This is a genomic window from Bradyrhizobium sp. Ghvi, assembly GCF_900115265.1.
Lineage (GTDB): Bacteria > Pseudomonadota > Alphaproteobacteria > Rhizobiales > Xanthobacteraceae > Bradyrhizobium.
Genome location: NZ_FOVU01000002.1, coordinates 280,151 through 394,351, shown reverse-complemented (window position 1 = coordinate 394,351; position 114,201 = coordinate 280,151). Strand labels below are relative to the sequence as shown.

Annotated in this window: 102 protein-coding genes, 3 tRNA genes and 3 pseudogenes (2 of these 108 only partly in view); 86 read left to right on the top strand and 22 right to left on the bottom strand. The window is 63.8% G+C overall.

Annotated features, from left to right (window positions below; genetic code table 11):
• The 5 genes from rplM to BM374_RS08570 all read left to right on the top strand — a co-directional run.
• Positions 1-186, top strand: the end of a protein-coding gene (rplM, locus tag BM374_RS08590; RefSeq protein ID WP_015685724.1) for a 50S ribosomal protein L13. 279 nt of this gene lie to the left of the window's left edge; the window shows 186 of its 465 coding nt (coding positions 280-465); its start codon lies beyond the left edge, outside the window; the stop codon is at positions 184-186.
• A gap of 2 nt (positions 187-188) precedes the next feature.
• Positions 189-671 carry a 30S ribosomal protein S9 gene (gene rpsI / locus BM374_RS08585; protein ID WP_092290945.1) on the top strand — a complete coding sequence of 161 codons (483 nt, stop codon included), beginning with the start codon at positions 189-191 and terminating at the stop codon, positions 669-671.
• A 229-nt stretch (positions 672-900) separates the two neighbouring features.
• Complete coding sequence (locus BM374_RS08580) at positions 901-2,121, top strand: GGDEF domain-containing protein (protein ID WP_092290943.1); 1,221 nt, start codon at positions 901-903, stop codon at positions 2,119-2,121.
• A 56-nt stretch (positions 2,122-2,177) separates the two neighbouring features.
• Positions 2,178-2,414 (top strand): hypothetical protein, encoded by a 237-nt coding sequence (locus tag BM374_RS08575; protein WP_092290941.1) that lies wholly within the window; start codon positions 2,178-2,180, stop codon positions 2,412-2,414.
• Between the two features lie 98 nt (positions 2,415-2,512).
• On the top strand, positions 2,513-2,809 hold the full coding sequence (locus tag BM374_RS08570) for an antibiotic biosynthesis monooxygenase family protein (protein WP_092290939.1): 297 nt from the start codon (positions 2,513-2,515) through the stop codon (positions 2,807-2,809).
• A 5-nt stretch (positions 2,810-2,814) separates the two neighbouring features.
• Here BM374_RS08570 and BM374_RS08565 read toward each other — a convergent pair whose 3' ends face one another.
• Positions 2,815-3,963, bottom strand: a complete 1,149-nt coding sequence (locus BM374_RS08565) for an AI-2E family transporter (RefSeq protein ID WP_092291870.1) — start codon at positions 3,961-3,963, stop codon at positions 2,815-2,817.
• Between the two features lie 242 nt (positions 3,964-4,205).
• Between BM374_RS08565 and BM374_RS08560 the strand changes: the two genes are divergently transcribed.
• The 4 genes from BM374_RS08560 (at position 4,206) to BM374_RS08545 (ending at position 8,194) form a co-directional block, all read left to right on the top strand.
• Positions 4,206-4,979, top strand: coding sequence for a gamma-glutamyl-gamma-aminobutyrate hydrolase family protein (locus BM374_RS08560; protein ID WP_177248180.1), 774 nt, complete (start codon positions 4,206-4,208; stop codon positions 4,977-4,979).
• A gap of 99 nt (positions 4,980-5,078) precedes the next feature.
• A complete protein-coding gene (locus tag BM374_RS08555) occupies positions 5,079-5,693 on the top strand; it encodes a hypothetical protein (RefSeq protein WP_092290937.1) in 615 nt (204 codons plus the stop codon).
• Between the two features lie 360 nt (positions 5,694-6,053).
• The gene (locus tag BM374_RS08550) at positions 6,054-7,436 is read left to right on the top strand and encodes an NfeD family protein (protein ID WP_092291866.1); all 1,383 of its coding nucleotides are present in this window, start codon (positions 6,054-6,056) and stop codon (positions 7,434-7,436) included.
• A complete protein-coding gene (locus BM374_RS08545; protein WP_502689419.1) occupies positions 7,436-8,194 on the top strand; it encodes a slipin family protein in 759 nt (252 codons plus the stop codon). Before BM374_RS08550 ends, BM374_RS08545 begins: the two co-directional genes overlap by 1 nt.
• A 90-nt stretch (positions 8,195-8,284) precedes the next feature.
• Here BM374_RS08545 and glnA read toward each other — a convergent pair whose 3' ends face one another.
• Positions 8,285-9,694 (bottom strand): type I glutamate--ammonia ligase, encoded by a 1,410-nt coding sequence (gene glnA, locus BM374_RS08540; protein ID WP_092290935.1) that lies wholly within the window; start codon positions 9,692-9,694, stop codon positions 8,285-8,287.
• Between the two features lie 150 nt (positions 9,695-9,844).
• The gene (locus BM374_RS08535; RefSeq protein ID WP_007603495.1) at positions 9,845-10,183 is read right to left on the bottom strand and encodes a P-II family nitrogen regulator; all 339 of its coding nucleotides are present in this window, start codon (positions 10,181-10,183) and stop codon (positions 9,845-9,847) included.
• 381 nt (positions 10,184-10,564) lie between these two features.
• On the opposite strand from BM374_RS08535, the gene BM374_RS08530 reads away from it, so the two are divergent.
• Together BM374_RS08530 and BM374_RS08525 are read left to right on the top strand one after the other, a co-directional pair.
• Entirely contained in the window at positions 10,565-12,064 is a 1,500-nt protein-coding gene (locus BM374_RS08530) for an NAD(P)H-hydrate dehydratase (protein ID WP_092290934.1), read from the top strand.
• Positions 12,064-12,504 carry a GNAT family N-acetyltransferase gene (locus BM374_RS08525; protein ID WP_092290932.1) on the top strand — a complete coding sequence of 147 codons (441 nt, stop codon included), beginning with the start codon at positions 12,064-12,066 and terminating at the stop codon, positions 12,502-12,504. The genes BM374_RS08530 and BM374_RS08525 overlap by 1 nt, the downstream gene beginning before the upstream one ends.
• 2 nt (positions 12,505-12,506) lie before the next feature.
• Here the strand turns inward: BM374_RS08525 and BM374_RS08520 are convergent, their stop codons facing one another.
• On the bottom strand, positions 12,507-13,811 hold the full coding sequence (locus BM374_RS08520; protein WP_092290930.1) for a multicopper oxidase domain-containing protein: 1,305 nt from the start codon (positions 13,809-13,811) through the stop codon (positions 12,507-12,509).
• A 154-nt stretch (positions 13,812-13,965) separates the two neighbouring features.
• Here BM374_RS08520 and BM374_RS08515 point away from each other — a divergent pair.
• The 6 genes from BM374_RS08515 (at position 13,966) to BM374_RS08490 (ending at position 21,485) form a co-directional block, all read left to right on the top strand.
• Positions 13,966-14,050: transfer RNA gene (locus BM374_RS08515), tRNA-Leu, on the top strand.
• 185 nt (positions 14,051-14,235) lie between these two features.
• Positions 14,236-15,594 (top strand): trigger factor, encoded by a 1,359-nt coding sequence (tig, locus tag BM374_RS08510; RefSeq protein ID WP_092290928.1) that lies wholly within the window; start codon positions 14,236-14,238, stop codon positions 15,592-15,594.
• 320 nt (positions 15,595-15,914) lie between these two features.
• Positions 15,915-16,550 (top strand): ATP-dependent Clp protease proteolytic subunit, encoded by a 636-nt coding sequence (locus BM374_RS08505; protein ID WP_057756249.1) that lies wholly within the window; start codon positions 15,915-15,917, stop codon positions 16,548-16,550.
• Between the two features lie 446 nt (positions 16,551-16,996).
• Positions 16,997-18,268, top strand: a complete 1,272-nt coding sequence (gene clpX / locus BM374_RS08500) for an ATP-dependent Clp protease ATP-binding subunit ClpX (protein ID WP_018320118.1) — start codon at positions 16,997-16,999, stop codon at positions 18,266-18,268.
• A 323-nt stretch (positions 18,269-18,591) separates the two neighbouring features.
• Positions 18,592-21,015: an endopeptidase La gene (gene lon, locus BM374_RS08495; protein ID WP_092291862.1), complete on the top strand. Its 2,424-nt coding sequence runs from the start codon at positions 18,592-18,594 to the stop codon at positions 21,013-21,015.
• Positions 21,016-21,080: 65 nt separating this feature from the next.
• Positions 21,081-21,485, top strand: coding sequence for a GFA family protein (locus BM374_RS08490; protein WP_092290926.1), 405 nt, complete (start codon positions 21,081-21,083; stop codon positions 21,483-21,485).
• 130 nt (positions 21,486-21,615) lie between these two features.
• Here the strand turns inward: BM374_RS08490 and BM374_RS08485 are convergent.
• Positions 21,616-21,692 (bottom strand) — tRNA-Val (locus BM374_RS08485).
• A gap of 153 nt (positions 21,693-21,845) precedes the next feature.
• Here BM374_RS08485 and BM374_RS08480 point away from each other — a divergent pair.
• Positions 21,846-23,285, top strand: a pseudogene (locus BM374_RS08480) (cytochrome P450).
• Positions 23,285-24,145 (top strand): class I SAM-dependent methyltransferase, encoded by an 861-nt coding sequence (locus tag BM374_RS08475; protein ID WP_092290924.1) that lies wholly within the window; start codon positions 23,285-23,287, stop codon positions 24,143-24,145. The pseudogene BM374_RS08480 and the gene BM374_RS08475 overlap by 1 nt, the downstream one beginning before the upstream one ends.
• A 126-nt stretch (positions 24,146-24,271) precedes the next feature.
• Here the strand turns inward: BM374_RS08475 and BM374_RS08470 are convergent, their stop codons facing one another.
• From BM374_RS08470 to BM374_RS08450, 5 genes are read right to left on the bottom strand one after another with little or no spacing between them, the layout of a single operon-like run.
• Positions 24,272-25,258, bottom strand: a complete 987-nt coding sequence (locus BM374_RS08470; RefSeq protein WP_177248179.1) for a cation diffusion facilitator family transporter — start codon at positions 25,256-25,258, stop codon at positions 24,272-24,274.
• 2 nt (positions 25,259-25,260) lie between these two features.
• The gene (locus BM374_RS08465; RefSeq protein ID WP_092290922.1) at positions 25,261-28,473 is read right to left on the bottom strand and encodes an efflux RND transporter permease subunit; all 3,213 of its coding nucleotides are present in this window, start codon (positions 28,471-28,473) and stop codon (positions 25,261-25,263) included.
• On the bottom strand, positions 28,466-29,434 hold the full coding sequence (ihpB, locus tag BM374_RS08460; protein WP_092290920.1) for a divalent metal ion exporter adaptor subunit IhpB: 969 nt from the start codon (positions 29,432-29,434) through the stop codon (positions 28,466-28,468). Before ihpB ends, BM374_RS08465 begins: the two co-directional genes overlap by 8 nt.
• Entirely contained in the window at positions 29,431-30,705 is a 1,275-nt protein-coding gene (ihpA, locus tag BM374_RS08455) for a divalent metal ion exporter subunit IhpA (RefSeq protein WP_092290918.1), read from the bottom strand. The genes ihpB and ihpA overlap by 4 nt, the downstream gene beginning before the upstream one ends.
• Positions 30,706-30,761: 56 nt before the next feature.
• Positions 30,762-31,127 carry a hypothetical protein gene (locus BM374_RS08450; RefSeq protein WP_244552555.1) on the bottom strand — a complete coding sequence of 122 codons (366 nt, stop codon included), beginning with the start codon at positions 31,125-31,127 and terminating at the stop codon, positions 30,762-30,764.
• 372 nt (positions 31,128-31,499) lie between these two features.
• Here BM374_RS08450 and BM374_RS08440 point away from each other — a divergent pair, with 372 nt between their 5' ends.
• Positions 31,500-32,393, top strand: coding sequence for a hypothetical protein (locus BM374_RS08440; protein WP_092290915.1), 894 nt, complete (start codon positions 31,500-31,502; stop codon positions 32,391-32,393).
• A 12-nt stretch (positions 32,394-32,405) separates the two neighbouring features.
• Here BM374_RS08440 and pepT read toward each other — a convergent pair whose 3' ends face one another.
• From pepT to BM374_RS08420, 4 genes are all read right to left on the bottom strand, one after another.
• Positions 32,406-33,653 (bottom strand): peptidase T, encoded by a 1,248-nt coding sequence (gene pepT / locus BM374_RS08435; RefSeq protein ID WP_092290914.1) that lies wholly within the window; start codon positions 33,651-33,653, stop codon positions 32,406-32,408.
• A gap of 110 nt (positions 33,654-33,763) precedes the next feature.
• Complete coding sequence (locus tag BM374_RS08430; RefSeq protein ID WP_092290913.1) at positions 33,764-34,078, bottom strand: HU family DNA-binding protein; 315 nt, start codon at positions 34,076-34,078, stop codon at positions 33,764-33,766.
• Positions 34,079-34,267: 189 nt separating this feature from the next.
• A tRNA-Asp gene (locus tag BM374_RS08425) sits at positions 34,268-34,344 on the bottom strand.
• A gap of 162 nt (positions 34,345-34,506) precedes the next feature.
• Positions 34,507-34,710, bottom strand: a complete 204-nt coding sequence (locus BM374_RS08420; RefSeq protein ID WP_092290912.1) for a hypothetical protein — start codon at positions 34,708-34,710, stop codon at positions 34,507-34,509.
• Positions 34,711-34,923: 213 nt separating this feature from the next.
• Here BM374_RS08420 and BM374_RS08415 point away from each other — a divergent pair, with 213 nt between their 5' ends.
• The 30 genes from BM374_RS08415 (at position 34,924) to BM374_RS08265 (ending at position 66,431) form a co-directional block, all read left to right on the top strand.
• Positions 34,924-35,826, top strand: a complete 903-nt coding sequence (locus BM374_RS08415) for an alpha/beta fold hydrolase (protein ID WP_092290910.1) — start codon at positions 34,924-34,926, stop codon at positions 35,824-35,826.
• Positions 35,827-36,119: 293 nt separating this feature from the next.
• Positions 36,120-38,369 (top strand): TonB-dependent siderophore receptor, encoded by a 2,250-nt coding sequence (locus BM374_RS08410; RefSeq protein WP_177248178.1) that lies wholly within the window; start codon positions 36,120-36,122, stop codon positions 38,367-38,369.
• Between the two features lie 16 nt (positions 38,370-38,385).
• Positions 38,386-39,522 carry a PepSY-associated TM helix domain-containing protein gene (locus tag BM374_RS08405; RefSeq protein WP_092290906.1) on the top strand — a complete coding sequence of 379 codons (1,137 nt, stop codon included), beginning with the start codon at positions 38,386-38,388 and terminating at the stop codon, positions 39,520-39,522.
• Between the two features lie 477 nt (positions 39,523-39,999).
• Positions 40,000-40,365, top strand: a complete 366-nt coding sequence (locus BM374_RS08395; protein WP_092290902.1) for an NADH-quinone oxidoreductase subunit A — start codon at positions 40,000-40,002, stop codon at positions 40,363-40,365.
• Entirely contained in the window at positions 40,356-40,943 is a 588-nt protein-coding gene (locus BM374_RS08390) for a NuoB/complex I 20 kDa subunit family protein (RefSeq protein WP_177248177.1), read from the top strand. Before BM374_RS08395 ends, BM374_RS08390 begins: the two co-directional genes overlap by 10 nt.
• Before the next feature lie 11 nt (positions 40,944-40,954).
• Positions 40,955-41,560, top strand: a complete 606-nt coding sequence (locus tag BM374_RS08385; protein ID WP_092290898.1) for an NADH-quinone oxidoreductase subunit C — start codon at positions 40,955-40,957, stop codon at positions 41,558-41,560.
• 10 nt (positions 41,561-41,570) lie between these two features.
• Positions 41,571-42,767, top strand: coding sequence for an NADH-quinone oxidoreductase subunit D (locus tag BM374_RS08380; RefSeq protein ID WP_092290896.1), 1,197 nt, complete (start codon positions 41,571-41,573; stop codon positions 42,765-42,767).
• Positions 42,767-43,729 (top strand): FkbM family methyltransferase, encoded by a 963-nt coding sequence (locus BM374_RS08375; RefSeq protein ID WP_177248176.1) that lies wholly within the window; start codon positions 42,767-42,769, stop codon positions 43,727-43,729. Before BM374_RS08380 ends, BM374_RS08375 begins: the two co-directional genes overlap by 1 nt.
• A gap of 10 nt (positions 43,730-43,739) precedes the next feature.
• Complete coding sequence (gene nuoE / locus BM374_RS08370) at positions 43,740-44,351, top strand: NADH-quinone oxidoreductase subunit NuoE (protein ID WP_092290892.1); 612 nt, start codon at positions 43,740-43,742, stop codon at positions 44,349-44,351.
• Positions 44,351-44,554: a hypothetical protein gene (locus BM374_RS08365; protein WP_092290890.1), complete on the top strand. Its 204-nt coding sequence runs from the start codon at positions 44,351-44,353 to the stop codon at positions 44,552-44,554. Before nuoE ends, BM374_RS08365 begins: the two co-directional genes overlap by 1 nt.
• Positions 44,555-44,569: 15 nt before the next feature.
• Positions 44,570-45,895, top strand: a complete 1,326-nt coding sequence (gene nuoF, locus BM374_RS08360; RefSeq protein WP_092290888.1) for an NADH-quinone oxidoreductase subunit NuoF — start codon at positions 44,570-44,572, stop codon at positions 45,893-45,895.
• Positions 45,896-45,900: 5 nt separating this feature from the next.
• Positions 45,901-47,976, top strand: a complete 2,076-nt coding sequence (gene nuoG, locus BM374_RS08355) for an NADH-quinone oxidoreductase subunit NuoG (RefSeq protein WP_092290886.1) — start codon at positions 45,901-45,903, stop codon at positions 47,974-47,976.
• 10 nt (positions 47,977-47,986) lie between these two features.
• A complete protein-coding gene (nuoH, locus tag BM374_RS08350; RefSeq protein ID WP_092290884.1) occupies positions 47,987-49,054 on the top strand; it encodes an NADH-quinone oxidoreductase subunit NuoH in 1,068 nt (355 codons plus the stop codon).
• A gap of 8 nt (positions 49,055-49,062) precedes the next feature.
• A complete protein-coding gene (gene nuoI, locus BM374_RS08345; RefSeq protein ID WP_191093171.1) occupies positions 49,063-49,557 on the top strand; it encodes an NADH-quinone oxidoreductase subunit NuoI in 495 nt (164 codons plus the stop codon).
• A 137-nt stretch (positions 49,558-49,694) separates the two neighbouring features.
• The gene (locus BM374_RS08340; RefSeq protein ID WP_092290882.1) at positions 49,695-50,333 is read left to right on the top strand and encodes an NADH-quinone oxidoreductase subunit J; all 639 of its coding nucleotides are present in this window, start codon (positions 49,695-49,697) and stop codon (positions 50,331-50,333) included.
• Positions 50,330-50,638, top strand: coding sequence for an NADH-quinone oxidoreductase subunit NuoK (gene nuoK, locus BM374_RS08335; protein ID WP_036010170.1), 309 nt, complete (start codon positions 50,330-50,332; stop codon positions 50,636-50,638). The genes BM374_RS08340 and nuoK overlap by 4 nt, the downstream gene beginning before the upstream one ends.
• A gap of 8 nt (positions 50,639-50,646) precedes the next feature.
• Positions 50,647-52,767, top strand: a complete 2,121-nt coding sequence (gene nuoL / locus BM374_RS08330; RefSeq protein WP_092290880.1) for an NADH-quinone oxidoreductase subunit L — start codon at positions 50,647-50,649, stop codon at positions 52,765-52,767.
• On the top strand, positions 52,768-54,276 hold the full coding sequence (locus tag BM374_RS08325; protein WP_092290878.1) for an NADH-quinone oxidoreductase subunit M: 1,509 nt from the start codon (positions 52,768-52,770) through the stop codon (positions 54,274-54,276).
• Positions 54,277-54,298: 22 nt separating this feature from the next.
• Positions 54,299-55,735, top strand: coding sequence for an NADH-quinone oxidoreductase subunit NuoN (gene nuoN / locus BM374_RS08320; protein ID WP_092290876.1), 1,437 nt, complete (start codon positions 54,299-54,301; stop codon positions 55,733-55,735).
• Position 55,736: 1 nt separating this feature from the next.
• On the top strand, positions 55,737-56,543 hold the full coding sequence (locus BM374_RS08315; RefSeq protein WP_092290874.1) for a biotin--[acetyl-CoA-carboxylase] ligase: 807 nt from the start codon (positions 55,737-55,739) through the stop codon (positions 56,541-56,543).
• Positions 56,543-58,213: a ribonuclease J gene (locus BM374_RS08310; RefSeq protein WP_092290872.1), complete on the top strand. Its 1,671-nt coding sequence runs from the start codon at positions 56,543-56,545 to the stop codon at positions 58,211-58,213. The genes BM374_RS08315 and BM374_RS08310 overlap by 1 nt, the downstream gene beginning before the upstream one ends.
• Before the next feature lie 13 nt (positions 58,214-58,226).
• Entirely contained in the window at positions 58,227-58,631 is a 405-nt protein-coding gene (gene mce, locus BM374_RS08305; protein WP_092290870.1) for a methylmalonyl-CoA epimerase, read from the top strand.
• Positions 58,632-58,640: 9 nt separating this feature from the next.
• The gene (locus BM374_RS08300; RefSeq protein WP_092290868.1) at positions 58,641-58,916 is read left to right on the top strand and encodes a DUF1467 family protein; all 276 of its coding nucleotides are present in this window, start codon (positions 58,641-58,643) and stop codon (positions 58,914-58,916) included.
• A gap of 239 nt (positions 58,917-59,155) precedes the next feature.
• Complete coding sequence (locus BM374_RS08295) at positions 59,156-59,503, top strand: hypothetical protein (protein ID WP_092290866.1); 348 nt, start codon at positions 59,156-59,158, stop codon at positions 59,501-59,503.
• Positions 59,504-59,535: 32 nt separating this feature from the next.
• Positions 59,536-60,825 (top strand): S-methyl-5-thioribose kinase, encoded by a 1,290-nt coding sequence (mtnK, locus tag BM374_RS08290; RefSeq protein WP_092290864.1) that lies wholly within the window; start codon positions 59,536-59,538, stop codon positions 60,823-60,825.
• Positions 60,826-61,032: 207 nt separating this feature from the next.
• Entirely contained in the window at positions 61,033-62,622 is a 1,590-nt protein-coding gene (locus BM374_RS08285; protein WP_092290862.1) for an ABC transporter substrate-binding protein, read from the top strand.
• Positions 62,623-62,682: 60 nt separating this feature from the next.
• On the top strand, positions 62,683-63,606 hold the full coding sequence (locus tag BM374_RS08280; RefSeq protein ID WP_092290860.1) for an ABC transporter permease: 924 nt from the start codon (positions 62,683-62,685) through the stop codon (positions 63,604-63,606).
• Positions 63,603-64,424 carry an ABC transporter permease gene (locus BM374_RS08275; protein WP_092290858.1) on the top strand — a complete coding sequence of 274 codons (822 nt, stop codon included), beginning with the start codon at positions 63,603-63,605 and terminating at the stop codon, positions 64,422-64,424. The genes BM374_RS08280 and BM374_RS08275 overlap by 4 nt, the downstream gene beginning before the upstream one ends.
• Complete coding sequence (locus BM374_RS08270) at positions 64,421-65,401, top strand: ABC transporter ATP-binding protein (RefSeq protein WP_092290856.1); 981 nt, start codon at positions 64,421-64,423, stop codon at positions 65,399-65,401. Before BM374_RS08275 ends, BM374_RS08270 begins: the two co-directional genes overlap by 4 nt.
• Positions 65,394-66,431 carry an ABC transporter ATP-binding protein gene (locus BM374_RS08265; RefSeq protein WP_092290854.1) on the top strand — a complete coding sequence of 346 codons (1,038 nt, stop codon included), beginning with the start codon at positions 65,394-65,396 and terminating at the stop codon, positions 66,429-66,431. The genes BM374_RS08270 and BM374_RS08265 overlap by 8 nt, the downstream gene beginning before the upstream one ends.
• Here BM374_RS08265 and chrA (BM374_RS08260) read toward each other — a convergent pair.
• Positions 66,428-67,660: a chromate efflux transporter gene (gene chrA, locus BM374_RS08260; RefSeq protein WP_244552554.1), complete on the bottom strand. Its 1,233-nt coding sequence runs from the start codon at positions 67,658-67,660 to the stop codon at positions 66,428-66,430. The two genes, BM374_RS08265 and chrA (BM374_RS08260), sit on opposite strands and share 4 nt — an antisense overlap.
• A gap of 198 nt (positions 67,661-67,858) precedes the next feature.
• Here chrA (BM374_RS08260) and BM374_RS08255 point away from each other — a divergent pair, with 198 nt between their 5' ends.
• The 12 genes from BM374_RS08255 (at position 67,859) to BM374_RS08205 (ending at position 75,775) form a co-directional block, all read left to right on the top strand.
• On the top strand, positions 67,859-68,068 hold the full coding sequence (locus BM374_RS08255; protein WP_092290850.1) for a hypothetical protein: 210 nt from the start codon (positions 67,859-67,861) through the stop codon (positions 68,066-68,068).
• A gap of 52 nt (positions 68,069-68,120) precedes the next feature.
• Complete coding sequence (locus tag BM374_RS08250) at positions 68,121-68,843, top strand: hemerythrin domain-containing protein (protein ID WP_244552553.1); 723 nt, start codon at positions 68,121-68,123, stop codon at positions 68,841-68,843.
• A 195-nt stretch (positions 68,844-69,038) separates the two neighbouring features.
• Positions 69,039-69,860, top strand: coding sequence for a chromate resistance protein ChrB domain-containing protein (locus BM374_RS08245; RefSeq protein WP_092290846.1), 822 nt, complete (start codon positions 69,039-69,041; stop codon positions 69,858-69,860).
• A 98-nt stretch (positions 69,861-69,958) separates the two neighbouring features.
• Positions 69,959-70,192: a PepSY domain-containing protein gene (locus tag BM374_RS08240; RefSeq protein ID WP_092291856.1), complete on the top strand. Its 234-nt coding sequence runs from the start codon at positions 69,959-69,961 to the stop codon at positions 70,190-70,192.
• 10 nt (positions 70,193-70,202) lie between these two features.
• A complete protein-coding gene (locus tag BM374_RS08235) occupies positions 70,203-71,147 on the top strand; it encodes a DUF1259 domain-containing protein (protein ID WP_092290844.1) in 945 nt (314 codons plus the stop codon).
• A gap of 52 nt (positions 71,148-71,199) precedes the next feature.
• Positions 71,200-71,796, top strand: coding sequence for a superoxide dismutase (locus BM374_RS08230; protein WP_092290842.1), 597 nt, complete (start codon positions 71,200-71,202; stop codon positions 71,794-71,796).
• 27 nt (positions 71,797-71,823) lie between these two features.
• Positions 71,824-72,000 carry a hypothetical protein gene (locus BM374_RS38485; RefSeq protein ID WP_177248175.1) on the top strand — a complete coding sequence of 59 codons (177 nt, stop codon included), beginning with the start codon at positions 71,824-71,826 and terminating at the stop codon, positions 71,998-72,000.
• Positions 71,976-72,410, top strand: a complete 435-nt coding sequence (locus BM374_RS08225; RefSeq protein ID WP_143270165.1) for a hypothetical protein — start codon at positions 71,976-71,978, stop codon at positions 72,408-72,410. Before BM374_RS38485 ends, BM374_RS08225 begins: the two co-directional genes overlap by 25 nt.
• On the top strand, positions 72,410-73,594 hold the full coding sequence (chrA, locus tag BM374_RS08220; RefSeq protein WP_092290838.1) for a chromate efflux transporter: 1,185 nt from the start codon (positions 72,410-72,412) through the stop codon (positions 73,592-73,594). The genes BM374_RS08225 and chrA (BM374_RS08220) overlap by 1 nt, the downstream gene beginning before the upstream one ends.
• 189 nt (positions 73,595-73,783) lie before the next feature.
• Entirely contained in the window at positions 73,784-74,509 is a 726-nt protein-coding gene (locus BM374_RS08215; protein WP_244552552.1) for a sulfite exporter TauE/SafE family protein, read from the top strand.
• Between the two features lie 143 nt (positions 74,510-74,652).
• The gene (locus tag BM374_RS08210) at positions 74,653-75,246 is read left to right on the top strand and encodes a hypothetical protein (RefSeq protein ID WP_244552551.1); all 594 of its coding nucleotides are present in this window, start codon (positions 74,653-74,655) and stop codon (positions 75,244-75,246) included.
• Positions 75,247-75,274: 28 nt separating this feature from the next.
• Positions 75,275-75,775, top strand: coding sequence for a GlcG/HbpS family heme-binding protein (locus tag BM374_RS08205; protein WP_092291852.1), 501 nt, complete (start codon positions 75,275-75,277; stop codon positions 75,773-75,775).
• Between the two features lie 132 nt (positions 75,776-75,907).
• Here BM374_RS08205 and BM374_RS39330 read toward each other — a convergent pair whose 3' ends face one another.
• The 4 genes from BM374_RS39330 to BM374_RS08185 form a co-directional block, all read right to left on the bottom strand.
• Complete coding sequence (locus tag BM374_RS39330) at positions 75,908-76,039, bottom strand: YjiS-like domain-containing protein (protein ID WP_244552550.1); 132 nt, start codon at positions 76,037-76,039, stop codon at positions 75,908-75,910.
• A gap of 533 nt (positions 76,040-76,572) precedes the next feature.
• Complete coding sequence (locus tag BM374_RS08195; protein ID WP_092290832.1) at positions 76,573-77,601, bottom strand: ABC transporter permease; 1,029 nt, start codon at positions 77,599-77,601, stop codon at positions 76,573-76,575.
• Between the two features lie 12 nt (positions 77,602-77,613).
• Positions 77,614-79,116, bottom strand: a complete 1,503-nt coding sequence (locus BM374_RS08190) for a sugar ABC transporter ATP-binding protein (RefSeq protein ID WP_092290830.1) — start codon at positions 79,114-79,116, stop codon at positions 77,614-77,616.
• 8 nt (positions 79,117-79,124) lie between these two features.
• Positions 79,125-80,147, bottom strand: coding sequence for a sugar ABC transporter substrate-binding protein (locus BM374_RS08185; protein WP_177248174.1), 1,023 nt, complete (start codon positions 80,145-80,147; stop codon positions 79,125-79,127).
• 899 nt (positions 80,148-81,046) lie between these two features.
• On the opposite strand from BM374_RS08185, the gene BM374_RS08175 reads away from it, so the two are divergent.
• The 8 genes and pseudogenes from BM374_RS08175 (at position 81,047) to BM374_RS08140 (ending at position 90,167) form a co-directional block, all read left to right on the top strand.
• Entirely contained in the window at positions 81,047-81,421 is a 375-nt protein-coding gene (locus tag BM374_RS08175) for a DUF2946 family protein (RefSeq protein WP_177248173.1), read from the top strand.
• 198 nt (positions 81,422-81,619) lie between these two features.
• Complete coding sequence (locus tag BM374_RS08170; RefSeq protein WP_244552549.1) at positions 81,620-83,965, top strand: TonB-dependent receptor; 2,346 nt, start codon at positions 81,620-81,622, stop codon at positions 83,963-83,965.
• A 41-nt stretch (positions 83,966-84,006) separates the two neighbouring features.
• Positions 84,007-84,528 carry a copper chaperone PCu(A)C gene (locus tag BM374_RS08165; RefSeq protein WP_092290822.1) on the top strand — a complete coding sequence of 174 codons (522 nt, stop codon included), beginning with the start codon at positions 84,007-84,009 and terminating at the stop codon, positions 84,526-84,528.
• A 31-nt stretch (positions 84,529-84,559) separates the two neighbouring features.
• Positions 84,560-85,078 (top strand): YcnI family copper-binding membrane protein, encoded by a 519-nt coding sequence (locus BM374_RS08160; protein WP_092290820.1) that lies wholly within the window; start codon positions 84,560-84,562, stop codon positions 85,076-85,078.
• Positions 85,078-86,635 (top strand): annotated as a pseudogene (locus tag BM374_RS08155) (copper resistance CopC/CopD family protein). Before BM374_RS08160 ends, BM374_RS08155 begins: the two are co-directional and overlap by 1 nt.
• 146 nt (positions 86,636-86,781) lie before the next feature.
• Positions 86,782-88,101: a proline--tRNA ligase gene (gene proS, locus BM374_RS08150; protein WP_092290818.1), complete on the top strand. Its 1,320-nt coding sequence runs from the start codon at positions 86,782-86,784 to the stop codon at positions 88,099-88,101.
• 73 nt (positions 88,102-88,174) lie between these two features.
• Positions 88,175-89,455: a lipoprotein-releasing ABC transporter permease subunit gene (locus tag BM374_RS08145; protein ID WP_092290816.1), complete on the top strand. Its 1,281-nt coding sequence runs from the start codon at positions 88,175-88,177 to the stop codon at positions 89,453-89,455.
• Between the two features lie 7 nt (positions 89,456-89,462).
• Positions 89,463-90,167, top strand: coding sequence for an ABC transporter ATP-binding protein (locus tag BM374_RS08140; RefSeq protein ID WP_092290814.1), 705 nt, complete (start codon positions 89,463-89,465; stop codon positions 90,165-90,167).
• A gap of 128 nt (positions 90,168-90,295) precedes the next feature.
• Here BM374_RS08140 and BM374_RS08135 read toward each other — a convergent pair whose 3' ends face one another.
• Positions 90,296-91,375: a zinc-binding dehydrogenase gene (locus BM374_RS08135; protein ID WP_177248171.1), complete on the bottom strand. Its 1,080-nt coding sequence runs from the start codon at positions 91,373-91,375 to the stop codon at positions 90,296-90,298.
• A 109-nt stretch (positions 91,376-91,484) separates the two neighbouring features.
• Between BM374_RS08135 and BM374_RS08130 the strand changes: the two genes are divergently transcribed.
• The gene (locus tag BM374_RS08130; protein WP_092290810.1) at positions 91,485-92,258 is read left to right on the top strand and encodes a helix-turn-helix transcriptional regulator; all 774 of its coding nucleotides are present in this window, start codon (positions 91,485-91,487) and stop codon (positions 92,256-92,258) included.
• A 454-nt stretch (positions 92,259-92,712) separates the two neighbouring features.
• On the opposite strand, the gene BM374_RS08120 is transcribed toward BM374_RS08130, so the two are convergent.
• The gene (locus BM374_RS08120) at positions 92,713-94,023 is read right to left on the bottom strand and encodes a hypothetical protein (protein WP_244552548.1); all 1,311 of its coding nucleotides are present in this window, start codon (positions 94,021-94,023) and stop codon (positions 92,713-92,715) included.
• Positions 94,024-94,222: 199 nt separating this feature from the next.
• Here BM374_RS08120 and BM374_RS39320 point away from each other — a divergent pair, with 199 nt between their 5' ends.
• Positions 94,223-94,957 carry a transglutaminase-like domain-containing protein gene (locus BM374_RS39320; RefSeq protein WP_244552547.1) on the top strand — a complete coding sequence of 245 codons (735 nt, stop codon included), beginning with the start codon at positions 94,223-94,225 and terminating at the stop codon, positions 94,955-94,957.
• 67 nt (positions 94,958-95,024) lie between these two features.
• Here BM374_RS39320 and BM374_RS40100 read toward each other — a convergent pair.
• Positions 95,025-95,117, bottom strand: a pseudogene (locus tag BM374_RS40100) (hypothetical protein); the annotation flags it as partial.
• 324 nt (positions 95,118-95,441) lie between these two features.
• Here BM374_RS40100 and BM374_RS08105 point away from each other — a divergent pair.
• From BM374_RS08105 to bamA, 14 genes are all read left to right on the top strand, one after another.
• On the top strand, positions 95,442-96,161 hold the full coding sequence (locus BM374_RS08105; protein ID WP_092290802.1) for an outer membrane protein: 720 nt from the start codon (positions 95,442-95,444) through the stop codon (positions 96,159-96,161).
• Positions 96,162-96,590: 429 nt separating this feature from the next.
• Positions 96,591-100,094, top strand: a complete 3,504-nt coding sequence (gene dnaE, locus BM374_RS08100) for a DNA polymerase III subunit alpha (protein ID WP_092290800.1) — start codon at positions 96,591-96,593, stop codon at positions 100,092-100,094.
• Between the two features lie 106 nt (positions 100,095-100,200).
• Positions 100,201-100,728, top strand: coding sequence for a DUF2846 domain-containing protein (locus BM374_RS08095; protein WP_177248170.1), 528 nt, complete (start codon positions 100,201-100,203; stop codon positions 100,726-100,728).
• A 59-nt stretch (positions 100,729-100,787) separates the two neighbouring features.
• Positions 100,788-101,528 (top strand): carbonic anhydrase, encoded by a 741-nt coding sequence (locus BM374_RS08090; protein ID WP_092290796.1) that lies wholly within the window; start codon positions 100,788-100,790, stop codon positions 101,526-101,528.
• 153 nt (positions 101,529-101,681) lie between these two features.
• Positions 101,682-104,177 (top strand): caspase family protein, encoded by a 2,496-nt coding sequence (locus BM374_RS08085; RefSeq protein ID WP_092290794.1) that lies wholly within the window; start codon positions 101,682-101,684, stop codon positions 104,175-104,177.
• 209 nt (positions 104,178-104,386) lie between these two features.
• Positions 104,387-105,382 (top strand): 30S ribosomal protein S2, encoded by a 996-nt coding sequence (locus tag BM374_RS08080; RefSeq protein ID WP_092290792.1) that lies wholly within the window; start codon positions 104,387-104,389, stop codon positions 105,380-105,382.
• Positions 105,383-105,518: 136 nt separating this feature from the next.
• Positions 105,519-106,442 carry a translation elongation factor Ts gene (gene tsf / locus BM374_RS08075; protein WP_092290790.1) on the top strand — a complete coding sequence of 308 codons (924 nt, stop codon included), beginning with the start codon at positions 105,519-105,521 and terminating at the stop codon, positions 106,440-106,442.
• A gap of 60 nt (positions 106,443-106,502) precedes the next feature.
• Complete coding sequence (gene pyrH / locus BM374_RS08070) at positions 106,503-107,219, top strand: UMP kinase (protein WP_092290788.1); 717 nt, start codon at positions 106,503-106,505, stop codon at positions 107,217-107,219.
• Positions 107,220-107,286: 67 nt separating this feature from the next.
• Positions 107,287-107,850 carry a ribosome recycling factor gene (frr, locus tag BM374_RS08065; RefSeq protein ID WP_092290786.1) on the top strand — a complete coding sequence of 188 codons (564 nt, stop codon included), beginning with the start codon at positions 107,287-107,289 and terminating at the stop codon, positions 107,848-107,850.
• A 12-nt stretch (positions 107,851-107,862) separates the two neighbouring features.
• The gene (locus BM374_RS08060; protein ID WP_092290784.1) at positions 107,863-108,621 is read left to right on the top strand and encodes an isoprenyl transferase; all 759 of its coding nucleotides are present in this window, start codon (positions 107,863-107,865) and stop codon (positions 108,619-108,621) included.
• The gene (locus BM374_RS08055; RefSeq protein WP_092290782.1) at positions 108,618-109,460 is read left to right on the top strand and encodes a phosphatidate cytidylyltransferase; all 843 of its coding nucleotides are present in this window, start codon (positions 108,618-108,620) and stop codon (positions 109,458-109,460) included. The genes BM374_RS08060 and BM374_RS08055 overlap by 4 nt, the downstream gene beginning before the upstream one ends.
• Positions 109,461-109,464: 4 nt before the next feature.
• A complete protein-coding gene (gene dxr / locus BM374_RS08050) occupies positions 109,465-110,688 on the top strand; it encodes a 1-deoxy-D-xylulose-5-phosphate reductoisomerase (RefSeq protein ID WP_092290780.1) in 1,224 nt (407 codons plus the stop codon).
• 44 nt (positions 110,689-110,732) lie between these two features.
• On the top strand, positions 110,733-111,884 hold the full coding sequence (gene rseP / locus BM374_RS08045) for an RIP metalloprotease RseP (protein ID WP_092290778.1): 1,152 nt from the start codon (positions 110,733-110,735) through the stop codon (positions 111,882-111,884).
• 175 nt (positions 111,885-112,059) lie between these two features.
• Positions 112,060-114,201: the 5' portion of an outer membrane protein assembly factor BamA gene (gene bamA / locus BM374_RS08040; protein ID WP_092290776.1), read on the top strand. It continues 417 nt past the right edge of the window; the window shows 2,142 of its 2,559 coding nt (coding positions 1-2,142); the start codon lies at positions 112,060-112,062; its stop codon lies off the right edge, out of view.

Here is a 114,201-nt window from a genome sequence, read left to right as displayed (position 1 = left end):
GAGGGCAAGCATCCCGAGCGCGTGCTCGAGAAGGCCGTTGAGCGCATGATCCCTCGTGGTCCACTCGGCCGCGTGCAGATGGGCAACCTTCGCGTCTATGGCGGTGCCGATCATCCGCACGAGGCCCAGACGCCCGAGAAGCTCGACATCGCCAAGTTGAACCGCAAGAACACGAGGGCCGCATAATCATGGCCGAATCCATTCAGTCGCTCGACCAGCTCTCGCAGCTCAAGACCGCTGCCGCGGCGCCCGATGCGCCCAAGCACGAGAAGAAGGTCGACAAGTTCAACCGCGCCTACGCCACCGGCAAGCGCAAGGACGCGGTCGCCCGCGTCTGGATCAAGCCCGGCGCCGGCAAGGTCACCGTCAACGCGCGCGAGGTCGAAGTCTATTTCGCCCGTCCCGTGCTGCGCATGATGATCGAGCAGCCGTTCTCCGTGGCCCAGCGTTCGGGCCAATACGACGTGATCTGCACGGTCGCCGGCGGCGGCCTGTCCGGCCAGGCTGGCGCCGTGCGTCACGGCATCTCCAAGGCTCTGACCTATTTCGAGCCGGAGCTGCGTAGCGTGCTCAAGAAGGGCGGCTTCCTCACCCGCGACTCCCGCGTGGTTGAGCGTAAGAAGTACGGCAAGGCCAAGGCCCGCCGGTCCTTCCAGTTCTCGAAGCGTTAATCGCTTCGGTCACATTCGCCGCGAAAGCGGCCTCAATGAGATGCAAAAAGGCGCTGATTTCAGCGCCTTTTTTGTTGTTCGTTTGTATGCAAATTGCGCGCGTGTTTCCCGAAAACTTGGGCTTGCGTGAAAACCTGAATGGAACTCGGCGGACATAGCGTCGTAGCTGGAAGGGCGCGCAAATCGGCTGGGCCGATCGCGTAACTGCTATGTTCAAGAGGGGGCCGACATGATGTCGCTCGATAGCATCACGCTCTATTTGGTCGCCACCATGGTCGCCGCATTGCTCGGCGCCATGATGGTGTTTTTCGGCAAGCAGGAGAACAGCCCCGCGCTGAAATGGTGGGGTACGGCCTATCTGCTCGGCGCCGCCTCCGTCGCCGTGTGGACGGCAACCGGCGACAAGCTCGGCCCGTATCTCTCTCTCGCCCTGAACGCGGTCGCCTTCGTCGCTTGCGGCATGGTGTGGAATGCCGCGCGCGTCTTCCATGGCCGCAAGCCGAATTGGCCTGGTCTCGTGCTCGGTGCGATCGCGTGGGTCGCGACGGTGATGCTGCTCGATCCCGCAGCCTCCATGCTGCGCATGGTCGTCGGCGCCGGCATCGTCTCGGTCTATGCGGCCTTGACCGCAGGCGAGCTCTGGGTCGAACGGCGCAAGAGCCTGCAACGTCGCTGGCCGGCCCTTCTCGTTCCCGTCATGCACGGCTGCGCGCTGATGCTGCCGATCGTGCTCGGCAGCTTCCTGCGCCCAAATGACGCCGGCTTCGCTACCAGCGTCTGGGTCACCGTGTTCGCGGTCGAGCTCGTGCTCTATGCCGTCGGCACCGTGTTCGTGATCTTCATGCTGGTGTCCGAGCGCACCGTCACCGCGCATCGCACCGCGGCGTCGACCGATCCACTGACCGGCATGCTCAACCGCCGCGGCTTCTCGGAAGCCTGTGCGCGAATGATCGAACGCGAGGCCAAGGGCGGCCGCCCGGTCACCGTGATGATCTTCGACATCGACCATTTCAAGTCGATCAACGATCGCTTCGGCCATCCCGCCGGCGACGAGATGCTGAGACTGTTCTCGACCGTCGTCGTCAACAATTTGCGCATTTCGGACCTGTCGGGCCGCATCGGCGGCGAGGAGTTCGCCGCGCTGCTGCCGTGTGCGCTCGAGGAGGGTGTGCTGGTCGCCGAACGCGTCCGCGAGGCCTTCGAGACCTCAGGCGTCGTGGTCGAAGAAGGCCCGGTCGACACCACCGTCAGCATCGGCGTGGCCGGCGGTCCGGCGGGCACCGAACTCGAGGTGTTGTTGGCTTCGGCCGACACTGCGCTCTACCAGGCCAAGCGCGGCGGCCGTAACCGCGTCGAGGCGGCGGAGGAGCTGCCGCTGTCGCTCGAGAACTGGCGCCGCCAGAGCGCCGCGCGCATCGGTGTTTCCAAGACACGACCGGCCACAGCCTGAACGAACGGCCGTCGCGGTAATCTTCTGTTTACCATTCGGTTCCTACCATCGCGGTTATGGAATCGATCCGTCGACAGAACCCGCAGGCTGCCCTGATGTCGCTCGAAGCGCACGCCGCTTCGGCGCGCGGTGGCTTCGCCTGCCTGTTCTCGACCGCGGACGAGTACGAGACGGCGCTCATTGCCGAGCGCCGCGCTCAGGGGCGCTACATCAAGAGCCGCAGCTATTGGCCGATCGCGTTGTTTGTCGGTTGCGGGCTCGTCGTCGCGGGCACCGTGCTGCTGTTCGCCTGAGAGCGCGGCACTTTCGGCCGGGCAGGGCGCCGTTTCGGCGCCTTTTTCTTTGGGCCGCTCTGCGGTAGACACGGCCATCAAACAAAGGGTGGAAACCAATGATCACCGAGATCGCACAAATTGACATCAAGCCGGGCAGCGAGAATGACTTTGAGGCTGCCGTCGCCAAGGCCAAGGCGGCCTTCGGCCGCTCCAAGGGCTTTCACGGTTTCGAGCTGCACAAGTCCATCGAGAAGCCGCAGCGCTACCGGCTGATGGTGAAATGGGCGACACTGGAGAACCACACGGTCGATTTCCGCGGCTCGGAGAATTTCACCGAGTGGCGCGGGCTTGTCGGCCAGTATTTTGCCGCGCCTCCGGAGGTCGAGCACACCGAGACCGTGCTGACGACCTGATCCGGTCAGGCCGCCTTCCCGAGGGGCGCCTCATACGTCTTGAAATGATCGATCATGACTTTGGCGATGGCGACGAGTGGCAGCGCCAGCGCCAGGCCCCAGATGCCGAAAACGACTCCGAGCAGGATCTGAAACGCGAACAGCGTGGCCGGCGGGATATCCAGCGCCTGGCGCTGGAGCAGCGGCGTCAGCACGTAGCTCTCCATTGCGTGCACGCCGAGGAACAGGATCAGCGCCGATAGCGCCGGGATCCAGCCCGAGGCGAGGCTCGCCAACACCACGACGACGCCGGCGATGATGGCGCCGACGGTCGGGATGAAGGCGAGCAGGCCGGCCTGGATCCCCAGGATGAACGAGCCGGGGATGCCGATGATCGCAAGCCCGATCCAGGTGACGACGCCGACCGCGAGCATGACGATGATCTGCGCGATCAGCCAGCGCTCCAGCGTCTCGCCGATACGGTCGATGATCAGGGTCGCGCGGAGGCGATGCTTCGCTGGCGCGAGAAACAACAGGCCATCGTGATAGACGCTGGGCTGCGCGGCAAAGGACAGGCCCAAAAACAGAACGATGAAGATATTTCCCACGCCGTGGATGGTGCCGAGCAGCAGCTTGAAAGTCTGGCTCACGATCGCTCCTCCGCTGGAGGCCAGCGCGCCAGCGCCGGGCAAGGGACCGCGCGGGGGCGTTGCGGGCGAAGGCGTTGCGGCCGACGGCGGATTGGCCGTGGCGTCAGATGCACCGTTGCCAAAATCGAAGAAGCTGGTGTCGATCCCGTGGTTATCCAGGAAGGACTTCACATTGCCGATCTGCGACTTGATGGTGTTGCTGAGCAGCGAGGCCTGCTCGGCTATCGTCGCGCCGCCGAGATAGGCCGCTCCTGCAAGCAGCACGGCAAGCACGGCGCAGACGATCGCGAGCCGCAGGGCATGCGGCAGCCGGACATGGCGACCCAGCGCGGCAGTCAGCGCGTTGAGCCCGAGGCCGAGCAGCATACCCGTGAAGATCAGGAGCAGGGTGGCGGCAAAGTACCAGGTGAAGACCAGTGCCGCGGTGAAGAGCACGACGGCGATGCCACCAACGGCAATGGCCCAAGCCACGTCTCGAGCCAGATCGGAGCGGGTCTGGGGCTGTTCATCTCTGGAGGCGGTCACATCTTGTCCTTTTCGGCGCGGGCCGGACGCACTCTTTCGTGAAATCGGACGGGGGATCAAGCCGGGGCCGTGCGCCAGATTGAGGCGCTCGCGGCCGCCTGAGGTCAAGGCTGCCGGCGCGCGGGGCCTTAGAAGAGGATTTGCGCAAAAATAGCATTGCCGTCCCGCGATCCCCACTGTTGAATTTGTTCCATCCGAGGGGCATCTTTGGAGAATCTTCTTGCGGGAGGTCGGAACGGGAGATGAGAAAGCCGGTCGTCGGCGTGATCGGGAACGCCCATCGCGTCGAAAATCGATTTCAGGTCCAGATGGTCGGCGAGCGCAATTTGCGCGCCGTGGCTGAGGTCTCCGGCGGCCTGCCGCTGATGTTCGCGGGCTCGCCTGATATCACCGACATCACCGCACTGCTCGATACGGTCGACGGCATCGTGCTTACGGGGGCCCGGGCCAACGTGCATCCGACCCGCTTCAACGTCGATCCCTGCGAGAAGCACGAGCCTTACGACATCCACCGCGACGAGGTCGCGCTGGCGCTTTCGGTCGCCTGCGTGTCTCGCGGCATTCCGCTGTTCGGCATCTGCCGGGGGCTGCAGGAGATGAACGTCGCGTTCGGCGGATCGCTGCACCCCGAGATCCGCGAAATCCCTGGCCGCATGAACCACCGCATGCCGAGACTCGAGAATGGCGAGATCCATCCCGACCCGACCGTCGTGTTCGCCGACCGTCATGACGTCGACCTCACGCCGGGCGGCGCGTTTGCCAAGCTGCTTGGCTGCGAGAAAATCCGGGTCAATTCACTGCACGGGCAGGGCATTCTCGATCCCGGCAAGCGCGTGCTGATCGAAGGCGTAGCCGAGGACGGTACCATCGAGGCGATCCGCATCGCGGAGGCGCCGACTTTCGCGCTCGGTGTGCAATGGCACGCCGAATATGATCCCCAGCGCAATCCGATCAATCGCAAGCTGTTCGAGGCTTTTGGCGCGGCGATGGTGGCGAAGCAGAAGGCGGCGGCGTAGGCCAAGCCTCGTCGCTCTGACCTCATCGTCGGGGAATTGTGCCGAGCGGACGTCGCGCGTTAGGCTCCAGACTGAATCGTCCGGTTTGGAATCAACTCGATGTCTCGCAGCGTCGCCCTCGCGGCTCTTGTCCTGTTCGCGTCTCCCGCATTCGCCCAGACCACCCCGCCGCAGGAAGGCGCGATCACCTGCGCCTCGCCGGTGTCATCTGATGATACGGAGCGGACCCTGAAGCAGCGGTACGGGAAGGAAGCAGCTGTGCAGGAGCTTTCGGGCGCGGAAGGTGAGACCTACGAGGGCGTCGTGTTATTTCCGAACGCCAACGACCGGCGGCTCGAGGTCGCCATTGCGGAAGACAAATCGAAGCGCGTCTCTGGCGTGACGCTGCGCGACGGCGCCAAGATGAGCAAATGGAACGTCAATGGCATCAGTATCGGATCAAGCCTCGCCGACGTACAAAAGGCCAACGGCAAACCGTTCATGGTGGCCGGCTTCGAATGGGACTATGGCGGCTTCGTCACCGACTGGAAGGGCGGCACGCTCGGCCACCCGATGCAGGGCGGCTGCACCGTGACGATCCGCTTCGACAGGAAGTCCGCCGCGCCGAAGTCGCTGCTGGGCGACCGCGTGAACGTCGCCTCCGACAATGCGACGCTGGTGAAATGGGCGCCGGTCGTGGCGGAGATCGGGGTGAATTTTCCGGCGAGTAAGTGAGCGCCGAACTGTGCTCGCGGTATCTCCAGCGAAATAAATCAATCGGTAGGAATTGCTGAGTTTCGATTTTTACGATTCCGATTCGTTCTTTGAGAACGAAATGGAGTCAGACGCGGAACGTAACTGGACCAGTGGCGTACTTTAGCCGGCGAGGCCAGCGCTCTCTGAAAGTGAAAGCCACTCCTTTCGGAGCGCCTTTTCCCGATGCGTCCTGTTGAGGCCGCTCGGCCCGAACAGCACATGACCGGCTGCTGAAGCTTCGCTCCCGTCCATTGCATCGCACAATCGCAAATGTCGTCGACGTGCCTCGCTTGAGGTTTGGGAGACGACCACCACATCTCAGGCAAGGGAGCCCTTGCCGTGCAGATCATGAAGGCGGCCCTCATAGCGGCGGTCGGCGTCGTCGCTCTCGCTCTCTGCCTCCTTCCCAGTGCGGCGGAGGAGAGCAGCCGTCTTGCACTCATCGTCACGATCGACGGAGCCATCGGGCCTGCGTCGGCGAGCTATGTGAAGGAGGCCTTGACTACGGCAGCGGCGCGTCGCGCCGAGGTCGTGATTCTGAAAATGAACACGCCGGGCGGACTCAACTCAAGCATGCGGGAGATCATCGCGGATGTGCTTGGCTCGTCCGTTCCGGTCGTGGGATACGTCGCGCCCTCGGGCGCTCATGCGGCGAGCGCGGGAACCTACATCCTCTATGCAACCCACATCGCGGCGATGGCGCCCGGCACCAATATCGGTGCCGCGACACCGGTGCAGATTGGCGGTCCGCTCCCGGGCTTGCCGAGCGGCACACCCGACAAGGATAGCAAGGACAAGACGGCCGAGTCGAAGGACCCGATGACGGCAAAGGTGACGAACGATGCCGTCGCTTTCATCCGCAGCCTCGCCGAGTTGCGCAATCGCAACGCCGATTGGGCCGAGAAAGCGGTCCGTGAAGCCGCCACGCTCTCGGCCAACGGCGCGTTGCAGGAAAAGGTCATCGATCTCGTCGCGCGCGATCAGGCTGAATTGCTCAGACAGATCGATGGTCACGTGGTCGAGGTCGCAGGCGGCAAGGCACAGCGGCTTGCGACGCAGAACGTCGTGGCCGAAGCCGTCGACCCCGGATGGATCTCTCGATTTCTGGCTGTCATCACCGATCCCAACGTTGCCTTCATTCTCCTGATGGTCGGCGTTTACGGGCTCATCTTCGAGTTCGTGTCACCCGGTGCGGTCGCGCCGGGAGTGGTTGGGACGATCTGCCTGTTGGTCGGCCTCTATGCCCTCAACATGCTGCCGATCAACTATGCCGGTCTCGGCCTGATGCTGGTTGGGATCGCGCTTCTCGCCGTCGAGGCCTTTAGCCCGACCGTGGTGGTCGGTCTTGGCGGCGTCGTCGCCTTCATTCTGGGAGCGCTCATGCTGGTCCGGGTCGAGGCGCCAGGCTATCGGCTATCATGGTCGGTCATCGCCGTCGTCGCAGCGATGTTCATCGGCTTTGTTCTAGTCGTGCTCGGCACGATTCGGCGCGCCCGCAGCGCCCCGGCCCGGGTCGGCGCGCAAGCCATGCGCGGTCTGTCCGCCGAGGTCCTCGACTGGAACGAGGCCGAGGGCCACGTCTTTACGAACGGCGAACGCTGGCAGGCGCGTGGCGCCGGCACCTTCAGGCCCGGCGAGCGTGTCGAGGTCGCCAACATCGTCGATTTGACGCTGGTGGTCCGGCGTCCGGACCCGGCCGGCGGCGAGGGAGGACAACGCTGATGATTGAATATTCGATCTATGCGGTGCTTGCGCTGCTTGTCGTCATGTTTCTCACCCAGGCGGTTCGTATCCTCAGGGAATACGAGCGCGGCGTCGTTTTCACGCTCGGCCGCTTCACCGGGGTGAAGGGGCCGGGCCTCGTCATCCTCGTTCCGGTGGTGCAGCAGCTCGTCAAGGTCGATCTCAGGGTGATGGTGCAGGTGGTGCCGCCACAGGACGTGATCTCGCGCGACAACGTCTCGGTCAAGGTCAACGCCGTCCTCTATTTCCGTATCGTCGATCCCGAGCGCGCCATCATCAAGGTCGGCGACTACATGGCCGCGACCAGTCAGCTTGCCCAAACCACGCTGCGCTCGGTGCTCGGCAAGCACGATCTCGACGAGATGCTGGCCGAACGCGACAAGCTGAACGCCGACATCCAGGAGATCCTGGACAAGCAGACCGACGTCTGGGGCATCAAGGTGACCGGAATCGAGATCAAGGACATCGACATTAACGAAACCATGGTGCGCGCGATCGCCAAGCAGGCCGAAGCAGAGCGCTTGCGGCGCGCCAAGGTGATCAACGCGATGGGCGAGCAGCAGGCCGCCGAAAAGCTCGTTGAGGCCGGCCGCGTCCTCGCGCAGGAGCCGCAGGCGATGCAGCTGCGTTATTTCGCGGCTTTGCACGACATCGCAGGCGAGCGGTCGTCCACCGTCGTCTTCCCGCTGCCGACGGGCTTGCTCGATCATTTGATCTCGCGCCGTGAGCCGACGTAACGAAGAATGGAGGATGGCGATCCTACGAATTTAAAACGAAAGGCGCCCCTCGCGGAGCGCCTTTTGCTTGTCGCATGAGGTTCGAGCCGCTTAGCCCGAATAGTACATCTCGAACTCGACCGGGTGCGGGGTCATCTCGAAGCGGGCGACTTCGGTCATCTTCAGCTCGATGTAAGCGTCGATGAAGTCGTCGTCGAACACGCCGCCGTTCTTGAGGAAGCCGCGGTCCTTGTCGAGGTTTTCCAGCGCCTCGCGGAGCGAGCCGCAGACGGTCGGGATCTGCTTCAGCTCTTCCTTCGGAAGGTCGTAGAGGTCCTTGTCCATCGCCGGACCCGGATCGATCTTGTTCTTGATGCCGTCGAGGCCCGCCATCAGCATCGCGGCGAAGCCAAGATAGGGATTGGCCATCGGATCGGGGAAGCGCACCTCGACACGCTTGGCCTTCGGCGAAGCGGTGTAGGGGATGCGGCAGGAGGCCGAACGATTGCGCGCGGAGTAGGCGAGCAGCACGGGGGCCTCATAGCCCGGGACCAGACGCTTGTAGGAGTTGGTCGACGGGTTGGTGAAGGCGTTGATCGCCTTGGCGTGCTTGATGATGCCACCGATGTAATGGAGGCAGGTCTCCGACAGGTCGGCGTACTTGTTGCCTGCGAACACCGGCTTGCCGTCCTTCCAGATCGACTGGTGCACGTGCATGCCCGAGCCGTTGTCGCCATAGACCGGCTTCGGCATGAAGGTGGCGGTCTTGCCGTAGATATGCGCGACCTGGTGGATGCAGTACTTGTAGATCTGCATGTGGTCGGCCATCAGCGTCAGCGTGTCGAACTTCATGCCGAGTTCATGCTGGGCGGAAGCGACTTCGTGATGGTGCTTCTCGACCTTGACGCCCATCTTGGCCATGGCGCCCAGCATCTCGGAGCGCATGTCCTGCACGGAGTCCTGCGGGGGAACGGGGAAATAGCCGCTCTTGGTGCGGACGCGGTGGCCGAGATTGCCGCCCTCATATTCGGTGTCGGAGTTGATCGGCAGCTCCGAGGAGTCGAGCCGGAAACCGGTCTTGTAGGGATCGGACGAATAACGCACGTCGTCGAACACGAAGAACTCGGCTTCGGGGCCGACGAACACGCTGTCACCCACGCCCATCGACTTCACCATGGCTTCGGCCTTCTTGGCGATGCCGCGGGGGTCGCGATTGTAGGGCTCGCCAGTGGTCGGCTCGAGCACGTCGCAGGTGATGACCATGGTGGTCTCGGCGAAGAACGGATCGATCGTCGCGGTCACCGGATCGGGCATCAGGCACATGTCGGACTCGTTGATCGCCTTCCAGCCGGCGATCGAGGAGCCGTCGAACATCGTTCCTTCGGCGAAAATGTCCTCATCGATCATGCTGACGTCGAACGTCACGTGCTGCCACTTGCCGCGCGGATCGGTGAAGCGCAGGTCGACGTATTTGACGTCGTTGTCCTTGATCGATTTCAGGACGTCTTTGGCGGTCTTCATGCATACCCCTTTTGGCTCTGCGGGTCGGTTTCCAGATGAGCAGATTCGTTCTCGCTTTCGGCGAGTTGGCGCAACCGCACAAACGAAATCAGGCCGCCGAAGCAGCCTTTTTTCTTTCAGAGTGTCGCAAAATGCGGGATAGCACCCGGCTCAGATAGCGTCCAGCCCGGATTCGCCGGTTCGGATGCGGATCGCCTCTTCGATGTTGGAGACGAAAATCTTGCCGTCGCCGATGCGCCCGGTTTGCGCGGCGCGGCGGATCGCATCGATCGCGCGCTCCACCAGGTCGTCGCCGATCACGATCTCGATCTTCACCTTCGGCAGGAAGTCGACGATGTATTCTGCGCCGCGATAGAGTTCGGCGTGGCCCTTCTGGCGGCCAAAGCCCTTGGCCTCGGTGACGGTGATGCCCTGAAGGCCGACTTCCTGAAGCGCTTCCTTTACCTCGTCGAGCTTGAACGGCTTGATGATGGCTTCGATTTTCTTCACTGCGCGCCTCCCGGCCTTTCGATCAAATAGCAACGTCTTCGTCAGGATGCGCTTTTCTTAACGCACGATCTTGTCTTCGCTAATGCCGGGACCTGACAAGCCCGGCATCGACGGCCGGTCATACCCAGAAGATGTCAGTGAGCACGACGAACCGAAGCGACTTCCTCGAAAGCAGGGTCTATGCCAAGTTGCAAATGCCCTGATTATCGGAGCGTTATCAGCCTTTTAACGAGCATCTCTGATAGGTTGAGCCGGTCGGCTCAAAATACCGCAGACTACGAAATAGGCAAACGGTTCAATATCTGTGCAAACAGTTGTTCCGGAGGCTTGGATCGGCACGAAACGTGCCTGTTGAAAAGGCGTTTGGACCAGGGAAGTGGCATGGAAGTTCTAACCACCGCCGAGATGCAGCGGGCTGATCAACTCAGCATCACAGCCGGCACACCCGGCTTCAAGCTGATGCTGAGCGCCGGCCAGGCGGTCGCGGAAGCTGCCCACGCGTTGGCGGAGGAGGGGCCGATCCTGATCGTCGCCGGTCCCGGCAATAATGGCGGTGACGGTTTTGTCGCAGCCGCCGAGCTCGCCGCGCAAGGGCGCGAGGTCTCGGTGATCCTGATGTGCGAGCGCGATCATCTCCATGGCGATGCCGCGTCCGCCGCGCGCGGCTGGAAGCATCCGGTGCTGCCGTTCAATCCACAGGCGATCGGAAAACCTGCACTGATCATCGATGCCCTGTTCGGCGCGGGTCTCAGCCGCAGCGTCGACGCCGAGGCCCGCGAGATGATCGAGGCGATCAATGCCAACGGTGCGCCGGTGCTGGCCGTCGATTTGCCGAGCGGCATCAACGGCACCAGCGCGGCCGTGATGGGGGTGGCGGTGAATGCCGCCGAGACCGTCACCTTCTTCCGCAAGAAGCCCGCGCATTTGCTGCTGCCCGGACGAATGCATTGCGGCCGCGTGCGCGTGGCCGATATCGGCATCGACGCACAGGTGCTCGACGAGATCGCGCCGCAGATCTTCGAGAATGATCCGGATTACTGGGGCGCCGCTTTCCCCGTGCCGCGCATCGACGGGCACAAATATGCACGCGGCCATGTGCTGGCGGTGTCAGGCGATGCCGCCGCGACCGGGGCTGCGCGGCTCGCCGCCCGCGGCAGCTTGCGTGCCGGCGCCGGGCTCGTGACGCTCGCAACCCCGCGCGATGCGCTCGCGATCAACGCGGCCGCGCTGACGGCCGTGATGGTTCGCCCCGTTGACACCGCGGTGGAGTTCGGTGAACTGCTTGCTGACAAACGCTACAACACCTGCATGATCGGTCCGGGCGCCGGCGTCGGCGAACGCACCTGTGACATGGTGCACACCGCTCTCACTGCGCAACGGCATCTGGTGCTGGATGCTGATGCGCTGACGAGCTTTGCCGCCAAGCCGGAGCGGCTGTTTGAATCGATCAAGTCCTCGCAAGATAATGCCGTTGTGCTGACGCCGCATGAGGGCGAATTTCCGCGGCTGTTCTCCGACCTCAGCAACAAGACGCCGGGCCGTTCGAAGCTGGAGCGCGTGCGCGCCGCCGCCGAACGCTCCGGCGCCGTCGTGCTGCTGAAGGGGCCGGATACCACCGTCGCCGCGCCTGACGGCCGTGCCACCATCGCCGCCAATGCGCCGCCCTGGCTGGCGACCGCCGGCGCGGGCGATGTGCTTGCCGGCATCATTGCCGGGCTCTTGGCGCAGGGTGTTCCGGCATTCGAAGCCGCCAGCGTCGGCGTCTGGATGCACGGCGAAGCCGCGAGCGAAGCAGGGCCGGGGCTGATCGCGGAGGATCTCACCGAAACGCTGCCGGCCGTGCACCGGCGGATCTATAATGCGCTCGGGATCGAGTACTGATGCTGAGGCCCCTCGCGCTCACCGATATGGACGCGGCGGCGCAGGTCCATCGCCTCGCGTTCGATCACGCGATGCCGTGGCTCGCCGGGCTGCACACGCCGCACCAGGATCGCTGGTTCTACCGCGAGCGCGTCTTTCCAACCTGTCACGTCTGGGGGCATTTTGACGGCGTTGAGCTGAGCGGGATCATCGCCTTCCGTGACGGTTGGATCGAGCAGCTCTACGTCCGTCCAAACGCACATGGCCGCGGCATCGGCACCCAACTCCTCAATCTCGCCAAAGGCGCCAACGAGCGGCTCGAGCTCTGGACCTTCCAGCGCAACGCGCCGGCGCGACGCTTCTACGAGGCGCGCGGGTTCACGTTGGCCGAGCAGGACGACGGAGCGCGGAACGAGGAGAAGGAGCCTGATGCGCGCTACGTTTGGGCCCGCGCCGGCTGAGTTCATTCCACTCCGTACCAGCGCACCAACCGCGGTGCGGCCCAATCGGTTACGACCGACTCGATCAGCCATCGTCCGGGCGAGGTCGCGGCGAAGGCAATGCGCTGGATCTGGCCGGGTTCGATGGCGAGCGTGTCGAGCCAGTAGGGCTTCCAGCCGTCGTCGAGCCGGTCGAGCAGGCGGAAATAATGGCCGTGCAGGTGGAAGACGGTGGTCGCAGGGGCGGGGTTCCTGACGGCCAGCACGACGGTCCGGCCGGCCCTGGCCCGGAACGCCGGCGCCGAGGCAGTGGAGAAATTGGCCGTCCGGGTCCAACCGGCTTCAGTTGCGCCGAGCGCGACATCGAACCGCAAGGCGCCTTTCAGGTCGAGCTTTTCAGGAAGATCATTCGACGGGAGTGGCTGTGGCGGCGGCAGCGGTGCGCGCCGCTCCAGCGTGCCGGAGACGGCGAGGCGCCCGATCGGACGTGCCTCCTTGCCATCATGCAGCACCAACGCAGCCGATGTGGCCGCATCCACAAAGGCGTCGGCGCGAGCGCCGGGAGCCAGGACCAGGGCGCCGTTGCGCGCCGGGAAGGGCTCGGCGGGCTGGCCGTCCAGCGCCATCACCTGGACCTCGTGGCTTTCCAATTTGATCGCCAGAACAGAGCGTTGCGACCCGTTGATGAAGCGCAGCCGCAGCCGCTCGCCGGCCGCGGCTGAGAGTTCGAATGAAGTCCGGCCGTTCAGCGTGTAGAGCGGGGTCGCATCTTTGGGATCTTGGCCCGGCGGAATCGCGGTGCCATCCGGCCGGACGCGCCATTCCTCGATTAGCAAAATCTCGTCACGATCGACCGCGACTGACCTGATCTCGGCGGCGATGATCGCCAGTGGGCGCGCGGGCGCTTTCAGACGGTCCTCAAAGAGGCGGAAGTCGGCTACTAGGGTCCCGGCGTTTGGTATTGAAATGATTGATATTTCGGTTGCATCCGGAGCGGCAGGCGCGCGCCCTCGCAAGGGATCGGCCACCTCAGCGCCATTGAGGCCGTACCAGACCGGCGCAAGTGGCACAGGCAGGGCGTTCCGGAAGGTCACCTCGCAGCGGTCAAAGCGCTTGAGATGAACGTTGCCGAGGTGACTTACGGCGGCCAGTTCCCAGACTGGTGTAGGAGGCTGATCTGGCCTCAGAGCGAGGGTCGCGGGCCGGGCCTGGAGGGCGAGCTGGGTGGTCACGGCCGGAGTTGGGCCACCGCCAAGCAGGCCCGCGGCGGAGGCCGTTAGGCCGGCCAAAACGTCACGGCGAGACGGGGCAAAGATCCGCGGTTTCATGGCCCGATCCGGACCACGCTGCGCTGGATAAGTCCAGCCATCATGCCTACTTGAAGCCTGCCTCCATCAGGCCATTTTTTTGCTGCGAACAGTCGGGCACATGCTATAAGCCCGGCCGCCCGCGGCATCGCGGCCGGTCTTGATGCAAATTCACGCGGGCGTGGCGGAACTGGTAGACGCGCTGGATTTAGGTTCCAGTGACGAAAGTTGTGGGGGTTCGAGTCCCTCCGCCCGCACCAAGCGCTTATCGCGTTTGCACGGATTACCGAAGGGCCACGCTCAGCGCGGATGTCTGTCCGTCTGGAGCGCGGCTCTGATGAACCCACCGGCGCAGGGGCGTTAGCCTTCGCGCGCCGGACCGATTGATGACAGCGTCCCGACGCGGATAGCGTGCCGGGACCGAACGAAAAGAAGATTGGACGCCATGCAGGTCACAGAAACCCTCTCGGAAGGCTTGAAGCACGAGTTCAAGATCAACGTTCCCGCGTCTGATCTCGACGCAAAGGCCGGCGCCAAGCTCGTCGACCTCAAGGACAAGGTGCGCCTCAATGGCTTCCGTCCCGGCAAGGTGCCCGTCACCCACCTGAAGAAGGTCTATGGCCGCTCCGTGATGGCCGAGACCATCGACCAGACCATCCGCGATACCAATACCCAGCTGTTCTCCGAGCGCGGCTTCAAGCTCGCGACCGAACCGAAGATCACCATGCCGACCGAAAAGGCCGAGGTCGAGGAGCTGCTGAACGGCAAGTCCGACCTGACCTACACGGTCGCGATCGAAGTGGTACCGGCCATCGCGCTCGCCGACTTCAAGACCTTCCAGGTCGAGAAGCCTGTCGCCGAGGTGTCCGATTCGGACGTCGACGAGGCGATCAAGCGCATCGCCGACAGCAACCGGACCTATGCCGCCAAGGGTGAGGGCGCCAAGGCCGCCTCCGCTGACCGCGTCACCATCAACTTCAAGGGTACCATCAACGGCGAAGCCTTCGAGGGCGGCACCGGCGAGGGCATCCAGGTCGTGATCGGCTCCAACACCTTCATCCCGGGCTTCGAGGAGCAGCTCATCGGGATCGGCGCGAACGAGACGCGCACGCTGAAGGTCTCGTTCCCCAAGAACTACATGAGCGAGAAGCTCGCCGGCCAGCCGGCCGAGTTCGAGACCACCGCGACGCTGATCGAGGCGCCGCAGGACATCGCGATCGACGACGAGTTCGCCAAGACACTCGGCCTGGAATCGCTGGACAAGCTCAAGGAAGCCGCGCGCGAGCGGCTCGCGGCCGAGTACGCCGGTGCGACACGCCAGCGCGTCAAGCGCGCGCTGCTCGATCGTCTCGACGAAGCCCATCGCTTCGAGGCGCCGCCCTCGCTGGTCGACGAGGAGTTCAATCTGATGTGGAACTCGGTCAAGGCCGAGATGGATTCCGCCGGCAAGACCTTTGCCGACGAGGACACCACCGAGGAAAAGGCCAGGGAAGAGTACCGCAAGATCGCCGACCGCCGCGTGCGTCTTGGTCTCGTGCTCTCCGAGATCGGCGAGAAGAACAAGATCACCGTGACCGACGACGAGGTCGGCCGCGCGGTGATCGAGCGTGCGCGCCAGATGCCCGGCCGCGAGAAGGAAGTCTGGGACTATTACCGCAACAATGCCCAGGCGCTGGCCCAGCTTCGTGCGCCGATCTACGAGGATAAGGTGGTCGATTTCATCCTCGAACTCGCCAATGTGACCGAGAAGAAGGTCTCGCGCGAGGACCTCTACAAGGACGACGAGGAAAAGACTGAAGCCTGAAGGCTTTGAGCAATCCTTCCTTGAGAAAGCCTTCTATTAAGGATGATCAGCGAGCAGGCCCAGCTAGCCAGATGGCCGGCTGGGCCTGTTTGCGAGAATCAGCTTCAAGTGCCCCAAAGGGCCGATCGATTAAGCGTTAATTCGCTCCGCACTTGTCTGGCGCGAATTGGGCTATATCTGTCGGTACCTACGCGTTCTACCGCTACCCACTTCCTGCATCACGGGACGTCCATCGGCCTTCCGGCACATCCAGTCCGACTGGCAGCCAAGAAACTGCAGCCAAGACTGGCGATGTCCGCCTCTAAAACCCTAGGTGACTCATGCGCGATCCGGTTGAAACCTACATGAACCTCGTGCCCATGGTGGTCGAGCAGACCAACCGTGGCGAGCGCGCCTACGACATTTTCTCGCGCCTGCTGAAGGAGCGTATCATCTTCGTGACCGGTCCGGTCGAAGACGGCATGTCGACGCTGATCGTCGCGCAACTGCTGTTCCTCGAGGCGGAAAATCCGAAGAAGGAAATCTCGATGTATATCAACTCGCCGGGCGGCGTGGTGACATCGGGCCTTGCGATCTACGACACCATGCAGTTCATCCGCCCGCCGGTCTCGACGCTGTGCACGGGCCAGGCTGCCTCGATGGGCTCGCTGTTGCTCGCTGCAGGCGAGAAGGACATGCGTTTCTCGCTGCCGAACGCACGCATCATGGTGCACCAGCCTTCCGGCGGCTTCCAGGGTCAGGCCACAGACATCATGCTGCACGCGCAGGAAATCCTGAACCTGAAGAAGCGTCTCAACGAGATCTACGTGAAGCACACCGGCCAGACCTACAAGTCGATCGAGGACGCGCTGGAACGCGACAAGTTCCTGACTGCCAACGACGCCAAGGAGTTCGGCCTGGTTGACAAGGTCATCGACAAGCGCGCCGAAGAGGCCGCGCCGGCGAAGACCCCGTAGCACTACCGGACTGCAACATTGATCCCCGGATTATGCGGGATCGTCAGCGCGGCGTTCACGTTAAGAACGCGTTCGCAGCGGCGCAAAAAGCCATTTGCGCCCTACGGCAGGCAGAAAGTTCCGCTTTCGTGCTTGTTTTTCGTGGCAATCCAGCAACGCCGGGGCGATTTCGGTCACTTCGCCCGTGCCAAGACGTGAAATCACGGTATTGTCACGGGTAGCCGGCGGCCCCCCGATTAGCGAATTCTTGATAGTCGGGTGACAGCATGGTTGGCTACGAATGATGGGCTATGATCGCGGAGAATCGAGTGACCGTGATTCGCACGGGATGTAACGCGTAGGGTCTTTTTTGGTACGGAATTTGCTCTACTTAAGCTGCATACCGGCCTTCGTGTCGGAATGGAGCGATCGAGCGGAACGGGATCGAACCGCGGACGGAGACATGAATGAGTAAAGTCGGCACGAGCGACTCCAAGAACACGCTATATTGCTCGTTCTGCGGCAAGAGCCAGCACGAAGTTCGCAAACTGATCGCGGGTCCCACGGTCTTCATCTGCGACGAATGCGTCGAGCTCTGCATGGACATCATCCGCGAGGAGAACAAGTCCTCGCTGGTCAAGTCGCGCGACGGCATTCCGACGCCGAAGGAAATCTGCAAGGTCCTGGACGATTACGTCATCGGCCAGAGCCATGCCAAGAAGGTCCTGTCGGTCGCGGTGCACAACCACTACAAGCGCCTCAACCACCAGACCAAGCACAACGACGTCGAGCTCGCGAAGTCGAACATTCTGCTGATCGGCCCAACCGGTTCGGGCAAGACGCTGCTCGCGCAGACGCTCGCCCGCATCCTGGACGTGCCGTTTACGATGGCTGATGCGACCACGCTGACCGAAGCCGGCTATGTCGGTGAGGACGTCGAGAACATCATCCTGAAGCTGCTGCAGGCCGCCGACTACAACGTCGAGCGCGCCCAGCGCGGCATCGTCTACATCGACGAAATCGACAAGATCAGCCGCAAGTCCGACAATCCCTCGATCACGCGTGACGTGTCGGGTGAGGGCGTGCAGCAGGCGCTGCTGAAGATCATGGAAGGCACGGTGGCTTCGGTCCCGCCGCAGGGCGGTCGCAAGCATCCGCAGCAGGAATTCCTGCAGGTGGACACCACCAACATCCTGTTCATCTGCGGCGGCGCGTTCGCCGGCCTCGAGAAAATCATCTCGGCACGCGGTCGGTCGACCTCGATCGGTTTCGCGGCCCAGGTGATGGCGCCGGAAGACCGCCGCACCGGCGAGATCTTCCGTCACGTCGAGCCTGAGGATCTCCTGAAGTACGGCCTCATCCCCGAGTTCGTCGGCCGTCTGCCCGTCGTCGCGACGCTCGAGGATCTCGACGAGACTTCGCTGAAGAAGATCCTGACCGAGCCGAAGAACGCGCTGGTGAAACAGTACCAGCGGCTGTTCGAGATGGAGAACATCGAGCTGACCTTCGCCGATGAGGCGCTTGGCGCGGTCGCCCGAAAGGCGATCGAGCGCAAGACCGGCGCGCGCGGGCTGCGTTCGATCCTCGAGGCCATCCTGCTCGAGACCATGTTCGACCTGCCGGGCCTGGAAGGTGTGGAAGAAGTGGTGATTTCCCGCGAAGTCGTGGAAGGCACCGCCCGCCCGCTCTACATCTACGCCGATCGGAGCGATCGCGCTGTCGAGAACGCCAGCGCCTGATTTCCGGGCGCTGGAACGCTTCCTGTCGTCTTTCACGGTAGCGGCTGCGGACACGTTCTCCGCAGCCGCTGTTGCGTCGCTTACACGTTGCGTAAGCGCCTGATGGCGCGCGTTTTTCAATGACTTGACACCCCCCGGGTCGATAGCCACCTAATGTCGGCGGCGAGCGAGAATTCCCTTCAAGATTCGCCTCAGTTCCGATCCGGCAAGCCCAGTCCAACCTGCGAATGGTAGGCCGGTCTTGTGGATCACCTCGGCACCTTGTGGCGGTTGCGCACCAGATGCGGGCTGCGTGCGAGGGGGCAAAGCAAAAGGAAAAGGCCATGTCTAATCCAAAACCCCGGCCAACCATCGTCCATGGCGAGGCGCACGCTTATCCCGTGCTGCCGCTGCGCGATATCGTCGTCTTCCCGCACATGATCGTTCCGCTCTTCGTCGGTCGCGAGAAGTCGATCCGCGCACTCGAAGAGGTGATGAAGAACGACGCGCTGATCATGCTCGCGACGCAGAAGAACGCGTCCGACGATGATCCGGCTCCGGATGCCATTTACGAGACCGGTACGCTTGCCAGCGTGCTGCAGCTCTTGAAGCTTCCCGATGGCACCGTGAAGGTGCTGGTCGAGGGGCTCGAGCGTGCGCGTGTGTCAAAATACACCGATCGCGCCGACTATTATGAAGCCACCGCCGTTGCGCTCGCCGACACCGATGCAAAATCGGTCGAGGCCGAAGCGCTGGCGCGCTCGGTCGTGTCCGACTTCGAGAGCTACGTGAAGCTCAACAAGAAGATTTCGGCCGAGGTCGTCGGCGTCGTGCAGGCGATCACCGATTTCGCCAAGCTCGCCGACACCGTCGCTTCGCATCTCGCCGTCAAGATCGCGGACCGGCAGGGCATCCTGGAGACGCTGTCCGTCACCACGCGCCTGGAGAAGGTGCTGGGCCTGATGGAGAGCGAGATCTCGGTGCTGCAAGTCGAGAAGCGGATTCGTTCTCGGGTCAAACGGCAGATGGAGAAGACCCAGCGCGAGTATTATCTCAACGAGCAGATGAAGGCGATCCAGAAGGAACTCGGCGACGACGACGGTCGCGACGAGCTCGCCGATCTCGAAGAGAAGATATCCAAGACCAAGCTCTCCAAGGAAGCGCGCGACAAGGCGCAGCATGAATTGAAGAAGCTGCGCCAGATGTCGCCGATGTCGGCGGAAGCGACCGTCGTGCGCAACTATCTGGATTGGCTGCTGTCGATCCCGTGGAACAAGAAGTCCAAGGTGAAGAAGGACCTGGAGCAGGCACAGGCCATCCTGGATTCCGATCACTATGGGCTCGAGAAGGTCAAGGAACGCATCGTCGAGTATCTCGCCGTGCAGTCGCGTGCCAACAAGCTGACGGGCCCGATCCTGTGCCTCGTCGGACCTCCTGGCGTCGGCAAGACCTCGCTCGGCAAGTCGATCGCGAAGGCGACGGGGCGCGAGTTCGTGCGCGTGTCGCTCGGCGGCGTGCGCGACGAGGCCGAGATCCGCGGTCACCGCCGCACCTATATCGGCTCCATGCCGGGCAAGATCATCCAGTCGATGCGGAAGGCGAAGTCGTCCAATCCGCTATTCCTGCTGGACGAGATCGACAAGATGGGCGCCGATTTCCGCGGCGATCCGTCCTCGGCCCTGCTCGAGGTTCTCGACCCCGAGCAGAACGGGACGTTCGCTGACCACTATCTGGAAGTCGATTACGATCTGTCGAACGTCATGTTCATCACGACCGCGAATACCCTCAATATTCCGGGCCCGCTGATGGACCGCATGGAGATCATCCGGATCGCCGGGTACACCGAGAACGAGAAGGTCGAGATCGCGCGCAAGCACCTGATCCCGAACGCGGTGTCCAAGCACGGCCTGGACTCCAAGGAGTTCTCGATCGACGACGATGCGCTGCTGCTTCTGATCCGCCGCTACACCCGCGAAGCGGGCGTGCGCAACCTGGAGCGTGAGCTCTCCACGCTCGCCCGCAAGGCGGTGAAGGAGCTGATGATCTCCAAGAAGAAGTCGGTCAAGGTCACCGAGAAGACTCTGGAAGAGTTGCTCGGCGTGCCGAAGTACCGCTTCGGCGAGATCGAGAGCGAGCCGCAGGTCGGTATCGTCACGGGGCTTGCCTGGACCGATGTCGGCGGCGAGCTGCTGACGATCGAAGGCGTCATGATGCCCGGCAAGGGCAAGATGACGGTGACGGGCAATTTGCGCGACGTGATGAAGGAGTCGATCTCGGCGGCGGCGTCCTACGTCCGCTCGCGTGCGATCAATTACGGCGTCGAGCCGCCGTTGTTCGACCGGCGCGACATCCACGTGCACGTGCCTGAGGGCGCGACGCCGAAGGATGGTCCGTCGGCGGGCGTCGCCATGGCCACCGCGATCATCTCGGTCATGACCGGCATTCCGGTTCGCCACGATGTCGCGATGACCGGCGAGATCACGCTGCGCGGCCGCGTGCTGCCGATCGGCGGTCTGAAGGAGAAGCTGCTCGCTGCTGCCCGCGGCGGCATCAAGACGGTGCTGATCCCCGAGGACAACGCCAAGGATCTCACGGAGATTTCCGATGCGATCAAGGGCGGTATGGAGATCATTCCGGTCTCGCGCCTCGACGACGTCGTCGCCAAGGCGCTGGTGAAGAAGCCGGTGCCGATCGTCTGGGAAGAGGACACCAAGGTGACGGTGAAGCCGGACGGTGACGAAGCCGCCGGCGGCCTGACCGCCCACTGAGATCGCAATCCGAAAAGATGATAAAACGGCGCCTTCGGGCGCCGTTTTTGTTTTGGGAGCGGACGATGCAGGTTGACGGACAGTGCCATTGCGGACAGATCGCTTTTGCGGCCGAGATCGACCCCGAGGCGATCTCGGTGTGCCACTGCACCGATTGCCAGAGCTTGACCGGCTCGCCGTTCCGCGTGACGGCCATCTGCTCCAAAGCCGATGTTCGCGTGACGGCAGGCGTGCCCAAGGTCTACGGCAAGCGCGGCGACAGCGGCCGGATGCGTTTCCAGCACTTCTGCGCCGATTGCGGTTCCCCGCTGTTCACCAGCGGCGAGGGCGACCAGGCTGACGATTGGGGTATCCGCTGGGGCTCGATCCGCCAGCGCGACCAATTGCGGCCAAACCGACAGATTTGGTGTCAGTCGGCCGCGGTGTGGATCGATACGGTCCCGCTGCTGCCGGGAAGACCAGGGGATTGAGGGCGCGCGAAGCTCGCCACGAAAAGCCCGCCTTCGCCAAACGGCTTCGGCGCGGCAGTCTTCGCCAGCTTCGCGCCAATGAGCACCTAGGCTGGCTTGCCGAGCCGTAGCCCGCGAAGCGGGCGAAGGCTGGTGGGCGGTCACGGATTCGAACCGCGGACCCTCTCGGTGTAAACGAGATGCTCTAACCAGCTGAGCTAACCGCCCCACGGCGCCTCTTTAGCCCTGCCGCCTGTGAATGGGCAAGGGCGTAACGATCGATTCAGCCGCTCCGCGGCGGGCGGTCATGGGAGCGGCCGGGAACCCCAGCCGAGTCTGGGCTTTATTGCATAATATTCCCGGGTGTCTGTCGCCGGCCCCATGCCCGATTTTGAGCCAGAAATTTCCGAAAGCTATCGGCCGCCGGCCCCGCTTCCGCCGGAGAGTCGGCTGCGTTGGATTCGCCTGTTGGCGACCCTGAAGCGCAATCCCCTGGAATGCTGGAGTGCGGAGTTTTTCCGCGAACCGATCGCCAGGGTCAGGCTGCCGTTTGCCGACGCGCTTCTGGTGCACGATCCTGCGGCCATCAGGCGCGTGCTGGTCGACAATGCCGGCAACTACCGCAAGGACCCGATCCAGCGCCGCATCCTGGCGAACGGTCTCGCCGACGGGCTCTTGAGCGTCGAGGACGCGCGCTGGGAGGCGCAGCGGCGCATGCTCGCGCCTCTGTTTGCGCGACGCACGGTGACGACATTCACGGGAGCGATGCTCACAGCCGTCGACCGCTTGACGGAGCGGTGGCGCAATCTGGGCCGGGCGGCTGCCGTCGACGTCGCCGCAGAGATGGCGTTGCTGACGCTCAACGTGCTCGCGCTCACCATTTTCTCCGACGGCATTGCAGGCGACTATGACGAATTCCGCGACGCGATGAACGCCTATTTCGCGGCGATCGGGCGGATCGGCGTGCTCGATCTTCTCGGTGTGCCGCAATCGGTGCCGCGTCCCGGAGGGGGCCGCCTGCGGCGGACCATGAGCTATTTCGAGGGCATCATCGACCGGATCATCGAGGCACGTCGCGATCGGCTGGCAGCCACGCCGGCCGGCGAAATCCCCTCCGATCTACTGACGCTGCTGTTGCGTGCGCTCGACCCTTCGACCGGGCAATCGATGTCGCTCAGCGAAGTGCGCTCCAACATCCTCACTTTCCTGTCGGCCGGCCACGAGACCACGGCGAACGCGCTGAGCTGGTCGATCTTTCTGCTGTCGCAGTCGCCCGACTGGCGCGCCCGCGTGCGGGAGGAGGCCGCGCGCGAGCTCGCAGGTCCCCTCGAAGGCCTCGCCGACCGGCTGGTGGTGACGCGGGCGGTGGTCGAGGAAGCGCTCCGGCTCTACCCCCCGATCGCGGCGTTGAGCCGGATGGCAAAGGGCCCGGATCTGCTCGGCGGCGCCCCGGTCGAGCCGCGCACGCTGATCGTGATCGCGCCGTATGTGCTGCATCGGCACCTGCTGCTGTGGGACCAGCCCGGTACCTTCGATCCGTCGCGCTTCTTGCCGGAGTAGCGCGGCAGGATCGGGCGATTCACCTATCTACCCTTCGGCGTCGGCCCGCGCATCTGCATTGGCGCCTCCTTCGCCTTGCAGGAGGCCACGATTGCGCTTGCCGCACTTACCCGGCGCTTCGATGCCGAGCTCCTGCCCGATGCCAAAGTTTGGCCCTCGCAAAAAATTACGCTACGACCGGAGCACGGCTTGCCGATGCGCGTGACGCCGCGCGACTGCGACGAGCGGCCGGTGTTGCGAGATGAGAAAAAGAGGGCTTGATGGAATCGCCGAGCGGACACGAGCAAAACGCCGATCAGATCGCTTATTGGAACGGCCCGAGCGGGCAGCGTTGGGCCGATCGCCACGCCGCGCAGGAGAGCCTGCTCGGCCCCATCGCCGACGTGCTGATCGCGCGCGCCCGGCCGAAGCCCGGTGAGCGCGTTCTCGATGTCGGCTGCGGCTCGGGGGCGACGACCTTTGCCTTCGCGAAGGCGGTGGCGCCTGGCGGGTTTGCGCTCGGCCTCGATGTGTCCGAGCCGATGCTGTCGCAGGCGCGGGCGTTTGCGCCGAAGGGGCTGCCGCTGGATTTCGTGCTGGCGGATGCGACGGTCTATCCGTTCGAGCCCGATAGCTTTGACCTGCTTGCTTCGCGTTTCGGCGTGATGTTCTTCGCCGATCCCATCGCGTCCTTCACCAATCTTCGCCGTGCGCTGAAGCCGACGGGGCGGCTCGCTTTTGTCTGCTGGCGAGAGCCGAAGGAAAATCCGTGGATGATGGCGCCGCTCGCGGCGGTCTACAAGCACGTGCCGAAGATGCCGCCGGTCGGGCCGGAGGAGCCGGGTCCGTTCGCGTTTGCGTCCGAGGAACGCGTCACGCGTATCCTCAAGGGCGCAGGTTTCGTCGAAGTCGCGATGGAGCCGCACAATCTTCCCATGGACATCGCCATCGGCGGTGGCCTCGACGCCGCCGTCGACGGTTCACTCCAGATCGGCCCGGCCAGCCGCGCGCTCCAGGGCCATCCGCCAGAGACGTATGAGGCCGCCAAAGCGTCGATCCGCGAGACGCTCGCCCCGTTCGTGAAGGGCCAGAGCGTGGCGCTGCAGGGCGCGATCTGGATCGTGACGGCGAGGGCGGGGTAGGGCGCGACGCTCCATCCACCGTCATTGCGAGGAGCTCTTGCGACGAAGCAATCCAGAGTCTTTCCACGGAGGGATCTGGATTGCTTCGCTACGCTCGCAATGACGGGTGATAGAGAGGAGCCTACATCACACCACATCGTCAGGCGCCAGGGCGCAGCCATTGTCCGGATGCGTCTCGACCTGGAGCGTGGTGTGGCCGATACGGAAGGTCGTCTTCAGCATCCTTGCCGTTTCCATCAGGAATGCATCGGCAGTGCCTGACGGCATTACGAGATGGCAGGTCAGCGCTGTCTCGGTGGTCGAGATCGGCCAGACGTGGAGATCGTGGATGGCCGATACGCCCGGCCGAGCCAGCAAGAACGTCTTGATGGCGACGAGATCAGTGCCCTTGGGCGCTGCCGCCATCGACATGTCGATGGAGCCGCGCAAGAGGCTGGTGGTGCTCCAGAGGATGCTGGCGCAGATGACGAGGCTGGTCACGGGGTCGAGCCAGAGAAAGCCGGTCCAGATGATCAGCGCCGCCGAGACGACGACGCCGAGAGAGATCGCAGCATCGGCCGCCATGTGCAGATACGCGCCCTCGATGTTGATGTCGTCCTTGCGTCCGCTGGCAAACAGCATCGCTGTAAAGCCGTTGATGAGGATGCCGATGCCGGCGACCACCATCACGGTCACGCCCGCGACCGGCTCCGGCTCGCGCAGCCGCAAAATGGCTTCCCAGCCAATCGCGCCGGTTGCGACCAGCAGGAACACCGCATTCGCCAGCGCAGCCAGAATCGTGGAGGCGCGGAAGCCATAGGTGAAGCGACCGCTCGGAGCGCGCCGCGCCGCAATCGAGGCGCCCCAGGCCACGACCAGGCCGAGCACGTCGGACAGATTATGGCCGGCGTCGGCGAGCAGGGCGGTGGAATTGCCGAGATAGCCGTAGACGGCCTCGGCCACGACCAGCGCGGTGTTGAGCGTAATGCCGATCGCGAACGCCCTGCCAAAATTGGCGGGCGCGTGAACATGGGCATGACCATGACCGTGCGCATGGCTGTGGTCGTGGCCATGATCGTGCGCATGATCGCCGTGGTCATGGTGATGATGACCGTGATGGTCGTGGTTGCCCAAACCTAGAGCTCCCCGGAGTCAGCCAAATCAGGCGCCATTGTAGGCGTTTCGCCTGCGCCGTCACGTCGGAACAACACGTAGAGCGCAGGTAGCACCAGCAATGTCAGGACGGTCGAGGAGATGATGCCGCCGATCACGACGGTCGCAAGCGGCCGCTGCACCTCGGCGCCGGCGCCGGTGGCGAGCGCCATCGGCACGAAGCCAAGCGAGGCGACCAGCGCAGTCATCAGGACCGGACGCAGCCGCGTCAATGCGCCCTCTTGCACAGCCTTGGCAACAGATTGCCCTTCGCGGCGCAGACGCTCGATGAAGGCGATGATGAGGAGGCCGTTGAGCACGGCGACGCCCGACAGCGCGATGAAGCCGACCCCGGCGCTGATCGATAGCGGGATACCGCGCAGCAGCAGCGCCGCGACGCCGCCGGTCAGCGCCAGCGGCACACCGGAGAACACCAGCGCCGCATCCGCCACCGATCCCATGCCCATGAACAGCAGCAGGAACACCAGCAGCAGCGCCACCGGTACGACGATCGTCAGCCGTTTGCTGGCGGAGACCAGTTGCTCGAACTGGCCGCCCCAGCCAATCCAATAGCCCGGCGGCAGCTTGACCTTCTCGGCGACGGCAGCTTGCGTTTCTGCCACGAAAGATCGCAGGTCGCGGCCGCGGACATTGGCCATCACCACCACGCGGCGCTTGCCGTTCTCGCGGCTGATCTGGTTGGGGCCGGGCGCGATCTCGATTGCGGCGACGGAGGACAGGGGCACATAACGAAGCGCGGCGCCCGATGCACCCGACCAGGCGGTCCTGGTGACGGTCGTCGCATCCTCGGCCGGCGGCAGCGGGATCGGCAGGGATCTGATCGCATCGGGATCGACCCGCAGGCTCTCCGGCAAGCGCACCAGGATATCGAAGCGGCGGTCGCCCTCGAACAGCTTTCCGACCGGCTTTCCGCCGATCGCGATCTCGACGAGGTTTTGCACCTCGCTCAGGCTGAGGCCGTAGCGCGACAGCGCCTGGCGGTCGAGCTTGACGGTGAGGATCGGCAGGCCCGCGATCTGCTCGATCTTGACGTCGGCTGCCCCATCGATGCCGCGGACCACGCCGTTGACCTGCTGGGCGATGCCGGCGAGCACATCGAGATCGTCGCCGAAAATCTTGACGCCGACGTCGCTGCGGATGCCGGCGATGAGCTCGTTGAAGCGCATCTGGATCGGCTGTGTCATGCCATAGGCGGTGCCGGGCAGGGTGTTGGCGGCGCGCTCGAGTTCGGCGACCACCTCGTCCTTCGGCCTGGCCGGATCCGGCCATTGGTCGCGCGGCTTCAGCGTGACATAGGTATCGGCGACGTTCGGCGGCATCGGATCGTTGGCGATTTCGGCGGTGCCGATCTTGGAGAAGATAATCGCGACTTCAGGCACCTGCTTGATTGCCTGCTCCAGCCGAAGCTGCATGTCCACGCTCTGGGTCAGGCTGGTTCCGGGAATCCGGATGGTCTCGATGGTGATGTCACCTTCATCGAGGCTCGGAATGAACTCGCCCCCCATGCGCGTTGCGGCAAGCAGGCTGCCGGCAACGATCAGCACGGCACCGAGCGCAACGCTGCGGCGATAGCGGATGGCACGGTCGAGCAGCGGCACATAGATCCGCTTGGCCGCGCGCATGAAGATGTTCTCCGTCTCGGAGACTTTTCCGGTGACGAAGATCGCGATTGCAGCGGGGACGAAGGTGACCGATAGCAGCGCGGCCCCTGCCAGCGCCATCAGCACGGTCAGTGCCATCGGCGTGAACATCTTGCCTTCAGTCCCCGTCAGGGTCAGGACCGGAAGGTACACCACGGCGATGATGAGGGTGCCGAACAGGCTCGGCTTGATGACTTCGCTGCTGCCGTCGCGGATGGTCTGGAGACGTTCGTCCAGGCTCAACAGGCGGCCGCGCCGGTGTTGCTCGGCTGCCAGCAGCCGCAGACAGTTTTCGACGATGATGACCGCGCCGTCGATGATGATGCCGAAGTCGATGGCGCCAAGGCTCATCAGATTGGCGCTCACCTTGCTCTCGACCATGCCCGTGACCGTGAACAGCATGGAGAGCGGAATGACGCAGGCCGTGATCAGTGCCGCGCGGAAGTTGCCGAGGATCAGGAACAGCACCGCGATCACCAGCGCCGCGCCCTCGACGAGATTCTTCTCGACGGTCTGGATGGTCGCTTCCACCAGATGAGTGCGGTCGTAGACCGCGCGCGCGATGACGCCATCCGGCAGCGATTTCGCGATCTCGCCCAGCCTTGCGGCGACGCGCTGGGCTACAGTGCGGCTGTTCTCGCCGATCAGGAGCATGGCGGTGCCGAGCACGGTCTCGTTTCCGTTCGCTGTCGCTGCGCCGGTGCGCAGGTCCTGGCCTTCGCTGACTTCGGCGACGTCGCGGATGCGCACCGGCACGCCGCCGCGCGAGCCGATCACGATGTCGCGGATGTCGGCAATGTCAGCGACCTGGCCGGGCGCGCGAACCAGATATTGCTCGCCATTGCGCTCGATATAGCCGGCGCCGACATTGGCGTTGTTGGCGGCGAGCGCGGTCATGATGTCGCGGAAGCCGAGCTTGTAGGCCATCAGCCGGCCGGGAATCGGCAGCACGTGGAATTGCCGCTCATAGCCGCCGATGGAGTTGACCTCGACCACGCCGGGAATGGTGCGCAGCTGGGGCTTGATGATCCAGTCCTGAATGGTGCGGAGCTCTGTCGGCGTGAACGCGGTGCCCGCAGGCGACTTGGCGCCGGCTTTGGCCTCGACCGAATAGACGTAGATCTCGCCGAGCCCGGTCGAGATCGGCCCCATCGCGACCTCCGTGCCTGCAGGAAGCTGATCCTTGGCCTGCTGGATGCGTTCGTTGACGAGCTGGCGCGCGAAATAGATGTCAGTGCCGTCCTGGAACACGACGGTAACCTGGCTCAGCCCATAGCGCGAGATCGAGCGGGTATAATCGAGCCTGGGCAGGCCACCCATCGCGGTCTCGATCGGGAAGGTGATGCGCTGCTCGGCCTCGAGCGGCGACAAGCCGGGCGCGCGCGTGTTGATCTGGACCTGCACGTTGGTGACGTCGGGCACGGCATCGATCGCCAGGCGGCTGAAATTCCACACTCCGAAGGCGCCCGCCGCGAGCGCCAGCAGCACCACCAGCCAGCGCTGGCGGACCGAGAAGGAGAGGATCGCGTCAATCATGGTCCGCGTCTCCCTTGCCCATTTCGGCCTTCACGACAAAGCTGTTCTCGGCGACGTAATGCTCGCCGGCGGAGAGGCCGGCGCGAATCTCGACGAATTTCGGATCGGAGTCGCCAATCTCGACCGGGCGTGCTTCGATCTTGTCCTTGTCCTCCCGGACGAACACGATGGTCTTGCTCTCCAGCGTCTGGATTGCGCTGCGGCGCACGGCAACCGCGACATTGCGAGCGGCGAGGATCAGCCGCGCGGTGACGAACAGACCGGGACGCAGGCGTCCGTCGGGATTTGGCAGCACCACGCGCGCAAGGGCGGTTTGGGTCTCGCTGCTGCCGATCGGTGCGATGTAGGAGATGGTGCCCTTGATCTCGCCGCTGAAGTCATCGGGGTCGATCAGCACTTCGTCATTGAGGCGGACACGCTTGAGGTCCTGGCGGTAGATCGACAGATCGACCCAGATGGTCGAGAGATCGGCGACGACGAAGGCCGGCTTCTGCTCGGAGGCATATTCGCCGAGCGAGATCTGCCGTTCGATGATGGTGCCAGGGATCGGCGCCTTCAACTCGTAGACGGTCAGGCTCTGGTTGCTCTCGATGGTGGCGAGCAGTTCATCCTTGCCAATCTTGTCGCCGATCCGCTTCTGGATGGATTTGGCGAGCCCCGGGAAGCGCGGCGTCACCTGCACCACGGTCTCCTGGTTGGCGCGCAGGATGCCGTTGAAGGAGAGCGTATCGGTCAGCGTCGCGCTCGCGGCTTTCTCCAGGGTGGCGCCGGCCGCTGCCAGCTTGACGTCGGAGACGCGGATACGGTCGGCGCCGTGCTCGTCCTGTTCGACATGGTCGTTCGGCTTCTTCTGCTCGGTATGCTCGATGGGGGTAACCGCGGTGGGGACGAGCAGGGAGTAGACGTAACCGCCGAGCGCGGCGGCAACGATCGCAACCAGCAGCGTGGATGGTGTCTTCATCGCGCACTCTCCCGGGCCAGGGCAAAGGGATTGCCGACGAGGCCTTCGATGGTGGCAACGCCGGTATGGAAGTTCTGCAGCGCCTCCTGCTCACGCAGGCGCGCCTGCGTGAGGCTCGCCTGGGCATCGAGCACTTCGAGCAGCGTGAAGCGGCCCTGACCGTAGCCTTGCGCGATTGCGTCGGATGCTTCGGCCGCCTTGGGGATCGCTGTCTCGCGCAGCACCGCAAGCTCGTGCAGGGAGCCCCGCAGCGAGTCGTAGGCGCGGCCGGCGACCACGATCAGGGTATTGCGGTTGGCTTCGCGCTCGGCACGGGTCTTGGCGAGACTCTCCTGCGCCGAGAGGATGTTGCCCTGGTTCTGGTCGAACACGGGGATCGGCACCGAGACGGAGAGGCGGACCGCGTCGTCATTGGTCTCGTTGAAATGGCGCCAGCCGGCGGCGATGCGCACATCGGGATAAGGCTTGAGCCGTGCCATCAGAAGCTCGGCATTGCGCTGGGCATACACGGCGGTCCAGCGCACCAGCTGCGGGTTGGCATCGATGGCGGCAACGACCGACTGGAAGGTCGGCGGCCGTCCCGTCGTGTCGAGCCGACCGGAGACCTCGCCGAATTTCGCGGAGAGATCGCCCATCAGCACCGCAAGCTCGCGCCGGGCGCTGGCCAGCGTCGCCTTGAAGCGCTCGCGGTCGGCTTTCACCAGGGCGGAGGCGACCTCGGCGCGCCCGGTTTCGGCCGGCGAGGAGGCCCCGGCCTCGACACGGCGGCGCAAGAGCGGCGTCAGCTTGTCGATCGCCGTGATCTGCTCGTCGAGGATCTGGATGCGCCGCTGCGCGCCGAGCACGCCGAGGAAGGCGATCGCGGTCTCCGACAGCACCTCCAGCCTGATCGCCTTGCGCTGGATCGCGGCCACCTCGATGCCGGCGGTTCCGGCCGCAACCCGCGCCTCGCGCTTGCCGAACAGCTCGAACGCCTGGCTGATCTGGAGCGTGGTCTCGGCGGATCGCGTCCCTCGGTATTTGCCGGAGCCGAAGGAATCGTCCTGCTCATAGGACAGTTCCGGATTGAGCAGGGTGCCCGCCTGAATGCGCTGGCCCGACGCGATGCCGATATCGCGCTCGGCCGCCGTCAGGCGCGGGCTCGCCGCCAGCGCACGCGTCAGTGCCGCGCGCATCGTGAGAGTCTGGGCGTGGGCGTGCTGCGTCAGCCAGGGGCTGACGACAATCGTCATCGCGCACGCCAGGCGCGCGGCAGTCCATCTGCAAGACATGAAGGTGACCTGTGAACAAGAGCATCAAAGGCGCGCGCGGCGCCCGGCTGATCAGTTCAGGTCGGGAATTTGGGGGGCGGGGAGTCGGTATCGGGTGCAATGCCGATCAGCGAAGGCGCGCGCTGGGAGACCGGGGTGGCAAGGATGTCCGTCGCGATTTCGGACTGCACCGACTGCGCGACGGCGACCGAGAAGCAGCCGTGGCAGTGATGGCCGCCGAGCGCCTTATGATCGCCGTGGCCACCAGGATCGTTGTCGAGGGTCGATGCCATCTCCGAGCCGCCCGAGGGGCTGGTGACATCGATATCGTGCGCCCCATGGAGCACACCGGACAGCAGATACACAGTCGCGACCAGAACAGCCACAAACCCGCGCCAGTTGCGCAAGACGTGAAGGCTGTCAAAGCGGCGGATCGCGGTCACTGTTGCGCCCAGGTTGCTGATCCGCTTCGCCTAGCATGGCAGCTGGAACAGTGTCGACCCGCAATATTATTACGTCCCGGGAACTCAGTGTCGCACGCGCCACATACGAAAAGGCCCCAGCCCGGGGCTGACCGGCTGAGGCCTTTTGTGCTCACAATTTTTCATCCTCGGGACTCGAACAGAACAATCCGCAGCACCTGGGTTCGTTCCGCACCTGAATGTAAATTTAGGAACGTTTGTTGGTCCCCCTCATTACCGCCCCGGAGCCTTTGAGGAGGATGGGACTATGGACGGACTGATCTATCTGATCGGCCTGATCGTCGTGATCATGGCAATCTTGTCGTTCTTCGGCCTGCGCTAGAGAGAAATGCAATGGCCATTGAAACGCTGGTGCAGGACAATTTGATGGAAGGCGGCCTTGTCGCCGCCGAGGAGCGACGGAGCATCCAGTGGAGCTCCGTCATCGCCGGCGCTCTCGCGTCCGGCGCAATGTCGTTCATTCTGGTCAGCTTCGGCGTGGCCATCGGCCTTGGCGTGAGTTCGGCTTCGCCGACGTGGCGCGATGCATCGGCCGCGTTGGCACTGCTGTCGGGGCTGTATCTGATCATCCAGGCGATCATCAGTTTCGGTTTCGGCGGCTACATCGCCGGCCGGATCGTGCGTCCTGCGCCTGCGCTGGCTACGATCGAGGATGACGGCGAGCGTCGCGATGGGCTTCACGGACTGACGTCCTGGGCGTTGGCCGTGCTGATCGGTGCGGCGCTGCTGGCGATCATCGGTGCTGCCGCGGTCGAACGCTCGCCGATGCGCAGCGGCGCCGGGAACACGACAGCCGCCGAGCCGCTGCTCAGCTACGAGCTGGACAAGCTGTTCCGCGCGCCGCGGCGACCGCCCAACACCGACATGCGGGAAGCCCGTGCCGAAGCCGGGCGCATCCTGATGACATCATCGAGCCATAACGGCGTCAGCGTCGACGATCGCAACTATCTCGTGCAACAGGTCGCTGCGCTGACGGGATTAGGGGCGCCGGACGCCGAGCGGCGCGTCGATGCATCGATCGCCGACTCCCACACCGCGATTAGTCGCGCCCGGCGCAATTCGGTCATCGTTGCCTTCTCGGTTGCCGCGGCAGCCCTGATCGGTGCCGCCGTGGCCTGGGCTGCGGCCGTGGCCGGCGGGCGGCACCGCGACGGCGAGCCGCTGCCGAACTGGATGGCGAGCTCGAACCGCTTCCATCGCGGCCGGCGGGCGATGCCGGTGCCATAAGAGAAGGCTGGCTTACGCCTTCTCTTCCCAGATCATCGCGAGATGCACGATGGTCTGGACGGCCTTTTCCATGTCCTGCCGGCTGACCCATTCGAGCCGCGAGTGGAAGGCGTGCTCGCCGGCGAAGATGTTCGGGCAGGGCAGGCCCATGAAGGAGAGCCGCGAGCCGTCGGTGCCGCCACGGATCGCGGTGCGCATCGGGCGCAGCCCCGCACGGTGGATCGCCTCGATCGCATATTCGAGGATGTGCGGATGACGGTCGATCACCTGCTTCATGTTGCGGTACTGCTCCCGCACCTCGAACCTGTAGGTCGAGCGCGGGTACTCCTTCATCACGTCCTTGACGATGCTCTCGAGCAGGACCTCCTTCTCCTTCAGGCCCTCCTCGGTGAAGTCGCGGACGATGAAGGAAAGAGTCGCCTGTTCCAGCGCGCCTTCGACGCCGACGGGATGCAGAAAACCCTGCTTGCCTGACGTCGTCTCCGGAGAGCAGCCTTCCTTTGGAAGGCGCTCGACGATGGCAGCCGCGATCTTGATCGCGTGCTCCATCTTGCCCTTGGCATACCCGGGATGGGCGCTGACGCCTGATATGGTGATGGTGGCGCCATCGGCCGAGAACGTCTCATCCTCGACTGAGCCCGCGCTCTCGCCGTCCATGGTGTAGCCGAAATCGGCGCCCAGCTTCTTGATATCGACATTGTCGACGCCGCGGCCGATCTCCTCGTCCGGCGTGAACAGGATCTTGATGGTGCCGTGCTTCACATCCGGATTGTTGATGAAGAAATGCGCGGCATCCATGATCTCGGCGACGCCGGCCTTGTTGTCGGCACCTAACAACGTGGTGCCGTCGGTGGTGATGATGTCGTTGCCGATCTGGTTCTTCAGCGCGGGATGTTCAGTGAAGCGGATCACCTGACTCTGATCGGCCGGCAAGATGATGTCGCCGCCGCGATAATTCTTCACGATCTGCGGCTTGACGTCCTTGCCGGTAACATCGGGCGAGGTGTCCATGTGCGAGCAGAAGCAGATCACCGGCACTTTCTTGGGTGTGTTGGCCGGGATCGTTGCGTAGACGTAGCCGTAATCGTCGAGGTGGGCGTCGGCGATGCCCATCGCCTTCAGCTCGGTGACGAGCAAACGGCCGAGATCCTTCTGCTTTTCGGTGGATGGCGAAGCCGGGGAATTCGGATCGGACTGGGTGTCGATGGTGACGTAGCGCAGGAAGCGCTCGGTCACGGTATGCGCGAAGGTCAGGGACATTTCTGGTCAAACCGCCAAGTCTTTTGGGGGAAGGCAGGCAGTATATCAGAAAAGCAGGCCACGTTGCGGCCTGGGCCGGGCGCGGATCAGGCTTAACGAAGCGTAAGCGCTCAGATCGCCTCCTTTAGTTCCTTGACCGGGCGGAAGGCGACCTTCTTGCTGGCCTTGATGTGGATGGCCTCGCCCGTGGCGGGATTGCGGCCGGTGCGGGCGGCACGCTTGCGGACCTGGAGGATGCCGAGACCGACGATGCGGACACGATCGCCCTTCTTGAGGTGCTTGGCGATCAGGTCGACCATGTCGGTCAGGACGGCCTCGGCCCGCTTCTTCGACAGGTCCTGGCTTTCCGCAATGTCGGCCGCCAGGTGCTTGAGCGTGATCGTGGCCGGAGCAGCTGCCTTCTTCGCCGAATCCTTCTTCGCCATCTCGGGCCTCCTCGATGCAGGGGAAACCCAAGCAAAAGCATGGGGTTCCTGCCCAGTCGTTTGCAGACGTAAACGATTCGGGCGCAGGCTGACTATGCCGCGCGTTCCCGCTGGACGCGGGAAATCGCCGGCGCAGTCGCCAAAGGCGTCGGAGTTTCCAGGCTAAGGCTATGGAGGGATTGCCAAAAATGGCGCGAGAGACGGGGCTCGAACCCGCGACCTCCGGCGTGACAGGCCGGCGCTCTAACCAACTGAGCTACTCCCGCGTGACGCGTATGTGTCCGCGCGGAACGAGGGGGGACTTAAAGGGGGGACATGGTGAAGTCAAGGACGTTGCGCTTGGCGGAGGCGTCTCATCTAAGCATTGCGCTGGAAAACGAAAAAGGCCGCCCGGAGGCGGCCGTCGGTCAGCCGAAAGCGGACGCGGTTCAACGAATCTCCGAGGCGCCCGAGCTTGTGATCGCCATCGGCTTGCCGGCCTTGATCACGTGGGTCGATTGGGCGGTCTGGCTGTAATCGGCGTTGGTGCGGGCTGCGATCCCGAAGGCGGCCACTGCGATGCCGGCCACCAGCGCCACCACCACGATCTTCAGGTGGGTCCCCCGATCTGCAGAGTGAATTGAGTGGTTCATCGAAGCCTCCCGACGGGCTTGGGCGCCGTCTGTAGGCTGATGTCTTAAGGGGCATCTGTTTCCGGATCGTTTCGCGGGTTCCGCAAAATGGTTTCATCAGCCGATTTCACCGCTCCGCCGAGCAGTCTTACCTGTCGCGTAATCGCACAGGCCCAATCCCTTCGGCATGATCTCTCCCATCGACCGCTAACCATTCCGCAAGGGAGAAGCACGATGAACCGTCAAAACGTCCTCGAAGCGCCGCTGTTTGGTACCGCCTTGGCCGCAGCGTTAGGCGCCGGCGCGCCGGCAGCTCCGGCGGTTGCGCAATCGCCCTTTGTCACGGCCAAGGACGGCACAAAACTGTTCGTGCAGGACTTCGGCAGCGGCAAGCCGGTGCTGCTGCTGACGGCCTGGACTTTCGACGCCAGCACCTGGGGCAGCCACATCGCAGCTCTCAATGAAAAGGGCTTCCGCTGTGTTGCGCCCGACCGGCGTGGGCACGGCCGGTCCGAGCTGCCGTCATCGGGCTACGACCTGGACACGCTGACCGATGACGTCGCTGCCATCATCGAGGCGCGCGACCTCCGCGACGTCACCTTGGTCGGTTTCTCCATGGGGACCATGGAGGCGGTGAACTATCTGGGCCGCTACGGATCGGACCGGATCGCACGGCTGGTGCTGGTTGCACCGACGACGCCATTCCTGGTCAAGACCGAGGACAATCCGGACGCGGTCCCGAGGGCCATGATCGAGGCAGACAACGCGGCCGTCGCACGCGACTTCGCCGAATGGATTGCGGCGAATGAATCGCCGTTCTTTCTTCCCGAGACGCCCGAGATCACCCGGACCTGGATCCGCCAGATGATGCTGAGGGTGCCGCTGCCGGTGGCGCTGGCATGTCGCAAGACCATCTCTTTCTCCGATCTCCGTTCCGCCGCCGCCAGAATCGATCTGCCGACGCTGATCCTCCATGGCGACAAGGATGCCAGCGCGCCGCTGCCATTGACGGGCGCCAAGACTGCAAAGCTGATCAAGGGCAGCAAGCTGATCGTCTACGAGGGCGGTCCGCATCCGCTGCCGTTGACCCATGGCGAGCGGCTGATCGGAGACATGCTCGCCTTCATGAGCGCTTAGTTGGCGCGTTCCGATATCGTCGCGGATGGTCCGCGCCGGAGCTGCCCTTCAGCGCTTCGTTGACCATTCCCACGACGAGCGAGCAGACTCCCTGACCGAAGCAGGTCGCGGTGAGTGCTGACCGACCGGATATCTCCGAAATTATTGGATCGCCTCTAAGAGCTCTTCTAAGAGCCTTTCAATTAGGGATATCGCGCGCGCTCCCCTAAGCGTCACCCCATCGCATGCCGTCGCGGGACAGGCGGCATGACGTATCAAATGCACATTTGGGTGGCGTGTTGAACAGTCTTGGAATGCTGCGGTCGGCCGTGTTGGTGACGGCATCCGCTTGGGTCTTGATGCCGGAGGCATCGCTCGCACAATCGTCGGGGCAGGGTGGTGCGCAGAGCCTGCCACCGGTGACGATCGCGGCGCCGGAGCCGCGCCGCCGCGCAGCCGCACCCGCGCCGCGTCGTGCGGCAAGCCAGGCGCCGACCGCGAACAGCCGCAAGCCGCAGCCTCAGCGCAATGTCGGCGTCGTCGAGACTCCGCGCAGCCCGGTGCAGGGCTACGTGGCCAGACGCAGCTCGTCCGGAACCAAGACCAACACGCCGATCATGGAGACGCCGCAGGCAGTGTCGGTGATCGGCGCGGAGCAGATCCGCGATCAGAAGCCGAACAAGCTCGACGAGGTGTTGCGCTACACCGCCGGCGTGCGCGCCGGCACGTTCGGCGCCGATACGCGTAATGACTGGTGGCTGATCCGCGGCTTCAAGTCCGACGACGTCGGCCTGTTCCTCGACGGCATGCAGCTGTTCTACACATCCTATGCGAGCTGGAAGCTCCAACCCTCGAACATGGAGCGGGTCGAAGTGCTGCGCGGCCCATCGGCCGTGCTGTATGGCGGATCGAGCCCGAGCGGCATCGTCAATGTCATCAGCAAGATGGCGCCGGCGGAGCCGATCCGTTACGTCGAAACCGGCGTCAACAATTTCGGCAACGCCTATGTCGGCTTCGATGTCGGCGGGCCGGTCGCGACGAACTCAGAAAACCGCAAGCTGTTTTACCGTCTCGTCGGTCAGGTCCAGAACGGCGGCACGCAGGTCAACTTCACGCCCGACAACAACTACTTCGTCGCGCCGTCCGTCACCTGGAAACCGGACGCCGACACCAGCTTCACGGTGCTGGCCTCAGCCTCGAAGCAGGACACCCGCGGCATCAACTTCCTGCCGTATCAGGGCACGGTGACCAACGCGCCGTTCGGCAAGATCCCGACCCGCTTCTTCGCCGGCGACCCCAACGTCGACAAGTTCACGCGCGAGCAGGAGATGCTCGGTTACCAGTTCGAGCGCAATCTCACCGATGATCTCACGTTCCGGCAGAATGCGCGCTTCGCGCATATCGACCTGACCTATCGCGGCTTCATCGGCAATGGTTGGGACAATATCAACGCGGCCAGCATGGCCCGCTACAATTGGTATGCGAAGAACACCGCCAACCAGGCCAATCTCGACAACCAGCTGGAGTATCGCTTCGACATCGGCCCGGTGAAGCACACCATGCTGTTCGGGGTCGATCTGAAAGGATATCAGATCGACGATTACCAGGCGTTCAACTTCGGCACGGTGCCGCCGATCAACCTGTTCAATCCCGCCTATGGTCTCGACATCCCGATCACCGGTGCGCCGTTCCGCAATTTCCTGATCACGCAGAAGCAGGCCGGCACCTACGTGCAGGACCAGATGAAGCTCGGCAATTTCACGCTGGTCTTGAGCGGCCGCAATGACTGGGTCGAGACGACGCAGGCTGCGCGCGATACCGGCGCAATTGTGGCCCAACGCGACGACAGCAAATTCAGCGGACGCGCCGGGCTGATCTACAATTTCGACAACGGAATTGCGTCCTACATCTCCTACGCGACGAGCTACAATCCGATCATCGGGCTCAATGCGCAGAACCGATTGTTCCTGCCGGAAACCGGCCGGCAGGCGGAGATCGGCTTGAAGGTCGCGCCGAAGGGATTTGACGGCTACTTCACCGCCTCGGTGTTCGACTTGAAGCGTCAAAACGTGGCAACCACCGATCCGTCGAATGTCCTGCTGCAGAACCAGACCGGCGAGGTGACCTCGCGCGGCATCGAGTTCGAAGCGGTGGCCAACGCCACCAGGGAGCTGAGGTTGATCGGCAGTTTTACTGCCTACCATCTCTTCACCAGCAAGGACCTCGATCCGTCGCTGATCGGCAAGACGCCGACCAATACGCCGGACATGCTGATCTCGGGCTGGGCGGACTACACCTTCAAGGACGGTCCGCTGGAGGGATTCGGGTTTGGCGGCGGCGTGCGTTACGTCGGCTCGTCCTGGGCCGACACCGCCAACACGCTCGAGGTTCCCGCGGTGGTGCTCGGCGACCTCGCGCTGCACCACGAATGGCAGAACTGGCGCACCGCGCTCAACGTGGTCAACCTGACCGACAAGATCTACGTCGCGAGCTGCGCTTCTGCCTCGTCCTGCTTCTACGGCGACCGCCGCCGCGTCACTGCCAGCGTCTCCTACAAATGGTGAAGCAGGGGAGGCCTTCGTGAGAGCGCGCACGGTCAGGCTCTGGTCCGTGGTCCACACCTGGACCAGCCTGATCTCGACGCTGTTCCTGCTGTTGCTCTGCCTGACCGGTCTGCCGCTGATCTTCCATCACGAGATCGATGAGCTGCTGGGCTACGCCCCCCGGCCCGAAGCTCATGCGGGCGCGGCGCGTGCGACGCCCCAAGTCGTCGCCGCCGCCGCGCTCGCCGCCGATCCCGGTCGTGTCCTGCAATATGTTTCCTGGGACAAGGACGAGCCCGGGATCGTGATGGCTTTCACCAACGGCGCGCCTGATGGCGCGCCCGACAATGCGACCATGCGCGCCTTCGATGCCGTTTCAGCCAAGCTGCTCGGGCCGGTCGGCATCGGGCCGATGCTGATCGTGCTCAAGCTGCACACCGACATGTTCGCTGGCCAAGCTGGGAAGTTGTTCCTCGGCACGATGGGATTGCTGTTTGCAGCAGCCATCGTGTCCGGCGTGGTGCTGTACTGGCCGTTCACCCGCCGCCTACGCTTTGCCACCATCCGTGACAGCGCCTCCCACCGCGTCCGCTGGCTCGATTGGCACAATCTGATCGGCGTCGTGACGCTCGCCTGGGCGCTGGTGGTGGGCCTGACTGGCGCCGTCAACACCTGGGCCGAGCTGATGCTCAGCCAATGGAAGGCAACCGAGCTCGCCAGCATGGTCGCGCCCTATGCCGGCAAGCCGCCGCCCGTCCATCTCGCCTCGCTCGACGACGTCGTGGCGTGCGCCAAGCTGGCCGCACCCGGCACGGAGGTGGCCTTCATCGCGTTCCCGGGGACGCCGTTCACGTCCTCGCACCATTTTGCAGCCTTTATGCGCGGCGACACGGCTTTGACCGCACGGCTGCTCAAGCCGGTGCTGCTCGACGGCGAAACCGGGGAGGTGGCCGATGTCAGGGCGCTGCCGCTCTATCTCCAGGCGCTGCTGATCTCGCAGCCGTTGCATTTCGGCGATTATGGCGGGATGCCGCTCAAGGTCATCTGGGCCGCGCTGGATGGGCTCACCATCGCCATGATCGGCAGCGGGCTCTATCTCTGGCTGGGACGGCGGCGGAAGCGGCGACCTGGCCGCAGCGATGCATTCGCCGGACGAGCCCCGGTCCCGTCGTGATGCATGGCTCCTCTGACCGCGCGCGCCTGTGGATACGTGTCTTTGCGGCACCTATCCTGCTCGCAACGGCGACCATCATTGGCCTGCTGGCTGCATTGCTCTGGGGAACGACCGGCCAGTATGTCGCCTGGGTGACAGTCGGGGCGCCCGTCGGGGTCGTTGGCTGGGTTTGGATGCGGGGCCGCAGCCAAAAAAACGGGCCAATTTTGCCGACGATCCCAGCCAAATAGCGCCCGCGACGGCTGCGCCGCAATCTCAAAGCTGCTATCCTGCAAAACCGCGGCTGCCCTTGTCGCGTCAGGCGATCTGCTCCATACCAGCCGCGGGGTGATTCCGGGATTTCCACCGGTCTGGGAGCAGCAAAGGGCGTGAAAAGACCGTGTCTTGCGCCCATTGGTGCACTGCGCTAAGGCTCAGAATAATTCCAAATCGGACGAATCCGTGGCTGTCCCGAGGCTGCGGGAAAAGGGCTCGTCAATGAGCGGCATTCTACAGAACTATCTTCCACTCGTCGTATTCATAGGGGTAGCTGCTATCATCGGCCTCGTGCTGCTGATCGCGCCCTTCATTGTGGCGTTCCAGCAGCCGGACCCGGAAAAGCTGTCGGCGTATGAGTGCGGTTTCAACGCCTTCGACGACGCCCGCATGAAGTTCGACGTCCGCTTCTATCTGGTCGCCATCCTCTTCATCATCTTCGACCTCGAGGTGGCGTTCCTGTTTCCCTGGGCGGTGGCGTTCGGCAAGCTCGGCGCGACCGGCTTCTGGTCCATGCTGGTGTTCCTCGCCGTGCTGACGGTGGGCTTCGCCTATGAATGGAAGAAAGGGGCACTCGAATGGGATTGAACCCTGCATCGTCCTCAGGTCCGGCGATCGCGCCGGCCCCCAAGGGCATTCTGGATCCGTCGACCGGCAAGCCGGTCGGGGCCAATGATCCGTTCTTCCTCGAGGTCAATCACGAGCTGTCCGACAAGGGCTTCTTCGTCGCCGCGACCGACGACCTCATTACCTGGGCTCGTACCGGCTCCTTGATGTGGATGACCTTCGGGCTCGCCTGCTGCGCGGTCGAGATGATGCAGGTGTCGATGCCGCGCTACGACGTCGAGCGCTTCGGCTTCGCCCCGCGTGCTTCGCCCCGCCAGTCCGACGTGATGATCGTCGCCGGCACGCTCACCAACAAGATGGCGCCGGCGCTGCGCAAGGTCTACGACCAGATGCCCGAGCCGCGCTACGTCATCTCCATGGGCTCCTGTGCCAATGGCGGCGGCTACTATCACTATTCCTACTCGGTCGTGCGCGGCTGCGACCGCATCGTGCCGATCGACATCTACGTGCCGGGCTGCCCGCCCACGGCGGAAGCGCTGCTTTACGGCGTGCTGCTGCTGCAGAAGAAGATCCGCCGCACCGGCACCATCGAACGCTAAGGTTTTACGTCATGGACGACGCCAAGCTCGACGCCCTGGGGCAGACGATCGTGAGCGCGCTTCCGGGCGCCGCCATCGGCTATCAGGTCGCCTTCAACCAGCTCACGGTTGATGTCGAGGTCAGCAAGATCGTCGAGGTGGTCAAGTACCTCCGCGACGATCCGAACTGCCGTTTCGTCAACTTCACCGACATCACTGCGGCCGATTATCCGTCGCGCGAAAAGCGCTTCGACGTGATCTATCACTTCCTGTCACCGACCCTGAACACCCGCATCCGTCTCAAGGCCCAGGCCGACGAGACCACGCAGGTGCCGTCGCTGATCGAGGTATTCCCGGGCGCGGACTGGTTCGAGCGCGAAGCCTACGACCTCTACGGCGTCATCTTCGTCGGCCACCCAGACATGCGCCGCATCCTCACCGATTACGGTTTCGAGGGGCACCCGCTGCGCAAGGATTTTCCGCTGACCGGCTTCCTCGAGGTCCGCTACGACGACCAGGAGAAGAGGGTGGTGTACGAGCCTGTCAGGCTCAACCAGGAATTCCGCAAGTTCGATTTCCTCTCGCCGTGGGAAGGGGCGGACTATCCGCTTCCCGGCGATGAGAAGGCGAAGCAGTGAGTAGCGCGTCATGAACGAGCAACCCGAGAACCTTCGCAACTTCACCATCAATTTCGGCCCGCAGCATCCGGCGGCGCACGGCGTGCTGCGCCTCGTGCTGGAGCTTGACGGCGAAGTCGTCGCACGCGTCGATCCTCATATCGGCCTGCTTCATCGCGGCACCGAGAAGCTGATCGAGCAGAAGACTTATCTGCAGGCGATCCCGTATTTCGACCGGCTCGACTACGTCGCGCCGATGAACCAGGAGCATGCCTTCTGCCTCGCGGCCGAGAAGCTGCTCGGCATCGAGGTGCCGCGCCGCGGCCAGCTGATCCGCGTGCTCTATTGCGAGATCGGCCGCATCCTCTCGCATCTTCTGAACGTCACCACGCAAGCGATGGACGTCGGCGCGCTGACCCCGCCGCTGTGGGGTTTTGAAGAGCGCGAGAAGCTGATGGTGTTCTACGAGCGCGCCTCGGGCAGCCGCATGCACGCAGCCTATTTCCGCGTCGGCGGCGTGCATCAGGACCTGCCGCAGAAGCTGATCGACGACATCGAAGCCTGGTGCGATCCGTTCCTGAAGGTCGTTGACGACCTCGACCGGTTGCTCACCGCGAACCGCATCTTCAAGCAGCGTAACGTCGACATCGGCGTGGTGCCGCTGAAGGAAGCTTGGGAGTGGGGTTTTTCGGGCGTGATGGTGCGCGGCTCGGGCGCGGCCTGGGATCTGCGCAAGTCGCAACCCTATGAATGCTATGCCGAAATGGATTTCGACATTCCGATCGGCAAGAACGGCGACTGCTACGACCGCTATCTGATCCGCATGGAAGAGATGCGCCAGTCCGTGCGCATCATGAAGCAGTGCATCCAGAAGCTGAATGCGCCTGACGGGAAGGGCCCCGTCGTCGTCGAGGACAACAAGGTCGCGCCGCCCCGTCGCGGCGAGATGAAGCGCTCGATGGAAGCGCTGATCCACCACTTCAAGCTCTACACCGAAGGCGTTCACGTGCCGGAAGGCGAGGTCTACGCCGCGGTCGAGGCGCCCAAGGGCGAGTTCGGCGTCTATCTGATCTCGGACGGTACCAACAAGCCCTACAAGTGCAAGATCCGCGCGCCGGGCTTTGCGCATCTTCAGGCGATGGACCACATCTGCCGCGGCCATCTGCTCGCCGACGTCTCGGCCATTCTCGGCTCCCTCGACATCGTGTTCGGCGAGGTCGATCGGTGATGGCGCAGGCGCCAATCCAGTTTGACCGTGCCTCAGGGGCCCTTGAAGGGGCCAACCTGTGGGAGCGGACGGCTGCCTTGGCGCTGGTGACGGGATCGAAGATCTCCTCGCACTTCTCGCATATGGGCTACATCGCCTGCGCCAATCTGCTGCGGAAGACGCTGCCGGAGCGCAACATCGCGATCAGGCTCAATCCCGATGCGGTGTTCGAATTTCCCTACGGCGACGGCTATTGGAGCAAGCTGCTCAATCGCGCGTACAATTACGAGGACGAGCTGGAGCTGCTGTTCGCGGACTCCATCGACGTCGACTACACGCTGCTCGATTGCGGCGCGAATTACGGCTATTGGTCGGTGCTGGTGTCGAGCAAGCCGTTCGGTTCGCACAAGGCGATCGCGATCGAGCCGTCGGGCCAGAACTATCCGAAGCTCGCAAATAATGCGCGCGTGAACGGCAACCGCTTCGAGACCATGAAGTGCGCGATCGGTGCTGCGCGCGGCACCGCGCGTCTGTCAGGCACCAAGCACGAGGCCTTCAGCATCGCCGGCGCACCATCCGACGGCGGCGAGGACGTGCCCGTTCTTGCGCTCGATGATCTCATCGACGACGGCAAGATCGCGGCGTCAGGCAAGTACCTGATCAAGCTCGACGTCGAGGGGGTCGAGATCGAGGCGATCAAGGGCGGCGCCCGGCTGCTCCAGGCCGACAGCGTCATCATGTGCGAGGAGCACGGCAGCGACCGCTCGCATGCGGTGTCGCGCTATATTCTCGAACAGACCCCGCTGAAGCTGATCGTGTTCGATCCGCGCAGCAACCGGATGGAGACCGTGACCGAGCTGTCGATCCTCGATCGCATCAAGGTCTCCACCCATGTCGGCTACAACGTTTTCGGCACCGCAAGTGCGTTCTGGCAGGACAGGATCGATGCCCTGAATGCGAAAAACGCGCGCCGCATGCAGTGAGAGATAACAGATGTCCGTTCGCCGATTAGCACCGAAGGAAGTCCAGCCCGCGAGCTTTGCGTTCACGGAGGAGAACCTCGCATTCGCGAAGCAGCAGATCGCGAAATATCCGACCGGACGCCAGGCCTCGGCCGTCATCGCCATCCTCTGGCGCGCGCAGGAGCAGAACGAGGGCTGGGTGTCGGAAGCCGCGATCCGTGTCATCGCCGACATGCTCGACATGCCCTATATCCGCGTGCTCGAAGTCGCGACCTTCTACACGATGTTCCAGCTCGCACCGGTCGGCAAGAAGGCCCACGTCCAGGTCTGCGGCACCACGCCGTGTCGCCTGCGCGGCGCCGAAGATCTGATCCATGTCTGCGAGAGCCGGATCCATCACGATCCCTTCCATCTGTCCAAGGACGGCAATTTCAGCTGGGAAGAGGTGGAGTGCCTGGGTGCTTGCGTGAACGCACCGATGGTATTGATCGGCAAGGACACCTATGAGGACCTGACCACGGAAACCTTTGGCAAGGTGCTCGACGGGTTTGCCTCCGGCAATCCGCCGAAGCCCGGTCCGCAGAACGGCCGCCAGTTCTCCGCACCGGTGGGCGGCCCGACCACGCTGAAGGAGACCTCCTGATGGGTCTTCCGTCTCACGCGAAGCAGGGGAGCGAGGCCGTGAAGAAATGGGGCTTCGTCGCCATGCACGCCGCGCTCGCGGCCGCCTTCATGTTCCTGCTGCAGCGTTTCGCGATGAACGCGTCGCAGGAATCCAGTCTGCTCTGGGCGCTGACCTTCGCCGTCTGCGCCGCCGGGCTTGCCTACAAGCAGGCCAACCGTTGATCGGAAAGCACTGATATGCTCGAGGACAAGGACCGCATCTTCAAGAACCTCTACGGCCTCCATGATTGGGGGCTCGAGGGTGCGCGGCGCCGCGGCGCCTGGGACGGCACGAAGAACATCATCGACAAGGGCCGCGACTGGATCATCAACGAGATGAAGGCGTCGGGCCTGCGCGGCCGCGGCGGAGCCGGCTTCCCGACTGGTCTGAAATGGTCCTTCATGCCGAAGGAATCGACTGACGGCCGGCCGAGCTATCTCGTCGTCAACGCCGACGAATCCGAGCCCGGCACCTGCAAGGACCGCGAGATCATGCGGCATGATCCGCATCTCCTGGTCGAGGGCTGCCTGATCGCCAGCTTCGCGATGAACGCGCACACCTGCTACATCTACGTCCGCGGCGAGTTCATCCGCGAGCGCGAACGCCTCCAGGCCGCGATCGATCAGGCTTACGACGCCAAGCTGGTCGGCAAGGACAACGTCAACGGCTGGCCGTTCGATATCTACGTCGCGCATGGCGCCGGTGCCTATATCTGCGGAGAAGAGACCGCGCTGCTCGAAAGCCTCGAGGGCAAGAAGGGTCAGCCGCGCCTGAAGCCGCCGTTCCCGGCCAATGTCGGCCTGTTCGGTTGCCCGACCACGGTGAACAACGTCGAGTCGATCGCGGTCGCGCCCGACATTTTGCGGCGTGGCGCCGCCTGGTTCGCCGGCATCGGTCGTCCGAACAATGTCGGCACCAAACTCTTCTGCATCTCCGGCCATGTCGAGCGGCCCTGCAATGTCGAAGAAGCCATGGGCATTCCGTTCCGAGAGCTGATCGAGAAACATTGCGGCGGCATCCGCGGCGGCTGGGGCAACCTCAAGGCCGTGATCCCCGGTGGCTCGTCGGTGCGCATGGTGCCGGCCGAGCAGATCATCGACACGCCGATGGATTTCGACAGTCTGAGCAAGCTGCGCTCGGGCCTCGGCACCGCGGCCGTGATCGTGATGGACAAGTCGACCGACCTGATCCGCGCCATCGCCCGCATCTCCTATTTCTACAAGCACGAGAGCTGCGGCCAGTGTACGCCGTGCCGCGAAGGCACGGGTTGGATGTGGCGCGTGCTGACCCGCATGGCCGAAGGTCGCGCTCACAAGCGCGAGATCGACATGCTGCTTGAGGTCACCAAGCAGATCGAGGGCCACACCATCTGCGCGCTCGGCGATGCGGCTGCCTGGCCGATCCAGGGCCTGATCACGCATTTCCGTCACGAGATCGAGGCGCGCATCGACGAATATTCGCACAAGGCCGATGTCGACGACATCGGCGTCCGCGATCCCGTGAACATGGTCGCGGCGGAGTAAGAGACATGACCAAGCTCATCATCGACGGCAAAGAGATCGATGTCCCCGCCGAATACACGCTGCTTCAGGCGTGCGAGGCGGCCGGCGCCGAGATTCCGCGCTTCTGTTATCACGAGCGCCTGTCGATCGCCGGCAATTGCCGGATGTGCCTCGTCGAGGTGAAGGGCGGCCCGAAGCCGGTCGCATCTTGCGCCTGGGGCGTGCGCGACTGCCGTCCGGGCCCGAAGGGTGAGCCGCCGGAGATCTCCACGCGTTCGCCGATGGTGAAGAAGGCGCGCGAAGGCGTGATGGAATTCCTTCTCATCAACCATCCGCTGGACTGCCCGATCTGCGACCAGGGCGGCGAGTGTGACCTGCAGGACCAGGCGATGGGCTATGGTGTCGACACCAGCCGCTTCGCCGAGAACAAGCGGGCAGTCGAGGACAAATACCTCGGAGCGCTGGTCAAGACCTCGATGAACCGCTGCATCCAGTGCACGCGCTGCGTTCGCTTCTCGGCGGAAGTCGCCGGCGCTCCCGAGATGGGCGCCACGGGCCGCGGCGAAGACATGGAGATCACGACCTATCTCGAGCACGCGCTGACCTCGGAACTGCAGGGCAATCTCGTCGACATCTGCCCGGTCGGTGCGCTGACCTCGAAGCCCTATGCGTTCGCGGCGCGTCCCTGGGAGCTCGGCAAGACCCAGTCGATCGACGTCATGGACGGCGTCGGATCGGCGATCCGCGTCGATACCCGCGGCCGCGAGGTGATGCGCATCCTGCCGCGCATCAACGAGGCAGTGAACGAGGAGTGGATCTCCGACAAAACGCGCCACGTCGTCGACGGCCTGCGCACCCAGCGGCTCGACCGGCCCTATATTCGCGCAGCTGGCAAGCTGCGCGCGGCGAGCTGGCCCGAAGCCTTTGCGGCGATTGCGGCCAAGGCGGCGCGCACCGACGGCAAGCGCATCGGCGCGATCGCGGGCGACCTCGCCGGCGTCGAGGAGATGTTCGCGCTGAAGGATCTCTTGGCAAAATTCGGCTCGGCCAATCTGGCGGTGCAGGGCGGCGACGCCTTCGATCCCGCGCTCGGCCGCGGTTCCTACATCTTCAATCCGACGCTGGCGGGAGTCGAGCAGGCGGACGCGCTGCTCATCATCGGCGCCAATCCGCGGAAAGAGGCGGCCGTGTTCAACGCCCGCATCCGCAAGCGCTGGCGCACCGGCGGCTTCAAGGTCGGCGTGATCGGTGCCAAGGCCGATCTCACTTACGATTACGATCATCTCGGCGCGGGCACCGAGACGCTCAGCGACCTTGCGGCCGGCAAGCACTCCTTCATGAACGTGCTGAAGAACGCCAAGAACCCGATCATCCTGGTCGGCGCCGGCGCGGCCACGCGCCACGACGGCGCTGCCATTCTCGCGGCCGCCGCCAAACTCGCGCTCGACATCGGCGCGGTGAAGGACGGTTGGAACGGTTTTGGCGTGCTGCACGAGACGGCCTCCCGCGTCGGAGCGCTCGACATCGGCTTCTCCGCGTCGGGCGGTGGCCTGAATGCCGCGCAGATGACGACCTTCGGCACGCTGGACCTCCTGTTCCTGCTTGGCGCCGACGAGATCAACGCGCCGGACGGAACCTTCGTCGTTTATATCGGCACTCATGGCGACCGCGGCGCGCACCGCGCCGACGTGATCCTGCCTGCAGCCGCCTACACCGAGAAGTCGGCGATCTACGTCAACACCGAAGGCCGCGTGCAGATGACCGGGCGCGCCGCGTTCCCGCCGGGCGAAGCCCGCGAGGACTGGGCGATCATCCGCGCGCTGTCGGAAGCGCTCGGCAAGAAGCTCAGCTACGACTCGCTCAGCGCGCTGCGCCAGGCGGTCTTCAAGGCCGTGCCGCACCTGATCCGTCTCGATCAGATCGAGGCCGGCTCGGCCGACCAGATCAAGAAGCTGGCGGGGAAAGGCGGCTCGCCGGAGAAGGCGCCGTTCAAGCCTCTGGTCGACGACTTCTATTTGACCAACCCAATCGCGCGTGCCTCCGCCGTCATGGCGGAATGCTCGCGTCTCGCCTCCGGGCACATGCTGACCGCAGCGGAGTGAGCGTGATCTGATGGAATTCTTCGAAAGCGCATTCTGGACCGGTTTCCTCTGGCCGCTGATCATCATGATCGCCGAGAGCGTGCTCGTGCTCGTCGTCCTCCTGGTCGCGATCGCCTACATCCTGCTCGCCGACCGCAAGATCTGGGCGGCGGTGCAGATTCGCCGCGGCCCGAACGTGGTCGGCCCCTGGGGCCTGTTCCAGTCCTTTGCCGACCTCCTGAAGTTCGTGCTGAAAGAACCGATCATTCCGTCGGGCGCCAACAAGGGCGTGTTCCTGCTGGCGCCGCTGGTGTCCTGCGTGCTTGCGCTCGCGGCCTGGGCGGTGATCCCGACCAATCTCGGCTGGGTGATCTCCGACATCAATGTCGGCATCCTCTTCATCTTCGCGATCTCTTCGCTGTCGATCTACGGCATCATCATGGCCGGCTGGTCGTCGAACTCGAAGTACCCGTTCCTGGCCGCGCTGCGCTCGGCGGCGCAGATGGTGTCCTATGAAGTCTCGATCGGCTTCGTCATCATCACGGTGCTGCTCTGCGCCGGCACGCTGAATCTCTCGGCCGTGGTGGAGGCGCAGCATGCCCGCGGCCTCGCCAGCCTGATCGGGTTGCCGCAGCTGACCATTCTGAACTGGTATGTCTGGCCGCTGTTTCCGATGTTCGTGGTGTTCTACGTCTCGGCGCTGGCCGAAACCAACCGGCCTCCCTTCGACCTCGTTGAAGCGGAATCCGAGCTGGTCGCCGGCTTCATGGTCGAATACGGCTCGACGCCGTATCTCCTGTTCATGCTCGGCGAGTATGTCGCGATCGTCACGATGTGCGCGATGGCGACGATCCTGTTCCTCGGAGGCTGGCTGCCGCCGGTGGACCTGCCGCCCTTCAACTGGGTGCCGGGGATCATCTGGTTCTCGCTGAAGCTGTTCTTCATGTTCTTCCTGTTCGCGATGGCAAAGGCGATCGTGCCGCGCTACCGCTACGACCAATTGATGCGTCTCGGCTGGAAGGTGTTCCTGCCGCTGTCGCTCGCGATGGTGGTCGTGGTGGCCGGCGTGCTGCAATTCGCCGGCATCGCGCCGAAGTGAGGGCCGTCATGGGTATCAACGTCAACGCCACTGCACGCTCGCTTCTGCTGTCGGAATTCGTCTCGGCGTTCTTCCTCGCCATGCGCTATTTCTTCCAGCCGAAGCCGACGCTGAACTATCCGTTCGAGAAGGGTCCGATCTCGCCGCGCTTCCGCGGCGAGCACGCGCTGCGCCGTTATCCGAACGGCGAAGAGCGCTGCATCGCCTGCAAGCTGTGCGAGGCGGTCTGCCCGGCGCAGGCCATCACCATCGAGGCCGGCCCGCGCCGCAACGACGGCACCCGCCGCACCGTGCGCTACGACATCGACATGGTGAAGTGCATCTATTGCGGCCTCTGCCAGGAGGCCTGTCCGGTCGACGCCATCGTCGAAGGTCCGAACTTCGAGTTCGCGACCGAGACCCGCGAGGAACTGTTCTATGACAAGGCCAAGCTGCTCGCCAACGGCGACCGCTGGGAACGCGAGATCGCGAAAGCGATCGAGCTCGACGCGCCGTACCGGTGAGGTGAGGGCATGATCCTTCCCGTCACCTCCTCGTCCTTCCGGGGCGCGCGAAGCGCGAACCCGGAATCTCGCGCCACAACCTCTGGATTCCGGGTTCGCGGGCTTTGCCCGCGCCCCGGAATGACGGGGAATGCCCAATGATCCTTCCCGCGCTGTTCTTCTATCTCTTCGCCGGCATCTGCGTCGCCTCGGCGGTGATGGTGATTGTCTCGCGCAATCCCGTGCACTCCGTGCTGTACCTGATCCTGGCCTTCGTCAACGCGTCCGGCCTGTTCGTGCTGATGGGCGCCGAATTCCTCGCGATGATCCTGATCGTGGTCTATGTCGGCGCGGTCGCGGTGCTGTTCCTGTTCGTGATCATGATGCTCGACGTCGACTTCATCGAGCTGCGCGAAGGCTTCATCCAGTACCTGCCGGTCGGTGTCGTGATCGGCGGCATCTTCCTGTTCGAGCTGCTCCTGACGGTCGCCGCCTGGGTCATCAATCCCAACGTCGGCAAGACCATCACGGCGCCGATCCCCGCCAACGTCTCGAACACCGAGGCGCTCGGCCTCGTGCTCTATACGAAGTATGTCCACTACTTCCAGCTCTCGGGCATGGTGCTCCTGGTCGCCATGATCGGCGCCATCGTGCTGACGCTGCGTCACAAGGCGAGCGTGAAGCGGCAGGACATCAACGTTCAGAACGCGCGCACGCCCGAGATGGCGATGGCGATGCGCAAGGTGGCGCCGGGGCAGGGGCTCTCGGACGCGGATGCGGCGGAGTGGGTGAAATGACGATCGGGCTCGGACATTATCTGGCGGTCGGCGCGATCCTGTTCACGCTCGGCATCCTCGGCATCTTTCTGAACCGCAAGAACATCATCGTCATCCTGATGTCGATCGAGCTGATCCTGCTCTCGGTCAACATCAACCTGGTGGCATTCTCGAGCTTCCTCGGCGACATCGTCGGCCAGGTCTTCGCGCTGCTGGTCCTGACCGTTGCGGCCGCCGAAGCCGCGATCGGTCTTGCCATCCTGGTGGTCTATTTCCGCAACCGCGGCTCGATCGCGGTTGAGGACGTCAATCTGATGAAGGGCTGAGCTCTCACATGGTTCAGGCAATCGTTTTCCTGCCGCTGCTGGGCGCCATTCTGGCCGGCCTGATCTCGCTCGTCGGCGCGCATGGCCGCAACCCCTCCGGCGACGAGCTCGAGCATCACGGCGATCACGGCCATGATCACGGTGCTGGCGCGCACGCTCATGCGTCCGATACGATCAACGAGGATGCGTCGGTCATTCACGAGTCCCACCACGAGCCGGGCGACGGGCACGACGATCACGGCCATGGCCCGGTCGAGCCCCCGGCGGCGGGCTCGCGCGGCGCCGAGCTGATCACGACCGCGTTGCTGTTCGTCTCGGCGGCGCTGTCCTGGATGACGCTGGTCGATGTCGGTTTCAACGGCCACGACCTCAGGATCCAGCTCTTGCCCTGGATCTTCTCCGGCGAGCTAGAGGTCTGGTGGACGCTGCGCGTCGACACGCTCACCGCCGTGATGCTGGTGGTGGTGACGACCGTGTCCTCGCTCGTGCACCTCTATTCCATCGGCTACATGGATGAGGATCCGTACCGGCCGCGCTTTTTCGGCTATCTCAGCCTGTTCACCTTCGCCATGCTGATGCTGGTGACTGCTGACAACCTCGTGCAGCTGTTCTTCGGCTGGGAAGGCGTGGGCCTGGCGAGCTACCTGCTGATCGGCTTCTGGTACCAGAAGCCGTCGGCGAATGCCGCTGCCATCAAGGCCTTCGTGGTCAACCGCGTCGGCGACTTCGGCTTCGCGCTCGGCATCTTTGCGATCTTCATGCTGACGAGCTCGACCGATTTCGAGACCATCTTCCATGCGGCTCCCGGCCTCACCGGCAAGACCATCGACTTCCTCGGCTGGCATGCCGATGCGCTGACGCTGATCTGCCTCCTGCTGTTCATGGGCGCGATGGGCAAGTCGGCGCAGTTCCTGCTGCACACCTGGTTGCCGGACGCGATGGAAGGCCCGACCCCGGTCTCGGCGCTGATCCACGCCGCGACCATGGTCACCGCCGGCGTGTTCATGGTGGCGCGCCTGTCGCCGCTGTTCGAGCTCGCCCCGAACGCGCAGGCCGTCGTGATGTTCTTCGGCGCGACCACGGCGTTCTTCGCGGCGACCATCGGTCTCGTCCAGAACGACATCAAGCGCATCGTGGCGTATTCGACCTGCTCGCAGCTCGGCTACATGTTCGTCGCGATGGGAGCAGGGGCCTATTCGGTCGGCATGTTCCACCTGTTCACGCACGCCTTCTTCAAGGCGCTGCTGTTCTTGGGCTCCGGCTCGGTGATCTACGCGATGCATCACGAGCAGGACATCCGCAACATGGGTGGCCTCTGGAAGAAGATTCCGTACACCTTCGCGGTGATGACCGTCGGCACCCTGGCGCTGACCGGCTTTCCGCTGTTCGCCGGCTACTTCTCCAAGGACGCGATCATCGAGGCGGCCTATGCCTCGCACAATCCGTTCTCGACATACGCCTATCTGCTGACGATCGTGGCCGCCGGCCTGACCTCGTTCTATTCCTGGCGTCTGGTGTTCAAGACCTTCTTCGGCGAACCGCACGACCAGGAGCACTATGAGGCCGCGCACGAGAGCCCGATCTGGATGCTGATCCCGATCGGCGTGCTGGCCGTCGGCTCGGTCCTCGCCGGCTTCCCGTTCAAGGAGCTGTTCACCGGGCCGCACGGCGTCGAGGAGTTCTTCCGCGAGTCCGTGAAGATGAACCCGCATATCCTCGAGGATATGGAGCACATGCCGCATCTGCTCGGCTGGCTGCCCTTCGTGATGATGGTCGGCGGCTTCCTGGTATCCTACACCTTCTACATCCGTAAGCCGTATCTGCCTGTCGAGCTCGCGAACACGCAGCCGATGCTCTACAAGTTCCTGCTCAACAAGTGGTACTTCGACGAGCTGTACGACTTCATCTTCGTCCGTCCGGCGAAGTGGATCGGCTATCAGCTCTGGAAGAAGGGCGACGGCTTCATCATCGACGGCTTCGGTCCCGACGGCGTTTCGGCCCGTGTGCTGGATATCACCCGCAACGTCGTGAAGATCCAGACCGGCTATCTCTATCACTACGCATTCGCCATGCTGATCGGCGCCGCCGGCCTGATCACCTGGTTCATGTTCGGCTTTGGAGGCCAGTAAATGACAACCTGGCCCATCCTTTCGGTCACGACGTTCCTGCCGCTGGTCGGCGCGCTGATCGTTTACCTGAGCCGCGGCGACGACGAGGCGTCCAGGCGCAATTCGCGCTGGATCGCGCTCTGGACCACGATCATCACCTTCGCCGTTTCGGTGATCCTGGTCATGCGCTTCGACCCTGCCAATGCCGACTTCCAGTTCGTCGAGAAGACGGCCTGGCTCGCGACCGGCATAACGTACCACATGGGCGTCGACGGCATTTCGCTGCCGCTGGTGATCCTCACCACCGCCGTGATGCCGTTCTGCATCATCGCGAGCTGGAAGGCGATCACCAACCGCGTCCGCGAATACATGATGGCGTTCCTGATCCTGGAAACGCTGATGATTGGCACCTTCTCGGCGCTCGATCTCGTGCTGTTCTACCTGTTCTTCGAAGGCGGCCTGATCCCGATGTTCCTGATCATCGGCGTCTGGGGCGGTCCGCGCCGGGTCTATGCCTCGTTCAAGTTCTTCCTCTACACGCTGCTCGGCTCGGTGCTGATGCTGCTCGCCATCATGGCGTTGTACTGGAACGGCGGCACCACCGACATCCCGACCCTGATGCACACCGCCGTGCCGCGGTCGATGCAGACCTGGGCCTGGCTCGCCTTCTTCGCCTCGTTCGCGGTGAAGATGCCGATGTGGCCGGTGCACACCTGGCTTCCCGACGCGCACGTCGAGGCGCCGACCGCGGGCTCCGTGGTCCTCGCCGCGATCCTCTTGAAGATGGGCGGCTACGGCTTCCTGCGCTTCTCGCTGCCGATGTTCCCGCTGGCCTCGCACGATTTCGCGCCGTTCGTCTTCACGCTCTCCGCCATCGCCATCATCTACACCTCGCTGGTGGCCTTGATGCAGGAGGACATGAAGAAGCTGATCGCGTACTCCTCGGTCGCGCATATGGGCTTCGTCACCATGGGCATCTTCGCCGGCACCATGCAGGGTGTCGCCGGCGGCGTGTTCCAGATGATCTCGCATGGCATCGTTTCCGGCGCGCTGTTCCTTTGCGTCGGCATCGTCTACGACCGCCTGCACACCCGCGAGATCGCGGCCTATGGCGGCCTCGTCAACCGGATGCCGCTTTACGCCATGACCTTCATGGTCTTCACCATGGCCAATGTCGGCCTGCCCGGCACGTCGGGCTTCGTCGGCGAGTTCATGACACTGCTCGGCACCTTCAAGGTCTCGATCCCGACCGCGTTCTTTGCCTCGACGGGCGTGATCCTCTCGGCTGCTTACGCGCTTTGGCTCTACCGCAAGGTCGTGTTCGGAGCGCTGGTCAAGCCGTCGCTGGCGAGCATCAAGGATCTCACCTTGCGCGAATGCGTGACGCTGTTCCCGATGATTGCCCTGACGATCCTGTTCGGCGTCTATCCGAAGCCGGTGCTCGACATGTCGGCCGCCTCGGTCCAGCAACTCGTCAACAACTACAACACCGCTGTGACGGCCGTGAAGGCCGCCGCACTGCTCCATTGATCGGGCAGGTCAGGATATCGTCATGAGCTTTACGACTGCAGGTTATCAACTGGCGCCGGTGCTGCCCGAGCTCGTGCTCGCGATCGGCGCCATGGCGCTTCTGATGCTCGGCGCCTATCGCGGGCAGGGCACCACCAGCGCGGTGACCTCGCTGGCGACCGTGCTCCTGATCGCGGTTGGCGTGCTCGAATACATGCTGCCATCAGGCAAGCAGGTGACCTTCGGCGGCAGCTTCATCGTCGATGACTTCGCGCGCTTCATGAAGATCCTGGCCCTGGTCGGCTCGGCGGTGACGCTGATCCTCTCGGCCGAGTTCCTGGCCGACGCCTCCCGCCGCATCTTCGAATATGCGATCCTGGTGCTGCTCTCGACGCTCGGTATGATGGTGCTGATCTCGGCGGGTGATCTGATCTCGCTTTATCTCGGCCTCGAATTGATGTCGCTCGCCCTTTACGTCGTGGCGGCCTCGAACCGCGACAACGCCAAGTCAACCGAAGCCGGCCTGAAGTATTTCGTGCTCGGTGCGCTGTCCTCGGGCATGCTGCTGTACGGCGCCTCGCTGGTCTATGGCTTCACGGGCACCGTGAGCTTCACCGGCATCGCCGCGGCGGCGACGATCTCGAACACGGGCCTCGTGTTCGGCCTCGTCTTCCTGCTCGCCGGCCTCTGCTTCAAGGTCTCGGCCGTGCCGTTCCACATGTGGACGCCCGATGTGTATGAGGGCGCGCCGACGCCCGTCACCGCCTTCTTCGCCTCGGCGCCGAAGGTCGCCGCGCTCGCCGTCTTCACCCGCGTCACGCTGACCGCATTCCCCGGCATCGTCTCGCAATGGCAGCAGATCCTGGTGTTCGTGGCGATCGCCTCGATGGCGCTGGGCTCGTTCGCCGCCATCGGCCAGAGCAACATCAAGCGCCTGATGGCCTATTCCTCGATCGGCCATATGGGCTTTGCCCTGGTCGGGCTTGCCTCGGGCACGGTCGAGGGCGCACAGGGCGTACTGATGTACATCGTGATCTATGTCGCGATGACGCTCGGCTCGTTCTCGATCATCCTAGCCATGAAGCGCAATGGCCAGGCCGTCGAGCAGATCAGCGATTTCGCAGGGCTCTCGCGCACCAATCCGCTGCTCGCCTTCATGTTCGCGATGCTGCTGTTCTCGCTCGCCGGCGTTCCGCCGCTCGCCGGCTTCTTCGCAAAATGGTACGTCTTCGTCGCCGCCATCAAGGCGAACCTGTTCACGCTCGCCGTGATCGGCGTGCTCACCAGCGTCGTCGGCGCCTACTACTACCTCGCCATCGTCAAGACGATGTACTTCGACGAGCCGGCCGGCCAGGTCGATCCCGTCAGGGTCGAGGTCAAGACGGTGCTGGCGGTCGCGGGCCTGTTCAACATCCTGTTCGCAGTGTTCGCGGGTCCGGTGGTGAGCGTCGCTTCGGCCGCCGCCAAGTCGCTGTTCTAGGATGGGTTTCGCGCTCGGTCCTCGCGCATTGGCCGCGGGCTACAAGCTCGCAGCCTTGGAGCGGACCGGCTCGACCAACGCCGATGCGATCGAAGCGGCCCGCGCTGGCGAACGCGGTCCGATCTGGTTCGTGACATCAGAGCAGACCGCCGGCCGTGGCCGTCGCCAGCGCCCCTGGATCGCGCCTAAAGGCAATCTCGCCGCCAGCGTCCTGGAAGTCCTGGATGTCGCGCCTGCGGTGGCCGCCACGATCGGCTTCGCTGCGGGGCTGGCGGAAGAGGCCGCCTTGGAGAAGGTCAGCCTGGAGGCCGCGCTGCGGCTCGGCCCCGACCGGCCCCGATACGCCCTGAAATGGCCGAACGATGTCCTCGCCAACGGCAAGAAGCTGGTCGGCATTGGCCTGGAGGCCGAAGCCGTCGGCAATCGCCTCGCCATCGTTACGGGCATCGGCACCAATATCGTGGCGGCGCCCGAGGGCACGCCGACGCCGGCGGTCTCGCTCGCTGCCCTCGGCGTCCAGATCAGCGCGGAAGAGCTGTTTTCGGCGCTCTCGGACGCCTGGGTCGAGTTCCGCGGCATCTGGGATAATGGCCGCGGTTTTGCCGAGATCCGTAAGCTGTGGCTGGAGCGCGCCGCGCGCCTCGGCGAGCCCATTGCGATCCACACGGGTACCATGGTGCTGGAAGGCATTTTTGACACGATCGACGACACCGGCTGCCTGATCGTCCGCACCGCGGAGGGCCGGCTTGTACCGATCGCCGCGGGCGAGGTGTTCTTCGGCCCGGTCCGTTCGGTGGGAGCTGCGTGATGGCAAGGCCCGACGAACTGGTGTTTGCGCCGCTCGGCGGTGTCGGCGAGATCGGCATGAATTTGTCGATCTATGGCCTCGGCAACCGCCACCAGCGTTCTTGGTTGGCGGTCGATCTCGGTGTCTCCTTCGGCGATGAGGAGCATCTGCCCGGCATCGATTTGATCATGCCTGACATCAGCTTCCTGGAGAAGGAGCGCAAAAACCTGATGGGCCTGGTGCTGACTCACGCCCATGAGGATCACTTTGGCGCCATCATCGATCTCTGGCCGAAGCTGAAATGCCCGATCTATGCGACCCAGTTCAGTGCGGCGCTGTTCGAGGCCAAATGCGCCGCCGAGCGCAATGCGCCGAACATTCCGGTTACGGTGGTCCCGTCAGGCGGCCGTATCGACGTCGGCCCGTTCAATGTCGAGTTCATCCCGGTCGCGCATTCGATTCCGGAAGCGCATGCGCTCGCGATTCACACCGACGCCGGAGTGGTGTTGCACACCGGCGACTGGAAGATCGATCCGACCCCGACGCTGGGACGACCGACCGACGAGAAGCGGCTGCGCGAGCTCGGCGAGGAGGGCGTGCTCGCCTTGATCGGCGATTCCACCAACGCCGTGCGCGACGGCCGCTCGCCGTCCGAGGCCGAAGTCGCTCGCACCATCATCGATCTCGTCAAATCGGCCAAGGGCCGCGTCGCGGTCACGACCTTCGCCTCCAACGTCGCGCGCATCAAGGCCGTCGCCGATGCGGCGAAAGCTGCCGATCGCGAGGTCGTCGTGGTCGGCCGCGCCATGGAGCGCGTGGTGCAGGTCGCGCGCGAGACCGGCTATCTCGACGGTGTGCAGAACTTCCGCTCGCCCGAGGTCTATGGCCATCTGCCGCAGGACAAGGTGCTGGCGCTCTGCACCGGCAGCCAGGGCGAACCGCGCGCGGCGCTGGCCCGCATCGCCAATGACGACCATCCTGAGATCACCCTCAACCGCGGCGACAGCGTGATCTTCTCCTCGCGCACCATCCCCGGCAACGAGAAGGCCGTCGGTTCGATCATCAACAATCTGGTGCTGCAGGGCGTCGAAGTCCTCACCGACCGCGATCATCTGGTCCACGTCTCGGGCCATCCGCGCCGCGATGAATTGCGCGACATGATCTCCTGGGTGAAGCCGCAGCTCCTGATCCCCGTCCATGGCGAAGCGCTGCATCTGAACGATCACGCAAAACTTGCGCGCGCCGCCGGCGTGCCTCGTGTCCTGGTCATTCGTAACGGTGACCTCGTCAAGCTCGGTCCCGGCGATCCCGGCGTGGTCGGCGAGGTGCCATCCGGTCGGCTCTACAAGGACGGCACCATTCTGGAGGACTCCAAATCCCGCGCGGTGGTCGAACGCCGCCGCATGGCGTTCTCGGGCTGCGCGTTCGTCGCCATCGCCATGACCGCCCAGGGCGAGCTCGCCGGCGAGCCCGAGGTCGATCTGGTCGGCATTCCCGAGAAGAACCGGGCAGGCGAGCCCTTCGACGACATCGTTTTCGACGCCGTGATGTCCACGGTCGAGGGCCTGCCGAAAGCCCGACGCAGGGATCCGGACGCCCTGGCTGAATCGGTGCGACGCGCCGTCCGGGCCGTCATCAACGAACATTGGGGCAAAAAGCCCCCCTGTCTGGTACATGTCCTGACAGTATAACGGGGAGACAACCATGCTGGGCCGGCTCAACCATGTCGCGATCGCGACCAAGGACGCCGTCAAGGCCGCCAGGATCTACGGCGCGGCATTCGGGGCGCAGATTTCCGAGGCCGTCGCGCTGCCCGAGCATGGCGTCACCACCGTCTTCGCGACGCTGCCCAACACCAAGATCGAGTTCATCGAGCCGTTAGGTGAGACCTCGCCGATCGCAAAATTCCTCGAGCGCAATGCCGACGGCGGCATCCACCATGTCTGCTACGAGGTCGTCGACATCATCGCCTCGCGCGACACGCTGGTGAAGGAGGGTGCGCGCGTGCTCGGCGACGGCGTTCCGAAGATCGGCGCCCACGGCAAGCCGGTGCTGTTCCTGCACCCGAAGGACTTTTCCGGCGCACTGGTCGAAATCGAGCAGGCGTAAGACCGGATCATGGCCTATCAGATCTCAACCGGGCTCGCGATCTACTTCGTCATCTGGTGGATATCGTTGTTCTTGACGCTGCCGTTCGGAGTCCGCAGCCAGCACGAGGATGGTGGCGGTGCGCCCGGCACCGATCCGGGCGCCCCTGTTCTGACCGGCATGAAGCGCAAGCTGGTCTGGACCACCATCATCTCGGCGATCATCTATGGCCTCGGCGTTGCCGCCTATCACGCCGGTTATCTCTCGCTCGACCGTCTTTCGAAATTGATGGGAATGCCGTTTTAGCTTCACCTCGCCCCGGAGGGGAGAGGTCGGATTGCTCCTGGCGATGCGAAGCAATCGTCCAGTGCAATCCGGGTGAGGGGCCGCAATAGACGGGCAGACAGTAACCCCTCACCCGGATCGCATCGTTCGATGCGATCCGACCTCTCTCTTCGGGAGAGGTGTAGTGCCACGACGATACACCTTGCCTGGTCGCCTTACTCGCTTAGAATTTTGTGCTGTTTCATTGTTGGGGGGAGCAAATGACTTTTCAGAGGATCGTCGTCGCGCTTCTGGTGCTTGTTGTCGCTGGCCTCGGCGGCGTCGGCTATGTCGAGTGGAAGATGGCTGTGCAGGTGCGAACGCTGAAAGCCTTCGTCGAGGGCTACGTCTTCAACGAGGCGGTGCTGGCCTGCGAGCAGGCCAAGAGCTCGACGCCGTTCAAATGGAACGGCGGCAAGAGCACCTCGGTGATCGGGTTGAACTCGGTCAAGACGGACAAATACACCGTCTATGCCAGCTACACGCTGGTGGCGGACAGCGTCTATTGTGATTACGATCCCATCAAAAGAAAGGCCGAGATCGGCTCGAGCTTCCTGGAGCGGGAGTAACGATCCGGCCCTCAATACTGGGAAGGATCGTCATGACTGGGAGCCGGGCAGGGGACTATCGGATTTTGCATGAGGCGGCCTTGCGGGACTATCTCGCGGGCTTGCCTGACCTCGTAGCCCAGCTCGGGGGCGAGCCGGCTGCTTGGGCCATCACCGAGGTCGGCGACGGCAATCTCAATCTCGTCTTCATCGTGAAGGGCGCGCGCGGCGGCATCGCCGTCAAGCAGGCACTGCCTTACGTCCGCCTCGTCGGCGAAAGCTGGCCGCTGCCGCTGTCGCGGGCCCATTACGAATATCTCGCGCTGACCCGGCAGGCCAAGCTTGCGCCTGGCCTCGTGCCGGCGCTGCTGCATCACAACGAGACGCTGGCGCTCACCGTGATGGAACTGCTCGAGCCCCACATCATCATGCGCAAGGGGCTGGTCGCAGGGATACGCTATCCGCGCTTTGCGGACGACATCACCACCTTCATGGCGCGGAATCTGTTCTTCACGTCCGACCTCGCGATCCCTGCGGCCGAGAAGAAAGAGGCCATCGCGGCGTTCGCCGGCAACCATGCGCTGTGCAAGATCACCGAGGATCTGATCTTCACCGATCCCTATCGCATCGCCGAGCAGAACCGCTGGACCGCGCCCCACCTCGATGGCCTCTCGGCGTCCTTGCGCGAGGACATGGAGCTGCATGTTGCGATCAGCCGCCTGAAGCTGAAATTCATGGCGAGCCCCGAGGCGCTAATCCATGGCGATCTCCACACCGGCTCGATCATGGTAACGGAGAGTCAGACGCGGGTGATCGATCCCGAGTTCGCCTTCTACGGCCCGATGGGCTTTGACGTCGGCGCAGTGTTGGCCAATCTGCTGATGGCTTATTTCGCCTCCGCTGGCCACGAACGCGGATCGGGCGAGCGGGCGGTGTTCGAAGCCTGGGTGTTGGAGACAGTCGAAAGCGTCTGGAACGAATTCACGCGAAAATTCCTCGACCTCTGGCGATCGGAGGCGAGCGGCGATGCCTATCCAGTCTCGCTCTTTACCGGGGAAAAGGGCGCCGTGCGGCTCGAGGCCGAACGGCAGGCCTACATGCAGCGCCTCTTCACCGACACGCTCGGATTCGCCGCCGCCAAAACCATCCGCCGGATATTCGGTCTCGCCCACAACATCGATTTCGAGCTGATCGAGGACCCGAAAAAGCGTGCGGTGAGTGAGGCGCGCGCCGTTCGGCTCGCGCGCGGGACGATGGTGGAAGCGGCAGCGTTTCGGACGATCGCTGACGTGACGGGTGCAGCGCGAAAGCTGAGGGACTGGCAGCCGGAATTGTCAGCCTGAAGACGTCGAAAATGTTCACGAGCTGGTCGCTCGATGACGCACTGCGTCAATCGGCGAACTTGCGTCGCGCAGGAATGCAACCTGTCATGTAGTCTCCGTACCTGCCTCAGGAACCGGCATTGATTGCCGTCAAAACGAAGCTTGCATTCAACGGGCGACGAATGATCAAATCCCTGATCGGAGTACCTGCGCTATTTGGGGGGACACATGATGTTCAGAATGATGGCAATCATCGCCGGCCTGGGACTGGTGCTCGCAGGATCGGCGGAGGCCCAGACCCCGCGCAAGGGCGGAACCATCCGCATGACCGCGCCCTATGGTTCGAGCTTCACCAGTCTAGACATCCACACCACCCAACGCGCCCAGGACGAAATCTACGCCAAGGCGCTGCATCGCTCGCTCTACACCTGGGATTCGGCGGAGGGGAAGCCGGTTCCCGAGCTTGCGAAGGAGGTCGTCGTCTCGGGCGGCGGCCTCGTGCAGACCTTCAAGCTCCGGGACGATGCCTATTTCCACAATGGCCGCAAGATGACGGCTGACGACATCATCTGGACCTTCAACCGCATCATGGACGGCACCAAGGCCTATCCAGGCGCGCGTTTTGTTCGCATCATCGAGGGCGCGGCCGCGGTCGAGAAGGGACAGGCCAAGGAGATCTCCGGCCTCAAGAAGATCGACGACTTCACCCTCGAGATGAAGCTGACCGAGAAGGTCGATCCCGGCTTCTATTTCTTCACCGCATTGACGTCGATTTATCCTGCAGACGAGGGCGCCAAGGAAAGTTTCATCCAGCATCCGATCGGACTCGGTCCGTTCAAATTCGTCGAGCACGTGCCGGGCTCGCGCATCGTTCTGGAGCGGTGGGACAAGTTCTACAAGCCCGGCAAGCCCTATGCCGACAAGGTCATCGTCTCGATCATGGGGGAGGCCGCGGCGCGCGACGTCGCCTTCCGCAACAAGGAAATTGATACCTCGGTGCTCGGACCGGCCCAATATGTCGCCTATCAGGCTGATCCCGATCTCAAGGGCACCATCGTCGAAGTCGCCGAAGTCTTCACGCGCTACATGGGGATGAACCCCGCGTTCAAGCCGTTCGCCGACAAGCGCGTGCGGCAGGCGATCAACTACGCGATCGATGCCGATCTGATCATCAATAAGCTGGTCAAGGGCAAGGCCTACCGCGCCACCAGCTGGCTGCCGCTGACCTCACCGGCCTACGACAAGGCGATGAAGCCGTACCCTTACGATCCGGCGAAGGCCAAGCAGCTGCTCGCCGATGCCGGCTATCCAAACGGCTTCGAATTCGAATGGACCACCAGCCAGAATGAAAGCTGGGGCCTGCCGATCGTCTCGGCCGTCATCCCGATGCTGGACAAGGTGGGCATCAAGGCGAAGGTCAAGCAGGTCGAGACCGCGGTGCTGGCGGAGGTGGTGCGCACCGGCGACTACCAGGCCTTCATCTATTCCCAGCAGAGTGGCCCGGATCCGCTGGCGGCGTTGAAATGCTTCCACTCGTCGACGCCGCAGCCGGCCTGCAACTACATGAATTTCAAGAACGCCGACTTCGACAAGATCCTCGACGAGGCGGGACAGACGGACGACGCCGCGAAGCGCACCCAGCTGCTGCAAAAGGCCAATGCACTGCTCTACGAGGAGGCGCCGGTCTGGTTCTTCAACTACAACAAGGCGGTCATGGCCGTGCAGCCCTGGCTCCACGGCATTCAAAAGAACCCGACGGAGCTGACCCACCAGAACGCCGAAGAGCTCTGGGTCGACGAGACCTCGCCCGCAAAGTGACACGCGTTCTCTTGGCTTCCCTCATCGCAATGAGCGATGGGGGGAGGGAAGAAAGTGCCGATGCTCTCCTTCCTGATCCGTCGTCTGCTGCAAACCATTCCGACCGTGCTCGCCGTCGTGCTGCTGGTGTTCGTGCTGTTCAGCGTCGTTCCCGGCAGCATCGTATCGAGCATGAGCGACGATGCCGATCCCCAGGTCGAGCTTCGCATGAAGCAGCAACTCGGCCTCGACGATCCCGTCCATGTTCGCTTCGGCAAGTACATCGCCAAGCTCGCGACCGGTGATTTCGGGACCTCGTTCCGCACCCGCGAGCCCGTGACGACCATGATCGCCAAGCGGGCCTGGCCGACGCTGCAGCTGATCTTCACGTCCATGGCGTTCGCGGTTCTGCTCGGCGTGCCGCTCGGTTTCGTCGCGGCATTGCGACCGGGCGGGTTCGTCGACAGTGCGGCGATGTTCGTGGCGGTGTCGGGCCTCTCGATCGCGAAATTCTGGCTCGGACTGGTGCTGATGTATTTGTTTGCGTTGAAGCTCGGCTGGCTGCCGAGCTTCGGCTATGGCGATGGGAGCCTCAAATATCTGCTGCTGCCGGCCGTGACGCTCGGTGTCTCGCCGATGGCATTGCTGGCGCGGACGACGCGCGCCGCCGTCCTCGAGATCATGACCGCCGATTTCGTCCGCACCGCGCGCTCGAAGGGCATGAGCGAGATCAGGGTGGTGAAGTGGCACGTCATGCGCAACGCGCTGGTGATCATTCTCACCACCATGGGCCTGCAGTTCGGCGCGCTGATGGGGCAGGCGGTCGTGGTCGAGAAATTGTTCTCCTGGCCAGGCATCGGCTCGCTGCTGGTCGATAGCGTGCTCCAGCGCGACGTTCCCGCCGTCCAAGGCTCCATCCTGGTCGTGGTGCTGGCCTTTCTCGCGATCAATCTCTTGATCGACGTGCTCTACGGCGTGATCGATCCCAGGATCAGATACGCATGAAGCTCCGCGCCAATCTCGTCATCGGCGGCGTCTTGTTCGCGCTTGCAATCGTCGTCGGCCTGCTGGCGCCGTGGCTGGCGCACACCGATCCGGTCCTCGACGCCAACCTCGTGAACGCGGAGGAGCCGCCAAGCTGGACCTGGTGGTTCGGCACCGACGACCAAGGCCGCGACATCTATTCCCGCGTCGTCTATGGCGCCCGCGTCTCGCTGACGGTCGGCATCGTCTCGCAGCTCATCAACAGCGTCATCGGGGTCGCGCTCGGCCTGAGCGCGGGCTATTGGGGCGGTTGGTGGGACGATGTCGTCAATGCCCTGACCAATCTCATGCTCGCGATCCCCTCGCTGATCTTCGCGCTCGCCATCATGGCGGTGCTTGGACCGGGCCTGACCAGCCTCTTGATCGCGCTCGGGCTGACCAACTGGTCCTTCACCTGCCGGATCGCGCGCGCCTCTGCGCTGTCGCTGCGGAGCCAGGGCTATGTGCAGGCGGCGACCGTGCTCGGCTACGGCGATCTGCGCATCATGATCACGCAGCTGTTGCCGAACATGCTGGGGCCGATCGTCGTCATCGGCACGCTCGGCATGGGCAGCGCGGTCTTGTCCGAAGCTGCGTTGTCGTTCCTTGGTCTTGGCGTGCAGCCGCCGTTTCCGAGCTGGGGTAGCATGCTCTCGGACGCGCGCGAGCAGATCACGACGGCGCCGTGGCTCTCGGTATTTCCGGGCCTTGCCATCTTCCTGACTGTGCTCGGTTTGAACCTGCTCGGCGACGGCCTGCGCGACATTCTCGATCCGCAATCGCGGAGCCGGCGGACATGACGGAGGCGCCGCTGATCGAAGTCGAGGACCTGCGCATCGATCTCGACGACGGAGCGAAGCGCGTCGCCGCGGCCGAGGGCGTTTCATTCCGCATCTCGCGCGGCGAGACGTTCGGTCTCGTCGGCGAATCCGGTTGCGGCAAGAGCATCACGGCGCTGGCCCTGATCGGCCTGTTGCGGCCGCCACTGTCGATTGGCAGCGGTGTCATCCGGTTTGAGGGCAAGGAGATCCAGCACCTGTCCGCGGCCAAACAGCGAGACCTGCGCGGCAACAGCATCGCCATGATCTTCCAGGAGCCGATGACGGCGCTCAATCCGGTGTCGCCGGTGGGACGGCAGATCGCGGAAATGTTCGTGCTGCACAAGGGTAAGAGCTGGCGCGAGGCCAACAAGCTCGCGATCGAAGCGCTGGCTGATGTCCGCGTCCCCGCGCCGGAGCGGCGCGTGAACGACTATCCGCATCAGCTCTCCGGCGGCATGCGCCAGCGCGTGATGATCGCGATCGCGCTCGCCTGCGGGCCGGATCTGTTGATCGCCGACGAGCCGACCACCGCGCTCGACGTCACCGTGCAGGCCGAGATCATCGAGCTGATGCGAAATCTCTGTGCCGAGCGCGGGACGGCGATCCTGATGATCAGCCACGATCTCGGCCTCGTCGCCAATGTCTGCCGCCGCGTCGCGGTGATGTATGCCGGCCGCATCGTCGAGGAGCGCGGCTCGGCCGACATCTTCCGCAACCCCTCGCATCCCTATACCCAGGGCCTCGTCGACTCGCTGCCGCGGCTGGGCAGCCGCGCAGCGCTCGGGCGTAACAGGCTCAAGGAGATCGCGGGCGTGGTCCCGGCCATCACCAGTTTTCCCGATGGCTGCCGCTTCAATCCGCGCTGCGCGCAGGCGACGGAGATCTGCCGCACGACCGCGCCGAAGACGGACATGCTGGAGGCGGGCGGTCTGGTGAGGTGTCACCACCATGCATGAACCGCAGGGGAGGCCGGATAACGATCTCATCCTCAGCGTCGAGGATCTCGCGGTTCATTTCCCTGTTGGCGGCGGCCTGCTGGGCCGTGGCGAGCGGCTGCTTCGCGCCGTCGACGGCGTCGACCTCACCTTGAAGCGCGGAGAATGCCTCGGCCTGGTCGGCGAGTCCGGCTCGGGGAAATCGACGGTCGCCCTGTCGATCCTGGGCCTGCTGACGCCGACGCGCGGCCGCATCGTGTTGGACGGGCAGGTCGTGACATCAAGGCAATCGCGCGATCGCAAGTCGCTCGCCCGCACCGTTCAGATCGTGTTTCAGGATCCCTACGCCTCGCTCAATCCGCGCCAGACCGTGCGTCGCACGTTGGAAGATCCCTTGCGCGTGCACGGCGTCACCGCAAGAAGCGAGATCGAGGACCGCGTCGCAACGATGCTGCGGCATGTCGGCCTGCGGCCCGAGCAGGCCGATCGTTACCCGCACGAATTCTCGGGTGGTCAGCGCCAGCGCATCGGCATTGCGCGCGCGCTGATCCTCAATCCCAAGATCGTCATCTGCGACGAGCCGGTGTCGGCGCTCGACGTCTCGATCCGCGCCCAGATCATCAATCTGCTGCTGGAATTGAAGGAGACGCTCGGCCTGTCCTACATCATGATCAGCCACGACCTCGGCGTCGTCGAGCACATGAGCGACCGCGTCGCCGTCATGTATCTCGGCCGCATCGTCGAGAACGGCGACTGGCGCGAGATCTTCGAACGGCCGGCGCATCCCTATACGCAAGCCCTGATCGCAGCGATTCCGGATCCTTTGCGCCAAGCTGCGTTGGCGACGACAGGCGGCGATCTGCCAAATCCGCTCAATCCGCCGAACGGATGCGCCTTCAGCCCGCGCTGTCGTTACGCGGAAGCCGTGTGCCGCCACGAGCCGGGGCCAGTTCTGGAGACGCGCCCCGATGGACATGCGGTGCGGTGCTGGCGCGCTGACGAGATTGCCGGCCGTGCAGAACTGGCTATGACCGAAGGTGGACCTCGCTAAAGCAGCGCCATCGCCGTTCCCGCAGCGGCGCTGAAGGCGACGACGATCAGCGGAGGGGCGCGCCAGGCGACCAGCAGGACGAAGCCGACAAGCGCGATGCCGAAATCCCGCGGCGAATGCACGGTGGTGGTCCAGACCGGATTGTACAGCGCAGCACCGAGCACGCCCACCACCGCGGCGTTGACGCCGCGCATCATCGCCTGGGCGCCGGCGCGCGTCCGGAACGAGTCCCAGAACGGCAATGCGCCGAGCAGGACCAGGATTCCCGGCAGGAAGATGCCGACAAGGCCGAGCGCCGCGCCGGCCACGCCGTGCGGCTCCGGAGAGACCACCGTGCCGAGATACGCCGCGAACGTGAACAGCGGGCCCGGCACCGCCTGGGCCGCGCCATAGCCGGCGAGAAAGGCATCGTCGCTGAGCCATCCCGGCGCGACGAAGGCTTCGCGGAGCAGGGGAAGCACGACGTGCCCGCCGCCAAAGACGAGCGCGCCGGAACGGTAGAAGGCATCGAACAGCGCGACGCCCGCGGATCCCGTCAGACCCCGCAGCAGGGGAAGCCCGGCCAGCAGGACGAAGAACGCCCCGAGCGTGAGCAGCCCGACGGTTCGGGATACCGGCATCGCGACGTGCCCTGATGGCGCCGGCGCATCGCTGCGGCATAGCCACAGACCCGCGAGGCCGCCGAGCATGATCGCTCCGATCTGAGCGATCGACGCCGTGCTGAACAGAATGATGAGCGCTGCGACCGCTGCGATCGAGGCGCGCGCGCGGTCGGGACAAAGGTTGCGCGCCATGCCCCAGACCGCCTGCGCCACGATTGCGACGGCGGTGAGCTTCAATCCGTGCAGCAATCCGGCGCCGGCAGGCCCGCCTAGCGCGTTGGCGCCATAGGCGAACAGGACGAGGATCAAAGCCGACGGTAGGGTGAACCCGGTCCAGGCGGCAAGCGCGCCGAGGTAGCCGGCCCGCATCAGGCCGATCGAAAAGCCCACCTGACTGCTGGCGGGTCCTGGCAGGAACTGGCACAGCCCGACCAGGTCGGCATAGGCGTGCTCGTCGATCCACTTCCTCCGCACCACGAACTCGTCGCGGAAATAGCCGATATGGGCGATCGGACCGCCGAAACAGGTGAGGCCGAGCTTGAAGAAGATGCGCAGGACTTCCAGCGGCGAGCCGGCGCGGGGCGGCTGGTTGACGGACACGTCTGGTGACGAGTTGAGATGGCTCACGGACGCTCGATCGGGTTCCGGGACAGGTTTACCGAACTTCGGTCAACGATGTCCAATCCGGTCAGCAAATGCTTGAAATTCATGCGGTCTTATCGAATTTCGTCATTGGAACGAGGCCTGACGTCGTCCGTTGGTGCGCCGTCGCGCCAGACGCTTTTCGAGTCCGGCGAGGCCATATTAGCAGCGAGGAGACTGAGCATGGCAAGTGCGGCAGATCGCGATCCCCGGCACCATACCCAGAAGATGCAGAAGGCGCTCCACGATATCCGGAACCATCTGCGTGAAGACGTGCAGAAGGTGGATGAACCACAGCTCAAGGCGATGTTCGAGACCTCCGCCGAGGTTCTGGGCGGGCTCGAGAAGGCCTTCAGGGATTACGAGCAGAAGAACGAAAAGGCCTGGCGCTGAGGGACCGGCGCCCGCGCCAAGTGTGAGCCCAAAACTCCACGGGAGGGCCGTGATGGTCGTCATGTCAAGCAAGCGTCGCTTGCTGTTGCTCGGAGGAGCGCTGGCGGCGATCGCGGCGCCCGCCGTCGTCACAGGCCCGGTCTTTGCCGAACGCAAAAGTGTCGGCGCGAAGGAGAAGGGCAGGGAGAAGAAGGACGAAGAGGTCACCCCGCCCGAAGATCTGATGCGCGAGCATGGCGTGCTCGATCGCGTGCTATTGCTCTACGAGGCTGGAATCCGGAAGCTCTCGTCAAACGAGGATTTCGATCCCGCCCTGATCACGCAGTCCGCCGGAATCGTCCGCGATTTCATCAACAACTACCATGAAAAATCCGAGGAGCAGCACGTCTTTCCGCGCTTCAGGACAGCGGGCCAGATGACCGATCTGGTGGACACCCTGCTGCGCCAGCACGAGGCGGGCCGGAAGGTCACGGACAATATCCTGAGGCTTGCGCCGTCGGGCCGAAGCAACGCCGACGATCGGAGGCAGCTGATCGGTGCGATGCAATCGTTCATCACGATGTATCGACCCCACGCGGCTCGCGAGGACACTGATCTCTTTCCGAAACTGAAAGACGTGGTGTCTTCCAACGAATACGACGCGATGTCCGAGGATTTCGAGAAGAAGGAGCACGAATTGTTCGGTGCAGATGGCTTCGAGAAGATGGCGGCTCGCGTCGCCCAGCTCGAACATCAGATGGGCATTCACGACCTCAACCAGTTCACGCCGCGCTGATGGCGCCGGTAGCTCGCGGTTCCTATGCGACGCCGGCTTCGAGCCATGATGTCTTCGAGTTGATTTCTTTGCAGCTTTCGGCACGGGCGGGTTGACAGCCCAGCCACCAGGGTTTTTATTTCCGGTCCGGGGAAATGCGATCTCCCCGCGAGGCGACATGCCCAAGAATCGCGTCCTGATCACCAAGGGCGCAGCATGTCCACATCATACACTTCGATTTCACCCGACAAATTATCCCGCCTGATCGGCACGGCCAACGCGCCGACGCTGATCGATGTCCGCATAGACGAGGATTTCGCGGCCGATCCGCGTTTGATACCCGGCGCGACCAGACGCTCTCATCTCGACGTTCAGGATTGGGCTTCGCGCCTGACCGGGCAGTCCGTGGTCGTCATTTGCCAAAAGGGGCAGAAGCTCAGCGAAGGAACGGCCGCCTGGCTCCGCTGCAGCAACGTTGATGCAGAATCCTTGGAAGGCGGCCATCTCGCCTGGAAGGAAGCGAAGCTTCCGACCGTTCCAGTGAGCAGGATGCCCAAGCGCGACGGACGCGGCCGCACGGTATGGGTCACGCGAGCGCGTCCCAAGATCGACCGTATCGCCTGTCCCTGGCTGATCCGGCGTTTCATCGATCCCGCCGCCGTGTTCCTTTACGTGTCGGCCGCGGAAGTCGAGGCCACGGCCGACCGGTTCAATGCCACGCCCTTCGACATTGAAAATGTGTTCTGGAGCCACCGTGGCGAACTCTGCACCTTCGACGTGATGGTGCAGGAGTTCGGACTTTCGACACCGCCGATGGTCAGGCTCGCCGAGATGGTGCGGGCCGCCGATACGGCGCGGCTCGATCTCAGCCCGGAGGCTCCGGGCCTGCTGGCTGCTTCGCTCGGCCTGTCGCGCATGTTCGATGACGACCTCGAACAGCTGGATGCCGGCATGCTGCTCTACGATGCGTTTTACCGATGGTGCCGCGACGCAACCGGCGAAACGCACAACTGGCCGACCAACAAGGTCAAGCGCTAACGGGCATGGCTGTTCATGCCGCTGCAGCGCGCCGTCGTCGCCAGAAAGGTGACGACACCGACGGAACCTGGGCTGGGAGCAAGACCAGGAGAATGATCATGCGAAAGCAAATCATCGCGTCTGCAGCTCTGCTGCTGGCAAGCGCGGGCGGACTTTCGCCCGCGCTAGCCCTTTCTCAGGAAGAGCTTGTCGCCCGGATACAGGCGGCCGGCTACGCGCAGGTCAGCGACATCAAGTCGACCGCTGAAGGCATCAGTGCCAAGGCGATCAAGGATGGCAAGCCGGTCCGGCTCGTCGTCGACAGCAGCGGGCAGGTCAAAGAGCAGAAATGAGGAGCATGCCATGCGAAAGATGACCGCTGTATTGATCGGCGCAGCAGCCTGCGCCGCCATTCTCGGCGCGACCGGCCAGAGGCTTGGCCGAGATATGCTCACGCCATTCCTCTCGACGGCCCACGCCGCGGAGGCGATCGACTGGCAGAAGATCGACGAAACTCTCGGCCGCAAGGCGGCCGTCTCGGACGACGTCCACCGCTACGGCTTTCCGCGCACGGACCTCGCAGTGACACTGGACGGCGTGACGATCAAGCCGGCGCTGGCGCTCGGCGGCTGGGTTGCGTTCAAGCCCGGCCATGGCGGCGCAATGGTCATGGGTGACCTGGTTTTGCTCGAAACCGAGATCAACCCCGTGATGGCCAAGATGATCGCTGATGGCATCGAGATCACGGCTGTCCACAATCATCTGCTGCGCGCCAGCCCGGCGACTTTCTACATGCACGTCGCCGGCCACGGGGATCCCGTCAAGCTGGCGTCCGCGATCCACGCAGCGCTCGCCGAAAGCAAGACCCCGCTCACCGTCGCAGCGCCGGCGAGCCCGCCGCCCGCCGTCGACCTCGATACCGCCAAGCTCGACCAGATCATCGGGGTGAAGGGCCAGGCCAATGGCGGGGTGTACCAGTTCAACGTCAAGCGGCGCGATCCGGTCATGCAAGAGGGGATGGCGCTCACGCCTGTCGGCCCGATGGGCGTTGCAATCGGCATCAACTTCCAACCGACCGGCGGAGGCAAGGCGGCCATCACCGGCGACTTCGTGCTGACGGCCGACGAGGTGAATCCGGTGATCCTGGCGCTGCGAACGCACGGCATCGAGGTGACCGCACTCCACAGTCACATGTTGGACGAGCAGCCGCGACTGTTCTTCATGCATTTCTGGGCGAACGACGACGCCGTCAGGCTCGCCGAAGGTTTGCGGGCTGCGCTCGACAAGACCGCCAGCACCAAGAGTTGAGGCAACGGCTGCGAGATCGCGGCCGGCAAGGAAACGCACAGGAGCCAGGGCAATGTCCTACCAGGTCAAACCGCTGCCGTTCGATCCGAAATCGATCAGCGGCATCTCCGAAAAGGTCCTCGTGAGCCATTACGAGAACAACTACGGCGGCGCGGTGAAGCGGCTCAACGCGATCGGCGCGCAACTCGCCGAGCTGGACTTTGCAAAGGCGCCGAACTTCGTCATCAACGGCCTGAAGCGCGAAGAGCTGATCGCGATGAATTCGATGATCCTGCACGAGATCTATTTCGACGGCCTCGGCGGCGCGAGCAGGCCGGGCGGTGCTCTCGCCGAGGCGATCGTACGCGACTTCGGCAGCATCGAGCGATGGCGTGCAGAGTTCTCGGCCATGGGCAAAGCGGAGGGCGGTGGATCGGGTTGGGTGATCCTGTCCTATTCACCGCGCAACAAGCGGCTGGTCAACCAATGGGCGGCCGACCATACCACGACGCTTGCCGGCGGCCGTCCCGTGCTGGTGCTCGACATGTACGAGCATGCCTATCACATGGACTTCGGTGCGGCGGCGGCCCGCTATGTCGACATCTATATGGAGGCTATTCGCTGGGACAACGCCTCCGCACTTTACGATCAATATGCGAGAGAAAGCTGAGGAGGGAGCTATGACGGGAAATTGCGAATGAGAAATCTTGCAGTCACAATGTTCGCGCTGGCTGGTCTGCTGGCCAGCGAACACGCGGCTGACGCGCAGTCCTGCAAGGTCTGCGCCGAACAGCGCGCGGCGTGCATGAAAAACTACGCCGGTCCAGCCTGCAAGACCGAGTATAAAATGTGCCTGAAGGCCTGCAAGAAGTGAGAATGGCGAAATCGAACGGGCAGTTTGTGAGGTGCCTCATCACGGCACTCGCGACCGGCATCGCCGGACTGGTCGCCCTCGATACCCGTTTTGTCGGGGCGGCAAATTTTCGCAAGCTGACCGGGACGGAAATTCGCAACCGCTTTGCCGGCAAGCAACTGACGGACGAGATTCATTATCGGCTTCTCTATGAGAAGGACGGCACGCTACGAAGCTTCTCGATGGGCGTGAAGAAGACAGGCAAATGGGTCGTCGAAAAGGACGAGCTTTGCCTTTATCTCGGAGAGAACGACGACGGCTGTTATCAGGTGACGCGCAGCGGCGACCAGATCGAATTGCTCCCGATGGGACTCGGCGGCCCGCTCGATGGCATTTTGCAGCCCGCATATTACGGCAACGGGGATAAGTGATGACGACCTCAACCACGACGAGCGAACGCGGCGCAATGGGCGAGATGGTTCGCTATTTTCTGCGGCTCGGCTTTCTCGGCTTCGGTGGGCCGGTCGCCCTCGTCGGCCAGATGGAGCGTGAACTGGTCAGCGACAAGAAGTGGCTCACCAAGGAGCAGATGCGCGAGACCATCGCCATTTGCCAGTCGCTTCCCGGCCCGCTCGCGATCCAGGTGGGCATTTTCATCGCTTATTTGCGTTGCGGCTTCTGGGGCGCGTGGGCCGGCGGCTGGGCGTTCATCCTGCCGAACTTCGTCATCGTCGCGGTGCTCGGCGCGCTCTATGTCCATCTCGGGGATCTGAAGGCGGTCACCGGCATCTTTTATGGCGTCAGCCCGGCCGTGATCGCGCTGATCCTACATTCCTGCTATCGCCTCGCCAAGCTCGGCATGGAAGATTGGCTGCAATGGGCGATCGCCGCGATCTGTCTCGCCGTGACCGTGATCCTGAAGGCGGAGGTCGCATTTCTGTTCATCGGGGCAGGGATCGTCGGGATCATCTATTACGGCAACATCAAGCGCGCGCCGGTCGCTCTTCAGCTTGCGGTGATCCCGGCAGCGGCACCCGGCGTCGCGCCGGCCGCGACCGGATCGACGTTGGGGAAGCTGCTGCTGTTCTTTCTCAAAGCGGGTTCACTGACGTTTGGCAGCGGCCTCGTGATCGTTCCATTCCTGGAGCAGGGGCTGGTGCAGCAGTATGGCTGGCTCAACGAGCGCGAATTTCTGGTCGCTGTCGCGATCGGCATGATGAGCCCCGGCCCGGTCGTGATCACGGCCACTTTCGTCGGCTATTTGGTGGCGGGCTTCTGGGGCTCGCTGATTTCCACGGTCGGGATATTCCTGCCGTCGTTCCTGCTGGTCCTGATCGTCGCGCCGTTGCTGGCGCGACACCGCAACAATCCGAACGTGCAGGGCTTCGTGAAGGGCGCCTACGCGGCAGCGATCGGAACCATTCTGGGCGCATGCTTACTGCTCGGCAAGATCGCGATCGGCGACTGGCTGACCGCGCTGATCGGTATCGTCTCGCTCGCCGTGCTGTTCCGCTGGAAGGTCAGTAACCCCGCCCTGATTGCCGTCACGGCCGTTATTGGGCTGATCGCCTATCCGGTTCTTCAGCCGGCATGGGTGCTGACCGGGCTGAAATGAGAAATGAGGATGCGCATGCTGGATTGTTGCGAGGAGGGCATGACGATACCGAGCCGGGAGCGAACGCTGCCGGCTCGGGAGTGAACTCAGTCGATTGGGGATCCGCGACCTCCCCGTCAGATGGATATCCATCCAAGCGTTCGTCTGCCTCGTTTTTCGGGGGAACGGCCTATGGATGGACTTGTCTTCGTGGTTTTTGCGCTCGCCGCCCTTGTTGGGGGCTTCGTCAGCGGATTTTCCGGATTTGCAATGGGCCTCGTCGTATCGGGCGTCTGGCTGCACATCATCACGCCGATGCAGACCGCAACGCTGATAGCAGGCTACGGCCTGCTCACGCAGGGCTATGGCATCTTCAAATTGCGCAACAGCCTGGATTTACGCAAGGCGTGGCCGCTCGCGCTCGGGACCGTCATCGGGATTCCCATCGGAGTCGGCATTCTCTCGTATCTGAATCCGGCTTACCTCCGGTTCGGTGTTGGTACGTTGCTGATCGTCTACGCAATCTACGGTCTCGCGCGACCGGTATTTGCTCCGATCAAGATTGGGACTCGAGCCGACATTGCAATCGGCATCTCAAATGGCCTGCTTGGCGGGTTGACGGGCCTCGGCGGCATCATCTCGACGATCTCTTGCCAATGGCGAGGATGGCCGAAGGATTTGCAGAGGGCCGTGTTCCAGCCGGTGCTGTTCGCGGCCTTTGTCGTCATCTCGATTTCGCAAGCCGCTGCGGGGAGCATCACGAAGCAAACCCTGGCGCTGTACGCCCTGGGCGCTCCATTCATGGTGGCCGGGCTGTGGTCGGGCTTCCGGTTGTTCGGAAAGATCGATGACGAAACCTTCCGCAAGACAGTGCTGGCGCTGTTGCTGCTGGCGGGCATATCGCTGATCGCATCGACGCTTCCTTTCCTGAACTGACGGATAAGGACATCGTGCCCCTTGAAGGCTATTGGACAGGACGACTGATGATGTGCACCCTCGCAAACTTTCCTTCGCGATCTTCTCTACGCGCGCGGTTCGCCGTGGCGTCTGTGCTGATTTTGTTAATGGGAGGAACCGCAATGGCCGAGACCCTGAATTTTGACGACACTCCTGCCGGAATCTCGCCCGAGGGGTGGACCTTGACGATGACCGGCAAGGGACAACCGAAATGGACCGTCGAGGCCGACCCTACGGCGCCAAGCAAACCGAACGTTCTCAAGCAATCAGGACGCGCGACGTTTCCGGTGGCCATCAAGAGCGGCACCGCCATCCGCGACGGCTTCGTTGAGGTCAAATTCAAGGCGGTCACCGGGTCGGAAGACCGCGCCGCAGGCATCGTCTGGCGCGCGAAAGATGCGGACAATTATTACGTCGTCCGGGCTAATGCGCTGGAGGATAATGTCGTGCTCTACAAGACGATCAAGGGTGTCAGGACCTCGCTGGGGATCGTTGGTCGCAAAGGCGGATACGGTGTCAGCACACCAGTGACATCAGGGCAGTGGCACCTGCTGCGCTGCGACTTCGCTGGAAGTCGATTCAAGGTGACCTATGACGGAAAGCCATTGTTTGAAGTGGAGGATGCCACCATCGCGGATGCCGGCATGATCGGCCTGTGGACCAAGGCGGATAGCGTGACCCTGTTCGATGATCTGACATATGGTGAGAGCAAATAAACGATCGTCCACTTTGCCGGAGATCACCATGAATGTCCGATGTCTGTCGGCCGCGACGGCCCTGCTGATCGCGTCCGTCTGCCCAATGCGGGCAGAAGAAGCTTTGGTGGCCTACAAATCACTTACTCCGGAGCTGGCGCTCGATCTCGCGACCGCTGCGCTGGGGAGCTGCCGTGATCATGGCTACCAGGTTGCCGTCGCCGTCGTCGATCGCTCCGGCGTGACGCAAGTCATGTTGCGTGACCGCTTTGCGGGCCCCCATACGCCGTCAACGGCATCGGGCAAGGCCTGGACGGCTGCGTCGTTCAAGACCAGTACGGCAGAGCTGAATGCGGCCAGCCAGCCGGGCATGATGCAGGCGGGCATTCGGAGTCTTCCGGGGGTGGTCACCATAGGAGGTGGGTTGATCGTCGAAGCAGGCGGCTCTCTGGTCGGAGCGGTCGGCGTGTCCGGAGCGCCGGGTGGCGACGCGGATGAAGCGTGCGCGAGAGCCGGCATCGCGGCTATACGTGACAAGCTGGAGTTTTGAACGGCGATTGCCGAAATTAGATGTCGTGTTCCTAGCCTTTGCGTGAGCTCGACGGCCGCCAATGGGCGGAGAGAAGCAGGCGCCGCCCGTGCACGAGCAAGTGCGGCGCCTGATCGATAGAATTGCGAACAATCACCAACTGTCGCGCCAATCGGAGAACGAAGCCTTTCGGGCTTCCGCAATCATCGTTCTCGATACACCAATGTCTGCGAGGAATCGATCGTCGAGGTCGAGAAGTTCGTTGTATTGCCGGCGCCGCGCCATTCCGTTCAAAATCGCGAGCGGGAGCTTCCAGAACCATCTCAGATTTGGGGAAGGGCGGTGGGCTGCGACGGATGTATCGGCCGGGCCGACGGCGCTATTGCAAGACATGTTTCACCTCCGTGGTGGAGCGAAACAACGCTTGGCTCGAAAGCTCGTCGGGCGGTTGTATGTGGCCCGAAGCCTGACGGTATCATGCACCACCTTCGCGCACAAGCGATGCTGGCGACGTGCGGATCGCGACCACCTCGCCGTCCTCCTTGGAACCGTCCAACGGGACTATCGGGGAGATCGACTTGCCTCCGACGGCCGGCACAGCCGCGTGCCTTTCATGACAGCCTCCGTGCGGGCACGAATAAACCCGCAGCGGATTTCTCCGCGCGGGCGTTTCGCAATTTCCGATGGTGCCATTCTGCCAGTGTTTTGCCCGACGTGTCAAATGCTGCTGAGGCGCGACTGAAATCAGTCGAGGCCAAATTCCCCAATGATTTGTACTGTGCATGGGGTTGTTTTCGCGTTCTTGCTTTGATGGCGGATCACTCCGCCGCTTTTTCCCTCAAGCGCTGCGCATAGACGTTGATGACCAGCGCCGCCAGCAGGATCAGGCCGCGGATCAGGATCTTCAGGAAGCTGTCGATGTTGACGTGGTCGAGGCCGTTGTTGAGCACGCCAAGGACGAAAAGACCGACGATGGTGTTGCCGATGCCGCCGCGGCCGCCGAACAGGCTGGTGCCGCCGACCACGACGGCGGCAATGGAATCGAGCAGATAGGTGTCGAACTCGTTTTGCTGCGCGCTGCCGAAATGGGCGACGCCCAGCATGCCGCCGATGCCCGAGCACACTGCGGAGATGATCATCACCGCGCCCAGGATGAGCTTGACGTTGAGGCCGGAATATTCGGCCGCCTCGCGGTTGCCGCCGACCATGTAGACGTAGCGGCCGAAACGCGTGTAGGTCAGCACCAGGTGTCCGCCGAGCAGCATGATGGCGGCGACGATGACGATCCAGGGAATGCCGCCGATCGAGCTGGAGCCGAGCGTCGAGATCAGGCTCGGCACCTTGTAGGCGATCTGGCCGCGCACCAGTAGGGCCGAGATGCCGGCCGCGATCTGCATCATCGCGAGCGTCATGATGAAGGAGGGGATGCCGATCACGGTCAGCCCCAGCGCGTTGACGAGGCCGAGTGCCGCGCAGAGCAGGATCGACAGCAGAATAGCGATCGCGCCGGGCAGGGGGATGTTGGCGATGTTAACGTAGGATTCCTGCAGCGTGAAGTAGGCGACAGCGATGCCTGTGACATTGGCGATGCTGGCGATCGAGAGATCGATCTCCGCGCAGAGGATCACGAAGGTGAGGCCGACGGCGATGATGCCGGTCACCGACACCTGGGTGAGGATGTTGCCGAGATTGTCGATCGTCGCGAAGGAGGGGCTGGCGAAGGCGAAGAACGCGGAGAGGAAGATCAGCGTCAGGAACGGGGCGATATTGCGCATCTGCGAGCGCAGGAACGACGCAAGGCCCCGTGCGTGCTGATCCGTCGCTGCTGCCGTCTCACTGCTCGCCATTGTGCTTCTCCGTCACGCCGCTTCCAGCAGGCGGTCCTTGCTGACCGGCTCGTTCTTGAATTCCCGCACCACCGCGCCGCGCTTGAGCACGAGGATGCGATCGGCCAGCGACAGCACCGTTTCCGGCTCGGTCGACAGCACGATGATCGCGAGCCCCTTGGCGCGGAGGTCGCGGACGATGTTGATGACGTCGTTCTTGGCGCCGACATCCATGCCGCGCGTCGGCTCGCACAGCACCAGCAGCTTGGGCGGATAGGTCAGCCATTTTGCCAGCGCGACCTTCTGCTGATTGCCGCCGGAGAGCATGCCGAGATCGAGGCCGACGACCGGCGGCCTGATCTGGAGCTGCTCGACCTGACGGTTGGCGATGTCGCGCTCCTGCGCCGGCTTGAGCAGCAGCGAGGAGATGCGGTCCAGGATGCTGATCGAGATATTCTTGTAGACCGGCTCCTGGTGAAACAGCATCGCGCGCCGGCTTTCCGGCACCAGTGCCACACCAGCGCGCCGCGCCGCCGCGGTGCTGGCGAAGGTTTTCGGTGTGCCCTCGACGATTAGCGTGCCGGCGTCAGGCTTCAGCTTGCCGAACAGGATGCGGGACAATTCCTGCTGACCGCAGCCCATGAAGCCGTAGATGCCGAGCACCTCGCCGGCGCGGGCCTCGAACGAGACGTCCTTGAGGCTGCGTGCCAGCGAGAGCTGGTCGACCTTCAGGACGACTGAATTGTCGCTCGGCCGCGGCAGCATGAGATCGTCGGTGTAGCTGTGCTCGAGCGCCTCGCCGCCGCGACCGATCATGGCCTCGATCAGCGCGCCCTTGCTGGTTGCGGCGCTCGCGGTCTCCGTGACCCTCCGCCCATTGCGGAAAACGGTGACCGTATCGGAGACACGCAAGATGTCCTCGATGAAGTGCGAGATGAAGACGATGGCGGTGCCTTGCTCACGCAGCCGCCGTAGCGTCGCGAACAGGCGCTCGACCTCCGGCGGGGAGAGGGCTGAGGTCGGCTCGTCCAGGATGACGATGCGCGCGCCGGAGAACAACACGCGGGCGATCTCGATCAGCTGCTGCAGTCCGATCGGCAGATCGCCGAGCCGCGACATCGGATCGACGTCGATGCCGAAGCGGGAGAGCTGCTCGCCAGCCTCGCGCGCCATGCGTCGCCATTGCACGAGGCCAAGGGCGTTGGTCGGCTGGTTGCCGAGGAAGACGTTCTCGGCGACGGTGAGATCGGGCGCGACCGAGAGCTCCTGGTGCACCATGGCGATGCCGGCCGCGTGCGCATCGCGTGCCGAGCGGAAGTGCGTGTCCTGACCGTCGATCAGGAAGCGGCCGGAGAACTCGGTGTGCACGCCGGCGATGATCTTCATCAGCGTGCTTTTTCCCGCGCCGTTCTCGCCGACGAGACCGTGGATCTCGCCGGGAAGAAGCGCGAAGTCGACACCACGAAGCGCCTCGACCCCGCCGAAGCTCTTCGTGATGCCCTTCAGTTCCAGGATGGGCTGACGACCCTCAGGCATGGAGGATTTCAGATCAGGAAGTGGTCTTCCATCCATTGCATGCCGGCGGCATTGGCCTTGGTCACAACAGGACCGTCGGTCACGACGTTCTTGGGAATACCCTGTCCGCTCTTCTCGCCGCCGACGACGGCAGCAACGCCGGCGATGATCGCGCCGCCATGGATACGGCAAGACGGATTGCGGACGGTCGCGAACATGCGGCCCTCGCTCACCGCTTGGATCGCCGGTGGCATCGCGTCGACACCGCCGATCAGGATGTTGGTGCGGTTGTGCGCCTTCATGATGTTCGCGGCAGCCAGCGCCATGTCGTCATTGTGGAAGAACGCTGCATCGATCTGCGGATATTTGGTCAGATAGGTTTCCCAGAGACGCGCCGTTTTGGAGACGTCCCAATCGGCCGGCTGGGTGTCGAGCACCTCGATCCCGGGGAATTGCTTGACCACCGAGTTGAAACCCTTGGCGCGGCCCTGCGCGCCGGTATGGCCGAGCGCGCCTTGCGTCATGATGATCTTGCCCTTGCCGCCCATCGCGTTGCACAGCGCCTGGGTCACCGATGCGCCCATGAACTCGTTGTCGGGGGCAAGGAACGAGTGGACGTTGATCTGGTCGAGCGGCGCGATCAGCGTGTCCATGTCGATCACGGGCGTGCCGGCGTCGATCATCTTCTGCACCGGCTGGGTGAGGGTGCCGATGCCGAAGGCCTGGATCGCGACGAAATCCCATTTCTGCGAGGCCATGTTGTCGATCGCCGCGCGCTGCTTCACGGCGTCGAGCTGGCCGTCGAACCAGGTCACTTCGACGTTGAACAGCTTGCCCCAGAATTCCGCGGCTTGCTTGCCCTGCGCGCACCAGGTCGCCTGAAGGCCTGCGTTGGAGAACGCCGCCTTCAGCGGCTTCTCGCTTCGTCCGACTTCGGCTGCAAGTGCCGGGTTTATGCCCATGCTGCCGAGGATGGCAGTTGCGGCGCCGGCGGTCGCTGCCGCCTGAAGAAGATCGCGCCTCGTCGTCGAGAAATCTTTCGTCCCGGACATCGCTCGCTCCCATATATTTTGACGTCGGCGCGTCATTGAATGCGCACCGAGGCGGAAAGTGTCTCACAAGAGTTGGTGCCACTCAACAGTGGGATCGCAACCGCGGTGGTGCAGCGCAAAGACTACGCTGCGATGCCAGCGAAGGCATCGATCGCGACGAGCAGCCGGTCCCAGGCGCGTGTCATCTCGGCCGACCATCCATCGCCGAAATGCCCGCGACGCTCACCGGCGCCTCGATCGTCAGGGCAAGCATTGATTCCATCACGACTCGCCGCCTTGTGACCGGGGACATCGCCGCCGTTCCGGCCGCTTTTCGAACAGGCGCTGATAGAGTAGCGGCGTAACATCCGTGCAGCGCGAGGCTGCGAGCCCAAGACTTCGCTCGATTGTATTGGGAGACGTATTCATCGACAGATCAGCCGCAGGCAAAAAAAGAGCGGGGCCCTAGCCCCGCTCAAAAATTGTGTCGACCCTATTATCCCCGATTCTAAGATTTGATTCTTGATTGGCGGGGCGACGCTGCGTTTTGCGCGTCAGGGGCTCCTCCCGAGACTTGGACCACCAGACTTCGACCTCGCGGTCAGGCCTGAGCAAGGGGGATGCTAGATCAACTTTTCTCACTTGTCATCATTTTCGGCAACGATTGTTCAAAATAACAGCAGCTGACGAAATGATAGGCCCTTTAGCTGGGTAAGTATATGACAAATATAAGAAATAAGACGGGGGTCGGAGCCCGGGGATCGGTCTTGACCTGCCTAGAATGCCGGGCCGCCGTCCATGGTGAGGTGCCTTGGCCACGATTCTCGAGAAACTTGCGCTGGGCCAAGAAGGCAACGGAACTGATCTCGACTTGAGACGCGGTCGGTGTTTAGTTCGTAGACGAACGAATGGTTCGGTGGATGCGTTCACGGCTGCAGAAATTTCTACCCGTCGTCCTGCTCGCCCTGGCGATGCAGGTGCTGGCGCCGATTGCCGCCTGCTGGGCGGCCGGCCAGGCCGTTGCCGATCCGCCTGCCGCCGGCGCTATCTGCCACAGCACCAGCGAACCGGGTGCTCCGAGCGACCAGAACGGTTCGCCCACGGCACATGCCGGCGCCTGCGCCCTGTGTTGCCTGGTGCAAGTCAGCGCCTCCTTGGATTCGCCGCCGTACGCGCTGCTCTCCGTTCCGCTCCGCGACGCGGAACGCGTGGTGTGGCGCGAGGCGGACGCGTCCCTGCTCGCGGCTCATAAGGGCTCGAGCGCCCAGGCGCGGGGACCTCCCTCCTTTTCCTGACGATGACCCTCGTGATCGCCTCCGTTCACCCGTTGGCGATTGATGTTGTCGAATGGCCGGAGACAAAGCCGGCGTCAGGAATGCCCGATGTTATCCCGTCATGCCCGTTGCGGCGTGAGCATTGTTGCCATTCAGGCGGCGCTCCTTGCCTCTTCGAGTGGCGTTTACGCCCAGAACAGCCCTCGAGAATTGCCCGCGGTGACCGTCGATGCGCCCGCGACCGGGAAGCCGAAGCCGCGCAGAGCGGCGGTGCAAACGGCTGACTCCAGGAGAAATTCAGCAAAGCCGGCTGTCGAGCGGCCGGCTTCGGAAGCTGCCAACGTGCAGGGCACCGGCAGTGCCCGTGCTTCGCTCGATCAGCCGGCGGCGGTGGCGCGCTATCTGCTGCCGCAGCGCTCCTTCAGCGTTACGGCAAAGCAGGTCGATGAGACCGTCAACCTCAAGGACCCCGAGGACGCCGTCAAATACATGCCGAGCCTGTTTGTCCGGAAGCGCAACGACGGGGACAATCAGGCCGTGCTTGCGACGCGAAGCTGGGGCCTGAACTCGAGCGCGCGCTCGTTGATCTATTACGACGACCTGCTGATCTCGGCGTTGATCGGCAACAACAACTCCGGTGCCTCGCCGAAATGGAACTTGATCTCGCCCGAAGCGATCGGGCGGGTCGATTTCCTCAACGGTCCGTTCGCCGCTGCCTATCCCGGCAACTCGATCGGCGGCATTCTGCTGATCACATCCAAGATGCCCGACAAGCCGTTTGCGGTGGCCAAGGAAACTGTCTCGGTGATGCCGTGGAATCAATATGGCACCACGGATACCTATGTAACCAGCCAGACCAGCACTGCCGCGGGCAATCGCGATGGCAAGCTGTCCTGGCTGGTCAGCGCGAACTATCTCGACAGCCATCAGCAGCCGTTGAGCTACACGACCAACGCCTCGTTCCCGGCCGGCACGACGGGCGGCTTTGCCGCGCTCAACAAGACCGGGGGCGTGGCCAATGTCGTGGGCACCGGTGCACTGGCGTATTCACAGCAGACCTCCGGCAATTTGCGACTCGCTTATGATGTTACGCCATGGGTGCAGGCGACTTACTCGCTCGGCATCTGGAACAATCACCAGACCTCCGATCCTCAGACTTATCTCAGATCGACCGCAACGGGCTTGCCGACGTTCGGCGGCATCAGCAGCTTTGCGAGCAGCAGGTACACCTGGGATCAGCTCCACATGAGCAATGCTGTCTCGCTCAAGAGCGATACCAAGGGCGTGTTCGACTTCGACCTTGCGGCCTCGAGTTACAACTATCTCCAGGACAGCTTGGTCAATCCGTTCACGGTGGTGGCGTCGCCGGGCCTCGGCTATTCGCTGAATGGCAAGGTGACCCGGATGGACGGCACTAACTGGCAGAACGCCGACGCCAAGGCCATCTGGCGTCCGTTCGGCATCGATGGCCCGCACGAAATCAGCTTTGGCGTGCACGGCGACCGCTATCGGCTGGAGAACCCGGTCTATGCCTCTACTGTCTGGTTCAATGCGCCCTCCACCGGCAATGGCCAGCTCTATTCGACCGGCGTCGGAGAGACGCGCACCGAGGCTCTCTGGGTGCAGGACGCTTGGAAGATTGCGCCCATCGTCAAGCTGACGCTCGGTGGACGGCTGGAGAGCTGGCAGGCGGTTGAGGGATTCAACCTCAACACCACGACAACAAGCACCGGCGTCATCACATCGGCGGTGCCAACCTGGCAGCCGGGGCTGTCCTCGACCAATTTCTCGCCCAAAGCATCGCTATCGTTCGATCCCAACAAGGACTGGAACGTCACCGCGAATTTCGGCGAAGCCTACCGCTACCCGACGGTGACCGAGCTCTACCAAAATATCAGCGTCGGCGGTGTCACCTATCTTGCCAATCCGCTCTTATCGCCAGAACAGGACTTCACCGGCGAGCTTAATCTTGAGCGGCGCTGGACCGACGGGCGGGTGCGGCTGACCGTTTTCGGTGAGCGGACCAACAATGCATTGATCCCACAATCGACCACGGTGACCGATGCGAGCGGAGCGCAGTCGGTACAGACGGCCGTCAGCAACGTCGGGGCGATACGTATGCAAGGTATCGAATTGTCGGCCGACCAGGACAATGTATTGGTGAGCGGCCTGCAAGTCTTCGGCAGTGTCACTTACGTCGATTCCAGGATCATCTCAGATCCGAACTGGAAAGGTCCGACCAGCGTGGTCGGCAAGCGCGTGCCTTTCGTGCCCGACTGGCGCGCCAAGTTCGGAGTCACTTACCGGCCGAGTGATAGCTGGGCCTATACCGTCGCGGCGCGCTACAGCGGCAAGCAGTATTCGACGCTGGACAACTCGGATGTCATTCCGCACGTCTACGGCGCCTTCGATAACTTTTTCGTTGTAGACTTGAAGATCCACTACAACGCGACGAAGAATTTCGCGTTCGACTTCGGCATCGATAATCTCTTCAACGAGCAGTATTTCCTGTTCCATCCATTCCCGGGACGAACTTTCGTCCTGGCCGGCAAGTACACGTTCTGACAGGTGGAACACTCTCAATGGCAACAAGGAAGGCAATCAGAATGAACACTCTCTCACGTCTCTTTGCGCTGTCGGCCCTTTCGGCCGTTGTGATCGCAGCGCCAGTCCGCGCCGACGACATTAAGGCAGGCGATCTCGTGATCTCGCAAGCCTGGAGCCGCGCGACGCCCAGCGGCGCCAAGGTCGCAGGCGGCTTCCTGACCATTGAGAACAAGGGGGCGGCGCCCGACAAGCTCGTCGGCGTCTCGGCGGAAATCGCAGGGAAGGCCGACGTCCATGAGATGACGACGGAGAACGGCGTGATGAAGATGCGTCCGCTCGACAAGGGCCTCGTCGTCGAGCCTGGCAAGACCGTGAAGCTCGCACCCGGCGGCTATCATCTGATGCTCCAGGATCTGAAAGGTCCTTTGAAGCAGGGCGAGAAGGTGCCGGTGACGCTCGAGTTCGAAAAGGCTGGCAAGGTCGTCGTGTCGCTCGATGTCCAGGGCGTCGGTGCCCAGGCGCCTGGTGGTGGGGGCACGATGATGAAGAAAATGCCCGACCATTCGGGAATGAAGATGTGATGCCTGTGACCTCATCTCCGGGAAATCGAGCATGTTGAAGATACACTGGCTGATCGTGATGGCTGCGCTGGCTACATCGCCTGCGGCGGCGCACGTCTATCTGGAAGGCAAGCAGGCCACGATCGGTGCATCCTACAAGGCCGTGTTCGCCGTGCCGCACGGCTGCTCCGGCTCGCCGACGGTCAAGCTCCGCGTGCAGATCCCCGAAGGGGTCATCGCGGCGAAGCCCATGCCGAAGGCCGGCTGGAACGTCGATGTCGTCGAGGGCAAATATGCCACTGAATACGATTATCACGGCAGCAAGCTCTCCTCGGGCGTAAAGGAAGTGGTCTGGTCCGGCGGTAAGTTGCCGGACCACAATTACGACGAGTTTGTCGTCAGCAGCTTCCTGACCGACACCCTGAAGCCGAACACGACGTTGTATTTTCCGGTGGTGCAGGAATGCGAGAAGGGCATCAGCCGTTGGATCGAGATCCCGGCGGAAGGGGCGGCCCTTTCGCACGAGGACAAGTCGCCGGCGCCTGGCGTCAAACTGCTGCCCAAGCCGTAATGCGTCTTCTTGCTGCGCTTGCGACGCTGCTTTTCCTTGTCGGCACCTCGACGGGCGCATCAGCGCATGCCGCGCTGATCTCGGTCGAGCCGGCGAGCGGCAGCATCCTTGCAAGCGCACCGAAGGCGCTGGAGCTGCGCTTCAACGAGGCGGTGACCCCGGGTGCGATCCAGTTGATCGACGGCGCGGGCAGGGCGCGCGACGACGTGCGCGTCACGATGTCGGGCGAGAGCATTTCAGTTGCCGTGCCGCCGGACTTGCCACAGGGCACTGCGGTCGTGAGCTACCGGGTGATCTCCCAGGACGGGCATCCCGTCGCAGGATCGGTGATCTTTTCGGTTGGCGCGCCGACGGCCACGCAGCCTCCTGGCAACGTGGACGGAAGATTGAGCGCGCTGATCTGGCTATCGCGGGTCGGCCTCTATCTTGGCCTTTTTGTCGGCGTTGGCGGCGTGTTCTTTGGCCGCTGGATTGCGTGGTCGATGTCGGGCATGGGCGTGGCGCGCACGGCGCTCCTTGTGGGTCTGCCGAGCGCCGTTGTCTCTCTCGGCGTGTTGGGTCTCGATCTCCTCGGTCTGCCGGTTGCATCGTTCATGACGACGGCCCCGTGGACGATCGCATTCGCAACCAGCGCCGGTCCGGCTTTGCTCGTCGCCTTCGCAGCGATGCTGCTCGCACTGATGGCGCTGGGCCGCGCGTGGTATGCGCGCGCGCTTGCGGCCATCGCGTTTGCCGGTGTCGGCCTGTCGCTCGCGATGACCGGGCACGCCGCGACGGCCTCGCCTGAGGCGTTGACGAGGCCGGCGGTCTTCGTCCACGGGCTCGCCGTCGCTTTCTGGATCGGCGCGCTGGCGCCCCTTGCGGCGATCCTGTCGAAGCAGAATCCGGCGGTGCTGCCGCTCCTGAATAGGTTCTCGCGCATCGCTGTGCCGGTGGTCGCCGCGCTCGCGCTGACCGGCCTCCTGCTTGCGGTCATCCAGCTCGAAAAGCCGCAAGCCTTGGTCGAGACGAGCTACGGCCTCATTCTCTCGCTCAAGCTCGCGCTCGTCTTTGCTGGCGCTTGCCGCGCTCAATCGTTATCGACTGACTCCGGCGCTAGCAAAGGATCAAGCGGCCGCGCCCGGGCTCAAGCGCTCGATCCTGCTCGAATGTGGGACCGCGCTCGGCATCCTTGCGGTCGTCGCCGGCTGGCGCTTCACGCCGCCGCCGCGGACCATTATTCCCGAGACGCCGCTGGCGATCCATATCCACACCGACAAGGCGATGTTCCAGGTGTTAGTGTCCCCGGGCAAGGCCGGCGTGGATGATTTCGTGCTCCAGCTCATGACCGGGGAGGCGACGCCGCTACAGGCCAAGGAAGCGACCTTGACGCTGAGCCTGCCGGAGCGCGGCATCGAGCCGATGGAGCGGGACGCCGAACTTGGGCCCGACGGCTATTGGCACGTCCACAAGGTCGAGCTGCCCTTCGCCGGTCGCTGGCACGTGCGGATCGACGCGCTGGTGAGCGAGTTCGAGAAGATTACTCTCGAGGACGACCTCGAGGTCGCGCCGCCATAAGTCGATACGGTTCAAGTTGGACATGAAGTCGACGGAAAAATGACAGGAATTCCGCCGCGTTAGCGGCTTTTCCTCATTCCCGGTCTTGTGTTTTCGCTCCCAATCCGGTTTCACTGCAACTCCTCACTGATTCCCAGAGTCATGCCATGCGGTTGTCGCGGTTCTTTCTGCCCATTTTGAAGGAAAATCCGAAAGAGGCGGAGATCGTCTCGCATCGGCTGATGCTGCGCGCCGGCATGATCCGGCAGGAAGCGGCCGGGATCTATGCCTGGCTGCCGCTCGGTTTCCGGGTCCTCAAGAAGATCGAGCAGATCGTGCGTGAGGAACAGGACCGGTCCGGTGCGATCGAGGTGCTGATGCCGACGCTCCAGCTCGCCGACCTCTGGCGCGAGAGCGGCCGTTACGACGCCTATGGCCCCGAGATGCTGCGCATCGCCGACCGCCACAAGCGCGAGCTTTTGTACGGGCCGACCAACGAGGAAATGATCACCGAGATCTTTCGCGCCTACGTGAAGTCGTACAAGAACCTGCCGCTGAATCTCTATCATATACAATGGAAATTCCGTGATGAGCAGCGCCCGCGCTTCGGCGTGATGCGCGGCCGTGAATTCCTGATGAAGGACGCCTATTCGTTCGATCTCAACGAGGCCGCTGCACGCGTCGCCTACAACAAGATGTTCGTCGCCTATTTGCGCACCTTCGCGCGGATGGGGCTGAAGGCGATCCCGATGCGCGCCGAGACCGGCCCGATCGGCGGCGATCTCAGCCACGAGTTCATCGTGCTCGCCGAAACCGGCGAATCCGGCGTGTTCATCAATCGCGACGTGCTCGACCTGCCGGTCCCGGGAGAGGATGTCGATTACGACAGCGACCTGACGCCGATCATCAAGCAATGGACCTCAGTTTATGCCGCGACGGAGGACGTTCACGATGCCGCGCGCTTCGAGCAGGAAGTCCCAGCGGAGAAGCGGGTGAACACCCGCGGCATCGAGGTCGGCCAGATCTTCTATTTCGGCACGAAGTATTCCGAGCCGATGAGGGCGATGGTGGCCGGCCCCGATGGCGTCGACGTGCCAATCCATGGCGGCTCCTACGGCGTAGGCGTTTCGCGCCTGTTAGGTGCCATCATCGAGGCCTGTCATGACGATGCCGGCATCAAATGGCCGGAAGCGGTGGCGCCATTCCGCGTCGCAATTCTCAACCTCAAGCAAGGCGATGCTGCGGTCGATGCTGCCTGCGAGAAGCTCTATGCCGAGCTCACCGCCAAAGGCGTCGACGTGCTTTACGATGACACCGACCAGCGCGCCGGCGCAAAATTCGCGGCCGCCGACCTGATCGGCATTCCCTGGCAAATCATGATCGGGCCGAAGGGGCTGGCCGACGGCAAGGTCGAGATCAAGAAGCGGAGTGACGGCTCCCGCGAGACCATGTCGCCAGCGGACGCGGTCGCGCGTCTGGTCGGCTGAATATTGTTCATCGCCCGATACCGCGGCCGCCAATCCGGCCACAATTGACCCCGAATCATGGGATTATCGAGCGATGGATGAAACCATGACCGAAACCGTTCAAACCGCGCCTTTCGCGCCCTTCGAGTGGATGCTGTCGGCGCGCTATCTGCGGGCGCGCCGCAAGGAGGGATTCATCTCGGTCATCGCCGGGTTCTCCTTTCTCGGCATCATGCTCGGCGTCGCCACGCTGATCATCGTGATGGCCGTGATGAACGGCTTCCGCAAGGAATTGCTCGACAAGATCCTGGGGTTGAACGGCCATATCCTTGTCCAGCCGCTGGAATCGCCGCTGACCGACTGGAAGGACGTCGCCGAGCGCATCAGTCAGGTCGATGGCATCCGGCTCGCCGCACCGGTCGTCGATGGCCAGGCGCTGGCGTCCTCGCCCTGGAACGCCTCCGGCGTGCTGGTGCGCGGCATCCGCTCCGACGATCTCAACAACCTCACCTCGATCGCCAAGAACATCAAGCAGGGTTCGCTCGAGGGCTTCGACGACGGGCAGGGCGTCGCGATCGGCCGGCGGCTCGCCGACCAGCTGTCGCTGCATGCCGGCGACAGCGTGACGCTGGTGGCGCCCAAGGGTGCGGTGACGCCGATGGGCACGACGCCGCGCATCAAGCCGTACAAGATCGTCGCCGTGTTCGAGATCGGCATGTCCGAATACGATCTCGGCTTCGTCTTCATGCCGTTGGCCGAAGCGCAGGCCTATTTCAACCGCAGCAGCGACGTCACCTCGATCGAGGTATTCACCACCAACCCCGACAAGATCGACTCCTTCCGCAAGTCGGTGACGGAGGCGGCGGGCCGGCCGGTGTTCCTGGTCGACTGGCGGCAGCGCAACTCGACCTTCTTCAACGCGCTCCAGGTCGAGCGCAACGTGATGTTCCTGATCCTGACCATGATCGTGCTGGTCGCGGCGCTCAACATCGTCTCCGGCCTGATCATGCTGGTAAAGGACAAGGGCAGCGACATCGCGATCCTCAGGACGATGGGGGCCTCGCAAGGCTCGATCATGCGGATCTTCCTGATCACGGGCGCCTCGATCGGCGTGGTCGGGACGCTGGTCGGCTTCTTCGTCGGCCTCGTGATCTGCCTCAACATCGAATCCATCCGGCAATTTCTGTCCTGGCTGACTTCTACGGAATTGTTCTCGCCGGAGCTCTATTTCCTGTCGAAGCTGCCCGCCGAGATCGACGTCGGCGAGACCACGGCCGTCGTCATCATGGCGCTGACGCTGTCGTTCCTGGCGACGCTCTATCCGTCGTGGCGCGCCGCGCGCCTCGATCCCGTCGAAGCGCTGCGGTACGAGTGAGGGGCTGATGGAGCAGCAGCAGGGGGCGGAAGATGTACCGGTCATCTATCTCCACGAGATAAAACGGCAGTATCTGCAGGGCGAGGCGGCGCTGACGATCCTCGACAACGCCAAACTGGCGCTGTGGGCAGGACAGTCGGTCGCGCTGGTCGCGCCGTCAGGCTCGGGCAAGTCGACGCTGCTGCACATCGCGGGCCTGCTCGAGGCGCCCGATTCCGGCGAGGTCTACGTCAACGGCTCGCCGACCTCGCAGCTGCCCGACATCGAGCGCACCCAGCTCCGCCGCAGCGATATCGGCTTCGTCTACCAATCGCACCGGCTCTTGCCGGAGTTCTCGGCGCTGGAGAACGTGATGCTGCCGCAGATGATCCGCGGCCTGAAGAAGTCCGAGAGCGTCAAGCGCGCCAAGGAGATCCTCGGCTATCTCGGGCTCGGTGACCGCATCACCCATCGTCCCGCCGAGCTGTCGGGCGGCGAGCAGCAGCGCGTCGCGATCGCGCGTGCGGTCGCCAATGCGCCGCGCGTGCTGCTCGCCGACGAGCCGACCGGCAATCTCGATCCGCACACCGCCGACCACGTGTTCCAGGCCCTGATGCAGCTCGTCAAGGCGACCAAGGTGTCCATGCTGATCGCAACCCACAACATGGAGCTCGCCGGGCGCATGGACCGGCGCGTGTCGCTGTCCAACGGCCAGGTCATCGAGCTCGAATAGAAAGCGCGAAAACAACCCCATGCACAGTAGACGGCCATGGCCGGCTACATCAGGGGTGACGTCTCCCAGCTATCTGACATAACAGGCAAACCCGCTGCGCCGGCGCATCGCCGCAGCGGGCAGGCCAACTACGGCCGGATCACCGTCATGTTGAATGCGCCCGCATTGGCGGCCGCGTGGGCCACGGCTTCGTTGGCGTGATCGAGATCGAATGCCGTCGTCTCGAAGTGATCGAGGCGCAAGAGGCCGGCGCGGACCAGCGCGATCAGGCGAACCGCGGCATCCGGCGGATACATCCAGACGCCGTGAATCGTGATGCACTCGCGCATGATCCAGTTGTAGGGCAACTCCAGGCCGGGGCCGCCCTGCATGTTGACGCCGCCCATCAGCACGACACGGCCATTGGGCCGCACCGTCGTGATCGCGGCGCGGACCACCGTCGTCGAGACGGAGGGCGGCATGATGTCGAACGCGCAGTCGATCGGGCCGGGCGCCGCGCGCTTCATCAGCTCGCGATCGTCGTTCTCGTTGCCGGTCAGCTTCACCGGCCTGACACGCGCGCCATGGCGACGCACGAGCTCGGCGAGCATCTTCTCGTTACGGCCCGGCGCAACGACGCAGGCCGCGCCCATCGCCAGTGCCACCGCCACGGCTGCGCTGCCGAAATTGCCGGTCGCGCCGCTCACCAATACGGTCTCGCCGGGCTGGAGCTTGGCGGCAAGAAAGCCGCCATAGGGCACCAGCAAGGTTCCGAGCGCGCACCATTGCGCGGCCTTTGCCTCGCTGATTTCGCCGAGCCGCGTCACGTTCTCGGTCGGCACCCTCATCTGCTGGGCAAAGGAACCGTCATGAAAATACTTCTGCAGCCTCATGCCGCCTTCGCCGCGCGCGCTCACGCCCTGCAGGTGAATGTCGGGAGCGATCGCGTCGTCGCGCGAGCGAACCGTCGGATCGCAGATGACCCAGTCGCCGACGGACAATTTGGTTGCGTCCGGGCCAATCGCGCGCACGCGTCCGACCCCGCCGGCTCCTGGAACGGCGGGTAGATCCAGCGCGTAATTGCGTTCGCCGCTGAACACTTCCTTGGAATAGGACAGCACGCGGGTGGCGAAGACGTCGACGATCACCTCGCCGGTACCAAGCACGGGGTCGGGGACATCCTCGATGACCAGCGGGGATCCGAAAGATTTGAGCACAGCAGCCTTCATGATGTTCACCTCAAGGTCGGGTGATACCCATCTAAGGGGCTATTGAAGGGACAAGAAGGCCTGGTATTATCCTAGTATTGTCCGATCCCTGCTTTACGCGAGCCCCTCCATGGCCGATCCACGCCGCGTCGAATTCGGCGACTTCCTCCGCTCCCGCCGCGAAAAGCTGTCGCCGAAGACCGTCGGGCTTCCCGCGGGCCAGCGGCGGCGCACTGCGGGGCTGCGCCGCGAGGAGGTGGCTCAGCTCGCCGGCATCGGGGTCGACTGGTACATCCGCCTCGAGCAGGGCCGCACCGTCAGCCCGTCGGTCACGACGGTCGATGCGCTGGCGCGGGCGCTGCGGCTGAGTAAGACCGAGCATGCGCATCTCAAGGACCTCGCGCGCGACAGCGACCGCCGTCCCTTCACCCGCGAAGTGGTGCCGCCGGCCATTCGGCGCCTGGTCGAAAGCCTGCCGCATCCGGCCTACATCACCGGCCGGCGCTGGGACGTGCTGGCCTGGAACGAGGCCGCGGAGGAGATCTTCGCGTTCGGGCGGCTTCCGGAAGAGGATCGCAACACGCTGCTCTTGATGATGACCAACAAGAAGACGCGGAAATCCTACGGTGCCGGTTGGGCCGACGTCGCCAAGCGCATGGTCGCGATGTTTCGCGCCACCCACGACGTCTGGGCCGGCGATCCCGCCTTTGCGGAACTGCTGACGCGCTTGCGCGAAGGCAGTCCCGAATTCGTCAAATGGTGGGGCGCGCACGAGGTCCACGGCACCTTGTCGGGCCGCAAGACCATGACCCATCCGACCAAGGGCGTGCTGCATTTCGAGCACACGAGTTTTCAGGCCAACGACGATCCCGCACTGAAGCTCGTGATCTACACGCCGGTATGAGGACGTAACACATCGAAGCTGGCGCGTTTGCTTTCGCAAGCGAGCGGCCGCTTCCGCTCGGGCAATTTCTGGAGTATGTAGCCGACATTTCACGTCATCAGATATTTTTCGGATTCAAAATCATGTTTGTCACCGTTGTAGCTGTACTTTGTCGTCTTGCCACTCATGATTGTACCGAGACGATCGTTACAAATTCAAACCTGGCGCCTGGGCTCACTGTTCAGGGTTGCGCGATCGGCGGCCAAGCAGGTCTGGCGCAATGGAAGAGCTCCCATCCCATCTACCGGTCAGATGACTGGTACATCGAGCGCTACAAGTGCGTCGCCGGGCTTTACACAGCGCGAGCCAAAATCTGATCTCGCCGAGCGCCTGCGCGGCCGCATCGTTCAGCGGGCCATCCTGGCAACAGACGGGTGCCGAGCCGCGATCTGCTCGCGCTCGAGATGCGGCCTGCTTATTGCGGCGGCGCTGCTGATGGCGTTGCCGTGGCCTTCGGCAGAGAGTCGGCCGGCAAAGGATTCTTTGCAGCGGACGTCGCCGGCAGGCATGACGCCTCGAGCTGCGTCCACGCCGACGGCAGGGCCGTGGCGTCGATGTCGAACCCTCTTGTGTCTACCGTTTCGTCGGGCTTCCGCGTGATCTCCCGGACATGCAGGGAGCGAGACGCCATGATCGCTCGGAACGTGCCGAAACCGAGGGACCCGCTCCACATTTCATATTTACCTGTTCGCGTCGGAATTCCGCCGGCTTCCTCGTTGGGAGCAGCGTCCGCCGCCATCATGATGGTGCGTTTGCCGACCCCAGCATCGCCGATCTCGGCCGCGAACATTAGCGGCACGCGGTTCTTGTTGTCGCAGTACAGGCGCCATTCCATCATTCGGAACGAGGGGCCGTTTTCGTTCTTCAGCGTTGCGAACTTGCTGACGTACGGCGGAGTTGCTTTCTCCAGCCGCCACATCGTCTCGGCCAGGGGACGTGTGTCGATGCCGAACCGGTACAGCTCGGTGCGCGTCAGCATGTGCAGGTTTTCGAATTTCACGGTCCGGATCAGATCGTCAAGCTCGCGGCTGATCCCCATCGCTGCGATGTATGCAGAGCGTTCGCGGTCGGCGGTTGCCGTGCGGCGCTGCCGGAGCTCGGCGATCAATCCCGGAGGCGGGTTGCCGTGAATGGCAAGCACGAGCCTGGAATTGTGGACCGCGAGTGCGGCGTCGGGGGCCACCTCGCGCGCGGTCGCGCCGAGGAACAGGTAAGCGCAGGCCGAATTGCACATCGCATGATAGGTGGTGAGCTCGGCCTCGATCTCGCCGCCCCCATTCTTCGTCTTCAGGCACGCAGCATCGACTTGCGCGTCTGCGGCACATGCCGTCGCGATCGTCCGGCCGACCCGCGCGACCGCCTTGCGGCCGCGCAGCAGCCGGCCGATGACGTAGGACTGCTCCACGTTGCCACCGGGCGAATGGAGGTAGATCGGACGCTGCATGTCCTTGATGCCGACGAGGAAGCGGCGAACGCGGGATGCCGCGTTTCCATCGATCTCGCCCTCGATGGCGATCCAGCGGTCGCAGCCCGGCCCGCACGCGTCGGGTGCTCCCTTCGCCAGGTAAATCGTGAGCCTGGAGGAAAATCCGGCTTTCTCAGCCGCCGTCTGCTCTGCGTGCAACGTGGCAGGGAGCGTCAGCGAGACCACGAGGAGCGCGATGCGGGCGAGCATGAAATGAGCAGACCGGACGCTGATGCAGGACACGCGCTGACGGTACAGCATGATCGGAATAGCCACAACTTTCAGTGGCACGTTGAGATGCCGCGGCTTACTGTACGGATGATGTGGGCGGTCATACCCATTGAATGGTTCTCCGGCTTTTGCCGACAGGCTCCAGATGAGTGAACTCGCGACTTTCGACTATTATGCCGGCCATAGCGCGCTGAGCGATCCCGGCGCTCATGCCGGTTCGATCGACGGCTTGCCGCTGGATATTCCAGCATTGTGTCGCATTTTGCATGGCCTGCTGATCCACGAAGCTTGGATCGAGAAGCAGGGGTTCGACCCAGCTGCGTTTTCCGGTCAAAGCCGCGCCACATTGCCTGTGTCCAAACGTCTCGATCAGCTTCTGGCGATTGACCCAAGACCGCTGACCATCGCACGGCCGGGCGAGCTGCGCGCCTTGGCAACGTGCCGGGATTTTGCGTTGATGTTATGCGCCGTTCTGCGCCAACACGGCGTGCCGGCCCGCGTCCGCTGCGGTTTCGCCACGTATTTCTCAGGGCACCCTTATCACGATCACTGGGTGTGCGAATATTGGGCGCAGGGCGAACAGCGCTGGGTTCTGGTCGATGCCGAACTCGATGAGCCGCATCGCAACCATCTCAAATTCGATTTCGAACCAACCGACGTGCCGCGCACGGCGTTCATCACAGGTATCGAGGCGTGGCAACGATGCCGATCCGGCGCGATGGATCCCGAGCAGCTCGGTCATGGAACGACGACCGGCCTGTTCTTTGCGCGCGTAAACCTGGCGCGTGATCTGCTCGCGCTTGCCAAGCGCGAGACCTCGCGGTGGGACACGTGGCGCGCGGCGCGCGAACCGCATCTTGCGCTGGACGCTTCAGCTCTGTCGCTCTGCGATGGTCTGGCGCAGCGGGGCGAGGAGGGGGCCGTCGGGATCGCGCCGTCGTTGAGCGTTCCGCCCTGGCAATGAGAGCAGGGCGCGCGCTATCAGCTGCGCCTTCTCGCTGGCATTGCACATAGCTGTCGAACCTGCAGTTGCTGAGCGCCGCCCATTCATCGCCTGTGAGACAGAACTGCGATGAGTCCTGAAGGCGCGTGCCGGTGTCCTTTCGCGCAACATGAACGCGAATGTGGCGAAGGCGAGCGAAAATGTGGCGGCAATGGGGAGGGCAATTGGTTTACGAATTTGTCTTCTTCTCTGTTCACACGTCAATTCACGCGAATGTGCGTGCGTCGTTGTTACGCGCCTCTCCAGTATAGATCTCGCGATTGACATTGGAACTCAGGAACACTCTTGTTTCAAAGGGTTTCCCGCGCGCGCTGCTCAACATCCATTAACACAACACGGTCCTTTGGCTTCGACTGTTGCGTCGGAGTTACAGCAATTCCGTCGATCGCTGTTATGACGACGTCACGGCCCGGGGGCCTAACGACGAAACTGGAACGGGAATCAGATGAATAAGAATTTGTTGCTTGCTGCTGTGAGCCTTGTCGCGATCAGCGCGACTGCGCCGGCGCTGGCTGCTGACCTCGCTGCGCGGCCTTACACCAAGGCGCCTGCCATGGTCGCTACGATCTACGACTGGAGCGGCTTCTACATCGGCATCAACGGCGGTGGCGCTTCGGCTCACACGACGTGGGATCGGCTCGCTCCGACGGTCGGCGGCGAAGGCTCGCACAACGCGACGGGCGGCACGGTCGGTGGCCAGGTCGGCTATCGCTGGCAGTCGGCGCAGTGGGTGTTCGGCGTCGAAGGTCAGGGCAACTGGGCCGACTTCTCCGGCGACAACGTCAGCGGTATCACTGGCTTCACCGATCGCTCCAAGATCGATTCGTTCGGTCTGATCACCGGTCAGGTCGGCTACGCCTGGAACAACGTCCTGCTCTACGCGAAGGGCGGTGCGGCTGTGGTTGGCACCAAGAACGAGCTGCGTGCTGCCGGCGTGACCTTTGCGTCGGTCAGCGACACCCGTTGGGGCGGCACCGTCGGTGCGGGCCTCGAGGTCGGCTTTGCTCCGAACTGGTCGGTTGGCGTCGAGTACAACCACATCTTCCTGTCGGACAAGGACGTCACCTTCGCGGGCTTCCAGACCGACCGCATCCGTCAGGACGTCGACATGGGCCTCGTCCGCCTGAACTACAAGTTCGGCGGCCCGATGGTCGCGCGTTACTGAGACTGGTCGTTCTAGAGCGATTGTCGAAAGCCCCGGCCTTGTGCCGGGGCTTTTTTATTGCGCGAATTCAGTGAGTTAACCATTCCATTTCGAGGTGGCTTGGACGGCTTGACTCTCTGGAACGAAATGAGAACAATGTTCTCGATACGTTCTAGTGATGGAGCAAGCCATGTTCAGGATTTTCGTGGAAGAAGCCGCTGCACTGACGTCGATCGCGCTGTTTGTCGGGATGATTGCGATCTGGGCCCAGGTCATCCCGCAACTCTAACCCAGCCAAGGCCCCCTTGGGGAAAAGCGGGATGAGGCGGCGGATCGGCAGCGCCAGCGTGGACTCTGGCGAGGCGAGCCCCCACCATTGGGAGGCGAGTCGGCCGGGCGAGCGCAGCCGGTGACCGCACCATCCCATCTGCAAGAGGCCGTCACGCGATCATGCCGAGCGCCGGATTTGTTCACCTTCACGTTCACTCGGCCTATTCGCTGCTGAAGGGCTCCATCAAGATCGCCAAGCTCGCCGAGCTTGCGAAGAAGGACCACCAGCCGGCGCTGGCGCTGACCGACACCGACAATCTGTTCGGCGCACTCGAATTCTCCGACAAGATGGCTGGGTCCGGCATCCAGCCCATCGTCGGCCTGGAACTCGCGATCGATTTCGGCGACCAGGATCCCAACGCGCGCAACGCGCTTGCGCCCTCGCGCGTGGTGCTGCTGGCCGCCCAGGAGCGTGGCTATCGCAGCCTGATGCGACTGAATTCGCGCGCGTTCCTCGAATCGCCCGACAGCCATGCACCGTTCATCAAGTTCGACTGGTTCGACGGCGAGACCGAAGGCCTGATCGCACTGACCGGCGGTCCCGACGGGCCGATCTCGCTCGCGCTTGCGAGCGGACAGGCCGAGGTTGCGGCTGCGCGCTGCGAGCGGCTCGCCGGTTTGTTCGGCGACCGCCTCTATGTCGAGATACAGCGCCACAACACCGACAAGGAACGTCGCATCGAGAGCGGGCTGATCGACATCGCCTATACGAAAGGCCTGCCGCTGGTGGCGACCAACGAGCCGTATTTCGCCGCGACCGACGATTACGAGGCGCATGATGCGCTACTCTGCATCGCCGGCGGCCGGCTGATTGCGGAGACCGAGCGCGAGCAGCTCACACCCGATCACCGCTTCAAGACTCGCGCCGAGATGGCGGTGCTGTTCGCCGACATTCCGGAGGCGCTGGCCTCGACGGTCGAGATCGCCGAGCGCTGCTCGTTCCGCCCGATGACGCGCAAGCCGATCCTGCCGTTCTTCACGGTTGGTGCTGCCGGCAGCTCCGATGCCGCCGCGGTCGAGGCGGCCGAACTGAAACGGCAGGCGGAGGAGGGGCTCGCCAATCGCCTGCGCGTGCACGGGCTATCGCAGGGCACGAGCGAAGAGGACTACAACAAGCGCCTCGCGTTCGAGCTCGACGTCATCATGCGGATGAAGTACGCGGGCTACTTCCTGATCGTGTCCGACTTCATCAAATGGGCGAAGAGCCAGGGCATTCCGGTCGGGCCGGGCCGCGGCTCGGGCGCCGGCTCGCTGGTGGCCTGGGCGCTGACCATCACCGACCTCGACCCGATCAAGTTCGGCCTGCTGTTCGAGCGCTTCCTCAATCCCGAGCGCGTCTCGATGCCGGACTTCGACATCGACTTCTGCCAGGACCGCCGCGGCGAGGTGATCAGGTACGTCCAGGAGCGCTACGGCCGCGACCAGGTCGCCCAGATCATCACCTTCGGAACGCTGCAGGCGCGCGGCGTGCTGCGCGACGTCGGGCGCGTGCTGCAAATGCCCTATGGCCAGGTCGACAAGCTCACCAAGCTCGTGCCGCAGAATCCGGCGGCGCCGGTCACGCTCGCCGCGGCGATCGAGAGCGAGCCGAAGCTCCAGGCGTTCCGCGACGAAGACCCGATTGTGGCGCGCGCCTTCGATATCGCCCAGCGTCTCGAGGGCCTGACCCGACACGCCTCGACGCATGCGGCCGGCATCGTGATCGGCGATCGTCCCCTGAGCGAGCTCGTGCCGCTCTATCGCGATCCCAAATCCGACATGCCGGTGACCCAGTTCAACATGAAATGGGTCGAGCCGGCGGGCCTAGTCAAATTCGACTTCCTCGGCCTGAAGACGCTGACCGTGCTCGATGTGGCGGTGAAGCTCTTGAAGCCGCGCGGCATCCATGTCGATCTCGCCACGCTGCCGATCGACGACGCCGAGAGCTATCAGATGCTGGCGCGCGGCGATGTGGTGGGCGTGTTCCAGGTTGAAAGCCAGGGCATGCGGCGCGCGCTGATCGACATGCGCCCCGACCGGTTCGAGGACATCATCGCGCTGGTGGCGCTGTATCGCCCGGGCCCGATGGCGAACATCCCGACCTATTGCGCGCGCAAGCATGGCGACGAGGAGCCGGAATATCTGCATCCCGTGCTCGAGCCGATCCTGAAGGAGACCTTCGGCGTCATCATCTACCAGGAACAGGTGATGCAGATCGCGCAGGTGATGTCGGGCTATTCGCTCGGCGACGCCGACCTGCTCCGCCGCGCCATGGGCAAGAAGATCCGCGCCGAAATGGACAAGCAGCGCGACATCTTCGTCGCGGGCGCGGTCAAGAACGGCGTGCCGAAGGGGCAGGCCGAGACCATTTTCGAATTGCTCGCCAAGTTCGCCGACTACGGTTTCAACAAGAGTCATGCGGCGGCCTACGCGCTGGTGTCCTACCACACCGCCTACATGAAGGCGCACTACCCGGTGGAGTTCATCGCGGCGTCGATGACGCTCGATCTCAACAATACCGACAAGCTCTCCGAATTCCGCTCCGAGGCCCAGCGCCTCGGCATCAAGGTCGAGCCGCCGAACATCAACCGCTCCGGCGCCACGTTCGAGGTCGGCGAGAAGACGATCTATTACGCGCTCGCCGCGCTGAAGGGTGTCGGCATCCAGGCGATTGAGCAGATCATCGAGGAGCGGAGCAAAAACGGGCTGTTCACCTCGCTCGCCGATTTTGCCGCGCGCGTCTCGCCGCGCGCGATCAACAAGCGCATCATCGAAAGTCTCGCCGCCGCCGGCGCGTTCGACACGCTGGAGCCGAACCGCGCTCGCGTCTTTGCCGGTGCGGATTCCATCCTCGCCGCCTGCCAGCGCGCGCACGAGGCCGCAACGATCGGCCAGAACGACATGTTCGGCATGTCGGCGGACGCGCCGACCATCATGCTGCCGCAGATCGAGCCCTGGCTGCCGGCCGAAAAACTCCGCCGCGAATACGACGCGGTCGGCTTCTTCCTGTCGGGCCATCCGCTCGACGATTACGCCACCGTGCTGAAGCGCCTGCGGGTCCAGAGCTGGGCGGAATTTTCGCGCGCGGTGAAGACCGGCGCCACCGCCGGCAAAGTCGCCGCGACCGTGGTATCGCGCATGGAGCGGCGCACCAAGACCGGCAACAAGATGGGCATCATGGGACTTTCTGATCCCACGGGTCATTTCGAGGCGGTGCTGTTCTCCGAAGGCCTCGCGCAATATCGCGACGTGCTCGAGCCGGGCGCCGCGGTGCTGCTCCAGCTCGGGGCGGAATTGCAAGGCGAGGACGTCCGCGCCCGCGTGCTGCATGCCGAGCCGCTCGACGACGCTGCGGCCAAGACGCAGAAGGGCCTGCGCATCTTCGTGCGCGACACCAAGCCGCTGGACTCGATCGCCAAGCGTCTCGCCGGACCCGAGGCAGCCCCCTCGAACGGGGGAGCGCCAAAGATCGGCAGTCCCGGCATCGCGCCGCGCTCCAATGGCGACGGCGAGGTCTTGCTGGTGATGATGCTCGACCTCGAGACCGAGGTCGAGATGAAGCTGCCCGGCCGCTTCAAGGTCTCGCCGCAGATCGCCGGCGCCATCAAGGCGGTCGCCGGGGTGGTGGACGTGCAGCAAATTTAGCTGCACTCGCTGCGCCCGGCGTTTTGCAAGCTAGTCACATTGGACCGGTTGCAACCCTACGCTGTTTCTGGCTAGCATGCGCCCCGGGGATTGGAGTGGGGGTGTTATGCTGAGATTGGGCGTGTTGTTGTTGGCCGTAGGTGCGGTGCTGACGGGCTGCGTCAGCGATCAGGTCGGAACCGACTTCGCATCGGTCTCACAAAAGGTTGGTCCTCCGCGCGCGGGGCAGTCACGCGTGGTGTTCTTGCAGGACAAGCGGCAAGGCCTGAGCATGGCCATCTGCGGCTGCCAGGTGAGGCTCGATGGTGCACCGCTCGGGACAGTCGTGGCCGGGAAGTACGCCTATGCCGATCGTCCCGCCGGCCGGCACGAGGTGCTGCTGACCGAGGCGTTGTTTCCCGGCGATACCAAGCGCGAGATCTTGATGGAGGCCGGGCGGACGCATTTCTACCTCATTAAGAGCAGTGCCCGGCATGATGCCACGACGGGCGGAGCGGTCCTCGGCGGCCTCGCCGGGCTTGCGGTCGTTTCCGTTGCAACGGCAGGTGAGTCCAATCTCGGGCCGGGCGAGCTCGTGGCGCTGGACGAGGCGACCGCGCGAACGAAGCTCGCCGAATTGCAAGCCGCTGACTAAGATGCACGGCAAGACTGCCGCTGCATCGACGGGGGCGGCGCGACGTGGAGGAGCCAAGCATGTGCAAGAACTGCGTCAATGATCGCAACAACGGCATCGCGCCCTCGCGGCGATCTTTCGTTCACCTGACCGTTTCCGCGCTTGGGCTGGCCTTCGCCGGCCCGGCCTTCAGCAAGGAAGCCAAGGCGCCACCCAAGCCGCAGAACGTGCTGACGCCGGATGCGGCGCTGAAGCGATTGATGGACGGCAATGCACGCTACGTCGAGGGCGTCTCGCGGCGCCACGATTTCAGGCATGAGCGCGAAGCGCTGGCCGGCGGGCAGAATCCATTCGCGGCGGTGCTGAGCTGCGCCGACTCGCGCATTGCGCCGGAATACGCCTTCGACACCGGCCGTGGTGATCTGTTCGTCTGCCGCGTCGCCGGCAATTTTGCCGGCACCGAGACCATCGCCAGCATGGAATATGCTGTGGCCGTGCTCAACACGCCGCTGATCCTCGTGCTGGGACATGATGCCTGCGGCGCGGTCGATGCGACGCTGAAGGCGATCAAGGACGACAAGCAGCCGCCGGGACATATTCCTTCGCTGGTCGAGGCGATCGCGCCGGCGGCCAAGGCCGCGATGCAGCAGGGCGGGGAGGTGCTCGACAAGGCGATCCGGCAGAACGTGATCGACAACGTCGCCAAACTGAAATCGGCAGCGCCGATCCTCAACGCGGCGGTGGAGCAGGGCAAGCTGAAGATTGTTGGGGGCATCTACCGGCTGAAAACGGGAGCGGTGGACCCGATCGCTCAAGGCTGAAGTTTTCGCAGAGGCTTGAAGCTTACGGTAGGCTGACGAGGCGCCGGGCGCCATGCCTCCGCCTCAATCCAAGCCTTTCGTTCAAGTGCCATTCAGCTGGCCGCGCGTTTCATGCGTGGTGGGGCACCAACAACAATAACGGGCGAGCAAGCCATGCGTGGGACACACAAGGCCTTCATCTGCTTCCTTCTGCCGATCCTCCTGGTTGCGGGCGCGCTCAGTCCGGTGCGCGCACAGCAGCAGGAAAAGCGCATTGCGCTCGTGGTCGGCAACGGCGCCTATGCCAAGTCGCCGCTGGCGACCACCGCCAACGATGCCGGTCTGATCGCGCAGACGCTGCAGGCGGCGGGCTTCGACGTGGTCGGCGCGCGCGATCTCGACGGCGACACGCTGCGCAAGAGCCTTCGCGACTTCATCCAGAAGGCGCAGGCCTCGGGCCCCGGCACCGTCGCGATGGTCTATCTTGCCGGTTATGGCGTGCAGCTTGCCGGCGAGAACTATTTCATCCCGGTCGACTCCAGCATTACGCGCGACACCGACATTCCGACCGAGGCGCTGCGCATCAGCGACTATGCCCGCCAGCTCGCGGCCATTCCGCTCAAGGCCAACATCATCGTGCTCGATGCGGCACGGGCCCAACCCTTCATCGAGGGCGGCCAGCAGCCGATCGCGAGCGGGCTTGCGCTGGTCGAGCCCGATCCGAACATGCTGATCGCCTTCAACGCCGCGCCGGGCACGGTGGCACCCGAAGAGCCAGGGCCGTACGGCATCTACGCGCAATCGCTCGCCGAGATGATCCGCACCGGCGGATTGTCGTTGCCGGAGGTGTTCGACCGCGTCCGTCTGCGCGTCAATGAGAACTCCAAGGGCGCGCAGGTGCCGTGGGACGACCAGAAGATCACCGAGCAATTCAGCTTCTTCGATCGCGCCCCAGACGCGCCGCCGCCCCAGGCCGCGCCCGACCAGGTTGCCGCGATCCGCAACAAGCCGATCCGCGATCTCGGCGTGCAGGACGCCTATGCGGCCGCGCTCGAGCGCGACACGCTGCCGGCCTATGAAGAGTTTCTCGCCGCCTATCCCGGCGATCCCCTGGCCAAGCGCGTGATGGCAATCGTGGCGGCGCGCCGCGAGGCGATCACCTGGCGACGGACCTATCGCGCCGATACACCGGACGCCTATTGGTCGTATCTGCGGCGTTATCCGCACGGGCCGCATGCGGGCGATGCAAGGCGCCGGCTTGCGATCCTGACCGCGCCGCTCGAGCCGCCGCCGACGTTTACGGTGATGGACTATGACGTACCGCCACCGCCGCCGGAGGAGATCGTCTATGTCGACCGTCCGGTGCTGTATTTCAGCGATCCCGTGTTCGACTTCGTGCCGCCGCCGCCACCGCCGGTCTATTTCTGTCCGCCGCCGCCGCCGGATTTCGTGGTGCTGCCGCCGCCGTTTCCTGTGGTCGGCTTGTTCGTGCTGCCGCAGCCGGTGTTCGTGCCGATCCCGGCCTTCTACAATCCGCCGGCCTATGTCGCGCCGCCGGCGAACAACATCATTGTGAACAACATCCATAACACCACGGTCATCAACACCGTGATCAACCAGGCGCCGCCGCCGCCACCGCCGGGCAATACCACTGCGGCCGTAACCATTGCGGCGAACGGACCTGGGCGCCCGAGCGCGATGACGCAGGTGCCGACCGTCGTGAAGCAGCAGGCGCAGCAGATTCAGGCCAATCCGAATCAGCCCCTCAAGCCGAGCCAGGCGGCGCTCGTCAGCAACCCCACGGTAAAGCCGGCAGCGATGAAGGTGATGCAGGTTCACGCCACGCCGACCACGACAACGACCACTCCGTCGACGTCGACGCCACCGCCGGCGCCAGGCCACGCGCTGCCGGTGCCGGGCACCAAGAACACGCCGCCTGCGCCGGCCGGTGCAGCTGGTCCACCGACGGCGCCGAGCCGGGTGGCGCCGACGGCGACGGCACCTGCCAATGGTCAGCCGCAGGCGCATCCAAATACGGCAACAGCGCCTGCAACCACGACCGCCCCGGCCGGCGCCGCGACCAACCCGGCCGCCAAGCCGCCCGTTGCGCAAACGCCGGCGGTCGGTGCAGCAGAGCACGGGAAACCTTTGGCGCATGAGCCGGCCGTCACGCCGCCGACCACGACCCCGGCAGGCAAGCCGGGCGTGACCACGACCAATGTGACCAATGGGAAGCCGACGCAGCCTTCACCGCCGGTCACCACGCGGGAGCAGATCAAGCCGCCGAGCCAGCGGCCTGCAACACCAACGCCCGCGCAGGTCACAAGGCAGCCACCGCCGCCACCCGCGCCCCATCCACAGGCGCTCGCAAGGCCGACGCCTCCACCTCCGCCGCACGTGGCGCCGCCCCCGCCGCGGGTAGCGCCCCCACCGCCGCGGATGGCTGCGCCGCCCCCGCCACCGCGCCCGCCAGTTGCAGCCGCTCGGCCCGCTCCGCCGCCCGTGGCTCGGCCCGCGCCGCCGCCGCCCGTGGCCCGGCCGGCGCCCCCACCGCCGCCGCGAATGGCGGTCGCGCCACCGCCGCCGCCGCGACCGGCCGCCCCGCCGCCCAGGCCGCCTGCGCCGCCCCCAGCGGCGAAAAAATGCCCGCCCAACCAGCCAAGATGCTAGGGGGCAGGGCGCAATTGCCCGATTGGGCCTTTCAGGGACGGTAAAGCCCCTGAAAGGCCCTTATTTCCTTGCTTCTGCCCGAAATGGCGCTATATAGCGCGCCATCTCACACGGAAACATGGCTCACAAGGCCGTCCGGTGGCAGCCGGGGCGAGAACGCTCCGTTTTGCTCACACGTTTCCGGAGGAACCAACCGGAGAATTCAAACGATGGCACTACCCGATTTCACTATGCGTCAGCTGCTCGAAGCTGGCGTGCACTTTGGTCACCAGTCGCACCGCTGGAATCCGAAAATGGCTCCGTTCATTTTCGGCACCCGTAACAACATCCACATCGTCGATCTCGCCCAGACCGTGCCGATGCTGCACCAGGCCCTCCAGGCCGTCAGCGACACGGTGGCCAAGGGCGGCCGCATCCTGTTCGTCGGCACCAAGCGCCAGGCGCAGGACGGCGTCGCTGATGCTGCCAAGCGCTGCGCGCAGTATTTCGTCAATTCGCGCTGGCTCGGCGGCACGCTGACCAACTGGAAGACGATCTCGGCCTCGATCAAGCGCCTGCGTCATCTCGACGAGGTGCTGGCCGGCGGCGAGGCCAATTCCTACACCAAGAAGGAGCGTCTGACGCTCCAGCGCGAGCGCGACAAGCTCGACCGCTCGCTCGGTGGGATCAAGGACATGGGCGGTCTTCCCGACATGATCTTCGTGATCGACACCAACAAGGAAGACATCGCGATCCAGGAAGCCCAGCGGCTCAACATCCCGGTCGCAGCGATCGTCGACACCAATTCGGACCCGAAGGGCATCACCTATGTGGTCCCCGGCAATGACGACGCGGGCCGTGCCATTTCGCTGTACTGCGATCTCATTGCGCGTGCGGCGATCGACGGCATCTCGCGCGCCCAGGGCGAGTCGGGCATCGATGTCGGCGCCTCGGCTCGTCCGCTCGCCGAAGAGCTTCCGGCAGCTTCGTCCAGCGGCTTCCAGGGCCTTGCGGGTCCCCGCGGCACTGCCGACGACCTCAAGAAGCTCCCGGGCGTCTCGGGCGCCATCGAGAAGAAGTTCAACGACCTCGGGATCTTCCACTACTGGCAGCTTGCCGAGCTCGACCACGACACCGCGCACACGATCGGCGAAGAAGTCGGACTGCCGAGCCGCGCGGACGCCTGGGTGGCCAAGGCCAAGGCGCTGACCGCGGAAGCGGAATAGTCAAAACGAGCGATGCGTTGGCCGGATAGGATCCGGCCGCCATTTCATTCAGTTGACGCGAATTCCTGAGATGGACCGCGGCGGGGCCATTGGAGCCACGCCGCGGCAAATCGGCAGGTAAGAAGGATTTTCAACGATGGCAACGATCACAGCTGCGATGGTCAAGGATCTGCGCGAGTCCACCGGCGCAGGCATGATGGACTGCAAGGCCGCGCTGACCGAGAATGACGGCAACATGGAAGCGGCGCAGGACTGGCTGCGCAAGAAGGGCTTGTCGAAGGCTGCCAAGAAGTCGGGCCGCGTCGCGGCCGAAGGCCTCATCGGCGCGCTCACCAAGGGCAACAAGGGCGTCGTCGTCGAGGTCAACTCCGAGACCGACTTCGTTGCGCGCAACGGTCAGTTCCAGGGGCTGGTCAAGATGATCGCCCAGGTCGCCTTCGACACCGGCGCCGATGTCGAGAAGATCAAGGCCGCCAAGGTCGGCGACGTCACGATCGAAGCTGCGATCAATGACGCCATCGCCACCATCGGCGAGAACATGACGCTGCGTCGTGCCGCCGCGCTCGAAGTGAGCCAAGGCGTCGTATCGCATTACGTCCACGGTGCGGTCGTCGACGGCGCCGGCAAGATGGGCGTCATCGTGGCGCTGGAATCGCCCGGAAAGGCCGACGAGCTTGCAGCGCTTGGCCGCCAGATCGCGATGCATGTCGCCGCCGCCAACCCCCTCGCGCTCGATCCGACCGGCCTCGATCCGGCAGTCGTGAAGCGCGAGAAGGACGTGCTCGCCGACAAATACCGTCAGCAGGGCAAGCCCGAGAACGTGATCGAGAAGATCGTCGAGTCCGGCCTGAAGACCTACTACAAGGAAGTCTGCCTGCTCGAGCAGGCTTTCATCCACGACACCGGCAAGTCGGTGGCGCAGGCGGTGAAGGAAGCCGAAGGCAAGGTCGGCGGCCCCGTGAAGATCGCGGGCTTCGTGCGCTATGCTCTCGGTGAGGGAATCGAGAAGCAGGAATCGGACTTCGCGGCCGAGGTCGCGGCGGCCAGCGGCAAGAAGTAAGCGCCGGAACGTTCCTTCCGGCGTGCCGCCGGAAGCGGCGCCCGGACAAGGAAAGTGCTCATGACTGATCCGGTCTATCGTCGCGTCGTGATCAAGCTGTCCGGCGAATATCTCGCGGGACAGCAGGGATTTGGCATCGACCAGCCGACCATGGATCGGGTTGCGGACGATCTGATCGCCGCGCGCCAGCTCGGCACCGAGGTCGCGGTTGTGATCGGCGGCGGCAACATCTTTCGGGGCGTCGAGGTCTCGTCGCGCGGCGTGTCGCGTCCGACCGGTGACACCATGGGCATGCTCGCCACCATGATGAACTGCCTTGCGCTCGAAGCCACGATCGAACGCAAGGGCGCGCCGGCGAGGGCGCTCTCGGCGTTCGTCATGCCCGAGATTTCCGAGCTGTTCACCCGTACTGCGGCGCACAAATATCTCGCAGAGGGGCGGATCCTGCTGCTCGGCGGCGGAACCGGCAATCCGTTCTTCACCACGGACACCACTGCGGTGCTCCGTGCCGCCGAGATCGGCGCGCAAGCGGTGCTGAAGGCGACGAATGTCGACGGTGTCTACTCGGCCGATCCGAAGAAGGACCCGTCCGCCACCCGGTTCGACCGCCTGACTCACTCGCAGGCGATCGAGGGCGGCTACAAGGTGATGGATGCGACCGCCTTCGCACTTGCTCGCGAGACATCGCTGCCTATCATCGTATTTTCGATCGCGGAGCCCGGGTCGATCGGCGCGATTCTGCGCGGCGCCGGCCATGGGACTGTCGTCGCCGGCTGACGGCTCATCTGGTGCGCCACGAAGCGGGGGCGCGGTGAGGTCGCCGGGATATTGAAGGAGGAACGTGATGACCACGGGTAATTTCGACCTCAACGAAGTGAAGCGCCGCATGCAGGGCGCGGTCGCCTCGCTCAAGCACGAGCTTGGCGGCCTGCGTACCGGCCGCGCATCGGCCTCGATGCTCGATCCGGTCCAGGTCGATGCCTATGGCAGCCACATGCCGCTCAACCAGCTCGCCACCGTCAGCGTGCCGGAGCCGCGCCTGATCTCGGTGCAGGTCTGGGACAAGTCGATGGTCAAGGCGGTGGAGAAGGCGATCGTCGATTCCAATCTCGGCCTGTCGCCGGCGACCGAAGGCCAGGTGCTGCGCCTGCGCATTCCCGAGCTCAACGAGGAGCGCCGCAAGGAGCTGGTCAAGGTCGCACACAAATACGCGGAAGCCGCCAAGGTGGCAGCGCGTCACGTCCGCCGTGACGGCCTGGACGTCCTGAAGAAGCTCGAGAAGAATCACGAGATGTCGGAGGACGATCAGAAGCGTCACGCCGACGAAGTGCAGAAGGCCACCGACGGCACCATCACCGAGATCGACCAGCTGCTGGCCGCCAAGGAAAAAGAAATCCTCACCGTTTAAGGCTTCTTTTCCATGCCCAACGCCGCCGCGCCCGCAACGGAAGGACCCGAAAGGTCCGAGGCGCCTGCGCATGTTGCCATCATCATGGATGGCAACGGGCGCTGGGCCGCCGCGCGCGGTCTGCCGCGGGCGGAAGGGCATCGTCGCGGCGTCGAGGCCTTGCGGCGCGTGGTGCGTGCCTCGCACGAGCTCGGCATCCGCTATCTCACCATCTTCTCGTTCTCGTCGGAGAACTGGTCGCGTCCGGCGAGCGAGATCGGCGATCTCTTCGGCCTGCTCAGGCGCTTCATCCGCAACGATCTCGCAACCCTGCATCGCGATGGCGTCAAGGTACGCATCATCGGCGAGCGTGACGGGCTCGAGGGCGACATCTGTGCGCTGCTGAATGAGGCCGAGGAACTGACGCGCGACAACACGCGCCTCACGCTGGTGGTTGCCTTCAATTACGGCTCGCGCCAGGAGATCGCGAAGGCGGCACAGAAGCTCGCGCGCGAAGTCGCGGACGGCAGGCGCGATCCGGATACGATCGACGCCGATGCGCTCGGCGCCCATCTCGATGCGCCGGACATTCCCGATCCGGATCTCATCATCCGCACCAGCGGCGAGCAGCGCCTGTCCAATTTCCTGATGTGGCAGGCAGCCTATAGCGAGCTCGTGTTCGTACCGGTGCACTGGCCCGATTTCGACAAGGCTGCGCTCGAAAGCGCGATTGCCGAATTCGCCAGGCGCGAGCGCCGTTTCGGCGGTCTGGTCGCGAAATCAGCCTCGTGAGCGAACCCGACGCCGCACCGGTGGGCGCCGAGCCTGCCTCAAGCAATCTGGTGATGCGTGTCCTCGCAGCGCTGGTGCTGGCGCCGCTGACGATTGCGCTGGCTTACGCTGGCGGCTGGCTGTGGGCGCTGCTCGTGACCCTGGTGTCGGTCGGGCTGTTCGCGGAATGGCTCATTGTGGTTGGGGCTGGCTCGACCGCGTTGACCGGGGCAGGGACGATCGTCATCGCCATGATGGGCTTGTGCGTTGCCGCCGGTGCGCTCAAGACCGCCGTCATCGTTGGCTGCGTCGGCGGTGCGATCATCACGCTGATCGCGCGCGGCAAATTCATGTGGGCTGCGACCGGATTCGCTTATGCCGCGGCGGCGCTGCTGGCGTCGATCCTGGTGCGGAAGGATCTCGCCAACGGCTTCTCCGCGCTGATGTTCGTGCTGCTGGTGGTGTGGGCGACCGATATCGGCGGCTATTTTGCCGGCCGCGGCATTGGCGGGCCGAAGCTATGGCCGCGCGTGAGCCCGAAGAAGACCTGGGCCGGAGCGTTCGGTGGTTTTGCGGCAAGCCTTGCGGTCGCGAGCGGGTTTGCGGCATTCGGTATCGGCCGAGCAGTTCCGCTGCTCCTCGTCAGCGCCATCCTGTCGGTGGTATCGCAGGCCGGCGATCTGTTCGAATCCGCGGTGAAAAGGCGCTTCGGCGTCAAGGATTCCAGTCACTTAATTCCCGGCCATGGCGGGCTACTCGACCGCCTGGACGGCTTTGTCGCCGCCATCCTGGTGGCATGGATTATCGGCTTCCTCCGCCATGGTGTGCATAGCGCCGGAAGCGGTCTTATGGTTTGGTGAGGATATGAGCGCAGTCCCTTTGCGTAACAACAAGCCTGCTGCGTCCGAGATTCGCAGCGTCACGGTCCTCGGCGCCACCGGCTCGATCGGCGACAGCACGATGGATCTGCTGCGCGCTTCGCCCGAGCGCTATCGCGTCGAAGCCTTGACGGCGAACAGCAATGTCGAGGCGCTGGCGAAACTCGCAAAGGAATTTTCCGCGCGCTTCGTCGCGATCGCAGACAGCACCAAGCTCGGCGAGCTCAAATCCGCACTCGCTGGTACGAGCACCGAGTGCGGCGCCGGCGAAAGTGCCGTCATCGAGGCGGGCGCACGTCCGGCCGATTGGGTGATGGCGGCCGTCAGCGGCGCGGCCGGCTTGAAGCCGGCTTTGGCTGCGGTCGATCGCGGCGCACATGTCGCGCTCGCCAACAAGGAATGCCTGGTTTGCGCCGGCGATTTCTTCATGCAGCGCGCGGCGAAAGCTGGCGCCTGTATCTTGCCGGCCGATTCCGAGCACAATGCGCTGTTTCAGGCGCTCGCATCGGGCAATCGCGACGAGCTGGTCCGCGTCATCATCACCGCCTCGGGCGGTCCGTTCCGGACCTGGAAGCCCGCCGACATCGAGCAAGCCACTCTCGAGCAGGCCCTGAAGCATCCGAACTGGAGCATGGGCCAGAAGATCACGATCGATTCTGCTTCGATGATGAACAAGGGCCTCGAGGTGATCGAGGCATCCTATCTGTTCGCGTTGACGCCTGATGAGATCGACGTGTTGGTGCATCCGCAGTCGATCATCCACGGCATGGTGGAATTCTCCGACCGCTCGGTGATGGCCCAGCTGGGCTCGCCCGACATGCGCACGCCGATCGCGCACTGCCTCGGCTGGCCCGACCGGATCAAGGGACCGGCGGCCAAGCTGGACCTCGCCAAGATCGGCCAACTCACCTTTGAGGCGCCCGATTTCGAGCGGTTCCCCGGGCTTCGCCTGGCCTTCGATTCGCTTCGGCACGGGAAGGGGGCGACCACCGTCTACAACGCCGCCAACGAGGTCGCGGTCGCGGCCTTCATTGCCGGCAAGATTCGCTTCGGCGCGATTGCCCGGCTGGTCGAAGCGACGCTGGAGGACTGGATTCGAGGCGGGAACCATGGCCCCATGACTTCAGCGGATGATGCCATCTCTGTTGACCATGTCTCGCGAAATAAAGCTGCCGCCCTATTGCCTCAAATTGCCTTAAAGGCATCGTAGATGGTTCGGGGCCAGGGCCTTGCGGCGCTGGATGAGGGAATTCGATGATCGACTTTTTTACCCATAGTTTCAATACATTGAGCCATGGGCTCCTCGGCTACGTCGTTCCCTTCCTGTTCGTCCTGACCATTGTCGTGTTCTTCCATGAACTCGGCCATTTTCTGGTCGCGCGCTGGGCGGGCGTTCGGGTGTTAACCTTTTCGCTCGGCTTCGGACCCGAACTGATTGGTTTCAACGACCGCCACGGCACCCGCTGGAAGATCTCGGCGATTCCGCTCGGCGGCTATGTCAAATTCTTCGGCGACGAGAGCGAGGCCTCCACGCCGTCGGCCCAGGCGCTCGCGGCGATGACGGCTGAGGAGCGCGCCGGCAGCTTCCACCACAAGAAGGTCGGTCCGCGCGCTGCCATCGTCGCCGCGGGTCCGATCGCCAATTTCATCCTCGGCGCCCTGATTTTCGCAGGCATGGCCCTGTACTACGGCAAGCCGAGCACGATCGCGCGTGTGGACGGCGTCGTCGCCGAGGGCGCTGCGGCTGCTGCCGGGTTCAAGGTCGGCGACGTGGTCGTCGAGATCGACGGCAAGCCGATCGAGAGCTTTGCCGACATGCAGCGGATCGTCGCGACCAGCGCCGGTTCGGCGCTGGTGTTCCGGGTGAAGCGGGATGGTGCGATCGTTTCGCTGACCGCGACACCGGCGCTGCTCGAGCGCAAGGATCCGTTCGGCAACAGCCATCGGGTCGGCGTGCTCGGCGTCGAGCACAAGTCCCAGGCCGGTGAGGTTTCAACCGCGCCGGTCGGAGTCGGCGAGGCGCTCAAGATCGGGGTCGAGCAGGTCTGGTTCATCATCACCAGCACCTTCAAGTTCCTGGGCTCGCTGTTCATCGGGCAGGGCAATCCGAATGAGGTCAGCGGCGTCCTCGGCATCGCCAAGATGTCGGGGCAGGCCGCCAGCGCCGGGTTCCAGTTCGTGATCAATCTCTGTGCCGTGCTGTCGGTCTCGATCGGCCTGTTGAACTTGTTCCCGATCCCGCTGCTCGATGGCGGTCACCTTCTGTTCTACACAGCCGAGGTGGTCCGGGGCCGCCCGCTGTCGGAGCGGACCCAGGAAATGGGTTTCCGAATCGGCCTCGGTCTGGTGCTGATGCTGATGGTGTTTGCCACCTACAATGACATCCTTCGAATGGCGGCGTCTTGATAGGGGCTTTTTTGTGGCGTTGCTCTTAGGCAACGTCTTGGACTGAAATTGAAATTACGGCGCGCTCGGCCGTTTGCGGCGTCGGGGAAATTGGCTACAAGCGGCTTGAACTTGGGGAATCTCCCAGACCGGCTTTGGGGTTGGGTCTGGTAAGTTGATAAGGGCGCGTTGCGCAATGAAGTTTGGACTGCGACTCCGGGGGGGCTTGCTCGCAACCCTGATCATGTTCGGCGCGCCGGTGGTTGCCCCGGTTGGGGCTTTTGTGTCTTCGGCCGCGCTTGCCCAGACTGTGCAGTCGATTTCCGTGGAAGGGAATCGCCGCGTCGAGGTGGAGACGATCCGGTCCTATTTCAAGCCTGGCCCCGGGGGACGCCTTGATCAGGGTGCCATCGATGACGGCCTCAAGGCGCTGATCGAGACCGGCCTGTTCCAGGACGTGAAGATCAACCGCGGCGCCGGTGGCCAGATCGTCGTCTCCGTGGTGGAAAACCCGGTGATCGGACGTGTCGCGTTCGAGGGCAACAAGAAGATCAAGGACGAGCAGCTCACCGCCGAAGTCCAGTCCAAGGCCCGCGGCACGTTCTCCCGGGCCATGGTGCAGTCGGACACGCTGCGAATCGCCGAAATCTATCGCCGCTCGGGCCGCTATGACGTGACCGTCACCCCTGAAATCATCGAGCAGCCGAACAACCGCGTCGATCTCGTCTTCACGATCAACGAAGGCGTCAAGACCGGCGTCAAGTCGATCGATTTCGTTGGTAACAACGCGTACTCGTCCTATCGCCTGCGCGACGTCATCAAGACGCGCGAAACCAATCTGCTGAGCTTCCTCGGCAGCGCCGACGTGTACGATCCTGACCGCGTCGAGGCCGATCGCGACCTGATTCGTCGCTTCTATCTGAAGAACGGCTTCGCCGACGTGCAGGTCGTGGCCGCCCTCACCGAATACGATCCGGAGAAGAAGGGCTTCAACGTCACCTTCAAGATCGAGGAAGGTTCGCAGTATCGCGTCGGTAGCGTCGATTTCCGCACCAGCATCGCGAACTTCGACCCCAGCTCGTTGCGCAGCTTTTCGCGCGTCAATGTCGGCTCGCTCTACAATGTCGAATCGATCGAGAAATCGGTCGAGGACATGCAGATCGAGGCCTCGCGCCGCGGCTACGCCTTCGCGGTGGTGCGTCCGGGCGGCGATCGCAATTTCGATGCGCACACCGTCTCCGTCGTGTTCAACGTTGACGAGGGGCCGCGCACCTATATCGAGCGCATCAACATCCGCGGCAACACCCGTACCCGTGACTACGTGATTCGCCGCGAGTTCGACCTCTCCGAGGGCGACGCCTACAACCGTGCGCTGGTCGATCGCGCCGAGCGCCGCCTGAAGAACCTCGACTACTTCAAGACCGTGAAGATCACGACGGAGCCGGGCTCCTCCAGCGACCGCGTGGTTCTGATCGTCGATCTCGAGGAGAAGTCGACCGGCGACTTCTCGATCTCGGGCGGTTACTCCACGACAGACGGTGCGCTCGCCGAAGTCTCGGTCTCCGAGCGCAACCTGCTCGGCCGCGGCCTGTTCGCCAAGGCGTCAGTCACCTACGGCCAGTACGCGCGCGGCTATTCGCTGTCGTTCGTCGAGCCGTATCTGCTCGACTACCGCGTCGCCCTGGGTCTCGACCTCTATCAGCGTCAGCAGCTGGCCAACAGCTACATCTCCTACGGCACCAAGACACTCGGCTTCTCGCCGCGTCTCGGCTTCTCTTTGCGCGAGGATTTGTCGCTCCAGCTGCGCTACTCGATCTACCAGCAGGAAATCACGCTGCCTTCCAATCTGGCGAACTGTAACAACATCGTCGGCTCGGGCGCGTTCAACCCGTCGCCTGCTTATGCCAACACGCCGCAAGGCACAGCGGATATTATCGCGAGTGGATATAATTTCGCTGGCACCAACTACCTCGGCTGCTACTTCGACGGCGAAGCCTCGCTGCCGGTGCGCAGGGAGCTGGCGAACGGCAAGACGCTGACCTCGGCGCTCGGCTACACGCTGACCTACAACACGCTCGACAACAACAAGAACCCGTCCGACGGCCTGCTCATCGACTTCAGGCAGGACTTCGCCGGTGTCGGCGGCGATGTCTCGTACCTGAAGACGACTGCCGACGCGAAGTACTACCAGTCGCTGGTGTCTGACCTTGTCGGTCTCGTCCACCTTCAGGGCGGTATCCTGAACAAGGTCGGCAGCGACGATCTGCGCATGCTGGATCATTTCCAGATGGGCCCGAACCTCGTCCGCGGCTTTGCGCCGAACGGTATCGGTCCGCGC

Excerpts from the sequence above, each read along its gene's own strand:
- BM374_RS38485 (WP_177248175.1), top strand. The coding sequence starts at position 71,824 with ATGAGAAATCTTGCAGTCACAATGTTCGCGCTGGCTGGTCTGCTGGCC.
- BM374_RS08245 (WP_092290846.1), top strand. The coding sequence starts at position 69,039 with ATGTCCACATCATACACTTCGATTTCACCCGACAAATTATCCCGCCTG.
- BM374_RS08105 (WP_092290802.1), top strand. The coding sequence starts at position 95,442 with ATGAATAAGAATTTGTTGCTTGCTGCTGTGAGCCTTGTCGCGATCAGC.
- BM374_RS08265 (WP_092290854.1), top strand. The coding sequence starts at position 65,394 with ATGCATGAACCGCAGGGGAGGCCGGATAACGATCTCATCCTCAGCGTC.
- BM374_RS08580 (WP_092290943.1), top strand. The coding sequence starts at position 901 with ATGATGTCGCTCGATAGCATCACGCTCTATTTGGTCGCCACCATGGTC.
- BM374_RS08505 (WP_057756249.1), top strand. The coding sequence starts at position 15,915 with ATGCGCGATCCGGTTGAAACCTACATGAACCTCGTGCCCATGGTGGTC.
- BM374_RS08060 (WP_092290784.1), top strand. The coding sequence starts at position 107,863 with ATGCCCAACGCCGCCGCGCCCGCAACGGAAGGACCCGAAAGGTCCGAG.
- BM374_RS08490 (WP_092290926.1), top strand. The coding sequence starts at position 21,081 with ATGCAGGTTGACGGACAGTGCCATTGCGGACAGATCGCTTTTGCGGCC.
- BM374_RS08285 (WP_092290862.1), top strand. The coding sequence starts at position 61,033 with ATGATGTTCAGAATGATGGCAATCATCGCCGGCCTGGGACTGGTGCTC.
- nuoH (WP_092290884.1), top strand. The coding sequence starts at position 47,987 with ATGGAATTCTTCGAAAGCGCATTCTGGACCGGTTTCCTCTGGCCGCTG.
- BM374_RS08085 (WP_092290794.1), top strand. The coding sequence starts at position 101,682 with ATGCGTGGGACACACAAGGCCTTCATCTGCTTCCTTCTGCCGATCCTC.
- ihpB (WP_092290920.1), bottom strand. The coding sequence starts at position 29,434 with ATGAAGACACCATCCACGCTGCTGGTTGCGATCGTTGCCGCCGCGCTC.
- BM374_RS08315 (WP_092290874.1), top strand. The coding sequence starts at position 55,737 with ATGGGTTTCGCGCTCGGTCCTCGCGCATTGGCCGCGGGCTACAAGCTC.
- BM374_RS08340 (WP_092290882.1), top strand. The coding sequence starts at position 49,695 with ATGATCCTTCCCGCGCTGTTCTTCTATCTCTTCGCCGGCATCTGCGTC.
- clpX (WP_018320118.1), top strand. The coding sequence starts at position 16,997 with ATGAGTAAAGTCGGCACGAGCGACTCCAAGAACACGCTATATTGCTCG.
- BM374_RS08300 (WP_092290868.1), top strand. The coding sequence starts at position 58,641 with ATGGCCTATCAGATCTCAACCGGGCTCGCGATCTACTTCGTCATCTGG.
- nuoF (WP_092290888.1), top strand. The coding sequence starts at position 44,570 with ATGCTCGAGGACAAGGACCGCATCTTCAAGAACCTCTACGGCCTCCAT.
- BM374_RS08295 (WP_092290866.1), top strand. The coding sequence starts at position 59,156 with ATGACTTTTCAGAGGATCGTCGTCGCGCTTCTGGTGCTTGTTGTCGCT.
- BM374_RS08410 (WP_177248178.1), top strand. The coding sequence starts at position 36,120 with ATGCTGCGGTCGGCCGTGTTGGTGACGGCATCCGCTTGGGTCTTGATG.
- BM374_RS08280 (WP_092290860.1), top strand. The coding sequence starts at position 62,683 with ATGCTCTCCTTCCTGATCCGTCGTCTGCTGCAAACCATTCCGACCGTG.
- BM374_RS08555 (WP_092290937.1), top strand. The coding sequence starts at position 5,079 with ATGTCTCGCAGCGTCGCCCTCGCGGCTCTTGTCCTGTTCGCGTCTCCC.
- BM374_RS08080 (WP_092290792.1), top strand. The coding sequence starts at position 104,387 with ATGGCACTACCCGATTTCACTATGCGTCAGCTGCTCGAAGCTGGCGTG.
- BM374_RS08230 (WP_092290842.1), top strand. The coding sequence starts at position 71,200 with ATGTCCTACCAGGTCAAACCGCTGCCGTTCGATCCGAAATCGATCAGC.
- rpsI (WP_092290945.1), top strand. The coding sequence starts at position 189 with ATGGCCGAATCCATTCAGTCGCTCGACCAGCTCTCGCAGCTCAAGACC.
- BM374_RS08560 (WP_177248180.1), top strand. The coding sequence starts at position 4,206 with ATGAGAAAGCCGGTCGTCGGCGTGATCGGGAACGCCCATCGCGTCGAA.
- BM374_RS08270 (WP_092290856.1), top strand. The coding sequence starts at position 64,421 with ATGACGGAGGCGCCGCTGATCGAAGTCGAGGACCTGCGCATCGATCTC.
- BM374_RS08375 (WP_177248176.1), top strand. The coding sequence starts at position 42,767 with ATGGCGCAGGCGCCAATCCAGTTTGACCGTGCCTCAGGGGCCCTTGAA.
- BM374_RS08475 (WP_092290924.1), top strand. The coding sequence starts at position 23,285 with ATGGAATCGCCGAGCGGACACGAGCAAAACGCCGATCAGATCGCTTAT.
- BM374_RS08205 (WP_092291852.1), top strand. The coding sequence starts at position 75,275 with ATGAATGTCCGATGTCTGTCGGCCGCGACGGCCCTGCTGATCGCGTCC.
- mtnK (WP_092290864.1), top strand. The coding sequence starts at position 59,536 with ATGACTGGGAGCCGGGCAGGGGACTATCGGATTTTGCATGAGGCGGCC.
- BM374_RS08570 (WP_092290939.1), top strand. The coding sequence starts at position 2,513 with ATGATCACCGAGATCGCACAAATTGACATCAAGCCGGGCAGCGAGAAT.
- lon (WP_092291862.1), top strand. The coding sequence starts at position 18,592 with ATGTCTAATCCAAAACCCCGGCCAACCATCGTCCATGGCGAGGCGCAC.
- BM374_RS08175 (WP_177248173.1), top strand. The coding sequence starts at position 81,047 with ATGCGTTCACGGCTGCAGAAATTTCTACCCGTCGTCCTGCTCGCCCTG.
- BM374_RS08545 (WP_502689419.1), top strand. The coding sequence starts at position 7,436 with ATGATTGAATATTCGATCTATGCGGTGCTTGCGCTGCTTGTCGTCATG.
- mce (WP_092290870.1), top strand. The coding sequence starts at position 58,227 with ATGCTGGGCCGGCTCAACCATGTCGCGATCGCGACCAAGGACGCCGTC.
- BM374_RS08325 (WP_092290878.1), top strand. The coding sequence starts at position 52,768 with ATGACAACCTGGCCCATCCTTTCGGTCACGACGTTCCTGCCGCTGGTC.
- nuoK (WP_036010170.1), top strand. The coding sequence starts at position 50,330 with ATGACGATCGGGCTCGGACATTATCTGGCGGTCGGCGCGATCCTGTTC.
- pyrH (WP_092290788.1), top strand. The coding sequence starts at position 106,503 with ATGACTGATCCGGTCTATCGTCGCGTCGTGATCAAGCTGTCCGGCGAA.
- BM374_RS08120 (WP_244552548.1), bottom strand. The coding sequence starts at position 94,023 with ATGCTGTACCGTCAGCGCGTGTCCTGCATCAGCGTCCGGTCTGCTCAT.
- BM374_RS08130 (WP_092290810.1), top strand. The coding sequence starts at position 91,485 with ATGGCCGATCCACGCCGCGTCGAATTCGGCGACTTCCTCCGCTCCCGC.
- BM374_RS08575 (WP_092290941.1), top strand. The coding sequence starts at position 2,178 with ATGGAATCGATCCGTCGACAGAACCCGCAGGCTGCCCTGATGTCGCTC.
- nuoI (WP_191093171.1), top strand. The coding sequence starts at position 49,063 with ATGGGTATCAACGTCAACGCCACTGCACGCTCGCTTCTGCTGTCGGAA.
- ihpA (WP_092290918.1), bottom strand. The coding sequence starts at position 30,705 with ATGTCTTGCAGATGGACTGCCGCGCGCCTGGCGTGCGCGATGACGATT.
- BM374_RS08095 (WP_177248170.1), top strand. The coding sequence starts at position 100,201 with ATGCTGAGATTGGGCGTGTTGTTGTTGGCCGTAGGTGCGGTGCTGACG.
- BM374_RS08440 (WP_092290915.1), top strand. The coding sequence starts at position 31,500 with ATGGCCATTGAAACGCTGGTGCAGGACAATTTGATGGAAGGCGGCCTT.
- BM374_RS08390 (WP_177248177.1), top strand. The coding sequence starts at position 40,356 with ATGGGATTGAACCCTGCATCGTCCTCAGGTCCGGCGATCGCGCCGGCC.
- dxr (WP_092290780.1), top strand. The coding sequence starts at position 109,465 with ATGAGCGCAGTCCCTTTGCGTAACAACAAGCCTGCTGCGTCCGAGATT.
- BM374_RS08465 (WP_092290922.1), bottom strand. The coding sequence starts at position 28,473 with ATGATTGACGCGATCCTCTCCTTCTCGGTCCGCCAGCGCTGGCTGGTG.
- BM374_RS08365 (WP_092290890.1), top strand. The coding sequence starts at position 44,351 with ATGGGTCTTCCGTCTCACGCGAAGCAGGGGAGCGAGGCCGTGAAGAAA.
- BM374_RS08520 (WP_092290930.1), bottom strand. The coding sequence starts at position 13,811 with ATGAAACCGCGGATCTTTGCCCCGTCTCGCCGTGACGTTTTGGCCGGC.
- BM374_RS08430 (WP_092290913.1), bottom strand. The coding sequence starts at position 34,078 with ATGGCGAAGAAGGATTCGGCGAAGAAGGCAGCTGCTCCGGCCACGATC.
- BM374_RS08210 (WP_244552551.1), top strand. The coding sequence starts at position 74,653 with ATGGCCGAGACCCTGAATTTTGACGACACTCCTGCCGGAATCTCGCCC.
- tsf (WP_092290790.1), top strand. The coding sequence starts at position 105,519 with ATGGCAACGATCACAGCTGCGATGGTCAAGGATCTGCGCGAGTCCACC.
- BM374_RS08160 (WP_092290820.1), top strand. The coding sequence starts at position 84,560 with ATGTTGAAGATACACTGGCTGATCGTGATGGCTGCGCTGGCTACATCG.
- BM374_RS08165 (WP_092290822.1), top strand. The coding sequence starts at position 84,007 with ATGAACACTCTCTCACGTCTCTTTGCGCTGTCGGCCCTTTCGGCCGTT.
- nuoL (WP_092290880.1), top strand. The coding sequence starts at position 50,647 with ATGGTTCAGGCAATCGTTTTCCTGCCGCTGCTGGGCGCCATTCTGGCC.
- BM374_RS08185 (WP_177248174.1), bottom strand. The coding sequence starts at position 80,147 with ATGTCCGGGACGAAAGATTTCTCGACGACGAGGCGCGATCTTCTTCAG.
- BM374_RS08395 (WP_092290902.1), top strand. The coding sequence starts at position 40,000 with ATGAGCGGCATTCTACAGAACTATCTTCCACTCGTCGTATTCATAGGG.
- BM374_RS08090 (WP_092290796.1), top strand. The coding sequence starts at position 100,788 with ATGTGCAAGAACTGCGTCAATGATCGCAACAACGGCATCGCGCCCTCG.
- BM374_RS08250 (WP_244552553.1), top strand. The coding sequence starts at position 68,121 with ATGGTCGTCATGTCAAGCAAGCGTCGCTTGCTGTTGCTCGGAGGAGCG.
- BM374_RS08255 (WP_092290850.1), top strand. The coding sequence starts at position 67,859 with ATGGCAAGTGCGGCAGATCGCGATCCCCGGCACCATACCCAGAAGATG.
- BM374_RS08135 (WP_177248171.1), bottom strand. The coding sequence starts at position 91,375 with ATGAAGGCTGCTGTGCTCAAATCTTTCGGATCCCCGCTGGTCATCGAG.
- BM374_RS08310 (WP_092290872.1), top strand. The coding sequence starts at position 56,543 with ATGGCAAGGCCCGACGAACTGGTGTTTGCGCCGCTCGGCGGTGTCGGC.
- chrA (WP_092290838.1), top strand. The coding sequence starts at position 72,410 with ATGACGACCTCAACCACGACGAGCGAACGCGGCGCAATGGGCGAGATG.
- rseP (WP_092290778.1), top strand. The coding sequence starts at position 110,733 with ATGATCGACTTTTTTACCCATAGTTTCAATACATTGAGCCATGGGCTC.
- nuoE (WP_092290892.1), top strand. The coding sequence starts at position 43,740 with ATGTCCGTTCGCCGATTAGCACCGAAGGAAGTCCAGCCCGCGAGCTTT.
- BM374_RS08145 (WP_092290816.1), top strand. The coding sequence starts at position 88,175 with ATGGATGAAACCATGACCGAAACCGTTCAAACCGCGCCTTTCGCGCCC.
- BM374_RS08275 (WP_092290858.1), top strand. The coding sequence starts at position 63,603 with ATGAAGCTCCGCGCCAATCTCGTCATCGGCGGCGTCTTGTTCGCGCTT.
- BM374_RS08420 (WP_092290912.1), bottom strand. The coding sequence starts at position 34,710 with ATGAACCACTCAATTCACTCTGCAGATCGGGGGACCCACCTGAAGATC.
- proS (WP_092290818.1), top strand. The coding sequence starts at position 86,782 with ATGCGGTTGTCGCGGTTCTTTCTGCCCATTTTGAAGGAAAATCCGAAA.
- nuoN (WP_092290876.1), top strand. The coding sequence starts at position 54,299 with ATGAGCTTTACGACTGCAGGTTATCAACTGGCGCCGGTGCTGCCCGAG.
- frr (WP_092290786.1), top strand. The coding sequence starts at position 107,287 with ATGACCACGGGTAATTTCGACCTCAACGAAGTGAAGCGCCGCATGCAG.
- BM374_RS08195 (WP_092290832.1), bottom strand. The coding sequence starts at position 77,601 with ATGGCGAGCAGTGAGACGGCAGCAGCGACGGATCAGCACGCACGGGGC.
- tig (WP_092290928.1), top strand. The coding sequence starts at position 14,236 with ATGCAGGTCACAGAAACCCTCTCGGAAGGCTTGAAGCACGAGTTCAAG.
- BM374_RS08190 (WP_092290830.1), bottom strand. The coding sequence starts at position 79,116 with ATGCCTGAGGGTCGTCAGCCCATCCTGGAACTGAAGGGCATCACGAAG.
- dnaE (WP_092290800.1), top strand. The coding sequence starts at position 96,591 with ATGCCGAGCGCCGGATTTGTTCACCTTCACGTTCACTCGGCCTATTCG.
- glnA (WP_092290935.1), bottom strand. The coding sequence starts at position 9,694 with ATGAAGACCGCCAAAGACGTCCTGAAATCGATCAAGGACAACGACGTC.
- BM374_RS08240 (WP_092291856.1), top strand. The coding sequence starts at position 69,959 with ATGCGAAAGCAAATCATCGCGTCTGCAGCTCTGCTGCTGGCAAGCGCG.
- BM374_RS08385 (WP_092290898.1), top strand. The coding sequence starts at position 40,955 with ATGGACGACGCCAAGCTCGACGCCCTGGGGCAGACGATCGTGAGCGCG.
- nuoG (WP_092290886.1), top strand. The coding sequence starts at position 45,901 with ATGACCAAGCTCATCATCGACGGCAAAGAGATCGATGTCCCCGCCGAA.
- BM374_RS08525 (WP_092290932.1), top strand. The coding sequence starts at position 12,064 with ATGCTGAGGCCCCTCGCGCTCACCGATATGGACGCGGCGGCGCAGGTC.
- BM374_RS08415 (WP_092290910.1), top strand. The coding sequence starts at position 34,924 with ATGAACCGTCAAAACGTCCTCGAAGCGCCGCTGTTTGGTACCGCCTTG.
- BM374_RS08530 (WP_092290934.1), top strand. The coding sequence starts at position 10,565 with ATGGAAGTTCTAACCACCGCCGAGATGCAGCGGGCTGATCAACTCAGC.
- BM374_RS08140 (WP_092290814.1), top strand. The coding sequence starts at position 89,463 with ATGGAGCAGCAGCAGGGGGCGGAAGATGTACCGGTCATCTATCTCCAC.
- pepT (WP_092290914.1), bottom strand. The coding sequence starts at position 33,653 with ATGTCCCTGACCTTCGCGCATACCGTGACCGAGCGCTTCCTGCGCTAC.
- BM374_RS39330 (WP_244552550.1), bottom strand. The coding sequence starts at position 76,039 with ATGGCGCGGCGCCGGCAATACAACGAACTTCTCGACCTCGACGATCGA.
- BM374_RS08235 (WP_092290844.1), top strand. The coding sequence starts at position 70,203 with ATGCGAAAGATGACCGCTGTATTGATCGGCGCAGCAGCCTGCGCCGCC.
- BM374_RS08380 (WP_092290896.1), top strand. The coding sequence starts at position 41,571 with ATGAACGAGCAACCCGAGAACCTTCGCAACTTCACCATCAATTTCGGC.